Annotated in this window: 109 protein-coding genes and 5 pseudogenes (1 of these 114 cut by a window edge); 55 read left to right on the top strand and 59 right to left on the bottom strand. The window is 69.5% G+C overall.

Features of this window, described 5'->3' with window-relative positions:
- The 4 genes from IOD14_RS23020 to IOD14_RS23005 all read right to left on the bottom strand — a co-directional run.
- On the bottom strand, positions 1-277 hold the beginning of the coding sequence (locus tag IOD14_RS23020; protein ID WP_212671381.1) for a ZIP family zinc transporter. It extends 485 nt beyond the left edge of the window; the window shows 277 of its 762 coding nt (coding positions 1-277); its start codon is at positions 275-277; its stop codon lies off the left edge, out of view.
- 81 nt (positions 278-358) lie between these two features.
- Positions 359-658: a hypothetical protein gene (locus IOD14_RS23015; RefSeq protein WP_249126032.1), complete on the bottom strand. Its 300-nt coding sequence runs from the start codon at positions 656-658 to the stop codon at positions 359-361.
- A gap of 127 nt (positions 659-785) precedes the next feature.
- Positions 786-2,078, bottom strand: coding sequence for an MFS transporter (locus tag IOD14_RS23010; protein WP_212671380.1), 1,293 nt, complete (start codon positions 2,076-2,078; stop codon positions 786-788).
- Positions 2,079-2,373: 295 nt separating this feature from the next.
- Complete coding sequence (locus tag IOD14_RS23005; protein ID WP_123986707.1) at positions 2,374-3,315, bottom strand: LysR family transcriptional regulator; 942 nt, start codon at positions 3,313-3,315, stop codon at positions 2,374-2,376.
- A gap of 128 nt (positions 3,316-3,443) precedes the next feature.
- Between IOD14_RS23005 and IOD14_RS23000 the strand changes: the two genes are divergently transcribed.
- From IOD14_RS23000 to IOD14_RS22965, 8 genes are all read left to right on the top strand, one after another.
- Positions 3,444-4,436 (top strand): fumarylacetoacetate hydrolase family protein, encoded by a 993-nt coding sequence (locus IOD14_RS23000; RefSeq protein WP_212671379.1) that lies wholly within the window; start codon positions 3,444-3,446, stop codon positions 4,434-4,436.
- 44 nt (positions 4,437-4,480) lie between these two features.
- A complete protein-coding gene (locus IOD14_RS22995) occupies positions 4,481-5,440 on the top strand; it encodes a cyclase family protein (protein WP_212673370.1) in 960 nt (319 codons plus the stop codon).
- A gap of 35 nt (positions 5,441-5,475) precedes the next feature.
- Positions 5,476-6,597, top strand: coding sequence for an FAD-dependent oxidoreductase (locus tag IOD14_RS22990; RefSeq protein WP_212671378.1), 1,122 nt, complete (start codon positions 5,476-5,478; stop codon positions 6,595-6,597).
- Positions 6,594-7,667, top strand: coding sequence for an amidohydrolase family protein (locus tag IOD14_RS22985; RefSeq protein ID WP_212671377.1), 1,074 nt, complete (start codon positions 6,594-6,596; stop codon positions 7,665-7,667). The genes IOD14_RS22990 and IOD14_RS22985 overlap by 4 nt, the downstream gene beginning before the upstream one ends.
- 25 nt (positions 7,668-7,692) lie before the next feature.
- A complete protein-coding gene (locus IOD14_RS22980; RefSeq protein WP_212671376.1) occupies positions 7,693-8,631 on the top strand; it encodes a VOC family protein in 939 nt (312 codons plus the stop codon).
- 23 nt (positions 8,632-8,654) lie between these two features.
- Positions 8,655-9,626, top strand: coding sequence for a fumarylacetoacetate hydrolase family protein (locus IOD14_RS22975; protein WP_212671375.1), 972 nt, complete (start codon positions 8,655-8,657; stop codon positions 9,624-9,626).
- The gene (locus IOD14_RS22970; protein WP_212671374.1) at positions 9,623-10,387 is read left to right on the top strand and encodes an SDR family oxidoreductase; all 765 of its coding nucleotides are present in this window, start codon (positions 9,623-9,625) and stop codon (positions 10,385-10,387) included. The genes IOD14_RS22975 and IOD14_RS22970 overlap by 4 nt, the downstream gene beginning before the upstream one ends.
- 101 nt (positions 10,388-10,488) lie before the next feature.
- Positions 10,489-10,659 carry a hypothetical protein gene (locus IOD14_RS22965; RefSeq protein WP_212671373.1) on the top strand — a complete coding sequence of 57 codons (171 nt, stop codon included), beginning with the start codon at positions 10,489-10,491 and terminating at the stop codon, positions 10,657-10,659.
- A 125-nt stretch (positions 10,660-10,784) separates the two neighbouring features.
- Here IOD14_RS22965 and IOD14_RS22960 read toward each other — a convergent pair whose 3' ends face one another.
- Entirely contained in the window at positions 10,785-11,708 is a 924-nt protein-coding gene (locus tag IOD14_RS22960) for an alpha/beta hydrolase (protein WP_212671372.1), read from the bottom strand.
- A 73-nt stretch (positions 11,709-11,781) separates the two neighbouring features.
- Between IOD14_RS22960 and IOD14_RS22955 the strand changes: the two genes are divergently transcribed.
- The 3 genes from IOD14_RS22955 (at position 11,782) to IOD14_RS22945 (ending at position 13,643) form a co-directional block, all read left to right on the top strand.
- Positions 11,782-12,258 carry a MarR family transcriptional regulator gene (locus IOD14_RS22955; protein WP_123986699.1) on the top strand — a complete coding sequence of 159 codons (477 nt, stop codon included), beginning with the start codon at positions 11,782-11,784 and terminating at the stop codon, positions 12,256-12,258.
- A gap of 200 nt (positions 12,259-12,458) precedes the next feature.
- Positions 12,459-12,827, top strand: a complete 369-nt coding sequence (locus tag IOD14_RS22950; RefSeq protein ID WP_249126290.1) for an ACT domain-containing protein — start codon at positions 12,459-12,461, stop codon at positions 12,825-12,827.
- 261 nt (positions 12,828-13,088) lie between these two features.
- Positions 13,089-13,643 carry a hypothetical protein gene (locus IOD14_RS22945; RefSeq protein ID WP_249126031.1) on the top strand — a complete coding sequence of 185 codons (555 nt, stop codon included), beginning with the start codon at positions 13,089-13,091 and terminating at the stop codon, positions 13,641-13,643.
- Positions 13,644-13,697: 54 nt separating this feature from the next.
- On the opposite strand, the gene IOD14_RS22940 is transcribed toward IOD14_RS22945, so the two are convergent.
- A complete protein-coding gene (locus IOD14_RS22940; RefSeq protein WP_123986697.1) occupies positions 13,698-14,381 on the bottom strand; it encodes a TetR/AcrR family transcriptional regulator in 684 nt (227 codons plus the stop codon).
- 109 nt (positions 14,382-14,490) lie between these two features.
- Here IOD14_RS22940 and IOD14_RS22935 point away from each other — a divergent pair, with 109 nt between their 5' ends.
- Both IOD14_RS22935 and IOD14_RS22930 read left to right on the top strand, forming a co-directional pair.
- Positions 14,491-15,048, top strand: coding sequence for a hypothetical protein (locus IOD14_RS22935; RefSeq protein WP_212671371.1), 558 nt, complete (start codon positions 14,491-14,493; stop codon positions 15,046-15,048).
- A 199-nt stretch (positions 15,049-15,247) separates the two neighbouring features.
- Entirely contained in the window at positions 15,248-15,580 is a 333-nt protein-coding gene (locus tag IOD14_RS22930) for a PadR family transcriptional regulator (protein ID WP_249126030.1), read from the top strand.
- Positions 15,581-15,756: 176 nt separating this feature from the next.
- Here the strand turns inward: IOD14_RS22930 and IOD14_RS22925 are convergent, their stop codons facing one another.
- Positions 15,757-16,281 (bottom strand): hypothetical protein, encoded by a 525-nt coding sequence (locus IOD14_RS22925; protein WP_123986695.1) that lies wholly within the window; start codon positions 16,279-16,281, stop codon positions 15,757-15,759.
- A gap of 227 nt (positions 16,282-16,508) precedes the next feature.
- On the opposite strand from IOD14_RS22925, the gene IOD14_RS22920 reads away from it, so the two are divergent.
- From IOD14_RS22920 to IOD14_RS22905, 4 genes are all read left to right on the top strand, one after another.
- Entirely contained in the window at positions 16,509-17,378 is an 870-nt protein-coding gene (locus IOD14_RS22920; RefSeq protein WP_212671370.1) for an alpha/beta fold hydrolase, read from the top strand.
- Positions 17,379-17,429: 51 nt separating this feature from the next.
- Entirely contained in the window at positions 17,430-18,377 is a 948-nt protein-coding gene (locus IOD14_RS22915; protein ID WP_212671369.1) for an NADP-dependent oxidoreductase, read from the top strand.
- A 398-nt stretch (positions 18,378-18,775) separates the two neighbouring features.
- Entirely contained in the window at positions 18,776-19,765 is a 990-nt protein-coding gene (locus tag IOD14_RS22910; protein ID WP_212671368.1) for a hypothetical protein, read from the top strand.
- A gap of 129 nt (positions 19,766-19,894) precedes the next feature.
- A complete protein-coding gene (locus tag IOD14_RS22905) occupies positions 19,895-20,362 on the top strand; it encodes a hypothetical protein (RefSeq protein WP_123986693.1) in 468 nt (155 codons plus the stop codon).
- A 279-nt stretch (positions 20,363-20,641) separates the two neighbouring features.
- Here IOD14_RS22905 and IOD14_RS22900 read toward each other — a convergent pair whose 3' ends face one another.
- The 3 genes from IOD14_RS22900 to IOD14_RS22890 all read right to left on the bottom strand — a co-directional run bounded on the left by IOD14_RS22900 (position 20,642) and on the right by IOD14_RS22890 (position 23,671).
- On the bottom strand, positions 20,642-21,679 hold the full coding sequence (locus IOD14_RS22900) for an SPFH domain-containing protein (RefSeq protein ID WP_123986692.1): 1,038 nt from the start codon (positions 21,677-21,679) through the stop codon (positions 20,642-20,644).
- A 4-nt stretch (positions 21,680-21,683) separates the two neighbouring features.
- The gene (locus IOD14_RS22895; RefSeq protein WP_123986691.1) at positions 21,684-22,115 is read right to left on the bottom strand and encodes an NfeD family protein; all 432 of its coding nucleotides are present in this window, start codon (positions 22,113-22,115) and stop codon (positions 21,684-21,686) included.
- 221 nt (positions 22,116-22,336) lie between these two features.
- Positions 22,337-23,671 carry a phosphoribosyltransferase gene (locus IOD14_RS22890; protein WP_123986690.1) on the bottom strand — a complete coding sequence of 445 codons (1,335 nt, stop codon included), beginning with the start codon at positions 23,669-23,671 and terminating at the stop codon, positions 22,337-22,339.
- A 296-nt stretch (positions 23,672-23,967) separates the two neighbouring features.
- Here IOD14_RS22890 and IOD14_RS22885 point away from each other — a divergent pair, with 296 nt between their 5' ends.
- Together IOD14_RS22885 and IOD14_RS22880 are read left to right on the top strand one after the other, a co-directional pair.
- Positions 23,968-24,666 carry a CBS domain-containing protein gene (locus tag IOD14_RS22885; RefSeq protein ID WP_249126289.1) on the top strand — a complete coding sequence of 233 codons (699 nt, stop codon included), beginning with the start codon at positions 23,968-23,970 and terminating at the stop codon, positions 24,664-24,666.
- A gap of 537 nt (positions 24,667-25,203) precedes the next feature.
- The gene (locus IOD14_RS22880) at positions 25,204-25,650 is read left to right on the top strand and encodes an avidin/streptavidin family protein (protein WP_123986688.1); all 447 of its coding nucleotides are present in this window, start codon (positions 25,204-25,206) and stop codon (positions 25,648-25,650) included.
- A gap of 25 nt (positions 25,651-25,675) precedes the next feature.
- On the opposite strand, the gene IOD14_RS22875 is transcribed toward IOD14_RS22880, so the two are convergent.
- The 4 genes from IOD14_RS22875 to IOD14_RS22860 form a co-directional block, all read right to left on the bottom strand.
- Complete coding sequence (locus IOD14_RS22875; protein WP_123986687.1) at positions 25,676-26,728, bottom strand: class I fructose-bisphosphate aldolase; 1,053 nt, start codon at positions 26,726-26,728, stop codon at positions 25,676-25,678.
- Between the two features lie 121 nt (positions 26,729-26,849).
- Positions 26,850-27,875 carry a 6-phosphofructokinase gene (locus tag IOD14_RS22870; RefSeq protein WP_123986686.1) on the bottom strand — a complete coding sequence of 342 codons (1,026 nt, stop codon included), beginning with the start codon at positions 27,873-27,875 and terminating at the stop codon, positions 26,850-26,852.
- Positions 27,876-28,031: 156 nt separating this feature from the next.
- Positions 28,032-28,706 carry a CBS domain-containing protein gene (locus IOD14_RS22865; protein ID WP_123986685.1) on the bottom strand — a complete coding sequence of 225 codons (675 nt, stop codon included), beginning with the start codon at positions 28,704-28,706 and terminating at the stop codon, positions 28,032-28,034.
- Positions 28,707-29,455: 749 nt separating this feature from the next.
- Positions 29,456-29,869, bottom strand: coding sequence for a DUF302 domain-containing protein (locus tag IOD14_RS22860; RefSeq protein ID WP_212671366.1), 414 nt, complete (start codon positions 29,867-29,869; stop codon positions 29,456-29,458).
- A 168-nt stretch (positions 29,870-30,037) separates the two neighbouring features.
- Between IOD14_RS22860 and IOD14_RS22855 the strand changes: the two genes are divergently transcribed.
- The 3 genes from IOD14_RS22855 to IOD14_RS22845 all read left to right on the top strand — a co-directional run bounded on the left by IOD14_RS22855 (position 30,038) and on the right by IOD14_RS22845 (position 32,590).
- Positions 30,038-31,399, top strand: a complete 1,362-nt coding sequence (locus IOD14_RS22855; RefSeq protein WP_212671365.1) for an MBL fold metallo-hydrolase — start codon at positions 30,038-30,040, stop codon at positions 31,397-31,399.
- A gap of 61 nt (positions 31,400-31,460) precedes the next feature.
- Complete coding sequence (locus IOD14_RS22850; RefSeq protein WP_123986682.1) at positions 31,461-31,847, top strand: rhodanese-like domain-containing protein; 387 nt, start codon at positions 31,461-31,463, stop codon at positions 31,845-31,847.
- Entirely contained in the window at positions 31,844-32,590 is a 747-nt protein-coding gene (locus IOD14_RS22845; protein ID WP_212671364.1) for a sulfite exporter TauE/SafE family protein, read from the top strand. Before IOD14_RS22850 ends, IOD14_RS22845 begins: the two co-directional genes overlap by 4 nt.
- A 21-nt stretch (positions 32,591-32,611) precedes the next feature.
- Here the strand turns inward: IOD14_RS22845 and IOD14_RS22840 are convergent, their stop codons facing one another.
- Positions 32,612-32,899, bottom strand: coding sequence for a metal-sensitive transcriptional regulator (locus IOD14_RS22840; protein WP_123986680.1), 288 nt, complete (start codon positions 32,897-32,899; stop codon positions 32,612-32,614).
- Between the two features lie 82 nt (positions 32,900-32,981).
- Here IOD14_RS22840 and IOD14_RS22835 point away from each other — a divergent pair, with 82 nt between their 5' ends.
- Positions 32,982-33,569 carry a rhodanese-like domain-containing protein gene (locus tag IOD14_RS22835; protein WP_212671363.1) on the top strand — a complete coding sequence of 196 codons (588 nt, stop codon included), beginning with the start codon at positions 32,982-32,984 and terminating at the stop codon, positions 33,567-33,569.
- Between the two features lie 47 nt (positions 33,570-33,616).
- Here IOD14_RS22835 and trxA read toward each other — a convergent pair whose 3' ends face one another.
- Genes trxA through IOD14_RS22820 form a run of 3 tightly spaced genes read right to left on the bottom strand, consistent with a single transcriptional unit; the run spans position 33,617 to position 36,181 of the window.
- A complete protein-coding gene (trxA, locus tag IOD14_RS22830) occupies positions 33,617-33,988 on the bottom strand; it encodes a thioredoxin (RefSeq protein ID WP_212671362.1) in 372 nt (123 codons plus the stop codon).
- Between the two features lie 49 nt (positions 33,989-34,037).
- Positions 34,038-35,732 (bottom strand): aminotransferase class V-fold PLP-dependent enzyme, encoded by a 1,695-nt coding sequence (locus IOD14_RS22825; protein ID WP_212671361.1) that lies wholly within the window; start codon positions 35,730-35,732, stop codon positions 34,038-34,040.
- Entirely contained in the window at positions 35,729-36,181 is a 453-nt protein-coding gene (locus IOD14_RS22820) for an OsmC family protein (protein WP_123986676.1), read from the bottom strand. The genes IOD14_RS22825 and IOD14_RS22820 overlap by 4 nt, the downstream gene beginning before the upstream one ends.
- Positions 36,182-36,468: 287 nt before the next feature.
- Between IOD14_RS22820 and IOD14_RS22815 the strand changes: the two genes are divergently transcribed.
- The 3 genes from IOD14_RS22815 to IOD14_RS22805 are packed head-to-tail and all read left to right on the top strand — an operon-like array spanning position 36,469 to position 38,533.
- Complete coding sequence (locus IOD14_RS22815) at positions 36,469-37,710, top strand: FAD/NAD(P)-binding oxidoreductase (protein WP_123986675.1); 1,242 nt, start codon at positions 36,469-36,471, stop codon at positions 37,708-37,710.
- A 15-nt stretch (positions 37,711-37,725) separates the two neighbouring features.
- Positions 37,726-38,043: a TusE/DsrC/DsvC family sulfur relay protein gene (locus IOD14_RS22810; RefSeq protein ID WP_123986674.1), complete on the top strand. Its 318-nt coding sequence runs from the start codon at positions 37,726-37,728 to the stop codon at positions 38,041-38,043.
- A gap of 16 nt (positions 38,044-38,059) precedes the next feature.
- Positions 38,060-38,533 carry a DsrE/DsrF/DrsH-like family protein gene (locus IOD14_RS22805; protein ID WP_212671360.1) on the top strand — a complete coding sequence of 158 codons (474 nt, stop codon included), beginning with the start codon at positions 38,060-38,062 and terminating at the stop codon, positions 38,531-38,533.
- A gap of 62 nt (positions 38,534-38,595) precedes the next feature.
- On the opposite strand, the gene IOD14_RS22800 is transcribed toward IOD14_RS22805, so the two are convergent.
- The 6 genes from IOD14_RS22800 to IOD14_RS22775 form a co-directional block, all read right to left on the bottom strand.
- Positions 38,596-38,886 (bottom strand): hypothetical protein, encoded by a 291-nt coding sequence (locus IOD14_RS22800; RefSeq protein WP_212671359.1) that lies wholly within the window; start codon positions 38,884-38,886, stop codon positions 38,596-38,598.
- A 314-nt stretch (positions 38,887-39,200) separates the two neighbouring features.
- The gene (locus tag IOD14_RS22795; protein ID WP_212671358.1) at positions 39,201-40,586 is read right to left on the bottom strand and encodes an MBL fold metallo-hydrolase; all 1,386 of its coding nucleotides are present in this window, start codon (positions 40,584-40,586) and stop codon (positions 39,201-39,203) included.
- 125 nt (positions 40,587-40,711) lie between these two features.
- Positions 40,712-41,935 (bottom strand): FAD/NAD(P)-binding oxidoreductase, encoded by a 1,224-nt coding sequence (locus IOD14_RS22790; RefSeq protein ID WP_212671357.1) that lies wholly within the window; start codon positions 41,933-41,935, stop codon positions 40,712-40,714.
- 47 nt (positions 41,936-41,982) lie between these two features.
- Entirely contained in the window at positions 41,983-42,309 is a 327-nt protein-coding gene (locus IOD14_RS22785) for a rhodanese-like domain-containing protein (protein ID WP_212671356.1), read from the bottom strand.
- Between the two features lie 68 nt (positions 42,310-42,377).
- Complete coding sequence (locus IOD14_RS22780) at positions 42,378-43,946, bottom strand: HAMP domain-containing sensor histidine kinase (protein WP_212671355.1); 1,569 nt, start codon at positions 43,944-43,946, stop codon at positions 42,378-42,380.
- 25 nt (positions 43,947-43,971) lie between these two features.
- Positions 43,972-44,667, bottom strand: a complete 696-nt coding sequence (locus IOD14_RS22775) for a response regulator transcription factor (protein ID WP_123986667.1) — start codon at positions 44,665-44,667, stop codon at positions 43,972-43,974.
- Positions 44,668-44,839: 172 nt separating this feature from the next.
- Here IOD14_RS22775 and IOD14_RS22770 point away from each other — a divergent pair, with 172 nt between their 5' ends.
- On the top strand, positions 44,840-45,520 hold the full coding sequence (locus tag IOD14_RS22770) for a DUF2202 domain-containing protein (protein ID WP_212671354.1): 681 nt from the start codon (positions 44,840-44,842) through the stop codon (positions 45,518-45,520).
- A gap of 174 nt (positions 45,521-45,694) precedes the next feature.
- Here IOD14_RS22770 and IOD14_RS22765 read toward each other — a convergent pair whose 3' ends face one another.
- Positions 45,695-46,798, bottom strand: a complete 1,104-nt coding sequence (locus IOD14_RS22765; RefSeq protein ID WP_212671353.1) for a ricin-type beta-trefoil lectin domain protein — start codon at positions 46,796-46,798, stop codon at positions 45,695-45,697.
- A 197-nt stretch (positions 46,799-46,995) separates the two neighbouring features.
- Positions 46,996-48,411, bottom strand: a complete 1,416-nt coding sequence (locus IOD14_RS22760; protein WP_123986664.1) for a non-reducing end alpha-L-arabinofuranosidase family hydrolase — start codon at positions 48,409-48,411, stop codon at positions 46,996-46,998.
- 846 nt (positions 48,412-49,257) lie between these two features.
- On the opposite strand from IOD14_RS22760, the gene IOD14_RS22755 reads away from it, so the two are divergent.
- Positions 49,258-50,688: an alpha/beta hydrolase gene (locus IOD14_RS22755; RefSeq protein WP_212673368.1), complete on the top strand. Its 1,431-nt coding sequence runs from the start codon at positions 49,258-49,260 to the stop codon at positions 50,686-50,688.
- Between the two features lie 142 nt (positions 50,689-50,830).
- Here the strand turns inward: IOD14_RS22755 and IOD14_RS22750 are convergent, their stop codons facing one another.
- The 5 genes from IOD14_RS22750 to IOD14_RS22730 all read right to left on the bottom strand — a co-directional run bounded on the left by IOD14_RS22750 (position 50,831) and on the right by IOD14_RS22730 (position 54,081).
- Entirely contained in the window at positions 50,831-51,475 is a 645-nt protein-coding gene (locus IOD14_RS22750; protein WP_123986662.1) for a TetR/AcrR family transcriptional regulator, read from the bottom strand.
- 28 nt (positions 51,476-51,503) lie between these two features.
- The gene (locus IOD14_RS22745; RefSeq protein ID WP_123986661.1) at positions 51,504-51,908 is read right to left on the bottom strand and encodes a PaaI family thioesterase; all 405 of its coding nucleotides are present in this window, start codon (positions 51,906-51,908) and stop codon (positions 51,504-51,506) included.
- Positions 51,909-52,151: 243 nt separating this feature from the next.
- Positions 52,152-52,967 carry a phosphotransferase gene (locus IOD14_RS22740; protein ID WP_212671352.1) on the bottom strand — a complete coding sequence of 272 codons (816 nt, stop codon included), beginning with the start codon at positions 52,965-52,967 and terminating at the stop codon, positions 52,152-52,154.
- 122 nt (positions 52,968-53,089) lie between these two features.
- Positions 53,090-53,503 carry a VOC family protein gene (locus IOD14_RS22735; protein ID WP_123986659.1) on the bottom strand — a complete coding sequence of 138 codons (414 nt, stop codon included), beginning with the start codon at positions 53,501-53,503 and terminating at the stop codon, positions 53,090-53,092.
- On the bottom strand, positions 53,500-54,081 hold the full coding sequence (locus IOD14_RS22730; protein ID WP_123986658.1) for a dihydrofolate reductase family protein: 582 nt from the start codon (positions 54,079-54,081) through the stop codon (positions 53,500-53,502). Before IOD14_RS22730 ends, IOD14_RS22735 begins: the two co-directional genes overlap by 4 nt.
- A gap of 162 nt (positions 54,082-54,243) precedes the next feature.
- On the opposite strand from IOD14_RS22730, the gene IOD14_RS22725 reads away from it, so the two are divergent.
- On the top strand, positions 54,244-54,387 hold the full coding sequence (locus IOD14_RS22725; protein ID WP_212671351.1) for a hypothetical protein: 144 nt from the start codon (positions 54,244-54,246) through the stop codon (positions 54,385-54,387).
- A gap of 164 nt (positions 54,388-54,551) precedes the next feature.
- Here IOD14_RS22725 and IOD14_RS22720 read toward each other — a convergent pair whose 3' ends face one another.
- The gene (locus IOD14_RS22720) at positions 54,552-55,292 is read right to left on the bottom strand and encodes an alpha/beta hydrolase (RefSeq protein ID WP_212671350.1); all 741 of its coding nucleotides are present in this window, start codon (positions 55,290-55,292) and stop codon (positions 54,552-54,554) included.
- 325 nt (positions 55,293-55,617) lie between these two features.
- Here IOD14_RS22720 and IOD14_RS22715 point away from each other — a divergent pair, with 325 nt between their 5' ends.
- Positions 55,618-56,259: a hypothetical protein gene (locus IOD14_RS22715; protein WP_212671349.1), complete on the top strand. Its 642-nt coding sequence runs from the start codon at positions 55,618-55,620 to the stop codon at positions 56,257-56,259.
- Positions 56,260-56,365: 106 nt separating this feature from the next.
- Here the strand turns inward: IOD14_RS22715 and IOD14_RS22710 are convergent, their stop codons facing one another.
- Positions 56,366-56,767, bottom strand: coding sequence for a DUF3592 domain-containing protein (locus IOD14_RS22710; RefSeq protein WP_212671348.1), 402 nt, complete (start codon positions 56,765-56,767; stop codon positions 56,366-56,368).
- A gap of 210 nt (positions 56,768-56,977) precedes the next feature.
- Here IOD14_RS22710 and IOD14_RS22705 point away from each other — a divergent pair, with 210 nt between their 5' ends.
- A complete protein-coding gene (locus IOD14_RS22705) occupies positions 56,978-57,814 on the top strand; it encodes a class I SAM-dependent methyltransferase (protein WP_212673367.1) in 837 nt (278 codons plus the stop codon).
- Between the two features lie 128 nt (positions 57,815-57,942).
- On the opposite strand, the gene IOD14_RS22700 is transcribed toward IOD14_RS22705, so the two are convergent.
- On the bottom strand, positions 57,943-59,616 hold the full coding sequence (locus IOD14_RS22700) for a carboxylesterase/lipase family protein (protein WP_212671347.1): 1,674 nt from the start codon (positions 59,614-59,616) through the stop codon (positions 57,943-57,945).
- 102 nt (positions 59,617-59,718) lie between these two features.
- Between IOD14_RS22700 and IOD14_RS22695 the strand changes: the two genes are divergently transcribed.
- The 3 genes from IOD14_RS22695 (at position 59,719) to IOD14_RS22685 (ending at position 62,468) form a co-directional block, all read left to right on the top strand.
- On the top strand, positions 59,719-60,462 hold the full coding sequence (locus IOD14_RS22695; RefSeq protein ID WP_123986652.1) for a TetR/AcrR family transcriptional regulator: 744 nt from the start codon (positions 59,719-59,721) through the stop codon (positions 60,460-60,462).
- A 275-nt stretch (positions 60,463-60,737) separates the two neighbouring features.
- Complete coding sequence (locus IOD14_RS22690) at positions 60,738-61,457, top strand: beta-glucanase (RefSeq protein WP_212671346.1); 720 nt, start codon at positions 60,738-60,740, stop codon at positions 61,455-61,457.
- 522 nt (positions 61,458-61,979) lie between these two features.
- Positions 61,980-62,468: an MSMEG_6728 family protein gene (locus IOD14_RS22685; RefSeq protein WP_212671345.1), complete on the top strand. Its 489-nt coding sequence runs from the start codon at positions 61,980-61,982 to the stop codon at positions 62,466-62,468.
- On the opposite strand, the gene IOD14_RS22680 is transcribed toward IOD14_RS22685, so the two are convergent.
- Together IOD14_RS22680 and IOD14_RS22675 are read right to left on the bottom strand one after the other, a co-directional pair.
- Positions 62,414-63,133, bottom strand: coding sequence for a Fic family protein (locus IOD14_RS22680; RefSeq protein ID WP_212671344.1), 720 nt, complete (start codon positions 63,131-63,133; stop codon positions 62,414-62,416). The two genes, IOD14_RS22685 and IOD14_RS22680, sit on opposite strands and share 55 nt — an antisense overlap.
- The gene (locus tag IOD14_RS22675) at positions 63,123-63,857 is read right to left on the bottom strand and encodes a hypothetical protein (RefSeq protein ID WP_249126028.1); all 735 of its coding nucleotides are present in this window, start codon (positions 63,855-63,857) and stop codon (positions 63,123-63,125) included. The genes IOD14_RS22680 and IOD14_RS22675 overlap by 11 nt, the downstream gene beginning before the upstream one ends.
- A gap of 290 nt (positions 63,858-64,147) precedes the next feature.
- Between IOD14_RS22675 and IOD14_RS22670 the strand changes: the two genes are divergently transcribed.
- Together IOD14_RS22670 and IOD14_RS22665 are read left to right on the top strand one after the other, a co-directional pair.
- Positions 64,148-65,113, top strand: coding sequence for a DUF1152 domain-containing protein (locus IOD14_RS22670; protein ID WP_123986648.1), 966 nt, complete (start codon positions 64,148-64,150; stop codon positions 65,111-65,113).
- A 230-nt stretch (positions 65,114-65,343) separates the two neighbouring features.
- Complete coding sequence (locus tag IOD14_RS22665; RefSeq protein WP_249126027.1) at positions 65,344-66,195, top strand: MarR family transcriptional regulator; 852 nt, start codon at positions 65,344-65,346, stop codon at positions 66,193-66,195.
- Between the two features lie 372 nt (positions 66,196-66,567).
- On the opposite strand, the gene IOD14_RS22660 is transcribed toward IOD14_RS22665, so the two are convergent.
- Both IOD14_RS22660 and IOD14_RS22655 read right to left on the bottom strand, forming a co-directional pair.
- On the bottom strand, positions 66,568-67,686 hold the full coding sequence (locus tag IOD14_RS22660; protein WP_123986647.1) for an acyl-CoA desaturase: 1,119 nt from the start codon (positions 67,684-67,686) through the stop codon (positions 66,568-66,570).
- A 7-nt stretch (positions 67,687-67,693) separates the two neighbouring features.
- Positions 67,694-68,752: a ferredoxin reductase gene (locus IOD14_RS22655; protein ID WP_123986646.1), complete on the bottom strand. Its 1,059-nt coding sequence runs from the start codon at positions 68,750-68,752 to the stop codon at positions 67,694-67,696.
- An 87-nt stretch (positions 68,753-68,839) separates the two neighbouring features.
- Between IOD14_RS22655 and IOD14_RS22650 the strand changes: the two genes are divergently transcribed.
- The 3 genes from IOD14_RS22650 to IOD14_RS22640 all read left to right on the top strand — a co-directional run bounded on the left by IOD14_RS22650 (position 68,840) and on the right by IOD14_RS22640 (position 72,934).
- A complete protein-coding gene (locus tag IOD14_RS22650) occupies positions 68,840-69,979 on the top strand; it encodes a PucR family transcriptional regulator (protein ID WP_212671343.1) in 1,140 nt (379 codons plus the stop codon).
- A gap of 261 nt (positions 69,980-70,240) precedes the next feature.
- A complete protein-coding gene (locus IOD14_RS22645) occupies positions 70,241-71,161 on the top strand; it encodes a ribosome-inactivating family protein (RefSeq protein WP_160160112.1) in 921 nt (306 codons plus the stop codon).
- A 192-nt stretch (positions 71,162-71,353) separates the two neighbouring features.
- Positions 71,354-72,934: a hypothetical protein gene (locus IOD14_RS22640; protein ID WP_212671342.1), complete on the top strand. Its 1,581-nt coding sequence runs from the start codon at positions 71,354-71,356 to the stop codon at positions 72,932-72,934.
- Positions 72,935-73,257: 323 nt separating this feature from the next.
- On the opposite strand, the gene IOD14_RS22635 is transcribed toward IOD14_RS22640, so the two are convergent.
- From IOD14_RS22635 to IOD14_RS22620, 4 genes and pseudogenes are all read right to left on the bottom strand, one after another.
- On the bottom strand, positions 73,258-74,931 hold the full coding sequence (locus IOD14_RS22635) for a carboxylesterase family protein (protein ID WP_212671341.1): 1,674 nt from the start codon (positions 74,929-74,931) through the stop codon (positions 73,258-73,260).
- A gap of 162 nt (positions 74,932-75,093) precedes the next feature.
- Positions 75,094-75,429 (bottom strand): annotated as a pseudogene (locus IOD14_RS22630) (sensor histidine kinase); the annotation flags it as partial.
- A 271-nt stretch (positions 75,430-75,700) separates the two neighbouring features.
- A complete protein-coding gene (locus IOD14_RS22625; protein WP_212671340.1) occupies positions 75,701-76,090 on the bottom strand; it encodes a hypothetical protein in 390 nt (129 codons plus the stop codon).
- A gap of 220 nt (positions 76,091-76,310) precedes the next feature.
- Positions 76,311-76,481, bottom strand: coding sequence for a hydrophobic protein (locus IOD14_RS22620; RefSeq protein ID WP_123986639.1), 171 nt, complete (start codon positions 76,479-76,481; stop codon positions 76,311-76,313).
- Between the two features lie 514 nt (positions 76,482-76,995).
- Here IOD14_RS22620 and IOD14_RS22615 point away from each other — a divergent pair.
- A complete protein-coding gene (locus tag IOD14_RS22615; RefSeq protein WP_212671339.1) occupies positions 76,996-78,174 on the top strand; it encodes a Cmx/CmrA family chloramphenicol efflux MFS transporter in 1,179 nt (392 codons plus the stop codon).
- A gap of 458 nt (positions 78,175-78,632) precedes the next feature.
- Here IOD14_RS22615 and IOD14_RS22610 read toward each other — a convergent pair whose 3' ends face one another.
- The 3 genes from IOD14_RS22610 to IOD14_RS22600 all read right to left on the bottom strand — a co-directional run bounded on the left by IOD14_RS22610 (position 78,633) and on the right by IOD14_RS22600 (position 81,035).
- Complete coding sequence (locus IOD14_RS22610; protein WP_212671338.1) at positions 78,633-79,571, bottom strand: MerR family transcriptional regulator; 939 nt, start codon at positions 79,569-79,571, stop codon at positions 78,633-78,635.
- Between the two features lie 108 nt (positions 79,572-79,679).
- Positions 79,680-80,048, bottom strand: a complete 369-nt coding sequence (locus IOD14_RS22605) for a hypothetical protein (protein WP_212671337.1) — start codon at positions 80,046-80,048, stop codon at positions 79,680-79,682.
- 258 nt (positions 80,049-80,306) lie between these two features.
- Positions 80,307-81,035: a DUF4232 domain-containing protein gene (locus IOD14_RS22600; protein WP_212671336.1), complete on the bottom strand. Its 729-nt coding sequence runs from the start codon at positions 81,033-81,035 to the stop codon at positions 80,307-80,309.
- Positions 81,036-81,623: 588 nt separating this feature from the next.
- On the opposite strand from IOD14_RS22600, the gene IOD14_RS22595 reads away from it, so the two are divergent.
- Complete coding sequence (locus tag IOD14_RS22595; RefSeq protein WP_123986635.1) at positions 81,624-82,055, top strand: hypothetical protein; 432 nt, start codon at positions 81,624-81,626, stop codon at positions 82,053-82,055.
- Between the two features lie 218 nt (positions 82,056-82,273).
- Here the strand turns inward: IOD14_RS22595 and IOD14_RS22590 are convergent, their stop codons facing one another.
- From IOD14_RS22590 to IOD14_RS22580, 3 genes are all read right to left on the bottom strand, one after another.
- Positions 82,274-83,773 (bottom strand): hypothetical protein, encoded by a 1,500-nt coding sequence (locus IOD14_RS22590; RefSeq protein ID WP_212671335.1) that lies wholly within the window; start codon positions 83,771-83,773, stop codon positions 82,274-82,276.
- A 519-nt stretch (positions 83,774-84,292) separates the two neighbouring features.
- The gene (locus tag IOD14_RS22585) at positions 84,293-85,240 is read right to left on the bottom strand and encodes a hypothetical protein (RefSeq protein WP_212671334.1); all 948 of its coding nucleotides are present in this window, start codon (positions 85,238-85,240) and stop codon (positions 84,293-84,295) included.
- A 102-nt stretch (positions 85,241-85,342) separates the two neighbouring features.
- Positions 85,343-85,789: a hypothetical protein gene (locus tag IOD14_RS22580; protein WP_249126026.1), complete on the bottom strand. Its 447-nt coding sequence runs from the start codon at positions 85,787-85,789 to the stop codon at positions 85,343-85,345.
- A gap of 223 nt (positions 85,790-86,012) precedes the next feature.
- On the opposite strand from IOD14_RS22580, the gene IOD14_RS22575 reads away from it, so the two are divergent.
- Together IOD14_RS22575 and IOD14_RS22570 are read left to right on the top strand one after the other, a co-directional pair.
- Positions 86,013-87,089, top strand: a complete 1,077-nt coding sequence (locus tag IOD14_RS22575) for a winged helix-turn-helix domain-containing protein (RefSeq protein ID WP_212671333.1) — start codon at positions 86,013-86,015, stop codon at positions 87,087-87,089.
- Positions 87,090-87,561: 472 nt separating this feature from the next.
- Positions 87,562-88,005, top strand: a complete 444-nt coding sequence (locus IOD14_RS22570) for an ankyrin repeat domain-containing protein (RefSeq protein WP_212671332.1) — start codon at positions 87,562-87,564, stop codon at positions 88,003-88,005.
- Between the two features lie 35 nt (positions 88,006-88,040).
- Here IOD14_RS22570 and IOD14_RS22565 read toward each other — a convergent pair whose 3' ends face one another.
- The gene (locus tag IOD14_RS22565; RefSeq protein WP_123986630.1) at positions 88,041-88,607 is read right to left on the bottom strand and encodes a hypothetical protein; all 567 of its coding nucleotides are present in this window, start codon (positions 88,605-88,607) and stop codon (positions 88,041-88,043) included.
- 232 nt (positions 88,608-88,839) lie between these two features.
- Here IOD14_RS22565 and IOD14_RS22560 point away from each other — a divergent pair, with 232 nt between their 5' ends.
- The 6 genes and pseudogenes from IOD14_RS22560 to IOD14_RS44470 form a co-directional block, all read left to right on the top strand.
- Positions 88,840-89,253: a hypothetical protein gene (locus IOD14_RS22560; RefSeq protein WP_212671331.1), complete on the top strand. Its 414-nt coding sequence runs from the start codon at positions 88,840-88,842 to the stop codon at positions 89,251-89,253.
- Positions 89,254-89,470: 217 nt separating this feature from the next.
- Positions 89,471-89,929: a hypothetical protein gene (locus IOD14_RS22555; protein ID WP_212671330.1), complete on the top strand. Its 459-nt coding sequence runs from the start codon at positions 89,471-89,473 to the stop codon at positions 89,927-89,929.
- 181 nt (positions 89,930-90,110) lie between these two features.
- A complete protein-coding gene (locus tag IOD14_RS22550) occupies positions 90,111-91,379 on the top strand; it encodes an IS256 family transposase (protein ID WP_212671329.1) in 1,269 nt (422 codons plus the stop codon).
- Positions 91,376-91,795 (top strand): VOC family protein, encoded by a 420-nt coding sequence (locus IOD14_RS22545; protein WP_212671328.1) that lies wholly within the window; start codon positions 91,376-91,378, stop codon positions 91,793-91,795. Before IOD14_RS22550 ends, IOD14_RS22545 begins: the two co-directional genes overlap by 4 nt.
- An 847-nt stretch (positions 91,796-92,642) precedes the next feature.
- A complete protein-coding gene (locus tag IOD14_RS22540) occupies positions 92,643-93,521 on the top strand; it encodes an alpha/beta hydrolase (RefSeq protein WP_212671327.1) in 879 nt (292 codons plus the stop codon).
- Positions 93,522-93,981: 460 nt separating this feature from the next.
- A pseudogene (locus IOD14_RS44470) lies at positions 93,982-94,277 on the top strand (ISL3 family transposase); the annotation flags it as partial.
- A gap of 316 nt (positions 94,278-94,593) precedes the next feature.
- On the opposite strand, the gene IOD14_RS22535 reads toward IOD14_RS44470, so the two are convergent.
- A complete protein-coding gene (locus IOD14_RS22535) occupies positions 94,594-94,986 on the bottom strand; it encodes a nuclear transport factor 2 family protein (protein ID WP_123986625.1) in 393 nt (130 codons plus the stop codon).
- A gap of 125 nt (positions 94,987-95,111) precedes the next feature.
- Here IOD14_RS22535 and IOD14_RS22530 point away from each other — a divergent pair, with 125 nt between their 5' ends.
- Positions 95,112-95,687, top strand: coding sequence for a PadR family transcriptional regulator (locus tag IOD14_RS22530; RefSeq protein ID WP_123986624.1), 576 nt, complete (start codon positions 95,112-95,114; stop codon positions 95,685-95,687).
- A gap of 324 nt (positions 95,688-96,011) precedes the next feature.
- Here the strand turns inward: IOD14_RS22530 and IOD14_RS22525 are convergent, their stop codons facing one another.
- The gene (locus IOD14_RS22525) at positions 96,012-96,818 is read right to left on the bottom strand and encodes an SGNH/GDSL hydrolase family protein (RefSeq protein ID WP_212671326.1); all 807 of its coding nucleotides are present in this window, start codon (positions 96,816-96,818) and stop codon (positions 96,012-96,014) included.
- Positions 96,819-97,221: 403 nt separating this feature from the next.
- On the opposite strand from IOD14_RS22525, the pseudogene IOD14_RS22520 reads away from it, so the two are divergent.
- Positions 97,222-97,459: pseudogene (locus tag IOD14_RS22520) on the top strand (hypothetical protein); the annotation flags it as partial.
- 65 nt (positions 97,460-97,524) lie between these two features.
- Here the strand turns inward: IOD14_RS22520 and IOD14_RS44465 are convergent.
- Together IOD14_RS44465 and IOD14_RS44460 are read right to left on the bottom strand one after the other, a co-directional pair.
- A pseudogene (locus IOD14_RS44465) lies at positions 97,525-97,719 on the bottom strand (DUF4291 family protein); the annotation flags it as partial.
- 2 nt (positions 97,720-97,721) lie between these two features.
- Positions 97,722-98,099 (bottom strand): hypothetical protein, encoded by a 378-nt coding sequence (locus tag IOD14_RS44460; protein WP_123986622.1) that lies wholly within the window; start codon positions 98,097-98,099, stop codon positions 97,722-97,724.
- 73 nt (positions 98,100-98,172) lie between these two features.
- Here IOD14_RS44460 and IOD14_RS22510 point away from each other — a divergent pair.
- The 4 genes and pseudogenes from IOD14_RS22510 (at position 98,173) to IOD14_RS22495 (ending at position 102,122) form a co-directional block, all read left to right on the top strand.
- A pseudogene (locus tag IOD14_RS22510) lies at positions 98,173-98,937 on the top strand (transposase).
- A 211-nt stretch (positions 98,938-99,148) separates the two neighbouring features.
- Positions 99,149-100,339, top strand: coding sequence for an FAD-dependent oxidoreductase (locus IOD14_RS22505; RefSeq protein WP_212671325.1), 1,191 nt, complete (start codon positions 99,149-99,151; stop codon positions 100,337-100,339).
- A 10-nt stretch (positions 100,340-100,349) separates the two neighbouring features.
- On the top strand, positions 100,350-101,288 hold the full coding sequence (locus tag IOD14_RS22500; RefSeq protein ID WP_212671324.1) for a sigma-70 family RNA polymerase sigma factor: 939 nt from the start codon (positions 100,350-100,352) through the stop codon (positions 101,286-101,288).
- Positions 101,289-101,489: 201 nt separating this feature from the next.
- Positions 101,490-102,122, top strand: coding sequence for a hypothetical protein (locus IOD14_RS22495; RefSeq protein WP_249126025.1), 633 nt, complete (start codon positions 101,490-101,492; stop codon positions 102,120-102,122).
- A 408-nt stretch (positions 102,123-102,530) separates the two neighbouring features.
- Here the strand turns inward: IOD14_RS22495 and IOD14_RS22490 are convergent, their stop codons facing one another.
- The 6 genes from IOD14_RS22490 to IOD14_RS22465 all read right to left on the bottom strand — a co-directional run bounded on the left by IOD14_RS22490 (position 102,531) and on the right by IOD14_RS22465 (position 110,776).
- Complete coding sequence (locus IOD14_RS22490) at positions 102,531-103,553, bottom strand: LLM class flavin-dependent oxidoreductase (protein ID WP_212671323.1); 1,023 nt, start codon at positions 103,551-103,553, stop codon at positions 102,531-102,533.
- Between the two features lie 156 nt (positions 103,554-103,709).
- Positions 103,710-106,460, bottom strand: a complete 2,751-nt coding sequence (locus tag IOD14_RS22485; protein ID WP_212671322.1) for an HAD-IC family P-type ATPase — start codon at positions 106,458-106,460, stop codon at positions 103,710-103,712.
- A gap of 60 nt (positions 106,461-106,520) precedes the next feature.
- Positions 106,521-107,489: a polyphosphate kinase 2 family protein gene (locus IOD14_RS22480; RefSeq protein WP_212671321.1), complete on the bottom strand. Its 969-nt coding sequence runs from the start codon at positions 107,487-107,489 to the stop codon at positions 106,521-106,523.
- Positions 107,404-107,844 (bottom strand): hypothetical protein, encoded by a 441-nt coding sequence (locus IOD14_RS22475; protein ID WP_212671320.1) that lies wholly within the window; start codon positions 107,842-107,844, stop codon positions 107,404-107,406. Before IOD14_RS22475 ends, IOD14_RS22480 begins: the two co-directional genes overlap by 86 nt.
- 488 nt (positions 107,845-108,332) lie before the next feature.
- Positions 108,333-109,610 (bottom strand): MFS transporter, encoded by a 1,278-nt coding sequence (locus tag IOD14_RS22470; protein ID WP_212671319.1) that lies wholly within the window; start codon positions 109,608-109,610, stop codon positions 108,333-108,335.
- Positions 109,611-109,663: 53 nt separating this feature from the next.
- Entirely contained in the window at positions 109,664-110,776 is a 1,113-nt protein-coding gene (locus IOD14_RS22465) for a DUF5937 family protein (protein WP_212671318.1), read from the bottom strand.
- Between the last annotated feature and the right edge of the window lie 175 nt (positions 110,777-110,951).

Below are 110,951 nucleotides of genomic sequence, written 5' to 3'. Positions count from 1 at the left end.
GGTGCCGGGCCCCTCGGCGGGCCAGCCAGAGGTTGCCCGCGGTGTAGGCGAGGGCGCCCAAGAGCGTGCCGATCGCCGTCGGGGCGATGCCGGCCTCGTCGTACGCCTCACCGACGAGTTCGAAGGAGACCGCCGACAGCAGCACCCCGGCGCCGAAGGCCATCACCGTGGCGATCACTTTCTGCGGCACGCGCCATCCGTACCCGAGCACCGCACCCAGGAGCAGTGCCGAACCCGCCAGCAGTCCCCACAGCCCCGCCTGTACCGCTTCACTCATGCCGCTACCGGTACCCGGGGCGTGCGGGCTGTCACGGGTCCGGGCCGTTTGGACCACCCGGTCGGGAGTGCGTGGACCGGGTCAGCGGACGAAGGCGATCGGGTGCGGCGACGGGCCGCCGTCCAGCAGGTGGTCGTCGCGGCCTTTCAGGAACCGGTCGAAGAACGAGGCCACCAGTGCCCGGTTCGCCGCCACGGCCCGGCGGGAGTCGACCGTCCCGACCGCCGCGGCCAGCGTCTCGTCCGGCACCCGGCCCGCCAGTTGCGGCAGCAGCGCCTCGGCGTCGGTGAAGGACGCGTGCACGGAGTCGTTCAGCGTGACATCGGCCTTCCAGCCGCGCTGATGCCGCCAGAACGACGCCCACGACGGCTCGCGGTGCATGTCGCTGGCCCGCGGTGGCCGGGCCTCGGCGGCCCGGCGGGCGATCGCACGCTCTCGATCGGCGACGCGGGACCGTCCGCGGCGCCGATCCCGACGGCGGACGGTCTCGCCGTGGTCCGGTGCCGCCTCAGGTCAGCCCGCCTACTGCCGGAACCGGTTCCGGTGCGGTTCGCGTACGGCGGCGCCGGGCGGCGACGCCGAGTGCGACGGTGGCTGCGGCCCCGGCTAGGGCGATTACGCCCAGGGCGTTCGCCCGGGTGCCCACGGCGGACGCGAGTGCGAGGACCACGAGCGGGCAGATGAACTGTCCGAGGAAGAAGGAGCCGGTCCACAGGCCGGTGCCGCGGCCGCGGTCGGCGAAGTCGAGCCGGGACATGGCGAGGGTGAGCAGGCTCGGGAGCATGATGCCGCCGCCCAGACAGTTGATCACGGCACCGAGGGTCAGGACGACGGGACCGGGGGCGAGCCAGATCACCGCGAAGCCGAGGGTGCACAGGCCGAATGCGGTGGGCAGCCAGTCCTGCGGTCTGCGCCCGGACCTCGTGAAGACGGCGGCGCCCATCACGATCGCGGCGCTGGCACCGGCGCTGGCCAGCCCGATCACCCCGGAGTTGCGCACGCCCATGTCGTCCAGGAGGAACGACAGCTCCACCTGGACGGTGTAGAAGAGGATGGCGCCGAAGACGGTCAGCGCGCAGGTGCCTGCCAGCGGACGCCAGGGGAAGGGGCGTGCGGCGACCGGCTCCGGGGTGGTGAGGGAGGGTGTGTGCGGGAGGCCGTCGGGTCGGGGCCGGGGCAGGAAGGCGGCCATGGCGGGGGCGAGCAGCAGGCTCACGGCGTAGGCCCAGAACGGCATCCGCCAGCCCGCCGATCCGGCCGCACCGCCCAGGGCGAAGAAGGCCGTCGCGGAGATCGAGGCGCACATCGTCTGCATCGCCAGGTAGCGGTCGCGTTGCCGGCCGGAGTAGTAGTCGCCGAGGAGCGTGGTGCAGCAGGTCATGATGGCGGCTTCGGCGACGCCGACGAGGGCGCGGCTGGCGACGATGGCGACGAGGGAGTCCAGCCACAGGGGAGCGGTGCCGAGGAGCGCGTACACCACGGTCGCGACGACGAGCAGGCGCTTGCGGCCGAGCCGGTCCACGAGGACACCCGCACAGGGGGCCAGCAGCGCCAGCGACAGGGCGGGAATCGTCAGCGCCATGGGGACGAGGGCGTCCGCGCCCGGCACGTCGGCGAAGTGGTCCTGCATCTGCGGCAGGACGGGCGCGATGAGCACGGCGCCCAGGATGGGCAGACAGGCACCGGCCATCAGAAGCGTCAGGCGAAGCCGGTGGCCGGGTCCGGACACGGTCTGCTCGGGCGGGTCGTCCGTGGTCGCGTCGGACGGCGGGGACGGGAGCGGGGACACGGGTGCAGGCATGCGGGAACTCCACGGGGCGTGTCGGGAGGGGAACGGGACGGGGCGGCCGTCCTGGGCGGGGTGCCCGGTGCTCGTGGCGGCCTCGGAAGTGGGCTCCGGTGGCCGTCGGGCGTCGCGGCGGGTCGGCTCGCCGGGCGACGTCCGCGCGGTTCCGGCAGCTTGTGACGGTGCGGCTCCGGCGCCGGGTTGAGATGACTATGGGGCAGCGAACAGGTCATGCCTAGCCCGTGTCCGATCGATATCGAAGATGCGGATCATCCAGTGCCTGGATAGTCAGGGCCCACGAGGGCAACCGTCACCTCGGTCCAACGGCTGCGCTACGGCTGGGTTCGGACGCGGCCAGCTCCGCTCCCACCCGGGCCGCGGTCTCGCGCAGCCAGATGTGGGCCGCGTCGTGGGTGTGCACCGGATGCCACCACAGCGCCTCCTGGAGGGGGACGGCCCCGTAGGGCGGTTCCATACGGCGTACGGCGGCCACTCCGTTCAGCAGCTCGGCCAGACGCTGTTGCACCAGGGCGATCCGCCGGGTGCCGGCGACCAGGAAGGGCAGTGCCTGGAAGCTGTCGACGAAGACCTCCACGCGGGGATCGACACCGAGCATGCTCAACTGCCGGGCGGCCGGGGCGTCGTAGGCGCGCTGGTAGACGACCCAGGGCAGCCGTGCCAGGTCGTCCATGGTCAGCTGCTCGCCGACCTCGTCGTTGGTCTCGGCGACGAGGAAGACCCAGCGGTCGGCGAACAGCTCCACGGCGGGGAAGCCGCTGATGACACCGTGCGGCATCAGCAGCCCGTCGGCCGTGCTGAGCAGGGTTTCGGTGTCCTCCGTGACGTCTCCGGGCGTGCGCTGGAAGCGCAGCCGTACCCCCGGGGCCTCGGCGTGCACCCGCTGGGCGAGCTCGGCGCCGAAGACGCTGAGCGCGTAGTCGGAGGTGAGCAGGGTGAACTCGTGCTCCTCGCTGTCCGGGGCGAAGTCGGCCCTGCTGGTGAAGACCCGTTCCAGCAGGTCGCACGCGGTCGCGGTGCGGTCCAGCAGGGCGCGGCCGAGGGCGGTCAGTTCGTACTGTTTGCCGGCGCGTGAGATCAGCTCGTCGTCGAAGTGCCGCCGCAGGCGCGCCAGTGCGGCGCTCATGGCAGGCTGGCTGAGTCCGACGCGCTGCCCGGCGCGGGTGACATTGCGTTCCTCCAGCAGGGCCCGCAGGGACAGCACGAGGTTGAGATCGAGGCTGGAGAGGGACACGGCGCCTCCATGGCTGGGCCGCCACGCATGGCATCTACCAGGTGGATGATCAACATCTGAAGAATCTATTTCCCAGATTAACGGCTGAGGCCCCAGATTGGTCCCACCGCAATCTGGAGGACATCCCCGTGAAACCCGCAGCCGCTTCCGCGTCCTTCTCCGGACCCTTCGCCCTCGGCTCCCTCTCCGCCCCGGACCAGGCACCCTTCCCCGCACTTGCGATCCCTGGGGGACAGGTACTGGACCTGAGCGCGGCCCTCGCGGAGCCCGCCCTGACGACCCGGCGGATCCTCGAACGCTGGGACGCGCTCCTTGCTCGCCTGCACGAACTCGCGGCCGACACCACGGCCGACTGGCAACCGCTGGAGGGGCTGCGCGTACACGCCCCGGTCGAGCCCCGCCAGGTCTTCCAGTCCGGCGCCAACTACCGGCAGCACGTGATCGACCTGGAGGTCGCCCACCGCGCCCCCGACGACCCCCGCACGGTCGAGGAGGCGCGCGCGGAGATCGCCGCGGTCATGGACCGCCGCGCCGCCGAGGACCTGCCGTACGTCTTCATCGGCCTGCCGAGCGCGATCACCGGCCCCTACGACGACGTCGTGCTCCCCTCCTGGGCGCAGCAGCCGGACTGGGAGCTGGAGTTGGCGGTCGTCATCGGCAGGCCCGCCCAGCGGGTGTCCGTCGAGGACGCTCTGGAGCACGTCGCCGGCTACACGATCGCCAACGACCTCACGGACCGGGCCACCGTCTTCCGGCGGGACATGAAGGCCATCGGCACGGACTGGCTGCGGTGCAAGAACGCGCCCGGATTCACCCCGCTCGGGCCGTGGATCGTGCCGGCCGCGTCAATCGCCGACCCGGGAGACCTGCGGGTCACCCTCAAGCTCAACGGCGACACCATGCAGGACGAGTCCACCAAGGACATGCTGTTCGGGGTCGCGCGGCTGGTGTCGTACATCTCGCAGACCGCCCAACTCCTGCCCGGGGACCTGGTGTTGACGGGCAGCCCGGCCGGGAACGGCATCCACTGGGGCCGGTTGCTGCGCGACGGCGACGTGATGGAGGGCTCCGTCACCGGGCTCGGTGCACAGCGCACCCGCTGCGTGGCGGAGACACGGTGAACCGCCACGGCCGAGACGCTGCCACGCGTCACGACCCACGCACCCTGAACCGCCACGACCCCGAGGGTGCCATCGCCGACGCCGCCAAGGCGTACTCCAACTGGGGGCGTTGGGGAACGGAGGACGTCCTCGGCACGCTGAACTTCCTCGACGAGGCGAAGCGCCGCGAAGGTGCGGCGCTGGTCCGGCGGGGCACCGCCTTCTCGCTGTCGCAGCGCTTCGACATGAACGGCCCGCAGAAGGGCTGGCGCCGTCGCACCAACCCCGTCCACACCATGCTCGACACCGGCACCGACGCCGCCCTCGGCAACCAGGGCTTCCCGCACGGCATCGGCGGCGCCGACGACGTGATCGCGATGCCCCTGCAGTGCTCCACCCAATGGGACGGGCTCGGGCACATCTTCGACCACGGCAAGGCGTGGAACGGCCGCGACGCCGCTGCCACCGTCACCTCCGAAGGCGACCTCGTCACCGGCATCGAGCACATGGCCCCGTACGTCGCCGGACGTGGTGTCCTCCTCGACGTCGGCCGGGTGATCGGCGACGAACGGGGCGAACTGCCGGACGGATTCGCGATCACCGAGCAGCACCTGACCGCGACGGCCCAGGCGCACGGCGTGCACGTAGGACGCGGTGACCTCGTCGTCGTACGGACCGGGCGGCTGACACGGGCCCGCCGCGAGGGCTGGGGGGACTACGCGGGAGGCGACTCACCCGGACTCTCGTTCACCACGGCCGGCTGGCTCCACGCGAGCGAGATCGCCGCGATCGCCACCGACACCTGGGGCTTCGAGGTACGGCCCAACGAGTTCGACGCCGCCTTCCAGCCGCTGCACCAGGTCGCCATCCCCAACATCGGCCTGCTGATCGGCGAGATGTGGGACCCCGACCTGCTCGCCGACGACTGCGCGGCCGACGGCGTGTACGAGTTCTGGCTCACTGCCGCACCCCTGCCCATCACCGGAGCCGTCGGCTCACCCGTCAACCCGGTCGCCGTCAAGTGACCCGCCCAACAAAGGAGTTGGCCATGGAAGCAAGGATGCGAAGAAGGCGAGTCCTGGTCGTCGGAGGGGGCACCTCCGGCAACGCCGTGACCGTCCTGCTGCGGCGGGCGGGCATCGACGTCGACCTCGTCGAGGCCAGGCCGGACTGGAACGTACGCGGTTCCGGCATCACCCTTCAGGGCAACGCCCTTCGCGTGCTGCGCGAGATCGGCGTCTGGGACGAGGTCCGCGAGCACGGCTACGCCTTCGACTCCCTGGGGCTGACGACTCCTGACGGCACCGTGCTCCACGTCGGCGACGTCCTGCGCACCGGCGGAGACGACCTGCCCGCCACCCTGGGCATGCAGCGCCCGGTGCTCCAGCGCATCCTCGCCGACGCCGTCCAGGCATCCGGCGCGACCGTCCACCTCGGCACCACCGCCGACATCCTTGCCCAGGACGACACCTCGGTGACCGTCCGCCTCAGCGACGGCACCGAGGGACGCTACGACCTCGTCGTGGCCGCCGACGGCCTGCACTCCGCGACCCGCGCCGCCATCGGCATCGACGCCGCACCCGAGCCGACCGGCATGGCGATCTGGCGGACACCTGCGCCCCGCCCGGCCGACGTGGAGCGCAGCGACCTCTCCCACGGCGGGCCCTGCTACATCGCCGGCTACACGCCCACCAGCAAGGACACGATCTACGCCTATCTGGTCGAGCCCAGCCGCGACCGCGCCACCATCCCGCCCGAGTCGTACGCACAGGAGATGCGCCGCCTCGCCGAGGGATACGGCGGGGCCTGGGACGAGATACGCGAGTCGATCAACGACCCGGAGCAGGTGAACTACACCTGCTTCGACCAGATGCTGGTGGAGGGGTCCTGGCACCGCGGGCGGGTCGTTCTCGTCGGCGACGCGGCGCACTGCTGCCCGCCCACGCTGGCACAGGGCGCGGCGATGGCCCTGGAGGACGCCTGGGTGCTGAGCCTGCTGCTGACGAGCGAGTCCGCATGGGACACCGACCTGTTGACGCGCTACTACGAGCGACGGATCGACCGGGTCAGGACGGTCGTCGACGCGTCCGTGCGGATCGGGCAGTGGCAGCTCGACGGGGTGCACGGTGACGTTCCCGGCCTCATCGACGCCACCATGACCACCCTCAAGGAGCTGCCGTGACGACCCACGCTCCGCCGCCCGCCGAGGGAAGTCCACCACCCGGTCGCCGCTCCTCCGCGCACGCGGACGCACCTCCGTCCCCGACCGTCGACGTACACGCACACCTCATGATCCCCGAGGTCGAGGCCCTGGTGGCCGGGTGCCCCGGACTCACCGAGGCCAGGGAGCTGGAGGCCCGCCGCAACGGCCCCGCGTCCCTCGCGGTCAGCGGCCCCATGGTCCGAGCCGCCCTGCCCAGGGCCACCGACGTGCGACTGCGGCTGGCCGCGATGGACGCGCAAGGCGTGGACGTGCAGTTGGTCAGTCCCTCGCCGTCGCACTACCACTACTGGGCCGACGAGGAGACGGCCGAGAAGGTGTGCCGGCTCGCGGCCGAGGCCACGGCCGCACACTGCGCCCAGGCGCCCGACCGGCTGTACGGGCTCGGCCTGGTCCCCCTCCAGCACCCGCAGCAGGCGGTGCGGGCCCTGGACCAAGCCCTGGAACAGGGGCTGCTGGGCGTGGAGATCTCCAGCCACGCCCCGGGACGGGAGCTGTCCGACCCGGCGTACGAGCCCTTCTGGGCCCGGGCCGCCGCGACCGGCGCGATCCTCTTCCTGCACCCCTTCGGCTGCACGCTCGACGAGCGACTGGACCAGTGGTACCTGTCCAACACCGTCGGCCAGCCCACCGAGAACGCCGTCGCACTCTCGCACCTGATCTTCTCCGGGGTCCTGGACCGGCACCCCGAGCTGAAGCTGATCGCCGCCCACGGCGGAGGCTATCTGCCCACCCACATCGGCCGCTCCGATCACGCTTGGTCCGCCCGCTCCGACGCGGGCGCGGGCTGCGCCCACCCGCCCAGCAGCTACCTCAAGCACCTGTACTTCGACTCCCTGGTCCACGACCCGCACGTCCTGCGGGCGCTGATCGACGCGGCCGGCGCGGACCGTGTGCTGCTCGGCTCCGACTTCCCCTTCGACATGGGCACCGAGGACCCGGTGGGTGCACTGCGCGCCGCCCGCCTTCCCGACGCCGACTTCCACGCCGTCCGCGGCGGGAACGCGGCGGCCCTGCTGCGCCTGACCTGAACCTCACAGAGGAGGAACCCCCACCATGAGCGCACGTCTGCTGACCCATCTGCGGCACGTCGACCTCGCCGTACCCGACTACGACAAGCAACTCGACTTCTACGCCGGCGTCTGGGGCCTGACCAAGGTCGCCGAGGACTCCGGCATCTCCTTCCTCGCCGCCGAAGGCAGCCCCGAACAGTACGTCGTACGCCTGCGCAAGGCCGAGGAGAAGCGCCTCGACCTGGTCTCCTACGGCGCCGGCTCCACCGCGGACGTGGACACCCTCGCCGAACAACTCCTGACGGGCGGAGTCCAGTTGATCTCCCAGCCGGGCAAGGTGGACACCCCCGGAGGCGGCTACGGCTTCCGCTTCTTCGACATCGACGGCCGCACCATCGAGGTCTCCGCCGACGTGGACGTACGGCAGCACCGCAGGATCGAGGAGAAGGAGTCCATCCCGGTCAAGCTGTCGCACGTCGTGCTGAACTCGCCGGACCTCGACCGGACCCGCGAGTGGTACGAGCGGCACCTCGGCTTCCGCCACTCCGACACGCTCAGCTCGCCGTACGTCGGCGACGTCATGCACTTCATGCGGATCAGCAACCAGCACCACTCCATGGCCATCGCCAAGGGCCCGCACACCTCCCTGCACCACGTCTCCTTCGAGATGCGCGGACTGGACGAGTACATGCGCGGCTCCGGGCGGGTGATGCGGGCCGGAACCCAGAAGGTCTGGGGGCCCGGCCGGCACCTGGCGGGCGACAACACCTTCACGTACTTCCTCGACCCGCACGGCAACACCGTGGAGTACACGACGGAGCTGGAGGTGCTCGACGAGGACACCTGGCACCCCCACGTCTACGACTTCTCCCAGCCCGAGGTCACCGACCAGTGGGGCACCGCCAACCCCATGAACGAGCTCGTCGCCAAGGAGTCCTTCAACGACGTCGACCGCGGCGTGTTCGTCGCCCCGCCGGTCTGATCCCTCGGAGCCTGGAGCCCCGCATGCGTTTCGCCACCTATGAACACCGAGACCAGCACCGGGTCGCCGTCGTGGCGGAGGACGGCACCCTCCTCCCGGTCCCCGGGGTGCGCTCGCTCACCGAGCTGCTCGGCTCCGGCGACGGACTCGACGCGCTCCTGGACGTCGGCGCCGCCGCGCTCGACGCCCCGCCGGGCCCCCATGCGTCCGAGGTGCGGCTGCTTCCCCCGCTGCAGCCGCCCACGGTGCGGGACTTCGTCACCTTCGAGGAGCACGTCGAAGGGGTACGGCGCTCCGTGGACGGCGTCGGCGGGGTGCCCGAAGCCTGGTACGACGCCCCCACGTTCTACTTCACCAACCCGTACGCGGTCATCGGAGCCCGCGACGACGTCCCCATGCCTCCGGGCAGCGATGTCCTCGACTTCGAACTGGAGGTCGCCGCCGTCATCGGCCGGGAGGGGCGGGACCTGACGCCGGAGCAGGCACGGGACTGCATCATCGGCTACACGGTCTTCAACGACTGGTCCGCACGGGACCTGCAGTCCCGCGAGATGCAGGTCCGCCTCGGCCCCTGCAAGGGCAAGGACAGCGCCACCACCCTCGGCCCCTACCTCGTCACCGCCGACGAGCTGGAGCCCTGCCGCGACGCCGACGGATTCCTGCGGCTGGCGCTGACCGCCGAGGTGAACGGCGAGGTCGTCGGCAAGGACCTGCTCTCCAACATGAGCTGGACCTTCGAGGAGATGGTCGCCTACGCCTCACGCGGCACCGCCGTCCGACCCGGCGACGTCCTCGGCTCGGGCACCTGCGGCAACGGCGGCTGCCTCGCCGAGCTGTGGGGCGTGCGGGGCGAGCAGTCCCCGCCGCCGCTGAAGCCGGGCGACAGAGTCACGCTCACCGTGGAGGGCATCGGCACCGTCTCCAACACCGTGGTTCCCGGCGAGGATCCGGTGCCCGTGCCGACCGCCCGGCGCCGAAGCAGGGAGCGGCCGTGAACGACCCGCACCCCAGGAGACTCGACGGCAAGGTCGTCGTCGTCACCGGCGCCGCGCGCGGTCAGGGAGCCGCCGAGGTCGAGGCCCTGACCCGCGAGGGGGCCCATGTCATCGCCACCGACGTGACCCAGGCCCCCGGCTGCCGCCACCTCGACGTCACCGACGAGGCGCAGTGGGCCCAACTCGCCGCCGAACTGCGGGAGTCGTACGGCCAGGTCCACGGCCTGGTCAACAACGCCGGCATCACCTGGCGCGCCCGGCTCGGCGAGGTGACCCCGGACGACGTCGCCCGGGTCCACGCCGTCAACGTCACCGGCCCGCTCCTCGCCATCCAGCACCTGGCGCCGCTGATGCCACCCGGCTCGTCCATCGTCAACGTCGGCTCCACCGCCGCGCTCACCGGCCACTACCCGGTCGCCTACACGACGAGCAAATGGGCGCTGCGGGGCCTGTCGAAGGCCGCCGCGACCGAGCTCGGCCCGCGCGGCATCCGCGTCAACACCATCCACCCCGGCTTCATCGAGACCGAGATGACCGCCTCCGCCGCACCCGCCTTCCGCGAGGCGAACATCCGCGAGACACCTCTCGGCCGCACCGGCACGGTGGCCGAGGTCGTCCCGCTCGTGGTCTTCCTCCTGTCCGGCGAGTCGTCCTTCATCACCGGCGCCGAGATCCCGGTCGACGGCGGACTCACCGCCCACGGCGGCGTCAAATCCATCTCGGACGCCCTGACTTCACCCCCTGTCGGGCCGGCTTCCTGAAGCCCGCTCGACGCCGTCCGTGCGTACGTACTCCCGACAGATCTACGATCTTGCTCCTTGGTCACTGCGAGAGTGATCCTCACCGGGGGGCGAGAGCTGTGATGAACCACGCGATCGGCATCTTTTTGATCATCGTCGTGGCGCCACTCGTCGGCTTCGTCGGCAACGTGATAGCCGACAACGTGCACGAGGGCGTCGGCCGCACCGTCTCGGTCGGCGGGGCCTTGGCGGTGCTGGGGGTCGCCGTCTGGTTCATCATCCGCAGTTTCTGAGGTTCGGCTCGCCCCTCTGTGCTGCCGCAGCAGCTCAGGATTCGGGGCCGCGGCGGCCGGGGAGGGGAACGGTGAGCCGGCGCCCGGGGTGTGGGCCGTCGTCCGTATGCGGGCGTCTGCCGCCTTCAGCTTGCCGGCGTGTGTGCCGTGCCCTTGGTACGGATGCGCTGACTGAGAAACAGAGCCGCGCGCTCCAGTGCCTCGTCGGCTTCGTCCAGAACACCGGCGAACGCCTGGAAGACATGAGGAACGTCAGCGGTGATGTCCAGGACGACGTCCACTCCGGCTTCCCTGGCGCGCGTGGCCATGCGTGTGGAGTCGTCCAGGAGTATTTCGTTGGTGCCGGCCTGCAGAAGCATCGGAGGGAAACCGGTCAGGTCGGCGTGGGTGGCGGGGCTGAGCATGGGCTGGTGCGGGTCCTGGCCCGCAAGGTACATCGCCCCGGTGTGTTCCAGGCCCTCACGCGTGAAGAACGGATCGATGCCCGCCTTGTTGTCCATGCTCCCGCCTGTCCGCGCCATGTCGAGTCCGGGGGAGAACGCCACGATCGCGGCGGGCATGGGCAGGCCCGCGCCGCGAGCGGCGAGGCAGGTGGCAGCAGTGAGGCCGCCACCGGCGGAGTCCCCGGCGAACGCGATCGCCGAAGGGTCTTCGCCGCTGTCGAGAAGTGCGCGATAGGCGCTCAGGCCGTCCTCGATCGCGGCCGGGAACGGGTGCTCAGGGGCAAGCCGGTAGTCCACCGAGAACGCCCTGAATCCTGTTCTGGTCACCAGGTTCCCCGTCAGCGACATCGCCGTCTCCGGTGAACCGACCACGTAGGAGCCGCCGTGGAAGTAAAGGATTGTCCCGGCCTTCGGAGTGCCGGCCGGCTCGACGAGCAGCGCGGGCCGACCGCCGAGCGTCGCAGTCCGAGTGCGGATCCCAGCCGGGACGATCATTTCGCCCATCATCGCCCTGAACCCGGCGCGGAGCTCCTCCACCGACCGAGGGCCCTCAGGCCTGGGCCGCCGGACCATCGCGTCGATCTCCGCGCGCTGCTGCCTGCTCATTACCGCCTCCATCGCAAGTGCATGCCAAGGAACTATATTCCTAGGAATGTGTATGGATGCTAAGATATATGCCATGGCATCTAAGTCAAGCCGTGGCCGGGTCGACCTCCCAAGCTTCTTCGCCGACCTCGTTCGCTGTGAGACGCGCCTCTACAACGCGCTGAACGACCGTCTTCGCGAGCAACACGGGATCGTCACCTCACAGTTCGAATTCCTGCGCTTCCTGCGCGACCACCCCGGGGCCCGGGTGGCGGACCTTGCCGCTGAGTTCGCCATCGGGATCGGTGCGACCAGCAAGGGCATCGACCGCCTGGAGAAGCAGGCCTGGGTCATACGGCGAACCAATCCATCGGATCGTCGCTCATCACTGCTGGACCTGACCGATGACGGCCTGCAACTCGTCGAGGCGGCGGAAGCGACCTTCACCGAAACGCTGGCCGAGCTGACCGCGGGCGCCCTCGGTGGCCCCTCAGGACTGGCCGCCGTACAGGTCCTTTCTGAGCTTCGCTCCGTGCTCGAACGCGACCAGATCGGCCTGCCCACAGGCTGACCGGCAGGTGCATCCAGTGCGATGGCCGACGGGCCCCGTGACGGTTCCCCTGGGTACTGTCCTGGGATGCGGGTGCTCGGGATCGCTGCGGACAAGGAGAGGGAGGCGTGCGAATGGCTCACGACGGCGACGACCAAGGTGATCGCGCGGATTCTGGTACCGCGTCACGGGGCGGGTCGCCCTCGCATCACGTGACCGCGATGCCCGCCGCTCGCACTCAGAACCTGCGCGTGCTCGAGGGCCGTTACGTTCTCCAGCGTGTGTCCGACGCCCGCGCGCTCGTCCCCGACTCCGACCTGCTCGCGCTTGTGCTCGGTCCGGACGGAGGCGCGGCGATGCGGCGCGACGACACGGCCGAGGACGGATGGGCGGCCCTGTGGAACGGTGATGACGCACACGACCCGGAAGCGACGGGGATGCTGAGCGCTATCGTCGCCCCTCTCGCTGCCGGCGAGCTCCCCGTCTGGACCGCGGCGAGCTATGACGGAGACCTCGTGCTCGTCCCGGCCGACCGACTCGACGAAGCCGTCGGCATGCTTCGCCGGGCCGGCCACCATGTGACCGTATGACGGAGTCGGTTGGTGGATGTGTCGAAGTGGTCACCGTCCGGCGCGAAGAGCGAACCGCACAATGGTGCGCCGGCACAGGGAATTGACCGCATCGGGCCGAGGAAGGCAGGGCCGCCGTCCACTCGCCGCTCCCTCCGTGCCCTTCAACGCCGGCCGCAATCTTGGGACCAGCGGTGTCGACGGTCGTGGCCGTGGCATCGTGGCCGGGTGATGCATGGAGAAGAAGAAGCGGAGTGGCTGGCCACCCTGCGTCCCTCGCGTGTGCGCGAGGTCCAGGCCGGTCGCCTGGCCTGGACCGAGGTCGACCTGATCGACATCGGGGGCGGGTCCACGCACGCGTTGCGTGAGGGGCTGGAAGTCTTCGGCGTCCAGGTGAACCATCTGCGCATCGGTCAGCCCCGTCACCTGGTGGCCGCGCTGGACGGCAGCAGGCCGATCGCGCCCTATGTGGTCGTGTCCTGCCACGGCGACGAGGGACGGATCCTGATGGAGGAGGTCGCCGAGGAACTGGCCAGATTCCAGCCGTTCAACGGCGACGTGGGGCCGGACCGCGTACGCGAGCATTTCCGGCTGCCGGGCAGCGTCACTCTCGTCACCGGATGCGACACGGGGGAGCCGGCGCTTGCCGACGCCTTCCTTGACGCCGGTGCCGGCATCTATATCGCCCCTCGCGGCGCCCCTTTCGGCTATGCGAGCGTGTTCGCCCCGTTGTTCTTCTTCTACGAGCTCACCGAACAGCGCACCCCCATGCAAGCCGTCGAGCGCCTGCGCGCGCACGACGGCGAACTGGCCATGTGGCAGCTGTACCAACGCTGATCCCAACCTCTGCGGCTGTGCCCGAGTGTGCGACGTCATGGGCGGCCGGCGGGGCTACGCGCCGGGCGGCGAGCACGCGATGTCGGAGACTGTCGTGGCCGGTGAGTCCGCCCGACCGGGTGCGGTGGAGGCGTTCTCGTCGAGTCCGCGGGTGCTGTGGATCCGCAGCAGTCCGTCGATGCCGCGCACCAGTGTCTCGCCGGCCAGGACGGGGTCGCCGAGGTAGCCGGCGCTCATCGCGCCGTCGCGGAGCATGACGAAGTGCCGACCGGCGTGCTCGGCCTGCGCGACCTCGATCTCGGCGAACAGCGCGGTGATCGTCTGCAGGAACCACTCGCGGTGCTGTACGACGGCACGGTGGACGGGGTGGCCGGGGTCGGGGAACTCCGCTGCCGCGTTGAGGAAGGCGCATCCGCGGTATCCGGGCGAGCGGATCTGCTCGACCAGTGACGTGCCGATACCCCGCAGGATCCCGTCGGGCGGTAGATCCGAGGCCGTCAGGGAGTCGATCTGCGTGTGGATCGCCTGGTCGACACCGGCGATGTAGGCGACGGCAAGGTCTTCCTTGCTGCGGAAGTGGCGGTAGAAGGTGGCGTTGGTGACCTTCGACTCGGCGACGAGACGATCGACCCCCACGGTGTGGATGCCCTCCGCGTAGAAGAGCTGCCCGGCGGTCTTGAGGAGCCGCTCCCGGGCCTCGGAAACTCTCCTGCCTGTGCCTGCTGCCGTCTGCGCCATCCCCCCAGTGTAGCGGGTAGAACGCTCTCTCTTGTCTTCACGGCGAGGATGTGCCAGTCTCCAGACAAGAAAGACCGTTCTCTCTTCCTCGCGTTCATTGGAGTACTCCATGGCATCCGTCGTCTCCGCCGAGCACATCGACTCCGCGCCCGCCCTGCGCCGGCTGTACGTCATCCGTTTCGTCTTCGCCGTCGCGTGGGCGCTGCTCCTGCTGCTCTTCGGCTCCGATCTCACCGCCGGGGCCAGGCTGCTGCTGTTCCTCTATCCCGCCTTCGACGTGGTCGCGGCCGTCGTCGATACCAGGTCGGCGCGTGCCGCCGGGCCGGTCAAGGGTCTGTACGCCAACATGGCCGTGAGTGCGCTCGCCGCCGTCGGAATTGCGGTCGCCGGCGCTTCGGGTGTGCCCGACGTTCTGCGCGTCTGGGGCGCGTGGGCCGTCGTCTCCGGCCTGGTCCAGCTCCTCGTGGGTGTGGCGCGCCGACCGATGGGCGGCCAGTGGGCGATGGTGGTCAGCGGCGGGATCTCGGTGCTGGCGGGCGCGAGTTTCATCCGGAGCGCCGCACAGGACGACCCCTCACTCACCGCCCTCGCCGGCTATGCCACGCTCGGAGGGATCTTCTTCCTCGTCTCGGCGCTCCGCCTGTGCCGCTCGTCCCGCAGGGGCTGATCGGAGGCGATCGCGGATCGCGGCGACCGCACGCGGCACGCGCGTCAGGGACGCACCCGACAGGGTCCCTCCCTGACGCTGGGACAGTGCGACGGGTTCCCGCAGTGACGTTGTCCCACGGCGACGATGCAGTGATGCAGGCGGCGGTCTACGCGACGAGCTCTGGTCGGCCCATGTGCAAGCTCCGTAGGCTGCGCGTATGAGCGGTCCGCGAATGACCTTGCAGACCCAACTGGTGCTGCGGGCCTTGCTGGAAGGGCCCGCCAAAGAGCGCTACGGCCTCGAACTGTGCGCATTGGCGGGACTGCCGTCGGGCACGATGTACCCGATCCTGGCTCGTCTGGAACAACTCGGCTGGGTGGACAGCGCTTGGGAGGACCCCGCCGTGCACGAGGAGACCGGCCGTCCGCGTCGCCGCTTCTACCGGATCACCGAGGACGGTGCCGGGCAGGCACGGAAGGCCCTCGCCCGCTCGTACCGCGCCCGCAAACAGCCCCTGCCGGGCTGGGGCGCCGATGGGGGAGTGCCATGAGGGTCCGGCGCCGGTCAGCCCCCCGACCGGGCGAGTGCCGCTTCGCCGACACCGCCTGTCCCGCCCGCCCTTGGACCCCCGCCTCGGAGCCGCACGACACGCGTGTGAGGCCCCGGGAGTTCTCCCGCCCAGAGCCTCACGCGGCGCTTCCGCTCGCCGGTCTCGCGGTGCTTGTGTCAGCTACGCCAGACCCACATGGAGCTGATGCGGTCGTTGGCCGACCACGGGATGTTGTCCCCTGTGCAAATGCCGCAGTAGTAGATCTGGCTGCCGTAGTTGCTGTTGTCGTAGCCGCTGATGCTGTTGCAGGTGCCGAACAGCCTGTAGGAGCTGATGCGGTCGTTCCAGTCGTCGCCGACGTAGGCGAAGCCGTAGCCCGAGGCGTCGCATCCGCCGCTGCTGCCCCTGATCTGAGTGCTGGCACCGCCCTCGTTGGCGTCCGCGTACCACGTCATGAGCAGCGTGCTCTGGATGCTCGCGGGCTGGACCTTCGCTGATGCCGCTCCCGTGGTGCAGGTGTGTGACAGGACCCGGGACGTGGTCTGCCCCGGCTGGAGTTCGTCCAGGACGATGACGCAGTTCCGGGTCGTGTGGGCGTCCGCTGCGGTGGCTGCGGACGAGTAAGTGCCCGTCAGGGCCAGCACGGTGGCCGTGACGGCAGTGGCCGCGGCCGTACGCCCGCGGTGCAGTCGTCGGAACATGATTTCCCCCATTCCGGGCCCGGCCCGGGCGGCCTCAGCCCGCGGTGCACGCTATTTCTGACGTGCGCGCATCAGCAATCTCTTCGAGTGGGGTCGAAAAGTCCCTGCCCGGACACCTGACTTGACCTGACTGTCGCTGCCCTGACGAGGCTGCCGTAGCCACCTCTCACGCTTTCAGGCCCGATGACACCCGCGCTGCGAAGCGCACCGGGAAAGTGAGAAGTGAAATGATGTTCGACCACGACGGAACGCCTGTCGGTACGGGCCGCACCGCCGTCAACGGAGCGAGTCTGCACTACCGGACGGCCGGCTCCGGCCCCGCAGTGGTGCTGCTGCACGGCGTGCCCAAGACCAGCTACCACTGGCGCCACCTGGTCCCCAAGCTGACACCCCATTACACCGTCGTCGTACCGGACCTTCGCGGCCTCGGCGACTCCGCCCGCCCGGCGGACGGCTACGACTCCGCGATGATGAGCGACGACATCGCCGAGCTGATGACCCACCTCGGACACGAGAGGTACACGGTGATCGGTGAGGACTGGGGAGCGGTGATCGGTTACCAGGTCGCCGCCCGCCACCGCGACCACGTCAACGCCCTCGTGTTCGCCGAGGCCCTGTTCCCCGGATTCGGCTTCGAGGCCCACACCGCGCTCACCCCCGAGAACGTCGCCGGCGGCCTGCACCTGTGGCATCTCGGCTTCTACTTCCAGCCGGACGTACCGGAGATGCTCATTTCAGGCCACGAGCGTGAACTGATCACCTACATGATCAAGTCCGAACGCAGCCACCCCGACACCGCCACCCCTGACGCGGTCGACGAATACGTGCGCTGCTACTCCATGCCCGGCGGCATCCGCGCGATGCTCTCGATATACCGGGCGATGCTCGTCGACGCCGAACAGAACCGGCAGGCCGCTCGGAAGAAGCTGGACATCCCGGTGCTGGCACTCGGCGGTTCGGCGTTCCTCGGTGATCGCAACGAGTCCCAGATGCGGCTCATGGCCCACGACGTCACCGGCCACGTCTTCGACGCCGGACACGACCTCGCCGAGGAGGTAGCGCAGGTACAGCCGATGACCTCGCGCGTCCAGGAATGAGTCCTTGCGGCACTCAGTTGGTTCTGACATGAGCGACAGGGTGGTGCAGACATGAGTGAGGCAGTGGTAGCGAGCGCGTACGGCGGCCCCGAGGTGCTGTCGGTGATCGACGAGGTCGTCCCGGAGCCCGGTCCGGGTCAGGTGCGCATCGAGGTTCGTGCCGCCGGTGTCAACCCGTTCGACCACAAGGTGTACAGCGGCGCCTTCGGAACCGATCCGGCGAAGCTGCCCCTGCGGCTGGGCGTGGAGGCAGCCGGTGTGGTGACCGCCGTGGGCACCCGTGCGAACGGTCCCTCCGGCCCGGTCGCGGTCGGCGACGAGGTGATCGTCTACCCAGCGGCAGGCGCCTACGCGGCCGAACTCGTCGTCCCCGCCGCGTCGGTGGTGCCCAAGCCGGCCGGCCTGTCCTGGGAGGAGGCGGGAGGCCTGATGGCCGCCGGCGTCACCGCCGTGCACGTTCTCGAGGCGATCGGTCTGCGCAAGGACGAGACGGTACTGATCCATGGTGCGGCCGGGGGAGTGGGCCTGGTCGCCGTGCAATGGGCGGTGGCCCGTGGCGCCACGGTCGTGGCGACGGCGAGCTCGCCCAAACACGACCTGCTGCGCGACCTCGGAGCTGTCCCCGTCGCCTACGGGGCCGGCCTGGCCGACCGGGTACGCGCGGTGGCGCCCCAGGGCGTCGACGCGGCGGCCGACCTGGTGGGCACGGACGAGGCCGTGGACGTCTCGGTGGAACTCGTGGCCGACCGTTCGCGCATCGCCACCATCGCGGGGTTCGTGCGCGGGGCCCAGGCAGGCATCAAGCTCCTCGGCGGTGCGCCCGGCGCGGACCCGGGCACGGACGTCCGCGAGGCCGCTCGGCTGCAGCTCGTCGAAGCAGCGGCGGACGGGCGACTGCGCGTCCTGATCGCCGGCAGCCACCCGCTGCGCGAGGCCGCTGCGGCCCATCGTCAGATCATGACCGGTCGCACCACGGGGAAGATCGTCCTGGTGCCATGACCCCCTCCCGGTCCGGTCGAGGACCGACTCCGATCGACGGTCGCGCGTGAGCCCACGGGGCTCGTCACGTTCCCGGGAAGCCGACAGGCAGGAGGCCGTCGAGTACGCCGTCGACGGTCCCGCCCGCCTGGCGGCGCAGATTGACCACGGCCTGGCAGGCGGTGACGGACCCTCGGGTTGTTCGACCCGTCCCGCACCGGTTTCCTCCCCGTCGCCTCGCCCGCTTTCCGAGCCCGAGAAGGCCGCCAGGCGTCCAGAGATGACGGTTCGCCGGCTGTCCTCGTATGACCGCCGACGAGAGAAAAGAAATGTGCGGCCAGGGTCATACAGATGTGTCCTCCGGAGCGTCAACGGCTTGTAAGCACAGGCCAGTCAGACCTCGCCCCGGGAGCATGCCGATGAAGCGCACCGACGACCCACGCCGGACGGTGGTACCGGGTGGACGCCGCACGCGACGCGCGACCACCGCGGTGGGTGCGATCGCCGCGCTGGCCTCGCTCGTCCTGACCGGGTGCACGGCGGCCACGGACGCGGCCCACCACGCAGCGCCGGCCGCACAGGCCAAGGCGACCACCGCGGGCGAGAAGCTCACCTACGCCCAGGATCTGCGGATCTCCGACGCCGAGCAGCATCTGATCACGAGCTGCATGCGGAAACAGGGTTTCCGCTTCTGGGACGAAAAGCCGCTGAGCCTGGAGGAGAGCCGGCCGATCGGCTACGTCCAGGACGACGTCGACTGGGCACGCGCCCACGGCTACGGCAGCCGGATCATGGCGAAGGAGGACCGCGCCCGGCTGCGCAACCCCAACATCGCCTACCGGGCGTCCCTTTCCCGCTCGCGCCAGAAGGCTTACGACATCGCGATGGACGGTGGCCGCGACGCCGTGGTGCTGAAGTCGCCGACGCCGTCCGGCGGCACCATCACCAAGCAGGTGGGCGGTTGCGCCGGCCAGGCCGAGAAGACGCTGTACGGCGATCCGGCGGCATGGTTCCGCTCCGACTCGACCGTCAGCAACCTGCGTCCCCTGTATGTCGGCAAGCTGCTGCGGGACAAGGAGTTCACGAGTGCGGTGGACGCCTGGTCGCGCTGCATGAGCAAGGCGGGCCACCCCTTCGCCGACCCCGACGCGGCCCGCCGATCCACGCGCGAGCACAGCGCGGAGCAGACGCGCGCCGAGGAGGCCAGGACCTTCGCGAACGAGACGCGGATCGCGGTCGCCGACGCCACCTGCGCCCGCGCGGTCTCCCTCCGGTCGATCGGCGAGCGGCGCGAGACCCACTACGTCGGCGAACTGACCGCCAAGTACGGCAACGCCCTCGACGCCCACCGGCGCATGCAGCGGCACGCCCTCACCCGCGCCGAGCACATCGTCCCGGCCCGCACCTGAACCGGGCCGCGGCACAGACCCTTTGACCCTCCGTGACCCCGCGTCACGGACAAACCCTCGCGACGACGTTCGCGGACCGTCACCCCCACCCACGCTTCCCACGAGGCGGAAGCAGAACAGGAATCCGTCATGCGCAAACTGACCGTATCCGTCGCCACTCTCGGCCTGGCGGCCCTCGGCATTGCCATCCCGGCCACGGCCCACGCGGGCCCCGGTTGCAACGCCAACTGGAACAGCCACGGCCGTGACGGCAACGTCCGCGCCTGGGACGGCACCGACTGCGGCGGCGAACTCCTCGGCGTCACCCCCGGCAGCGACCCGGCATGGGGCGACGGCCTCGGCCCCTTCCAGGGCAGCGACGTGAACCGCGCCTCGTCCGTCATGAACAGCGGTTTCGTCGGCGGCAAGGACGTCGTGGCCTTCTACTACCTCAAGGAGTACGACGACAGGGCGTACGGCTGCCTCAAGCCGGGCGAGAAGTACGTGGACGACCTTGGCCGGAACCGCTACACCAACGGCGTGTACATGAACAACAGCATCGAGTCGCACACCTGGGTGACCGCGAGCGCCTGCGCCCCGGGCTCTTTCATCAGCTGACCCCTGTCACAGGTCCGGTCACGGCCCGTCGGCGTCGCGCCGACGGGCCGTGCCGTCATGACCGGCTCGAGTCTCGGTGCCCTCGGCGGCCTGACACCCCTGCCCATGTCTCCTGCGCGGACAACACCAGCTGGTCGCCGCCGGTCTCCGGCATGCTCGTGCTCCCCACCTTCGCCGCTCGCGTGTGAACATGGGCGAGGTCTTCACCAGCGACGACACCCGTGATGTCCTCATCGCCGGGCGGGCAGCCCAGGCTTCCGACCTGTTCAGCCGTCCCCGTCACCGAGGCGGCTGGGAGGGCAGGGGATCGGGGATGACGCGGTCGGCCCTGGCCGCGTCGGCGAGGGCGGCGGCTGCGGCTTGTTCGGCCTGCGCGGTGTCGCTGGCCGCATCCGCCGGCCTGTCGGCTGCGGCCTTCTCGCGGGTGGCCGGTGACTGCGGCAGCGCCTCGGTGAAGGCGCGGGACACCCCCTGGAGCGCCGAGGTGACCTCGCTGGGGATCACCCAGAACGTGCTGCCCGCGCCCTGCGCGAGCTGTGGCAGTGTCTGGAGGTACTGCCAGGCGAGCAGCTTGGGGTCGGGGTCGTTGCGATGTACGGCCTGGAAGACCTCGTCGATGGCCCGGGACTGGCCCTCGGCCTGGAGAATCGCGGCGGTGCGATTGCCCTCCGCGCGCAGCACCGCGGCCTGCTTGTCACCCTCGGCGGTGAGGATCTGTGACTGCCGCTGGCCTTCGGCGGTGAGGATCGCGGCCCGCTTGTCGCGTTCGGCCCGCATCTGCTTCTGCATGGCGTCCTTGATGGACTGCGGTGGATCGATGGCCTTGATCTCCACCCGGTTGACCCGCAGCCCCCACTTGCCGGTGGCTTCGTCCAGCACACCACGGAGCTGGCTGTTGATGGTGTCTCGCGAGGTGAGGGTCTTCTCCAGATCCATGGATCCCACGACGTTGCGCAAGGTCGTGACCGTGAGTTGCTCGACGGCCTGGAGGAAGTTGGCGATCTCGTAGAAGGCCGCGCGTGGGTCGGTGACCTGGAAATACAGCACGGTGTCGATCTCGACGACCAGATTGTCCTCGGTGATGACCGGCTGCGGCTTGAAGGAGACGACCTGTTCGCGGAGGTCGATCAACGGGTGGACGCGGTCGATGTAGGGGATGACGAGGCTGAGGCCAGGAGTCAGGGTGCGGTGATAGCGGCCGAGCCGTTCGACATTGCGGGCGCGCGCCTGGGGCACGATGCGCACCGCCCTCACCACGGTGAAGACCGCGAACAGTGCGAGGATCAGACCGGCTATCAGGAAAGCCGTGGTTTCCATGGTTTCAGTCCCGGGGGTAGACGAGCGCGGTGGCACCACTGATCTCTATGACGTCGACGGTCTTTCCAGCGGGAATCACCAGCGTTTCGTCATAGGGGCGGGCCGTCCATTCCTCACCGTCGATGCGGACGCGGCCGCCCAGGTCCGTCACTTCCGTGAGGACATAGGCAGACTTGCCGACGAGTGCGTCCACACCGAATCGGGCCGCTTGGGGCTGGATCAGGTGGCGCAGTGCGATGGGGCGTACGACCAGCACGCTGACCGTGGCGACGGCGGCGAACACCAGGAACTGAATGGGCAAGGGCAGTCCGAGTGCGGCGCAGAGTGCCGTGACCATCGCGGCCGCACTCAGCATCCCGAGTGCAGCGGTCAGGGTGAAGATCTCTGCCACAGCCAGCACGGATGCGATGATCAACCAGATCAGCCACGGCTCCATTGCGTGCCTCTTCTCGCCTGAGCGGATGAGGATGGACTTGCCTTCTCCTCCAATTGGACTCCGGCAGGAGACAAACGCGATACCCCTGAGCAAGAAACACCCCGATTCACAGGAGTCGGCCGGGCCGGGGCAAGCCGAGCGACCACCCCACTTGATCGGCCCCGCTTTCACGGATGGGGCTCGGCACTCGGGCGGGTCGCGGTGCCGAGGACGAGGACGGATCACGCCGATCGGCCATGTGGTGTGGCCGGAATCGGGCGGGCGAGGTGGGTGGTGAACCAGTCGCAGGCCAGCCGGGCGGCCGCCTGCAGGGTGCCGGGCTCGGTGAAGAGGTGTGTGGCGCCGGGGACGACGGCGAGCCGGTGCACGCAGTGCAGTCGCTCGGCGGCGCGTCGGTTGAGGCCGAGTACCCGGGTGTCGCGGCTGCCGACGACGAGGAGCGTCGGGGCGCGTACCTGCTCCATTGCGGTGGCAGTGGTCAGGTCGGGGCGGCCGCCACGGGAGACGATCGCGCGGATGCCGGAGTCCGGTACGGCGGCGGCCTCCAGCGCCGCGGCCGCACCGGTACTGGCGCCGAAGCAGCCCACGGTCAGGGCTGTTTCGTCACTGAGCCAGAGGGCGGCGGCGTGCAGGCGTCGGGCGAGCAGGACGATGTCGAAGACGTTGGCGCGGTCGCGCTCCTCGTCCTCGGTGAGCAGGTCGAGCAGCAGTGTGCCCAGCCCGGCCCGGTTGAGGACGCCGGCGACGTAGCGGTTGCGCGGGCTGCCCCGGCTGCTGCCGCTGCCGTGCGCGAAGGCCACCACCGCCGGGGCGGAGCGGGGCAGTACGAGCCGTCCTCCCAGCCGTACACCGGTGGCCGGGACCTCGACCTCGTGGGTCGGCGGCTCGGGTGCGGAGACCGGGGGCAGCGGGGACGGCGTGGGCCGGGCGGCCCGGGCGAGCAGCTCGGTCACCTCGCTGTCGGAGGTCTGGGTGAAGTCGTGGTACCAGGCGCCGACCGCGGCGAGGAAGTGGAGGGTCTGCAGGCACACCACGTCGTCGGCCACTCTCCGCAGACGTGCGACCACGGAGGCCGGGCCGACGGGCACCGCGAGCACGATCCGGGCCGCGCCCCGGCCTCGGACGACCTGGCAGGCCGCCTCGGCGGTGGCGCCGGTGGCCAGACCGTCGTCCACGATCACCACGGTCCGCCCGTCCACCGGAACGGGTCCGCCATCGGGGCGGTAGCACCGCACACGGCGCTCGAGCTCGCTCCGCTCTGCCTGTTCCACGGTGTCCTGCTCGGCCGGGCCGAGCCCGGTCTGGTCGAGCACGTCGTCGTTGAGGACGCGCACTCCACGCTCCCCGATGGCGCCGAAGCCCAGCTCCGGCTGCCAGGGCACGCCCAGCTTGCGCACCACCAGTACGTCCAGCGGCGCGTCGAGCGCCCGAGCCACCTCGTAAGCCACCGGTATCCCGCCGCGCGGCAGACCGGCCACCACGATGTCCTGGCCGCGCAGGAACTCCAGGCGCCAGGCCAGCTGCCGCCCCGCCGCCCTACGGTCGTCGAAACGCATGGCACACCGCCTCTCCGTCTCTCCTGATTGCAGCGCGTGGGCGAGCACGGCAACAGAGACGTCCGGCCCCGATTCGGGACCATCAGACCCTTCCGGAACCTCTCCTCCGGGACGGGGCGTCCAGCGGGAGCGTTGTCGGACGGCTCACCGCGAGCGGGTCGGTGGCAAGGGGCTGGTGGGCATGAGCTGTGCCCCATGGGTTCAAGCGTTGTCCGGCACACCGTCCAAGGCTGGGCAGTGGATGAGGAGTTGCCCGGGCGTCAGCCGGACGGCAGAACGAAGGGAGCAGGGCGGTGATGTACCGCAGAATCAAGGACGTCATGACCCACGAGGTCGTGAGTACCGGCGGGCAGACGTCGTTCAAGCAGGTCGCGCGGCTGCTGTCGGACAACCGCATCAGCGGTCTGCCCGTGGTGGACGGTCAGGAGAAGGTCGTCGGAGTGATCTCCGAGACCTATCTCCTGCAGCATCAGGCGCAACAAGCGGAGGAGCACGGGCGCAGGCACGTCCGCCGTCCGAAGCTGACCCGCTCGGCCCGCACGGCCGCGGCCAAGGCCCGGGCAAGGACCGCGGTTCGCCTGATGACCCGGCCCGCGATCACCGCCTCCCCGGACCACTACCTCACGGAGGCCGCGAAGATCATGAGCGAGCGTGACGTGGAACGGCTCCCGGTGGTCGACGACACGGGTCGCCTGGTCGGCATCGTGACCCGTGGTGACCTGTTGCGGGTCTTCCTGCGCACGGACGAGGAGATCCGACGTGACGTGATCCGGCGGGTGACCTCGGGGCTCGATGTTCCCCGCTACGCGGTGGATGTCGGTGTCGAGGCGGGAGTGGTGACACTGAAGGGCTTGCTGGAACTGCGCGACGATGTCGAACTCGCGACGCGGATCGCCGCTCAGGTGGATGGTGTCGTGGCGGTCAGCAGCCGCCTCACCCATCGCCGGACCGGCAGCCGGGCACGCTCCGCCGCCGGGGCCTTCGGTCATATGTGAGGACGAGTCCTGACGAGGGTGCGGTGGTCCGGTGGGTCCCCTGGAGAGCCGTTCGACCCATGCCGAGGAGCCTCAAGCGGTTGCGAGACTCGAAGACGAGTTCGCGAGCCGGTGATGAGGAGCAGGTTCTTCACCCAGTGCCTCGTCACCGACGTTCCCCGTGGCCGCCAAGGGCGATCACGGACGGGCGTGCGGGTCTCGTGGACGGCGCCGGTTCGGGGACCGGCGCAGACCGCTGAAGCGGTCCTCGGGAAAGGGGCGGGCCGGTCACCCGCCCCGGCGCCGGGCCCTGCCGGGCCGACGGCGACGACTTTGTCGTCGTAGGTGATTCTCGTACGGCCGACGGGTCCGGCGCCTGCCTTTTCAGGCGGTCTTCCAGGAGATGACTCGGGCGGTCTTCCGTCACGTGACACAGGGCGGCAGTCGGATTTTTCGGGCCGTGAAGTGGTCTGTTCGGCCCTGGCGGTCCTGCTGTGCCCCGCCTGTAGTGGAGGAGAAGGGTGCACGGCAGGAGGGGAAGCCAAGGAGGGGTGAACGATGGGCATCAGCGGCGACTGGTACAACGAGATCGGCTCACACATGCGGATCACGGCAGATCCGACCGGCTGCGTCAGGGGCACCTACGTCTCGGCCGCCGGGCACGCCGTGGGGACGTACCCGTTGATCGGCCGGTGCGAGGCGGCCGGTGTCCCGGACCACGGGACGCCGCTCGGCTGGACGGTGGCTTGGCGCAACGGGCGCACCGACGCGGGATCGGTGACGAGCTGGAGCGGTCAGTACTACGAGGAGGGCGGGGAACGGATCTGCGCCACCTGGCTGCTCACCGCCTCCGCGACCGCGGCCAACACCTGGGAGGCCACGGCCGTCGGGCAGGACGTCTTCACCCGTGAGCCGCCCTCCCCGGAACAGGCCGAGCGGCGGCTGCGGACCGCCGGCGCCTCGGGCCTCAGCCGGGCCGGTGGCGGCGAGGTGACGTCGGTGTGAGACGTGACCGGTCGGGGGCCGGGTGTCAGGCGACGGTGACGTCGTCGTCGAGGTAGACGTCCTGGACGGCGTGGAGGAGCTGGATGCCTTCGGCGGTGGGGCGCTGGAACGCCTTGCGGCCTGTGATGAGTCCGGTACCGCCGGCACGCTTGTTGATGACGGCGGTGCGTACGGCCTGGGCGAGGTCGTCGTGGCCGGAGGAGGCGCCGCCGCTGTTGATCAGGCCTGTCCGGCCCATGTAGCAGTTGGCGACCTGCCAGCGGGTCAGGTCGATGGGGTGGTCGGTGGTGAGCCGGTCGTACACCAGGTCGTGCGTCCTGCCGAAGTCCAGGGCCCGGTAACCGCCGTTGTTCTGGGCCTGCTTCTGCTTGACGATGTCGGCCTCGACGGTGACGCCGAGATGGTTGGCCTGGCCGGTGAGGTCGGCAGAGAGGGCGTAGTCGGTGCCGCCCTTGGTGAAGGCGGAGTTGCGCAGATAGCACCACAGCACGGTGAACATGCCCAGCTGGTGGGCGCGGGCGAACACCTCGGTGACCTCGCGCAGTTGGCGGTCGGACTGTTCGGAACCGAAGTAGACGGTGGCGCCGACGCCGGCCGCGCCCAGGTCGAAGCACTGCTGGACGTTGCCGAACATGATCTGGTCGTGGTGGTTGGGGTGGGTGAGCAGTTCGTTGTGGTTCAGTTTGACGATGAAGGGGATCTTGTGGGCGTAGTGACGTGACACGGCCCCGAGGACGCCGAGTGTGCTGGCGACGGCGTTGCAGCCGCCTTCGAGGGCGAGTTCGGCGATGTTCTTCGGGTCGAGATAGCGGGGGTTGGGGGCGAACGCGGAGGCCGCGGAGTGCTCGATGCCCTGGTCGACGGGCAGGATCGACACGTATCCGGTGCCCGCGAGACGGCCGTGGTCGAAGAGGGCCTGCAGGTTGCGCAGCACCTGGGGCGAGCGGTCCGTCGCGGTCATCACCCGGTCGACGAAGTCGGGGCCCGGGAGTTGCAGGTCCTCTTTGGGAATGCCCTGGGCGGTGTGTGTCAGCAGGTCCTTCGCCTCGTCGCCCAGCAGACCTTGGACGTCGGTCATCGCTCCACCTCCGCGAGGTTCGAACGGCTCTCTCGGCTCACCACCCACCGTGCGGCGCGGCGTGATCGTGCGACAGGGCCGTTCGGTCTCCTGGCGGGGGCCGAACGGCCCTGGAAGCACCTCAGCCGAAGAACACTCCGAACTCGTCGTACAGCGACGGATCCACCACCTTGGTCCTGCCGCGGGTCTCGTCGAGGGGAATGCGGACGATGTCCGTGCCGCGCAGGGCGACCATCGTGCCGAAGTCGCCGTCCTTGACCGCGTCGACGGCGTGCAGTCCGAAGCGTGTGGCCAGCCACCGGTCGAAGGCGCTCGGCGTGCCGCCGCGCTGGACGTGCCCGAGGACCGTCGTGCGGGCCTCCGTTCCGGTGCGCCCCTCGATCTCCTGGGCCAGCCACTCACCGATCCCGGACAGGCGTACGTGGCCGTACTCGTCCAGGGACCGGTCCTTGAGGATCATCTGGCCTTCCTTGGGGACGGCTCCCTCGGCGGCGACGACGATCGGCGCGTAATTGGTCTCGAAGCGGCTCTTCACCCATGCGCAGACCTGGTCGATGTCGAACGGGCGCTCCGGGACGAGAATCACGTTGGCGCCGCCCGCGACCCCGGCGTGCAGGGCGATCCATCCGGAGTGCCGGCCCATCACCTCCACCACCAGCGTGCGCATGTGCGACTCGGCGGTGGTGTGCAACCGGTCGATGGCCTCGGTGGCGATGCCGACGGCTGTGTCGAAGCCGAAGGTGTAGTCGGTGCCGGCCACGTCGTTGTCGATGGTCTTGGGTACGCCGACCAGTTTGATCCCCTGGCGGCTCAGCTCCGTGGCCGCGCCGAGGGTGTCCTCGCCGCCGATCACGATGAGCGCGTCGATCTGGTGCGCGGCCAGGGTGTCCCGGATACGCCGCACTCCGTCGTCGTGCTTGAGGGGGTTGGTGCGGGAGGAACCGAGGATGGTTCCGCCGCGAGGCAGGATCCCGCGCACCTCGGCGATGCCCAGAGGCAGCACATTGCCGTGGAGTGCGCCGAGCCAGCCGTCGCGCAGTCCGACGAAGGTGTAACCGTAGTCCTGGGTTCCCTTGCGGACGACGCTGCGGATCACGGCGTTGAGACCCGGGCAGTCACCGCCGCCGGTCAGTACTGCGATCTTCATGGCTTCCTCCCTTTCTCCCCGGGCGCAGGCCGGCCTTCGCCCACGACGTGATGCGTCGCGGGCCGGCTCCGCGCTGTGCACTCGGAGAGCCAGGTGTCTCTTTGTCCATCATGAGCGCCCGGGCCTTCGGCGGCGAGTTTCCCGAGATCTGGGCACTCACTTCTCGGCAGGGGCTTTCCCGGAGGCGTCGAACCGGTACCCGATGTGTGCGGAGACCGAGACCACGCCGTCGACGTTGCGGCACAGTCGTTCGATGATGGGGATCAGGCTGCTGGCCTCGACGGCTCCCCGGAGGGTCACCCTCCCCTCGTGGACCTCGGCCGTCACGTCCGAGGGGGCGAGCTGCAGTGTCCGCTGCAGCACGTCCTTGGTGATCTCGTCGCGAATGGCGTCGTCCCGGCGCAGGAAGACCCGCAGCAGGTCGCCGCGGCTGACGATGCCCACGAGGCGGTCCGCCTCGTCCACCACGGGCAGCCGTTTGACATTGCGGAGCGCCATGAGACGGGCCGCCTCCGGGACGGTCCAGTCAGCACGTGCGCACAGGGCGGGAGCTGTCATGAGTTCCTCGGCGGTGGCGCCTTCTGCCTTGGCCCGCTCCCACGCCTCCAGGTGCGGCTTCGGAGTCCGGCTGAACGGGTCGGTCCGGGTGGAGCACTTGCGCAGCAAGTCCGCCTCGGACACGACCCCCAGGGGGTGGTCCAGTTCGTCCACCACGGGTACGGCGGTGATGCCGTTGTCGGCCAGCAGCTCGACGATCTCCTTGAACGGCGTGTCGCGCCGGGCCCGGACGACATCATGGCTCATCAGGTCGGCAACAGTACGGTGCTGCATGTCGTCCTCCCTTCGTGGCATGACAGCCTGCGCGGTCACATCTCAAGCGTGTCAGGGACGGGCCGTCCGCAGGAGTGCCGCTCAGGACCCGTTCAGGTCCGGTCGGACCGGAAACAGGGCCGTCCGGCCCCCTCTGATCAGGGTTGTTGAGCCCATGCGGCCGAAGCCGGCGGGTGCTTGGCCGAGTCCCGGAGCAGGACCCGCGACGCCCATACCCAGGTCGACGACACGAACAAGCGGCCCGCGCGGGCATGCCGCTGCTTCGCCCGACCCCGGGGCAAGGCCCTCATGCCGTCTCCCAACGGCTTCCGGTCGACCGGTACTTGTGCGGCCCACCAGTGCCGCGCCTCCCTCGGTCCGCCGCGGGGCGCCGGGCGCCTGCCTGCACGGCCGAGGCTGTGACCGGGACGCGCCGCGCGGTCAGGGGCCCGATCCGACAGTTGATTTCGGCGGGGCCGGTCGCCCGCGACGTGCAGCCGTCGGCCGCCATCCCCGTCGTCACCCTCGCCACGCCCGGGCGGAAAGCCGCTCGCCGTCTGGACCACCGTCCATGAGCGCCGCATGCAGGCGCTCCTGGCCGACTTCGACTATGCCTGAGGGGGCCACGCCGACACCTGCCCCCGCTCGTCCGGCCGGCCGGCGCCTGGGGGTGGGTCAGCCGACAGCGAGATCGGCCGGTAGCCGCCGGCTGGGTCGCAGCGCTGGTCGACGAGACACCGCTGCCGGGATTGCGGTCACTCGCGGCGCTGTCAGTCGATCGAGCCCGCCGCCGTGAGTGAGGCGAGGGCGGCGTCGAGGCGCCGGGTGGCCTCCTCGGCGACCGGGCGCAGGGCGTCGAGTTCGGTGAGGGTGACCATCGTGTTCGGGTCGAGGGCCTGTACGGCGGTGCGGTCGCCGTCGCGGCGCACGACGACGTTGCAGGGCAGCAGCAGGCCGATGCTGCGGTCGGTGTTCAGGGCGCGGTGGGCCAGGGGCGGGTTGCAGGCGCCGAGGATGACGTAGTCCTCCATGTCCTCCGCGGCGCGGCCGAGCTTGGCCTTGAGGGTGGCGGTGACGTCGATCTCGGTGAGGATGCCGAAGCCCTGCTCCGCGAGGGCCTCGCGGACGCGCTCCACGGCGGTGGCGAAGTCGGTGTCGAGGCGGACGGTGCGGTCGTAGCGCATGGGCAGGGCCTTTCTCGGTGGCTGGTGCCGGGCGGGTGTCCGGCCGTGTGCGAGGAACTCGTGGCGCGTCCCGAGGGCTTCCAGGCCTCTGGAAATACCCCCGGGGGTACTGTGCTACCTTCGATGGTATACCCCCCAGGGTATTTCTCCACCGGAAGGGAGCACGGCGTGTTCTTCGTCGACACAATCGAGGTGTCGGGGCTCGGCAACCGCAGCTACCTGGCGGGCGGTGAGCGGACAGCGGTCGTGATCGACCCGCCGCGCGACGTCGATCAGGTGATCGAGGCGGCCGCTCGGCGCGGCGTGCGGATCTCGCACGTGGCCGAGACGCACGTCCACAACGACTACGTCACCGGGGGCCTGGAACTCGCCCGGGTCACAGGCGCCGCCTACCTGGTTCCGGCCGCGGCACGGGTCTCCTTCGGCCGGGTGCCGGTGGACGACGGTGACCGGACGGCCATCGATCCCGGCGCCGGCCTGGTCCTGCGCGCGCTGGCCACCCCCGGGCACACCCCGCACCACACCTCCTACGTACTGGAGGAGAACGGCACGGCCGTCGCGGCGTTCACCGGCGGCTCGCTGCTCATCGGCACCGTCGGCCGCCCCGACCTGGTCGAACCCCGGCTGACCGAGCACCTGGCCCGCGCCCAGCACGCCTCCGCCCACCGGCTGGCGTCCGAGCTGCCCGACGAGACGGCCGTGCTGCCCACCCACGGCTTCGGCAGCTTCTGCTCCTCCTCCCAGGCCGAGGGCGGCGAGACGACCATCGGCAAGGAGAAGGTGTCCAACGAGGCCCTCACCCGGGACGTGGACACCTTTGTCGCCGACCTGCTCGCCGGTCTGGACGACGTGCCCGCCTACTACACGCACATGGGCCCGGCCAACGCCGCAGGACCCGCGCCCGTCGACCTGACCCCGCCTGCGGTCGCTGATGCCGACGAGATTGCCGCGCGGCTCGCGGCGGGGGAGTGGGTGGTCGACCTGCGCAACCGGGTCGCCTTCGCCGAGGGGCATGTGGCGGGCTCCTTCAACTTCGAGGCGGAGGGGCAGCTCGCCACGTATCTGGCCTGGCTGATCCCGTGGGGCAAGCCGGTCACGCTGCTTGCCGACTCGCCCGACCGACTCGCTGCCGCGCAGCGTGAGCTGGTGCGGGTGGGTATCGACCGCCCGGCCGCCGCGGCCACCGGCGGGCCGGCCGACTGGGTACGCGAGAGCGAGACGCCTGCCTCCTTCCCGCGAGGAACCTTCGCCGACCTGGCGGGACGGGCCGCGGACGTCGTCGTCCTGGACGTGCGCCGCGCCTCGGAACGCTCCGACGGCTATGTCGAGGGCTCGGTGCACATCCCGATCCACACCTTGCCCCGCCGCATCCACGAGGTTCCCGAGGGCGAGGTCTGGGTGCACTGCGCCGGCGGCATGCGCGCCGCGATCGCCGCCTCCCTGCTGGACGCCGCCGGCCGGGACGTCGTCGCCGTCGACGACTCCTTCGAGGCCGCCGAGAAGGTGGGCCTGGACCTGCGGATCCCCTGACGGTGCCGGGCACCGAGGACGCAGACCGAACTTCCGTGACGAACTGGAGCCAGAAACCGAGATGAGCATCTTCCGACGGGACCGGGGCAGGCCGAGGCGCGTGAGCGTGCAGGAGGCGGCCGTACGCACCGGGCACGCCAACGCCCCGAGCGGCGGTGCCGCTGTCCTGCTGGACGTGCGCGAGCCCTACGAGTGGCAGGCGGGCCATGCGCCGGGCGCCGTGCACCTGCCCCTGTCGGCGCTGGTCGCCGGGGCGGGGCTGCCCGCTCAGGCGCAGGCGCGGCCCCTGCTGGTGATCTGCCGTTCCGGCAACCGTTCCCGGCAGGCCGCCGAACTGCTCGTCGCGCGCGGAGCGCAGGCCGTCGACGTGGTCGGCGGGATGCGGGACTGGGCCAGGGCGGGGCTGCCGGTGGTGGACGCGCGCGGACAGGACGGCACCGTCGCGTGAGCGCACTCATACTCGCCCTGGCTGCCGGAGCGGTCATCGGCCTCGCTCTGGGCGCGCTCGGAGGCGGCGGCAGCGTCCTGGCCGTTCCGGCGCTGATCTACCTACTCGGCTTCAGCCCGGTCGGCGCGACGACCGCGAGCCTGGTCATCGTCACGCTCACCTCGGTGACCGCGATGGTCGCGCACGCCCGCGACGGCAACGTGCGCTGGCGCATGGGGCTGCTGTTCGCGGCGGCCGGGATCGGCCCTGCGATGGCGAGTGGCGCGCTCGCCGACCGCATCCCCGAGGCTGTGCTCACGGCGGCCTTCGGCGCGGTTGCGGGGGTGGCGGCGGTGCGCATGCTGCGCACCCGGCCCGTCGCGGACGGAGCTGTGACGGTACGGCCGGGGCGGGCGGCGGCAACCGGCGCCGGCCTTGGTGCGGTCACCGGTGTCCTGGGGGTCGGCGGAGGCTTTCTCGCCGTACCTGCGCTGGTGGGAGTGCTGGGCATGCGGATGCGCAACGCCGTCGGGACCAGCCTGCTGGTCATCACCGTCAACTCGCTGGCCGCACTGTCGATGCGCGCCGGCACGCTCGAAGGGCTGGACTGGGCGATCGTCGGGCCGTTCGTCGGGGCCGCGATCCTCGGCGCGTGGGACGGCAAGCGGCTGGCCACGAAGGTCTCCGGGCACACGCTCCAGCGGATCTTCGCGATGGTGCTGCTGGCCGTCGCGGCCTTCATGCTCATCGACGCACTGCTGTGAAGGCCGCCGAGGCGACCGTCCTCATGCCAGGGACAGGAACAGCTTCTCCAGGCGGGCGCGCATCGCCTCGGGGTCCTCACCGTTCTTGCGCCCCGACTCCATGTCGGTCATGCACTGCTGCAGTCCGGTGGCGATGATCGCGAAACCGGCCCGGTCCAGCGCGCGCGAGGCGGCGGCGAGCTGCGTGACGACGTCCTCGCAGTCACGTCCCTCCTCGATCATCCGGATCACCCCGGAGATCTGACCCTGTGCCCGGCGCAGCCGGTTGAGCACAGCCTTCAGGTCCGCGCCCTCGAGTTCCAGTTCCACGTTCACTCCCTCAAGAAATACCCCTAGGGGTACTGTACGTCCCGGTTCGGGACGGCGGCGACCATTAAGGATCACACCTGTCATGACCAACACCCCCGCCCCTGTCGCTCTCGGCACCGAGCAGGCCCGCACGCGGCTGCACGAACTGACCGTCATCGACGTGCGCACACCCGCCGAGTACGCCTCCGGCCATCTGCCCGGCGCGCTCAACATCCCCCTGGACCAGCTCCGGCGGGCGCTGCCGGAAATACGGCACGCTGCCGGGCGCGGCGACGTCCTCGTCGTGTGCGCCTCGGGCGCCCGCTCGGAGAACGCCTGCAAGCTGCTGGCCGAGCAGGGCGTCGCCACGGCGACGCTGGCCGGCGGCACAGGCGCCTGGGCCGCTCAGGGGCACGACCTGCACACCCCGGCGGCCTGCGGCACCCGTACCGGCTGGAGCATGGAACGCCAGGTGCGCTTCACCGCCGGCAGCATGGTGCTCCTCGGCCTGGTTCTGGGCCTGCTCGTGCATCCGGCCCTCCTCCTGATCTCGGCCGGCATCGCGGGCGGCCTGGTCTTCTCCGCCCTCACCAACACCTGCGGCATGGCGGTCATGCTCGGCAAGCTGCCGCACAACCGCCCCCGCGCGGCCGACCTCGACGCCACGCTCGCCGCTCTGCGCACCCGCTGATCCCGAAGTTCCGGGGCGTCCTGCGTGTCCGACGGCCGCCCCGGGCTTCAGCTCGCCTCCGCCGAGCCCGCGGCGGCCTTCCGGCGCACGTCGTCCATGTCGACGGCACGGATCTTTGCGATGAGCTCCTCCAGCGCCTGCGGTGGCAGCGCGCCGGGCTGCGAGTACAGGACGGTCCGGTCGCGGACGGCCATCAGGGTGGGGATGGAGGAGATCTGGAAGGCGCCGGCGAGTTCGGGCTGTGCCTCGGTGTCGACCTTGCCGAAGACGATGTCCGGGTGGCGCTCGGACGCCTTGTCGTAGACGGGGCCGAACATCCGGCACGGTCCGCACCAGGCGGCCCAGAAGTCGATCAGCAGGATGTCGGAGCCTGTGACGGTCTCCTCGAAGTTGTCCTTGGTGAGCTCGACGGTCGGCATGCGGTTCCTCCGCTCTGTATACCCATGGGGGTATTTTCGTCCTGCCGGTTCAACCAGTGCCGGTGTGCGTTTGTTCCACGCAGGCGGGCGGCAGCGGGAACCAGCGCATGCGCTCGAAGTCGGCCGGGAGTCCGGTGGGCCCGTCGCCGACCTGGTCGGGCCCGGCCGTCAGTACCGCGCGGGCGCGGTCGAGTTGACCGGCCAGCGCCTCCTCGCCCAGCCGACGGTGCCGGGGTGCCGGGGAGGTGATCGCGCCCTCCGTGCCGAAGCGCACATCGGTCAGCCGCAGCGGAGGTGCGGCGGGGCCGCCGTGGTGGCGCCACTGCCCGGTGCGCGGATCGAAACGGTAGTCGGGCAGGAGTCGATGTCCGTGCCTGGCGATCAGTTCGACGGCGCCGATGAGGTAGTCGCGGACGGTGTCGCTGATGAAGTAGTTGAAGTTGACGCGGACCCACCCCGGCTTGATGCCGTCGCAACCGCGGTCGACCTCGTCGCGCAGGGCGTGCGAGGTGGCGGCGTCGATGGCGAGCAGGCGGTGGCCGTAGGGGCCCGCGCAGGAGCAGCCGCCGCGGGCCTGGATGCCGAAGAGGTCGTTGAGCAGGGCGACGACGTAGTTGTGGTGCAGGTGGGCGCCCTCTCCGTGGCGGATGCGGAAGGACACGATGGACAGCCGGCGGGCGTGGTGGTTGCCGAGGATCTCGATGCCGGGAACGCGGTCCCAGTGGGCGAGCGCGCGGCGCCAGTGGCGCTCCTCGGCGGCCTGGATGGTGTCGGTGCCGACGGCTTGCTTGAGGGCGAAGACCAGTCCGGCCCGGACGGATTCGACGATCGCGGGTGTGCCGCCCTCCTCGCGGGCCACCGGGTCGTCGAGGTAGCGGTGACCGAGTGGGCCCACGAAGGCGACCGTTCCGCCGCCGGGCGCGGTGGGCACCGGGTTGCGCACCAGCTCGCGCCGCACGACGAGCACGCCGGGGGTCTGCGGGCCCCCGACGAACTTGTGCGGGGACAGGAACAACGCGTCCTTGTGGTCCCCGGCGCCCGGTGCGCTCTCCCGCATGCGGATGGGGATGTACGGTGCCGCCGCCGCGTAGTCCCAGAAGGACAGGGCGCCGTGCGCGTGCAGCAGGCGCGCGACGCGGTCGGCGTCGGTGAGGATGCCGGTGACGTTGGAGGCGGCGGAGAAGCTGCCGATGCACAGCGGGCGTGCCGCGTACCGCCGTAGACCCGCCTCGAGCTGGGCGAGGTCGATGTGGCCGTCGGCGTCCTCGTCGATCGCCACGACGTCCGCGACGGACTCGCGCCAGGGCAGTTCGTTGGAGTGGTGCTCGTAGGGGCCCACGAACACCACCGGCCGTTCGTCCGGTGACGGCGGGGCCGGGCGGCGCAGCTGAAGGATGCCGACGAGCTTGTTGACCGCGGCGGTCGAGCCGGAGCCGCAGAAGATCACCAGGTCCTCCGCGGCGCCACAGACCGCGTCGTGAATGATCCGTCGGGCGTCCTCGCGCAGCCGGGTCGTCTGCAACCCGGTGCTGGAGCTCTCGGTGTGGGTGTTGCCGTAGCGCGGCAGCACCTGCTCGCGGACGAAGTCCTCGATGAAGTCGAGGGAGCGGCCTGAGGCGGTGTAGTCGGCGTAGACGATCCGGGTCGGGCCGTACGGTCCGTCCAGTACCTCGTCGTCGCCGATGAGCCCGCCGCGAATGCGGTCCAGCAGCGGCGACACGGTCGGCGCCGACGTAGTGCTCATGGCTCCAACTCGATGTCGATCTCGGGCGGCTGATGCAGGGTGTTGTGGACTGTGCAGCGTGAGGCCACTGCCAGCAGGGCCGCGCGGCGCTGCTCGGGCAGCCCCGGGGGCGGGACGATCACGAGCCGCAGGGCGGCGACACGCGGCGGTCGGTCGGTGGCCATGGTGAACTCCGTGCGCACGCGCAGACCGGCCTGGGGCAGACCGTGCCGGTGCAGAAAGCGGCCCGCGTAGAACGCCACGCAGGTGGCGAGTGAGGCCGCAAAGAGCTCGGTGGGGGTGGGCGCGGTGTCCGTGCCGCCCGCCTCCAGAGGTTGGTCGACCTGAAGGCGGTGTCCGCGGACGTTCACGGCGTAGGCGTCGCCCTCGATGTGGGTGGCCTCCAGCCGATGTACGTCCGCGGTCCGGGGGTGGCTCGTGCCGGGGGTCTGTGATGTGGTGCGGGTCATGGCCGGGTCCCTCTCCGGTGTCGGTTTCTCCGTACTCCAGTCGACCGCTGGGCGCCGGGCGGGGTGAGGGACCGACGGGGTGCGACGGGGACCGTCCGGCCCTCGTGTTCGGTGGCGCCGAGATATACCCTGATGGGTATTTTATCAGGGTGTTCGCGGCAGACGAATGGACATGGGGTCAATGGGCACAGGGCCGATCGGCCCGGCCGAACACATACCCGGGCGGGTACTCGGGTGGGGACCAGCGGCCCATGCCCGGCTCCCATCTCCCGCACGACAGTGGGGACATGGGCAAACACATCGTGATTCTCGGCGGTGGAACCGCCGGCACCATGACGGCCAACCGCCTGTGTCGCACATACGACCCGAGCGAGTGCCGGATCACGGTCGTCGACCAGGACGACGACCACCTCTACCAGCCCGGCCTGCTGTTCGTGCCCTTCGGGCTGGCCCAGCCGCGCCACCTCGTCCGCTCCCGCCCCCGGCAGCTCGACCCCGCGGTCGACTACAAGATGGCGCGTATCGAGCGGGTGGACCTGGACTCACGGACGGTGCGCATGGCCGGAGGCATCCGGCTGTCGTACGACGTCCTGGTGGTCGCCACCGGAGCCACCCTCCTGCCCGAGGAGACCGAGGGGCTCACCGGTCCCGGCTGGGGCGAGAAGGTCTTCACCTTCTACGACCTGCCTGGTGCCGCCGGCCTGCACCAGGCGCTGGAACGCTTCGAGGGCGGCCGCCTGGTGATCGATGTCGCCGACCTGCCCCTCAAGTGCCCGGTGGCGCCACTGGAGTTCGCATTCCTCGCCGACTGGTACTTCCAGCAGCGAGGCATCAGGCACCGGGTCGAGCTGACGTACGCCACCCCGCTGGACGGTGCGTTCACCAAGCCGGTCGCGGCCAGGGCGCTGAGCGGGCTGCTGAAGAACAAAGGCATCGAGCTGGTCACGGAGTTCGCCCTCGGTGAGGTCGACGGCGAGGGCGGGCGGCTGGTGTCGTACGACGGACGGGAGGTGCCCTTCGATCTGGCGGTCGTGGTGCCGCTGCACGGTGGCGCCGAGTACATCGAGCGCTCCGAGGGGCTGGGCGACGAACTCGGCTTCGTCCCCGTGGACCCGCACACCCTGCAACTCCCCGGCCGTCCCGAGGTGTTCGCGATCGGTGACGCGGCCGGACTGTCGGCGTCCAAGGCCGGTTCGGTGGCCCACTTCGAGGGTGAGGTACTGGTGCACAACATCGGCCGTCACCTCGCCGGGCAGCCGCTGGACGCCTCCTTCGACGGGCACGCCAACTGCTTCGTGGAGACGGGCTTCCACAAGGCGCTGCTGATCGACTTCAACTACGACACCGAGCCGCTTTCGGGCCACTTCCCGGGTCCGGTCGGGCTGCCGCTGCTGAAGGAGTCGCACGCGGCCCATCTCGGCAAGCTCGCCTTCGAGTGGCTGTACTGGCACAGCCTGCTGCCCGGCCGGGAGTTGCCCGGCATCGGCTCGGCGATGCCCGAGCACGGAAAGCGCCGCATCTCCCACTGAACGGAGGACCTGGTCATGCCTACCGTGACCTACGACAACACCGACATCGCGGTCGACGACGAGGGCTTCTTCACCGAGCCGGCCCGCTGGACCGAGCCGATGGCCGAGCAGGTCGCGAAGGAAGCCGGCATCGACACGCTGACAGACCGGCACTGGATCGTCATCCGCTTCATGCGTGATCAGTACGCGGCCAAGGGCACCGGACCGACCGTGCGCGTGCTCGGCAAGGCCTCCGGGGTGAGCGTCAAGGAGCTCTACCAGCTCTTCCCCAAGGGACCGGCGAAGACGGCCGCGAAGATCGCCGGTATCCCCAAGCCCCGCGGCTGCATCTGAGAGGGAGCGCACGCTCATGACCGGTACCGCCACGATCGAGAAGGTCTCGATCATCGTCTCAAAAGGCTCGCTGGAGGGGATCTACCCGGCCCTGATCATGGCCAACGGCGCTCGTGCCGAGGGCATCGAGGCCGACCTGTTCTTCACCTTCTTCGGCCTGGACGCGATCACGAAGAAGCGCTGGGAACACATCAAGCTGGCCACCGTCGGCAACCCCGGACTGCACCTGCCGACCCTGCTCGGCGGCATGCCCGGCGTCCCCGACCTGGTGACCCGCTACATGGAACGCAAGATGGACAAGCTCGACATCCCGCCGATCCCCGAGTTCATCGAGATGATCGCCGACACCGGGGCGGGCATCTACGCCTGCAAGGCATCCGTCGACCTCTTCGAACTGGACAAGGACGACCTGGTCGAACAGGTGCAGGGCATCATCACCGTCGGCGAGTTCTACGAACACGCGGCCGGCGGCCAGATCATCTACACCTGAGGCGACCGGTACAGGCGCCGGAACTCCTGGGGGACCGGAGGAGGAGCGCACTCCGCAATGACTCAGGCGGAGGGGTCTTCCTCGGGTGCCGGGCTGACGAGCTCGGTGCCGTGCTCGGCCAGGGCGGCCTGCAGGAGGAGCAGGCGCGCCAGCTCACGTGCCTCGTCGGCGGTGAGTGCCGCCCATACGCCCGGCTCGCCGCCCTGGTCGCGACCCACGTCCAAGGCGACCCGGCTGATGGGGTGTTCCGCGGGCACGAGCTGCAGGCGCCGCACGGCGATCCTGCGTCCGCAGGCGGTGACGACGCAACGGCCGTCGATCGCCGGGCTCCGGTCAGGTCCTGCCGTGGCCATCGTTCTCACGCTCCTTCGCCGGATGGAGTGACAGTGCCCGACGGTCTGTGTCCGCGGCGCCGGTGTTCGCCGGAGGCTCTCATACCCGCAGGGGTATAAGCGACAGCGCTGGATGAGCCCGCGTTGTTCCCCCGTGCGATCACCCACGAGGAGATCCTGCGGTGAGCGACTCCGAGCTGTCCCAGCCGACCCCTGTCGCGCGAGCCTGCCGTGCAACAGGAAGATCTCGCCGGGCGTGCGTGCGCACGTACCGGTGTCCTCGAGCGGTCCGGGCGGCGGTCGGTTTCCGTGACCGCCACCCCTCCGGTGCTGGATCAGACGTCGGCGGATGCGGGCAGGGTGAGCCAGGCGCCGTAGCCGCCGAGCAGGTCGGAGACGTCGGCGTGGCCGGTGTGGCGGAGCAGGCTGGCGGCGATGGAGGAGCGGTGGCCGCCCGCGCAGTGCACGACCAGGGGAAGGCCGGCGGGGATCTCGTCGGCGCGGCGGGCGAGCTCGGCCAGTGGGATGTGCAGCGAGCCCTCGATGAAGCCCTCTTCGCGCTCGGCGGTGTTGCGCACATCGAGGACCAGCGGGGGTTCGTCGCCGTCCAGTAGCCGTCGCAGCTCGTCGGCGGTCAGCCGACTGGCCTGCTCCAACTCGTCGGCCAGTGCGGGGAAGGCGCCCTCGGGCTCGCGCAAGTAGCCGCCGACCTTGTCGAAGCCGATCCGGGCGAGCCGGGTGACGACCTCTTCCTCACGGTCCTGGGGTGCGATGACGAGGACGTCCTGCTCAGGGGCGACGACCATGCCGGCCTGCTCGGCGAAGCGGCCGTCGGCGGGTACGTTCACCGAGCCGCGCAGATACCCGGACGCGAAGTCCTGTGGCGCGCGGGCGTCGACGACGACGGCCCCGGCCGCGCGCCGCTGCATGAACTCCTGCACCGACAGCGGCCGGGGCGCGGCGGCCGCGTCGAACAGCCCGTGCTCCTTGCGGTTGAGGATGGCGTCGTAGACGAAGTAGGCGGGCGCGGAGGGCTGGCCGGCCGTCACCAGTTCCACGAACTGCCGCTCGCTCATGGGCCGGCAGGCGTAGTTGGTGACGCGCTGCTCGCCGATCGTGGACTGGCGCTGGGTGGAGAGGTTCTTGCCGCAGGCGGATCCGGCGCCGTGGGCGGGAAAGACCCGGACCGCGTCCGGCAGGTCCATCAGTTTGTGCTGGATGGTGTCGTAGAGCATGCGGCCGAGTTCGTCGGCGGTGACGCCGATGGAGGCGAGCAGGTCGGGTCGGCCGACGTCGCCGATGAACAGCGCGTCGCCGGTCAGCACGCCGTAGGGGACGGTGTCGTCGGCGTGCTCGTACACCAGGACGCTGATCGACTCCGGTGTGTGGCCGGGGGTCTCGAGGATCTGCAGCTGGACGTCGCCGAGGGTGATGCGTTCTCCGTCGACCAGTTTGTGGATGGGGTACTCGGCCTCGGCGCGCTGCCCGTAGCCGATCCAGGCGCCGGTGCGGTCGGCGAGCTCCAGGTGGCCGGCGAGGAAGTCGGCGTGGAAGTGGGTGTTGATGACGGCCTCGATGGTGAAGCCGTGTGCGGCGGCGTCGGTGAGGTACTCGGAGACGTCGCGGCGCGGGTCGACGACCACAGCCTTGCCGGTGCTCTCGTCGGCGATCATGTAGGACGCCTGGGAGAGGCAGTCGAGGTAGTACTGGGCGAAGAACATGGTCGGGTGACCTCCATGTCGGTCGGGCGAGGTGTGCGCCGGGGTATGTGCGAGAGTCCGGTTCGCCCTTCGCGCAGGGCGGGGAAGGTGGCCGGCCCGGGTCGGGGGAGGCCCGGGCCGACCGGTCAGAGGCGGCCGGTGAGCATGCCGTGCCAGTAGATCGGTGGCAGCCCGTACCGCTTGAACGCCCACAACGTGCGCCGCTCCTTGAACGGGTCGAGCAGCGGGAAGGTGGGTGTGGGGTTGAGGTCGTAGTCGAATTCGGCGAGCAGCATGCGGTCGCGGGCGGTCACCAGCGGGCAGGACGTGTAGCCGTCGTACCGGTGCGAGGGGGAGCGGCCGTTCATGACGTCGAGCAGGTTGCCCGCCACCACCGGGGCCTGCTTGCGCACCGCGGCACCCGTCTTGGACGTGGGCAGGTTCGCCACGTCCCCGAGGGTGAAGACGTTGTCGTACGACGGGTGTTGGAGAGTGTGCTTGTCGGCGGCGACGAAGCCCTGCGGGCTCGCCGGATCGGCGAGCGGGCCCCTCTTGACCCAGTCGGGGGCGCTCTGCGGCGGCACCGCGTGCAGGAGGTCGTAACCGAGGGTCTCCTTCGTGCCGTGCGCGTGGTCCGCGACGGTGATCTCGCGGCCATCGCCGTCGACGGCGGTCATCTCCGAGCGCAGCCGCACCTCGATGCCGTACCGGGCGGCGACCTTTTCCAGGACCTGCGACCAGGCGGGCACCTTGAACATCGCCGGGTCGGGGATGACGAGGATGATCCGGATGCCGTCGAGGACCTTGCGCCTACGCCAGTGGTCGGCCGCCAGGTAGGCGATCTTCTGCGGGGCGCCGCCGCACTTCAGCGGGGTCGCCGGGTGGGTGAAGACGGCCGTGCCCGAGCGCATGTTCCTGATCAGCTCCCAGGTGCGCGGGGCGTACTCGGGCGCGTAGTTGCTGCTCACCCGGTCATGTCCGACGGCCTCGGTGAGGCCCGGCACGCCGTTCCAGTCCAGTTGGAGACCGGGTGCCATCACCAGGTGTTCGTAGGAGAGGTCGGCGCCGCCGGACAGGGTCACGGTGCGGGATTCGGGGTCGACGGCCAGGGCGCGGCGGCGGATCCAGCGTACGCCGTCCGGTATCACCGAGCTCTGGGGTCGACGGGTGGTCCGCAGGGGTGCCTGGCCGCCGCCGACCAGGGTCCACAGCGGTTGGTACCAGTGGGTGTCGGAGGGTTCGATCAGGGTGATGTCGCTGACTCCGGCGTGGCGCAGGCGGGCGGCGACGCTGATGCCGGCGCTGCCGCCGCCGATGACGGCGACTCGGTGACGGCCGGAGATCGGGGCGTCGGAGGGGGTGGCGGCCAAGGTGGAGCTCCTTTCCGGCGGGCTGCGGTACGGGTGTCGCACGAGGATCAGGCGGCGTGCTCGTGGGAACCGGCCGCGACGGGACGGCCGGCGCGGGCCCAGGCGCCCGTGCCGCCGGTCACCGAATAGGCGTCGACACCATGGGCGTTCATCCAGTCGACGGCCGTCCTGCTGCGGTTGCCGCTGGCGCAGATCACGAACACCGTTCGGTCGACGGGGAGTTCATGGCAGCGGGCGGGCACGGTGCGCAGCGCCATCAGGCGGGCACCGGGTACGTGACCGGCGGCGTACTCGTCCGCCTCCCGTACATCGATGACGAGCGCGCCGTCGGCCCAGGCCGCCGCGAACGCTTCCTGAGTCACTTCACGAGCCACTTCATTGCCTCCTCAATTACCCCCGGGGGTATCTCTCCAGCGAGGGTACGGCGGCTCAGGGATGAGCGTCAAATACCCCCAGGGGTATTTGCCCGAGAGGTAACTCGCGGCTCCTCACCTGGACCGGAATCGAGCACTTCCCCATCGGACACGGCCCTCGGCAGCCGGACCGTCATCCGCGTCCCACCGCCTGGTCCGGAGTCCGCGGTGACCGTGCCGCCGTGGGCGGTGACCAGCTCCTTGACGACGGCCAGGCCGATACCGCTACCGCCTCCGGCACGAGCGCGGGCCCCGCGCCACAGACGGTCGAAGACATGCGGCAGCTCGTCGGCGGGGATGCCGGGCCCCGTGTCCGCCACCTTGACCAGCGCGTCGGAGGGAGTGGCGGAGGTGGTGACGGTGACGATGTCGCCGGCACGGCAGTGCCGGGCGGTGTTGCTCAGCAGGTTGCCGAGAGCCTGGTGCAACCGGTCCGCGTCCGCACGAACCCGGAGGGGAGCAGGACTGGAGACGGTGCGTACGATCAGCCCTGCGTTGCGCAGTTCGGCCGCCCGCTCGGCCACGGCGGCGCCGACCAGGGCGATCAGATCCACCTCGGCCACGTGCAGGGACAGTCGGGCCGACTCGGCCTCCGCCAGTTCGCCGAGGTCACCGACGATGCGGCCCAGCCGCAGGGCCTGGTCGTGCAGAGAAGCCAGACGCTCGGCGGACGGGTCGACGTAACCGTCGCGCAGTTCCTCCAGACCAGCCTGCAACGAGGCCAACGGGGTGCGTAGTTCGTGGGCCACGTCGGCGGCGAGCCGGTGGCGGGCCTGTTCGGCGTGTGTGACGTCGTCGGCCATGGCGTCGAAGGCGCGGGCGAGGTCGCCCAGTTCACCGGGTGCGTCGATGCGGACTCGTGCGGTGCGGTCCCCGGCGGCCAGTGCGCGGGCGCCGGCCGCGACCCGGACCAAGGGAGCCGTCAGGCGCCGGGTGACGAACCAGCTCACGGCCAGCGCCAGAGCCAGCGCGCCGACCGCAGCCGCGGCCACCCAGCCCCAGGCGACGGACCGGCCGGCCGAGCCGGAGTCTGCCGAGAAGACCAGCGACACGGAGCCGACCGTGCGGCCGTCGACCACTACGGGCGCGCTCGCACCGGGGCCCGAGCCCACGCCCTGCCCATGGTGTCCCGGCCCCGAGTCGGACATCCCGTGCTCGTCCTCCGCCCCCGAACCGCTGCCGGAGCCGGAGCCGCTGCCGCTGCCGGAGCCGGAGCCGGAGCCGGAACCTGAACCGGAGCCGCCGGAGATCGTCTCGCCGTCCGCGTCGCGCACTGTGAGCACCGCCCCGGCGGCGGAGGCCGGCGACCGGGCCGCGGACAGGTCGGCCGAGGCCCAGCCGCCCGCCGTCCGGTAGGCGTCGGCGGCGGCTGCGGCCACCCGGCCGGCGACGCGCTGCCGGTCGGCCTGGTGCGCGCTGCTGAGCCCGCGGTCGGTTCCGACGAGTGCCGCGACGGTGAGCAGGGCCACGGACGCCAGCGCGACCACGGCGAACGCGGCGAACAGGCGCCGCCCGAGCGGGCCGAGCCCACCGGACCGCCGAACGCCGAAGCGCAGCGATCTCGGCTCGGGGGTCCCGGGCGCCGGCTCAGGGGCCACGGGCCCACTGCGTGGCGAACGCGGCTCAGGGGTCACGGGCCCACCCCAGCCGGTAGCCCACGCCCAGGACCGTCTCGACGAGGCCGGGGCCGACCGCCCCGAGTTTGTGCCGGAGGTTCTTCACGTGCGAGTCGATCGTCCGCTCGTATCCGGCGAACTCGTAGCCGCGCACCCTGTTGACGAGTTCGTAGCGCGAGTACACCCGGCCCGGCACCGCCGCCAGCGTGGTCAGCAGACCCCACTCGGTGGGCGTCAGCTCCACCGGCACTCCGTCCAGGACCGCCTCGTGCCGGGTCTCGTCGATACGCAGCCGTCCGTCCCCGTACGACGCGACCGGCGCCGTCCCCGCCGCAGTGCCCCCGGCCCGCTGCAGTACCGCACCCACCCGCAGTACCACCTCGGTGGGACTGAACGGCTTGGTCACGTAGTCGTCGGCTCCCAGCCGCAACCCGTGAATGCGGTCCTCGACGGTGCTCCGAGCCGTCAGCACCACCACAGGTACCCGCCCTCGCTCCTGGGCCTCGCGCAGCACCTCGTCGCCGTCCACGTCCGGCAACCCGAGATCGAGCAATGTCAGATCGATCCCGGGCTCGCCGAGCAGCCGTACGGCCTCGGCGCCCGAGCCGGTCGTCAGCACCCCGTATCCCGCGCGCTCCAGGTAGCGGCGCAGCAGCTCGCGGATCTCCTTCTCGTCCTCGACGACGAGCACGGTGGCGGCCATGTCCCACGTCTACGCGCCACGCGCAGGCCCCGGGAGGGGCCGAACAGCCCCAAGCCACCCGGCGGTCGTCTCCATCTCGTCTCCACACGCATCGCACGGCGACTGCAGGGCCCGGGGCCACGGTGATGGTGCGGGAACGGAAGACGCTCCCGCAGACCCGAGGAGGTTCGCCATGAAGCGCAACATCAAGATCGCGACGGCGGTCACCGCGGGCGCCCTCGCCATCGGCGCAGTGCTGGCCGTCGGCCCGGTGACCGCGGGCACGGAGGGTGCCGCACCGATGGCCGCGCAGACCACGTCCCGGAGCATGCTGACGAACGCTCAGCACCAGCCGCGCCACCACGGCGACGACAGGGACGGCATCCGGCAGCACGACGGATCCTGCAACGCAGCCGCCCTGGCCGAGCAGGGCACCCTGACGGCCTTTCAGAAGACCACGTTGGCGGGCATGGCCGAGGAAGAGAAGCTCGCGCACGATCTGTACACGACGTTCGCCGAACGTTACGACGTGCGCGTTTTCGAGCGGATCGCGGCGGCGGAGACCCAGCATCTGACCGCCGTACGCACCCTGCTGAACCGCTACGACGTGAGCGACCCGACCGCCGGCAAGCAGGCCGGTGAGTTCACCGACCCGGGCGCCCAGGCCACCTACGACAGGCTCCTGAAGCAGGGCGAGGGCAGCCTGACCGGAGCTCTGAAGGCGGGCCGCACGGTCGAGAACGACGACATCCGCGCACTGACCAAGGCACTGTCCGGACTCACCGCCCCGGACACACGCCAGGTCTACACCCGCCTGCTCACCGCCTCCGAGATGCACCTGACGGCGTTCGATCACTGGATCGCCGACGAGTAAGGAGACGAAGTCCAGGAACGGTGGTCCGAGTCTGCGTGCAGAGGGCCGCTGCGGAGGGGAGCAGCCTTCGGTACTCCGGGCGGTGGACGGCGCGTGACCTCAGCTTCAACAGGCGGCGAACCGGGGAGACCGTGCCACCGGTGTGCGCCCGGGGTCTGAGCCCGGGCGCTGGGTTCAGCCGGCTGTCAAAGAGGTCCACTTCTGGTTGGATCCGGCGTGGCAGTCCCACAGCTGGAGCTGCGTGCCGTCGGCCTGGGAAGAGCCGGGAACATCGAGGCAGCGGCCGGATGCGGGATTGCGGTAGCCGCCGTTGTACACCTGCCAGACCTGGTTGGAGCCGCCGTGACAGGCCCACAGCTGCACCTTGGTGCCGTTGGCAGTGGCCCCGCCGGCCGCGTCGAGGCACTTGCCCATGGAGCGCAGGGTGCCGTCGGTGTAGGAGGACCAGTACTGGTTGGCACTGTCGCCGCAGCTCCACGTCTGTACGGCGGTCCCGTCCGCGGTGCCGGCGCCGTTGACGTCCAGGCACTTGCCGGCGATGCCGGACTGCACGCGCGCGGGGGCGCGGGCGGGGTTCCGCAACCACCCGGCGCCGTCCGCGGCCTGCACGCCCCGGTGGAACGCGTCGGCCATCTTCTGGTAGCCGGCGTCGTTGGGGTGGAGCGGATCGGCCAGGTCCGCCGTGGTGAGGCTGCTCATGTCGACGAAGGCGACATGCTTGCCCGCGGCCTGTGCATCGCTGACGATCCGGGGGATGGCCTGGTTGTACGCGCCCCGGAACTGCTCCTCCGAGGCGCTGGTGGACACCACCAGGGAGGCGACGAGGACGGTCGCGTCGGGGACGTCGGCGGTGATCTGGTTGACCAGCGACCTCAGCCGGGTGATGGAGGTGTTGACCTCGGAGGCCCCCTGGAGGTCATTGGTGCCGATGTGCAGCGTCACGACGTTGGGCCGGTAGCGGGTCAGCGAGGCGTCGGCGAGGGCGGCGATCTGGTCGATGCGGTACCCGGAGTGCCCTTCGTTGTCGGGGTCGGACATCGTCCCGCCCCGTAACGTGCCCACGAAGTCCAGCGGATGGCCGTCCGCCGCAAGCTGGTTCCACAGCGAACTCCGGTAGCCGTTGCCCGTGCTGCTTCCCACGCCCCAGGTGATCGAGTCACCCAACGGCATGACTCGCAGAGGCGTGTTGGGGGCGGCGGAGGCAGGCGGCGCGCCCGCCACCGTCACCCCGAGCGCGGCAGTGACAAGCGAGATCAGTAGTACCCGGAGCTTTCTCATGCAGCGTCCTCTTCTGCGAGTGGTGGGCGAGCCCGGCAGGCGTGCGGCTGGGCTGCTGGAAGCGGGGAAGCGGGGAAGCGAGGAGGCGGGGAGGCGGTGCGCGCCGGTCTGCGGATGGGCGATGGGGTCGTCCCACGCGTGGACGGCTCGTCCACGCGTGGGACCGCACCTCTTCGCGGGCGCCGTGAGCGGGTGGGTCAGCGCTGCAGGGTGAGCAGGCCGGGGCGGTACGGCAGTTGGATGTAGGGGGTGCCCGACGGTGTGTTGGGGGAGAGGCCCTGGTAGAGCAGTTGCAGGTTGCAGGGGTCGATGGTCATGGTCTGGTCGGGGTTGTTGCGGACCAGGTCACCGTGGCTGATGTCGTTGGTCCAGGTGGCACCGCTGTTGGCCTTGCCGGCGAAGGGGTTGCTCTCGGTGGCGGCCTGCGGGGTCCACGAACCGTTCAGGCTGGAGGCCGTGAACGAGCGGAAGAAGCGCTGCTCACTCGCACCCCGGGCCTCGACGATCATGAGGTACTGGTTCTGGCCCTGAACCTTGTACACCTGCGGCGCCTCGAACAGGTTCTTCACCGTGTCGCTCATGATCGTCGTGTACGACGAGCCGAAGCTGGCCGGGAAGTTCCCGATCGGCATGGCCGACCTGTAGATCTTGCCGTTGTCACCGGCGAAGAACATGTACATGTTCTGGCCGTCGGCGATCACGGTCGGGTCGATCGCGCTGCCGTCGGGGACGCTGCCGGTGAACAACGGTTGTGCCGCGGACCAGCTGTTGGGGTTGGTGGGGTCGCTCGACGTGCGGTAGACGAAGGGCCATTGGGTGCCCCACCCGTTCGAGGTCAGCACCCAGATGTTCTTGGGCGCGAAGTAGAGCAGCGTGGGAGCCACCGCGCCCTGGCTCATCCCGGTCTGGCCGGTCGACGCCATGTCCGACCAGTTCGTGAAGGGACTGAAGGCCATCGATTTCCACGACGATCCGTCGGAGGCGGTCGCGTAGACGAGGTGCTTGCCGTTGTACGTCACGGTGGTGAAGTCCTTCACCGAGGCCCACCCGTTCGCGGGCTGCGCCAGCGGGCCGGTCGAGCTCCACCGGTAGGTCGACGGAAGAGCGCACGTGCCGCCGGGCGGCGCGGACAGGCCGGTCCACTTCTGGTTGTCGCTGCCACTGCAGTTCCAGAGCTGCACCGCCGTGCCGTTGGCCGTGGCGCCACCCGACACGTCCAGGCACAGCCCGGACTCCACGGCGACGATCGTGCCGTCGGAGTTGACCCGCCACTGCTGGTTGGTTCCGCCGTTGCAGGACCAGATCACCGGCCGGGTGCCGGCCGAGGTGGCGTGGCCCGGAACGTCCAGGCACTTGTTGCCGTACACCGTCAGCTGGTTGTTGTCCGTGAGCGTCCACTGCTGGTTGGTCGCGCTCGTGCAGTCCCAGATCTGCACGTTCGTGCCGTCGCTCTGGCCGGCGCCCGACACGTCGAGGCACCGGCCGGAACCGACACCGCGCACGGCGCTCGTGGTGGCCGCCTGCGCCGGGTCGGTGACGAGCAGCCCCGCCACAGCGAGGAGGGCCGCGAGCACCACGGACAGATGCTTGCGGCGGAACGTATGCCTGCGCATGAAGTCCTCATTCCTGAGTGAGCGGTTCCGGTCGGCCCTGCCAGAGCTGACCGGGCCGGTTTTCGGTGGTGCGGAACGACTTCCGTACGTTGAGGTGTTCGGGATGTCGAACAGTGGTCGAAGGGTCGAGCAGACGGAAGACAGGAACTCGACGATCTGTTTCACGGACGGGCGCGTTCCCGGTGGGCCGCCGCCGCTCGGCGCGGGAGCCGTACCGCAGTCGGTCCCACTCCCTCCGCGGCCGATGACGGCCTCGACTCCATCGATTTACTCCACTGATACATGGGATGGATTAACAGGTACGGGTGTGGCCGGTGTCTAGCCCTGCGACACAAATTCGCGTCCTGCGGCGGCGATTGTCCAATCCAACCCCCGGAACGCCAGGCGAAACATGGGGTGTTCTGGAGAGGGGGTGTGGGTAGTGTGAATGGGCGGGAACAGGTCGGCGCGCATAGCGAGGGGACTTGCGCCCCCGTGCGGAGACTTGCTTGGGCGCTGGCTGCGATTAGGGGGCGGCAACCGCACCGACTTCTGTGAAGGGTCCTTCCCGGCCGAATGCCGAGCCTCGCCCCTGACATCGCTGACGGGCCGACAGAAGCAGCGACGCAGTTCCTCCTGACTCGACCCAGATCCCTTTCGCTCCGCGCTCCGGCTGCCCTGACCGGTCCCTGAGCCGACCCGGAAAAGCCCCTGATGCGGGCGCCACATGAGGGGCAGCGCGCCTAACGTGACGACAGTGCCCCGGCCGGGTCCGCACGCCTGACACCACCGCTCTCGTCACGAGGAGGACTCATGCAGTTAGGGGACGGATCCGCACTGCGGCGGATCGCAGCCCGGGCCACGGCCATGGCCGGGGGACTCGCCATGGCTGTCGTCACCGGCCTCGCCGTCGCTCCCGCAGTCCACGCATCGCCGTCCGCCACAGGGGTCCTGCGGTGGGCACCGTGTGACGGCCCGGAGAAGTCGGGAGCCGAGTGCGCCACTCTGTCGGTGCCGGTCGACTGGGCCCACCCGAACGGGCCGACACTCGACCTGGCGGTGGCCCGTCGCAAGGCCACCGAGCCCGGCGCACGGGTCGGCTCGATGGTGTTCGGCCCCGGTGGGCCGGGCGACTCGGGTGTGCAGATGGTGGTGGGCAACGTCAGCCGATTCAGCCCAGAGGTCCGCCGCAGGTTCGACATCGTCAGCTTCGACCCGCGCGGCGTGGGCGCCGGCAACCCGGTGACCTGCTCCACTGCCCTGCTCGCTGAACGGCCGTCACCGGTTCTGAAGAGCCAGGCGGATTTCGACGCCACCCTGGCGTACAACAAGCGGCTCCGTGCCGACTGCCGGGCCCGTACCGGGCCGGTGTTCGACCACCTTGACACTGCTCAGACTGTCCGGGACCTGGACGCTCTCCGGGTTGCCCTCGGCGAGCGGAAACTGACCTTCCACGGCAGCTCGTACGGCACGCTGCTCGGCGCGCAGTATGCCGAGACCTACCCGCGCCGCGTGCGCGCGATGGTGTTGGAGAGCGTCATTGACCACAGCGTCCCGACCACCCTTGACTTCCTTCACGCCGAGGCGGCCACAGCACAGGATTCGTTCCAGGAGTTCGTGAAGTGGTGCGGGCGTGCCGCGGACTGCGCTTTGCACGGCCGCGACGTCCACGCCGTCTGGCAGGGCCTGTTGGCCCGGGCCGGGCGCGGCGAGCTGGAGGACCCGGCGAGGCCCGGCACCTCGATGTCGTCCTCGGACCTGGTCAACAAGATCGCCTTCCGGAAGTTCTACCAGGCTGATTACGCGGGCCTGGCAACGGCGATCGCGGGGATGGAAGCGAGCAAGCCGCTGCCCGCGTCGCCCACCTCGGTAGCGCCGCTTCCTACGGCCACCCCGGTCTTCTGCTCCGACTGGCACCTGCCCGTGCGCGACTACCGGGACTACGCCTCCCTCGTCACCATGATGAACACGACCGCGCCCGACCTGCCTCACCTGCTGCCGCTGCACATGACAGCGGCGTGTCTGGGCGCGCCGACCGCCAACCCCCAGCACCGCCTTGACGTACACGGTGCCCCACCGATCCTGGTGTCCAACGCGCTGCACGACCCCGCAACCGGCTACCCGTGGGCGGTCTCGGTGGCCCGGCAGCTCGGCCGCAGCGGCGTGCTCCTCACCTACGAGGGTCACGGCCACGGCAGCGTCACCAGCGGCCCGTGCATGGAGAACTCCGTGAACAGCTATCTCACCGACCTGGCCGTCCCGCCACGTGGGACCAGCTGCCCCGCTGTGCCGTTCTGACAGCCTGTCGATGCGCTGACCGCTTCGAGGGACGTGCTCCGGTGCTGTGTGCGCTGCCAAGTGCGCTGGGAATCTGCCGAGTTGGGGCCGCGAGCTTTGCAGACTCAGACAGAGTCCGCCAGGGTCTGTCGTCGAACCTTTCTCAGCCCGGCCGGATCACGGTGGACATCGACGGCCGGGATGGGTGGGATGCGGTGAGAAGAGCACCGTGCACAGCTGATGACGCCGCCCTGTCGGCATAGCGAGCCGTGTCCGGAGGCCATACGTCAGTCTCCTGATGGATCAGAAGACTGACCGCGCCGTGAACACCGGAGCACAGCAGTCTGGCGGTTTCGGTGATGCTCTCCACCGACACTCCGGCGTCGACACAGGCCGCGACCTTGTCCCGGAAATAGCGGAAACACGCGTCCTCGTTCCGGCGACTGGCCTCGGTGGCCCCGCCATCCATCACCAATCGGTACTGGGAGGGATGGCGAAGCCCGAAGGCGATGTAGGCGACGCAGGTTTCGTAGAGAGCCGTCACCGGATCCTGGATCCCCTTGGACACGGCTTCCAACTCGATGAACAGGGAACTCCACACCCGCAGGCACGTGGCGTGGACCAGCTCCCTCTTCGACGCGAAGTGGAGGTACACGGCCGGCGGAGTGACCCCCGCGCTTGTGGCCACCGCGCGGATTGTCAGAGCGTCGGTACCACCGTCTTCGAGCAGCTGATCGGCGATGTCGAGAAGCTGCTCGCGGAGCAGCCCGCCCTGACCCTTGGCAGCGCGAACGCGGGACCCGGTCACAGGAAGGGACCTTCGAGAGAAGGTGACATCAAGATGTCTTCGGCTTGACGGCGGTGACCACCTGTGTCACTCGGGCGCACAGTTCGCCCTGGGCGTCGTGCACGTCGACCTCGATGACCGTGTTGCGCCCCACGCGAAGAGGGCGAGCTGTCGCGACGACGTCGGTGTGTGCCGGCCGAAGGAAGTGCGTGGTCGACTCCACCGTGGCCGGTGCGGCACCCGCCGGACCGTTGAGGGCGGCACACACGGCACCGCTCACATCGGCCAGTCCCATCAACGCGCCCCCATGGAGGCCACCGCCCACCGTGGAGAGCGAGAGATCGTGCGCCAGCGTGGCTCGAACGCCGGCCGCCGTCATCTCGTCGAACACGACTCCGAGGGTCTTGGCGTACGGCGCGAGCGCGTAGACGTCTTCGGCTGCGAGTGCGGGCACGGGCTGCTCCCATCTGAGTTAAGTGCGATAAGTTATCGACGTTAACTCAGGTCGTCAACCCGGCACTTCGGGCCGTCCTGCCGTCCGGCCGTCTGACAAGGCGAACCGGGCCCCTTGCCCGCACCCCCCCGGCCTCGACCTCGCCACCTGTACGTCAAGTTGCGTGGCACACGCGCTGCTCGACCGCGCCGCGGCGGGCGATGACTTTGGCCGACCGACGCTCGTCCCTGACCTCTGGGCCAGTCATCGCAAAAGGGCGGCCCTGAACAGCTCGTGGTGAGTCACCAGCCACTCCTGGAGGCGGTCCCAACGCTGCCAACCACCACTCTCGGACAGCGCTTGGAGGTAGGCGGGGTCACCGTCGGCCACGCGGCCCGCCACGAAGGCCCGGCAGGATGCGGTGGCCTGTTCGATGACGCCGGGCAGTTCGGCGCGCTCCTGTGAGGAGAGGCCGTAGCCGTCGGCGAGGATCCGCAGTCGTGCCGGGGCATCCAGCCCCGCGGGATAGAGAACTGCCGCGGATGTGGGATCGAGCATGGGAACCCAGTAGCGGGCGGTCATGGCAACGTCCCAGACTGCTCGGCCAGGGGCCGCCAGGTCGAAATCGATCAGGGCTGCGGCATGGCCGTCGCGGAAGACGACGTTCTCCGGGCACACGTCGTTGTGGCACAGCATCGTTCCTCCCGCCGGGTCGGCCAGCGAGCGCGGCCACTCAGCAGAAACGTCAACCGCGATGGCCGCACTGGCGTCGTGCAGGCGCCTCAACAGGCTGCCCACCGATCCCAACGCGGTCTCGGTCATCACCCAGCGCGGAAACGGTGGTAGAGCGACTTCACCGGAGATGAAGGTCAGCTGTTCGCGGCCGTCCGCGGTGAGGCGGATCGGCGTCGGAGCTGCTGTGAAGCCTTGCTTGTGGAGCGCGCGAAGATGGGCATGGAGGGCGTGCGCGGTGCGCGGCGCCGGGCGTTCCACCAGAGCACCGTGGCGGAAGACCGCGCCCGCGTTCGCCATGCCACCGACCAGAACTTCGCCCTCAGCGGTCTCGCCCTCGGCCGTCATGCCGATCACGCTACCGCCGTGCGTCGACTCAGCCGGCTTTCCGTGGTGACTTCTACGACTGCCTGAACGGAGGGCAGGGCCGAGGGGGAGCGTCGCCACTCCTTCGACGCGACGCGACGATGTCAGGAGAAGTCCGCTGCGGTGATGCCGTCGGGATGTCCGGACGGCCACTCGACCAGCTCGATCCGGTAGCCGTCCGGGTCCGTCAGCCATGACGTCTTGGGGCCGTGGGGTCCGCCCGGATACTGGACCGGCCCCGGATCCAAGCCGGCTTCGGCCAGCGTCGTGAGGGTGTCGGTCAGCGCGTCCACCTGGATCGCGAGGTGGTCGAAGCCGCTGCCCACGTCGACGCGTCCGTCGGCGGGACGGTGGACGAGTTCGAGCGAAGCCGCCGGTTCGCCGGGGAACTTGAGGATCACGAGGCGACTCCCGTCGCCGGGCTCGACCCGGCCCAACTCGCCGTAGCCCAGGGCGGTGTAGAAACGGAGCGAACGGTCCAAGTCGGTGACGCGGTAGGAGACGAAAAGCGTCTTCATGCGGCTTCCCCCGGTCGGCGCACGCGGTAGCGCAGGTGCGTGACATCGCGGTCCTCGAGCCGTCGGACGAGGTCGAGTTCGATGTGATCGTCGCCGATGTGGTCGAAGAGCCGTCGACCGCCACCGAGGAGGACCTGCACCAGGTGGATCTCCATCTCGTCCAACTGCCCTGCCCGGAGAAGCGCTTGGGCCGCACCCGCTCCGTGGACCATCACCGGCCGGTCCCCGGCGGCGGCGCGAGCCTGACGGGCGCAGTCCTCGACGTCGGTGACGAATCGCGCGTGACCGGGTGGCGCGTCCTCATCCGGTTGGTGGGTGAGGACGAGGATCGGCACGCCGTCGTGATGGTCGCCCTGCCAGCGTCCGGCGAGTTCGAAGGTGCGTCGACCGGAGATCAGCGCGCCGGTCGCCAGCGCTTCGCGGTAGACAGCTCCGCTGGGACCGTCGGATTCCCGGTCGTCGAGCCAGTTGAACAGCCGTCCGCCGTTTCGTCCGAGTTCCTGCCCTGGCCGATCGTCCGGGCCGGCGATGTAGCCGTCGAGCGACATCGACATGTACAGCCGAATCGGATTGTTCATCCTGGACTCCGTCTCTCCTTGTGACACCGGGTCCCGCCACGTCCTGATCCGCCGACGGTCGGGCATGTCACAAGACAGACTTCCGGCAACAGGAAAACTCATCGGTCTGACGCGCCGGCCTGTTGCCCAGAGCGGCGGGGGAGTCGCAGTCGGAGAGCACGGATGAACCGAGGCGTGTTCCGGCTGCGTGGCCCCGAGGTCTTCGACGAGGCGGCCGTGCTCGTTGACATAGGGCTGCAGCGGCACTGCACCGCCCGGAGCTACGGGCGGGCGCAGGACGATCCTGGTGAGATCGGGAACCAGTAGACCTTGGCGATGCTGTCCAGGGTCACCAGGCGGCACGGGCCCCTGCTGAGAGTTCAGCAGGGGCCCACGGCTATACGGCCACGGCGGGCTGACGTCTGACCTCGATCAGCGGCATACCGCCGACGTCAGCTACCGTCTGCTGCCGCCGGTCCAACGGCTCGCCCTCACTTCAGGTGCCGTGCGAAGAACTGGGCCGCGGCATCTCCCGCGTATTGCGGGACGCCGGTGTGCCCGCCCATGTTGGCGTGCAGGGACTTCTCCTTGGAACCGAAGGCGTCGAACAGGTCCAGGGCCGCCTGCCGGTCGTTGCCTTCGTCGTCCCACTGCAGCAGCACATGCAGCGGAATGGTGACCTGGCGGGCTTCCTCGAACATGGCACGGGGCACGAAGCTCCCCGCGAAGAGACCGGCGGCCACGATGCGCGGCTCGACGACCGCAAGGCGGATGCCGATGGAGATCACTCCTCCCGAGTACCCGACCGGGCCGCCGATCTCGGGCAGTGCGAGGAGGTCGTCCAGTGCGGCCTGCCATTCCGGGGTCGCCCTGTCGACGAGCGGGAGGACAAGGGCGTCGATGATTTCGTCGCTGACCGGCTCGCCGGCCTGCATCGCCCGGCGAAGGTCGGCACGGGCCTGGTCGAGGGCAGGCCAACCGGGCCTGTTCCCGCTTCCAGGGAGCTCGATGGTGGCCGTGGCGAACCCCTCCGCCGCGGAGTGCCGGGCCCGGGCCACCAGTCGGGGGTACATCTTGTGCAGCCCGAGGCCGGGGTGGCCGAGCAGGATCAGTGGCACTGCCGCGGAAGCGGATGCCGCTTCGGGCGTCCACAGGATGCCGGGAATCTCTCCGAGGGCGAACTCGCGCTCGAGGACGCCGTCGTCGAGGCGCCGTTCGGAAGTGAAGTGCATGGTCGTGCCTTTCGGGAGTGCGCTGGAACGGCGCTCCCGGACGACCTATCGCCCGACCGCGACCCCGGAGGGGAGCACCCATGTCGATACTGAGTTCACGGGTACCACCTCCTCGTTTCTTGCACGGCCTCCCGAGATCCAACAGCGATCGACTCTCGCCCGTCAAACGGTTTTTGACAGAGTCCGTGTGTCCGGGTTCCACAAAGACACCGCACGGCTCTCTCGGGGCCTGCGGAGCCGACCGCTGGGAGGCGGCTGGTGCGCGCATGACCGGGTGTCCGCGAATGCCGGCTACCTGGCCGAGGCATCCGCCTATGCTCGGTTAGTGCAGCCGCTTTCCGACCGCAGCAATCCGTTGATCACGGCGTTCCCAGCCGAGCTTGCGAGGGATGCCGAGGCAGTCCTGGCGGTGATGCCTGATTCTCCGATTCAGTCGCATGCCTCGTTCTCGGTCGCTGTCGAGGGCCAGCGGGTTTCGATCCCGGGGCGCCTCTACAACGACGAGCCGCCTGCTGACAGGGCGGCGTCGCTTTCGTCGCGCCAACAACAGCTTCTGCACTGCCTGTACTCAAGGCACTGCGACGGCATGGTCAGGCAGCGCCACCTGGAGAAGGTGGTTGGTTCCACGGACCCATGGGTCGTCCCCTTCGTCGTACAGCTGGTTGGCGAGTACGTCTTGGAGATCCTGGTCGTCATCTGCGACGAGCTCCGTGATCTCGCCACGCCCGGCACCTGTGGCAACCTCGCTTACGGGCAGTTCCTTGTGGACAACCCTGCTTTCTTCGCGCGTACTCAACGGCGGGTCGTGAGCTACTGGAGCTGCTACTACCGGGGCGCCTACGCGAGTTTTCGGGGCTACCCGGGGTGCACGATTCTTGACCTCCTACGGTCCGCTGCCTCCGACAGAGCAGGACAGCCCTGGCCCAACCTCACTCCAGCCGGTGCCCGGGTGGACGGCTACTGCTAGGAGCTGTCGTCACAGTGTCAGGCCAACACGACCAAGGAGGCGACGTCAGCCTGATCGAGAACCTGTTCCTACGCCCGTGTCGGCGGCCAGGTGGTGCGGAAGATCGTCAGGTGAAGAGGTCCATGAACAGCCCCACAGCGAGGAAGGCCCCTCCGACCCCGCCCACCAGGCATGTGAACAGGCCAGGTTCGCCGTAGCCCTGCAGACGGGCACGTCGGGGCTTGGCGGGGTCGTACCGGACACGTATCCGTGTTGGGTAGTCGATCGGATACAGCCGGCCGACCTTGGATTCGACCCTGACCTCATCGCTGTTCGGAGGGGTGTAGGCGACCTCGGGATAGAAACAGGGGTCGCCGTCGCCGTCTGTGTCCTCCCGGACGTAGACGATCTCCGCCTCGATCCACTGCCCCCGGGTAAGGAGGCGGAAGTTGGTCCACGCCTTCACGAAGGACCAACCCGAGAGCCCCGCCGACACAGGGATGAAGGGCGCCATGACGATCTGGTCCAAGTTCGCGCGGGCAGGCTATAGCGCCCCTCGAACGCGACAGGTCGTTTCCACCGGTGGGCCAAGGACGGCACGTTCACTCGGATGCTGCAGCTCGGATCGGAGGTCGTACAACATCGAACCGTCCCGACCCCCAACCCCGGCGAATCAACGTGGTCAGAGCACTAGGCTGGTGCGGTGGCAGGTGAGCAGGGGCGGGTTGAGCCGTCGGGAGTGTGGGCCACGGCGGTAGGTGTGGCCAGGGTGCGGGCGCTGGAGACCCAGCGCGAGGACGCTCTGTTCCGTGACCCACTGGCACAGGCCTTCGCCGCGGCCGGCGGCCTGTGGCCCTCATCGCCCCCGCTCAGTGACGAGGCCGCGCGACGCCGTCGGCTGGCCGTGTCGTTCTCCATCGTCATCCGGACGAAGTTCCTCGACGACCTGTTGTTGCAGGCCTGCGCGTCCGGGGTACGGCAGGTTGTGCTGCTCGGCGCCGGCATGGACAGCCGGGCCTTCCGGATGGACTGGCCCGAGGGCACCCGCCTGTTCGAGGTCGACACCGCCGCGCCACTGGACTTCAAGGCTTCGGTGCTGCGCCAGGAGCGTGCCGTCGCGCGCTGCGAGCGGATCACTGTCGCGGTGGATCTGCGGGAGGACTGGCCAGGAGCGCTGGCCGCCGCGGGGCACGACCCGGTCGTGCCGACCGTCTGGATCGCCGAAGGCCTGCTGATCTATCTGCCCGAGGATGCGGTGGAGTTGCTGCTCGCCCGGATCAGCGCGCAGTCGGCGGCAGGCAGTCGGATGGGGCTGACGTTGGGCTCGCGCGGGGTGATCGAGCGCTTCGGCGTGGATGCCGCGCCGGGATCGGCGTCGTCCATGTGGGTCTCGGAGATGCCCGACGACCCGGTGGGCTGGCTGGCCGGGCACGGCTGGGATGCCGACAGCCACACCCTGCGCGAGCGCGCTGCCGCCTACGGCCGCCCGATCAGCACTCCGGCGCGGGACGAGGAGCGTCCCGGCGGGCTGATCTCGGCGGTCCGCCCGTCACACGGCTCCCGATTTCTCGGATGAGCGATTCCAACTCTCCTTCGTCGGCCTGATCCCCCCACGCCCGAGTCCTGTCCACGGCGGCCCGACTCGGCGCGGGTCTCATGCCAGCCCTCATCGGCACGCTGTCTTCCTGCACGGGTCGGCTGTCGTCAGCCGCCGATGGTCTTCCAGAAGGCGCACTGGTGTTCCTGGGCGAGATCGACCGCACCCGTCCTCCCTCGTTGCAGCGACTGGACATGCTGGCCGGCTCCGAATCGCGGCCAGGGCGCCGCGCCGTGGCCGTTCGGATCGCCTGTGTACGCGAACCGGGCCCAGTAGCGCACCATCGTGTCCGCGAGGTGACGCTGAGCGGGTGTGGCCGGACCGGGGAGCTGATCGTCGTCGAAGAGGTACTGCAGCTCGCTGCCGTGGAACGCCCCGGTGGGGAAGTTGGGCTTCTTGAGGGTGCTGAACCAGGGAGCCAGGTAGTCGTCGAACTCGTAGGCATAGATCGGCACTTGTCGGTCCAGGGTCCGATCCCGGTCGAGGACCGTGCACCCCCAGGCCCAGTCACTGACGACGGTGGACAGCGCCTCGCCCGGGGATCGGAAGCGGTCGGCAGGGTAGCGGGCCAGGACGCGGGCCGCGTCGGTCGGCGCGAAGAGTGCGTGGATCTCTTGCCGGTAGCCGGCGTCGGTCGTCGTCTCGCCGGTCGCGGCTTCGATGGCCGCGGTGAAGAGGCGATGTTCGTCCCGGGTCGTTCCCTGGATGATGGGGACCCGGTGGAAGTGGCCGGTGGCGAAAGCCCGTTCCGGGCTCACGGGCAGTATGCCGCCGCCGACGGTCGGTCCGGACCCGAGTCCGTAGTCGGACCACCTGGCGAGTTCCTCCACGGACTTGGCGCGCAGACAGGCCGCTGCTGTCCGCGGGTCGGAGCAGCCGACCTTGGCCGCCACATCAAGCCCGTGCCGCTCGCGCTCAGCGCGCGGCAGCGGGAACCAGGTCGCCGGACCCGGGGACCATTTGCGTCCCGTGCACTGGGCGCTTTGCAGGATCGCCTTGTGGAAGAGGCCCGCCGACCCCGGCGCCGCGAGATGCGCGCAGACGCTGGTACCACCCGCCGACTCGCCGAAGAGCGTGACATTCGCCGGGTCGCCGCCGAAGGCCGCCGCGTTGCGCTTCACCCACCGCAACGCGGCCTGCTGGTCCTCCAGGCCGAAGTTGCCCGACAGGTGCTTGGCCGGACCCCGGTCGAGGGCGGGATGGTCGAGGAAGCCGAAGACACCGAGCCGGTAGTTGAAGCTGACCACGATCACCCTGCCCGTACGGGCAAGGCGCTGTGCGTCGTAAAGGCTCCCGGCGCCGTTGATGAAGCCGTTGCCGTGGATCCACACCATCACCGGCAGCTTGCGGGCGCTGCCGCGCGCGGGCGTGGTGACGTTCAGATAGAGGCAGTCCTCGGTGCTGCTCCGCTGGTCGATCAAGCCTGCTGCCTGCGCACAACGGTTACCGGGTTCGGTAGCGGTCCGTACACCTGACCAGGACGCAGGCGGCGCGGGCGATGCCCAGCGCAACTGCCCGACCGGCGGGGCGGCGTAAGGGATCCCCTGGAACATTCGGGTGTCCGTGCCGAGGTCACCTTCGACCAAGCCGGCGTCCGTCCTGGCCACGGTGGAAGGACGGTCTTGGCTGACGCCGGTGCGATGCGCTTCGTTCGATGATCCGGCTGCACAGCTGATCACGGCGCCGCAGAGCAGAGCGGTGAGCAGGGCACGTAAGCAGCGCCGCACCGTGATCTGCGACCTGCGTGGTGTGGATGAGGATCCCTGACCACGGAGATTCATGGACGTTCACATCCTCAACGAGTTCGTGTGTGGGTCACACTAATATAAAGTGTGGGGGACGCACGAAGTCAATGCCCCGGGGCGCGACATGGAGACGACCTGATGCCGACAAGTGACGATGAGCAGCTGCCACCTGGTCTCGCCCTGGCCTGGGGGCTGTCCGTGAAAACGGGGCGACTGGGCCGGAAGCCCTCGCAGAGCGTTGAGGGAATCGTCGAAGCAGCGGTCGGGCTGGCCGATGCCGAAGGCTTCGCGGCCCTGTCCATGCCGAACATCGCCAAGCGGGTGGGGCTCACCGCCAACGCGGTCTACCGGTACGTCAGCTCGCGGGACGAACTGCTGGTGCTCGTCGCCGAGGCCGCGTGGGGCCCTGCGCCGGATCTGGAAACCGGTAGCGACCAGTGGCGAGCTGCGGCCGCCACCTGGACCAGGGCAATGATCGAGCGGTGCGACACACATCCATGGCTGCCCGACCTGCCCATCCGCGGGGCGCCCGCCACCCCGAACCTGTTGCGCTGGACCGAGGTGCTGCTGGAAGCGCTCACTGGCGCCGGTCTGAGCCCTGCCGAATCGCTAGGGTGTGCGCTCCTGCTCGACGGCTACGCCCGGCGCATCGCCAGCGCCCGCCGCGATGTGCGCAACAGCAGTGCGGCGCCGGTTCAGTCCGCCGCCGTGGCGCGCTTCCTTCAACCGCGCCTGCATGAACACGGATATCCCATCTTGGCGTCCATGATGACGAACAGCGAATACGACGACGACATCCGCGACGACGACGTGGACTTCGGTCTGACCCGGATCCTGGACGGAATCGAGGTACTGATCGCTCGACGAAAGCGCGAGCGCTGACCCGATTCGTCGCGGTGTTCGGCGCTCCCGGGCAGGGCCGGTCCTCGCTGTGCCGTGCTGGCGTCGTGCCCCGCCGGCAGACAGGCGGCCAGACAGACAGGCATCCGGCCTACGGCGGCGAGTGCGTGTACGCCAGGTGCGACCGGGCGTATCCGGGTGGGTTGTCACCCGGGAGACTGAATTGCAGGTCGGGTGTGGGCCGACGGCGCATGCGGGTGGACGGGGCAGGAGATGCAACGGGGAAAGGGGCGTTGCTGACAGCAGGGAGAGTGCATGTGGGTGCCGTCGCGTTCAGCGCGGACTTCTCCTCGGAGCGCCAGTGGGTCGCGGGCCGGTCCTGGGCCTATCCGGACGGAGGACCGACCAACCAGGGCGACAACAAACTCCATCACCTCACCGCGGACCCTGCTTGCTCCCGACTGGGTACGTTCAGGGCCCGGCGCAGGACGGACGGCCTCTGGGACGCCGGGCTGCTGACCACCGAGGGCAGCGCCGAGGGGTTCATGGTGCGCACCGGGGACCACCTGGAGACCACCGTACGGCTGCCTACCCAATTGGGTGCCTGGCCTGCCATCTGGACCTGGCGCGACGGCGGCAACGAGGTCGACGTCTTTGAGTACCACCCCGACAACCCAGACCTTCTGGAGCTGACCAACCATGTGCGGCAGGGCCAGAGTTACGTCCGCCACGACGCGGTGCGTCCGGGGGCCGTCCTCGATCTGGGCGTGACCTTCGGCCGGCGCAGCGTGGAGTGGACCCTCGGCGGCGAGCGGATCTTCGCCGACGGGCGGGGCGTGGGCTCCGGTTGGCGCGCCTACCTCATCGTCAACCTGTCGGTGTGCGCGGGCCGTTACCACCCGGCCCCCGAACCCGAGACTGCCGAGCTGTCCTACGAGGTACGCCGTCTCGTGGTCACCAGGCCGTTCGGGGGTTACCCGTCGGACGACCCGTCCGAGGCGGACTGGCCCGTGGGCGGTCCGGTGGAGGACGCCTGACCGCGGTCGTGCCCAGGCGACGGTCCCAAGGACGAAGCGGCGAAAGGGCAGGGAGGATCACAGCACCGTGAAACTGTCCTTCACCACGCTGAATGTCTTGAGCGCCTGGATCTCGACATCCGGCTGGTACCAGGCGCATCCGAACACCCCGTCGGCAGGGAATTGCTTTTCAGGAGGCGATGAACGACGAAGGGAAGGTCAGTCCGTGCGCAGCAGCCCGCTCGGTTTGCGCAGCCGCATGCCCCGGCCGGCTCGCCTTGCCCAACCGGGTGGCGGTTGTCGCCCGCCCGCTGACGGGTCCGGAGCGGCGCCGTACGACCATGTACGCGCCGCCATGGCCGCGGCTGACCCGACCGATGCGCGCGGCCCTGCCACCCGTGGTGCCTCGGGTGTCGCATCACGCGCTGCCCCGTCAGGAGTTCCGGAGGCCGAGGAGCCCGTCGAGTACACCGGTCCCCTCCGCGCACGAGGCCTTGTCGACCGCGCGGTCTGCGCGCCCGGCAAGGAATGAGCAGGTGAGCCATGCAGACCTTCCTGCCCGACCCTGACTTCCACGAGACGGCCCTGTTGCTGGACCGGCGACGGCTCGGCAAGCAGCGGGTCGAGGCCCTACAGGTGCTGCGCGGCCTGACGGTCCCCGGATACGGCTGGCGCAGGCACCCGGCCGTACTGATGTGGACGGGGTACGAGGAGGCACTCGTGCGGTACGGCCTGGAGATCTGCCGGGCCTGGCGCGCACAGGGGCACCAGGACAGCTGCGCGGCCTCGCTCGTCGCCGGCCTGGCCGCGCACCGGCCCGGCGCCGCGGTGCGCGAGCAGTCGCAGCTGGCCACCGCCGGAGAACTGCCGCCATGGCTCGGCGACGAGGCCTTTCACGAAAGCCACCGCTCGGCACTGGTCCGCAAGGAACCGGAGGTGTACGCCGCGTTGTTCCCCGATGCACCGGCTGACCTGCCTTATGTGTGGCCGGCGTCGGACCGTGGGCCGCAGCAGGCGCCCGTCGGCCGGTGACCCGCGACATGGGCGGGCGGATACTGGAAATCGCGGTTCAGCCGACCGGCCCGCTGTCGAGTGGAGCGGATGAGGATGAAGATCAGGGCGGCCAGGTCTGCCGCCCCGGCTGCGTCGTCCGCATAGCGCGTGGTCTGCAAGGGGCCGACCTGATCCAGTCGGACTCCCTCGGACTCCAGGACGTAGGCGAGGGTCAGCATGGCGAGGCGGGCGTTGCCGTCCGGGAACGGGTGAAAGAAGATCACGTCCAGATAGGCCCTGGCCGCACGGGAGGCCAGGGGGACTCGCTGGTCTGAGCTGTCACGCAGGCATTGTTCGAAGTCGCGCTCGGTGTGCGATGTCAGGGCGTAGCGTTCGCGGCCGCCCTTGGCGAAGGCGTCGCCTTGTCGGAACTGGACCTCCGGCATGCCGAGGACCAGTTGCTGCCAGCTGGTGAGCAGCGTGCAGGTGAGGGGATGCCCGTGCGAGGCGTCCTGTCGCGAGCGAGCCAGCGCTGCGAGCAGGCGATGGCCACGGGGGAGGTCCGAGGCGCGGCCTCCCTCACTGCACCAGGCAGCGAGGCCGTCCACGACGGGCTCGACCGGGCCCGGTGTCCGTGCGGCCGCGGAGGTCCAGTCGATCTGGCTCCTGACCCTGAGCCAGGCTGCCAGGGCGTCAGTGGTCACGGTAGGGCCGTATCCCGGTCAGATCCACGGCAAGGTCCTCGCCCACCGAGTCGATGAGGGTTTGCGCCGGCGCGGTCCAGCTCTTGAACCGGCCGCCGATCGCGGTGTCGACCGCGGTCTTCGCACCTTCCGGCCCCACGCCTGTGAAGGACAGGAACCACGTCAACACCGTGCGGCACAGCCCGTACCAGCTGCATTCGGCTCCGGTTCGGTCCATGACCACCGTCACGAGTCGGGTGGTCGCCCGTTCGAGGTGCCAGCTGCGTTCCTCGGCATCGGCTTCGGCGGGCGGGGCCAACTGCTCGAACCGCTGCTCCAGTTCCTCCAGCCAGTCACGCCACTCCCGCAGCGACGCGACCACATTGGCGGCCGTTGACGCGGGCTCGCCCACGGAGTGGGAGGTACAGCACCAGTTGGTGACGACGCCACCACCTCCCCCCTCACCCATCGCCCAATGCCACCCGCAGGCCCACCGGCCGTACCGGGCCGCCAAGAACGCCGTCACCTCAGCGGTGAAGCGATGCCCCTCCTCCCACCCGGCCCCGTCCGCAGGCACCATCGAGGCGATCACTGCGGTGAGCTCCGATGCTTCCGCCTCGTCCAAGGCGAAGGCAAAGCGGCTGGGATCGACGGCAGACCATGGCAACCAGGCCGGCGCAAGGTCGTAGTTGATGGCCGTGGTGTTCCTCCAGAAGCGGGCAGGGCATGACAACTGGCCGATCATGCCAAAGGCTCATGGCTTCGTCACGCAGGTTTCTGGTGCCGCCGATCCACTCCCAGGCCTCCCGGCACCGGGGCTCGGCACTTGACCTTGATGGCCACGATCGGGTCCACCGGATTGCTTCGCGCTCGTGCAGGGCCTCCGACGAGCCTGCGGTCTCGTCGATGCCTGCCCTGCCGTCCTGCGCCAGGAGATCAGGCAGTGACTGGTGCGCCGCTGCTGCCCTTGGATACGCGGGCACCGCATCCGAGGCTCGACCGGGTGTCGGCCGGCTCTCCTGCTAGCGTCCTTCGGTGATCTCTTTGGGGGAACCTGCGTTCTTCACCCGTTTGCGCGATGCGCGACGGGTGCTCATCGCCGGTGCGGGCGGCGGCTTCGATGTGTACGCCGGGCTGCCGCTGGCACTCGCGCTGCGGTCCGCGGGCAAGGAGGTGCATCTCGCCAATCTGTCCTTCGCCGACCTGTACGGCCTGGACCTCGATGTGTGGGTGGACCAGGATGTCGCCGCCGTCGGGCCGGACACCCCTCTGCGCGGCGACTACTTTCCCGAACGGACACTCGCCCAGTGGCTCGCGAGCCAGGATCTGCCGTCGACCGTGTACGCGTTCCCCAGCATCGGGGTCGCTCCGCTGCGGGCGGCCTACCGGACGTTGATGACGCATCTGGGCGGTGTGGACGCGGTCGTGCTGGTGGACGGCGGGACCGACATCCTGATGCGCGGTGACGAACACGGTCTCGGGACCCCGGAGGAGGACATGGCGAGCCTGGCCGCCGTCAGCGGGCTCGACGAGGTCCCGCACCGGCTGGTGGCCTGTCTCGGCTTCGGGGTGGACGCGTATCACGGCGTGAACCACTCGCTCGTACTGGAGAACCTGGCCGCCCTGGACCGGGACGGCGCCTATCTCGGGGCGTTCTCGCTGCTCGGGGCCGCGCGGGAAGGGGCGCTCTATCTCGACGCGGTGGGGCACGCCCAGCGCAGCACCGCGAGTCACCCGAGCATCGTGAACGGATCCGTCGCCGCCGCCGTGCGCGGTGACTTCGGCGATGTCCGGTTCACGGAAAGGACCAAGGGCAGCGAGCTGTTCGTCAACCCGCTGATGGCTATGTACTTCTGCGTTGACCTGCCGGGACTGGCCCGCCGCAATCTCTACCTCGGCCTGCTGGAACGCACGTCGCTGATGAGGCAGGTGGCTTCCGTGATCGAGGACTTCCGCACCACCCTGCCCCGTCAGCGTCCGCCGCGGGCGTTCCCGCATTGAGAGGTCCTGACAGGAGGACCTGGCCTACTCCCTCATGGCCACGTCAGCGCTGGTGATTCTGGTCGTATGCGCCCCTTCCCGGAGGTCATGCCGCTGGGCTGCATGCCGCCTTCCCGTTGGGCCTGGTGGGTAGCGCGTGGTGCTTACCGCCCTGGGCTCGGTTCGCTCACCGATGAGTTTCGTCGTGCCGGATGGTCCAATGCGGCACAACGAAATGAATGGAGAGCCCGATGGGCAAGGCGCACCTGCATCCGACGACCCGCATCGCTCGTCGTATGTTCGAGCTCTTGGAGCCGATCTGCCTGGTGACCTACATGGCCGACGAGTGCAACGAGGAGCTGGCCGCACTCGGCCACCGCACCTACTGGGACGGCTACTTCGCAAGCCGCGCCGCACCGTTGGGACGGGTACCGGCACAGGTCGTGCACGCCGCGTTCTACAGCTTCGCCGACGGGGAGGCCGCACGGCACATCCCGAGCGCGTGGGAGACCATCCCGCCCGAGGCGTCCGTCGCCGCGCGGGAAAGGGGCAGCGCGGCGTCCCTGCGGCGGATTCTCGGCGAGGAGCTGGCCGGTTCCCCGGGCTTGGTACGCGCCGCCGACCTGACCACCAAGGCCGCGACGAGCGCCCCCACAGAAGGCCGGGTGATGTACGCCGGGATGCGGACCCTGCCGGTGCCGAGCGACCCAGTTGCCCGGTTGTGGCATTCCGCGAACATGCTGCGCGAGCACCGCGGTGACGGGCACATCGCGGCTCTCGTCGGCGCCCGCATCGGCGGCACGGAGGCCCACGTGCTCTCCGCCCTGGAGCAGGGAATCCACCCGCCGGAGTCGTTCGGACGCATCCATCACCTGCCCAAGAGGCGGCTGGCCGCGGTCATGGACGGCCTGCGCGAGCGCGGGCTCGTCGACAGCGAGGGCTGGTTCACCGAGGCCGGCCGCGAAACCAAGGACCGTGTCGAAGCCCTGACCGACGAGCTCGCCGCCCCGCCCTACGAGGCGCTGTCTCCCGCCGAGCTCGACGAGCTGGTCGCCGAGCTCGAACCCATCACCGCAATCCTGGTGGCCGCGGGATCGCAATGACGCCGGGGGATTCACGGGACCGGGAGCGCGCCGTCCGGTCCTGTCGCCATCGCCGCTCTCTGCCTGACCAATGCGGTCCACGAGGCCGGGGCGGAGGTTGGTCGGACGGGTCGCACGGGGTGCCAGGGTGAGGTGGGTGAACTGCGCGGGCCGGCCTCCGCGCTTGAGGCTGTCACAGTCCTGCATGGGTACGTCATTGACGCCGCGGATTCTTGATCTCGGTGAGGAGGTGAAGGCAGTGCTTGGCGCCCTCGCCGCCGTCGCCGGTTCACCAGCCCAGGAGTTCCCGCGGGCCCTCGGCGGTGACGGCCAGTGGCGCCGCTCGAATCCGGCGGCGCCGTCACGGCCGAGGACCTGAACCCGTACCGGGAATCAGGCCGCGACAAGCTCCTGCTCGCGGTCCGGCGTCCTGACCTTGGGCTGCTTGTTCGGCAGCGAGAGCCGGAAGACCTTGTGCCACGCGGAGAACACCTGCTTGGGCAGCGGCCCCGTGACGTACTCCAGCTCGTACTTCTCGAACAGCGCGCGCACCTTCACCGCGACCTCGGCGTACCGGTTGCTCGGCAGGTCCGGGAAGAGGTGGTGCTCGATCTGGTGCGACAGGTTGCCGGTCATGAAGTGCATGGCCTTGCTGCCGCTGATGTTCGCCGAGCCCATCATCTGGCGCAGGTACCACTGGCCGCGCGTCTCGCCCTTGATCGACCGGCGCTCGAAGACCTGCACACCCTCGGGGAAGTGCCCGCACATGATCACCGAGTGGGACCAGATGTTGCGGACCACGTTCGCGGTGAACGTGGCGGCGAGCGTGGGGAGGAACGACGGGCCCGACAGCAGCGGGTGGATCACGTAGTCCTTGAGGACCTGCTTGCGGATCTTGCGGCCCACGGCCCTGGCCCGCGCGCGGAACTCCGGGTTGTTGCGGCGGCGCTTGTGCAGGTTCTTGCCGAGCTCCAGGTCGTACGCCGCGATGCCGTACTCGAAGAAGCAGGCGTTGAGGAAGTTCCACAGCGGCTGGCCGAGGTGGAACGGGTGCCACTTCTGGTCCTCGTCGACGCGCATGATGCCGTAGCCGAGGTCGTTGTCCTTGCCGATCACGTTGGTGTACGTGTGGTGCAGCTCGTTGTGCGAGTGCTTCCACTGGTCGGCCGGCGAGACGTGGTCCCACTCCCAGGTGGTGGAGTGGATCTTCGGGTCGCGCATCCAGTCCCACTGGCCGTGCAGGATGTTGTGGCCGATCTCCATGTTGTCCATGATCTTCGCCACGGACAGTCCGGCGGTGCCGATGATCCACGCGGGCGGGAAGAGCGAGAACAGGAGCACGCCCCTGCTGACCAGCTCGAGCTTGCGCTGCGCCGAGATGACCTTGCGGATGTAGGCGGCGTCCTTCTCGCCGCGGCCGGCGATCACCTCGTCGCGGATCGCGTCCAGCTCGCGGCCGAGCTCCTCGATCTGCTCCGCGGTCAGATGGGCGGTGGGGTCGATGGCGGTCAAAGTGCTCCTACCGTTCGATGTCGCAGGGGCCCGCCGCGGCGGACACGCAGGTCTGGATGAGGACGCCCGGCTCGGCCTCCGTGATTTCGCCGGTGCGCAGATCGCGGACGGCGCCCGCCTTGAGCGGCGTGACGCAGCCGAAGCAGATGCCCATGCGGCACCCGGACGGCATGAGTACGCCGGCCTCCTCGCCGACGTCCAGCAACGGCGTGGCGCCGTCCGCGTCGACGGTCGTGCCGGTGGTACTGAACGTGACCTCGCCACCGCCGGCGCCGACGACGGCGATGCTGGGGCGGAAGCGTTCGGTGTGCAGGCGCTCCGGTACGCCGTGCTCGCTCCAGTGCTTCTCGGCGGCGTCGAGCAGGCCCGCGGGCCCGCAGGCCCAGGTCTCGCGCTCGGCCCAGTCGGGCACGAGTTCGTCGAGACGGGCGATGTCGAGCATGCCGTCGGTGTCGGTGTGCACCTCGGTGAGCCGCAGCTTCTTCTCCGCGACAAGGTCGTGCAGTTCGCTGCGGAAGATCACGTCGTGCGGCTGCGGTGCGGAATGGACCATGACGGCGTCGTCGAACTCGGTGTCGCGCAGCATGCCCATCACGGGCGTGATGCCGCTGCCGGCCGTCAGGTAGAGCACCTTGGCAGGCTTGGCCTGCGGCAGCACGAAGTCACCGGTCGGCTGGTCGAGGTGGATCAGCGTGCCCGGCTTCGCCCTGCGGACCAGGTGGTTGCTGACCTTGCCGTCCGGGATCGCCTTCACGGTGATCGTGACGCGACCGTCCTGGCGGTGAGTCGGCGAGGTGATGGAGTAGGCACGCCACAGGCGCACCCCGTCGACGTCGACCCCGATCCGCACGTACTGACCGGGTGTGTGGCCGCGCCAGCCGCGTCCCGGTCTGATCACGATGGTCGCGGCGTCACCCGTCTCGGGGTGCACGGCCTCGATGCGCCCCCGCAGGTCAGCGCCCGCGCGCAGCGGGCTGACCAGGTCGAGGTAGTCCGACGGCAGCAGCGGCGTCGTGACCATCTCCAGCAGTTTCCACGCCCTGCTGCGCAAGGCAGTACTCGTCATGACTCCAGCTTGCTGTGCCTCAAGGCGTAAAGTCCTGACCGCAGGATGTGAATCTGGTCGGCTGAATTGTTCGCAGGGAACAAAAACATGAGCCATGCAATCCAAAGGGCCAGCGAGCTGGCCCTGGACGAGACGACGGTCACCGCGCTGCGGGCCGAGCTGAAGACGACCGCCGACGAGGTCGTCCAGGCGATCATCGACGAGGTCCCTCCCTACGCCAACGCCCTGTCGGGCCACATGGGAGCCACCATCCGCCGAGCCGTCCGCACCGCCCTGGGCCACTATCTGGACCTCGCGAGCGGCAAGGCCACAGGTGGCGACGCCGGTGACGCGGCCTACGAGCTGGGTCGCGGTGAGGTGCGCGACGGCCGTTCGATGGACGCCCTGCTCAGCGCGTACCGCGTCGGAGCCCGCGTGGCCTGGCGATGCCTGGCAGCGGGTGCCGTACCCGCAGGTCTGCCCGCCGCCGAGGTCGCCAAGTTCGCCGAGCTGACCTTCGCCTACATCGACGAGCTCTCCGCCGCGAGCGCCGCGGGCCACGCCGACGAACTGGCCGCCCGGGGCAGGGACCACGAACGCCACCTGGAACACCTGGCCCGCGACCTCCTCGCCGGCGCGAGCCCGGACGTGCTGCTGGCCTCTGCTCAACGGGCCGGGTGGCAGCCTCCGGGCTCGCTGACCGCGGTCCTGCTGCCCGCCGCCCAGGCCCGGCCCGCCTACCGCACGCTCGACCCGAGCACCCTCGTCCTCGACGATCTGCCGGACGCCACCGGTGTGCTGCTCGTCCCCGAGGCCGACCGATCCCATCTCCTGCGGCAGCTGACCGAGCGCACCGCGGTGGTCGGCCCGGCCCGGCCATGGGTCCGTGCGTCCGCCTCGTACACGCGAGCCGTACGCGCGCGCTCCCTCTCTTCTGATATCCGCGACACCGAGGACCACTTGCCCGAGCTGGTCCTGAGCGCCGACGTGGACGCGTTCGCGGACCTGCGTGCCCGAGCCCTCGCACCGTTGCGGACCTTGCCTGCGGCGACCGCGCGGCGGCTGGAGGAGACGTTGCGGGAGTGGCTGCTGCACCAGGGGAGGCGGGACGAGGTGGCGGCGGCATTGTTCGTCCATCCCCAGACCGTCCGGTATCGGATGTCGCAGCTGCGGGAGCTGTTTCCGGATCTCGCGTCGCCCCAGCGGGTGCTTGAACTGACGCTGGCGGTCGGTCTGGGGGCCGACTGACGGAAGCGCGGTGGCGGATACGGCTCGAGCCGGCCCGCAGGTGCGCGGCGGGCTGCAGCCAGGCGACCGCGGGGCAGCCGGGCCTGTTGCGACTCATGACAATGACCCGCGTTGATTGCGGGTGACGAGCGACGAGTGCGATCAACTGCGCAGGTTGATCCGGTGGCCGCAGGGGCCTTCGGATCAACTCCTCCCTCGCCAATGTCGAGGTCAGCGGGCCGACACCCGGCCGGCACAGACCACGCATTGGAGAGCCCAGCAATGTCCCGTGCACACCTCATCCGCAGGATCGGCACCTCGGCCGTACTCCCGGCCGCGCTCGCCGGCGCCGTCCTCGTCGCCGGTATGGGCGGCGACCTCACCGCGGGGGCGCAGCACCAGTCGCTCGGCGGGCACGTCCAGCTGGCCAACGCCCTCGTACCGACCGACGGCTTCAGCTACGCCCTGAGGGACACCAACGGCGACGGCGCCGCCGGCATGTACAACGGCATCATCAACGACATCCGCGGCCGGCTGCGCGGCAGCCGCCTGTACAACAACATCGTCCTGACGCAGGGGGGCAACGACTTCTTCGACGTGACCCTGGCGGTGGGCAACGGCGACAACGCGGTCACCCTGATCTTCAACGCGCGGAACCTGTACGTGACCGGCTGGCGCAATGACCGGACCGGCGTGTACTACCGGATGGGTGCTGGACCCTCGACGGTCCCGGGGCAGGTCGGCGACACGCAGGAAAGGAACTGGCTCAACTACAGCGCCATGGAGCGAGCCGCTCAGACCGACCGTGGAAACCTGGGCATCACCATGGGGTCCATTCAGGGCGCGATCACCGACCTGGCCACCAGCGGCAACAACCGGGACGTGGCGCGGGCCATGCTCATTCTGGTCCAGGCCTTCGCGGAGGGCGCCCGCTACGACTTCATCTCCTACCGGGTCGGCCAGGCGATCCGCAACAGCGGCATCTTCTACGCGGGATCCTCGTCCACGGTCAGCGGCAACGGCTCGGGCCAGGACGAGTTCCAGGTGACGGGCCTGGAACTGGAGAACAACTGGGAGACCCTGTCCAACGCCGCCATGAACGCGACGCAGAACCACACGAGTCCGAATGTCCCGATCGGCAGCGGGCGGTTCACGACGATGCAGGCGATCGACGCCCAGCTGGCCGTGGCGCTGCGGAAGTAGGGCCGGAGCACGGGCTCGGGGCCGGACCCCACCCGGCTGCGAGCCCGCGCCGTGCCGGTCGTGCCGTTCGCGGAGCACCGCGAGCGGTTCTGTCCTGGCCGTCGGCCTTTCCTCCACCGGCCACGCACCACTGTTAGTCAGATGACGGCCACTCGGGCGCAACCTTCCAGTGTTCTGACGTGTCCACGTAGTGTGCTGACGATACGCAGAACATGGCGGACAGCGGCGGCCGCCGCATTCGCGACTGTCGCGCTGGCGGTCGGAACCCCGGCCGCGCATGCCGCCCCAACGACGCTCGTCCTGGACGCCCAGGAGAACTACTACCTCCCCACCGAGGGCGAGGGCCCGAACCTGGATCTCGGCATCACCGCCTCGGGCGGGGATGCCCATGACGTCTCGGTCGCGGTCGACGCGTCGTCTCTCGCCGGGAAGGCGACGATGGTGGTCACGGGGGACTGCGAGAGCACCGGAGCCCTCAAGGTCAGGTGCGATGTGGGCCCCTTGTCGGGCGGGGAGTCGATCGATCCGTTCTTCCTGAAGCCCACCGCGTCCGCCAAGGCGGGCGACACCGGGGCCATCACCTACACCGCCACCGCCTCCGACGCGGCCACCGTGACCGGGAAGACGGACGTCCTGGTCGGCGGGCCGAAGCTCGTCACACGGCCCTACCCGGCGCTGAAGGGCATCGCGCCCGGCGCCGTCTTCGAGCGCACCCCGGCCTTCGCCGACACTGGCGCAGTCCCCTCCGACAAGGGCGTCATGCTGCTGGTGCAGGACTCCGACGGCGTCTCTCTCGCCCGCGATCACTCCAACTGCCATTACTCGGACCGGCCCGACATCGGCGCCTGGTGCCGGTTCGACACCCCCGTCGCGCCCGGCGCGGCCTATGAGACCAACGCGCCGCTGCGCTACACAGCCGCCGCGGACACGATGTACGGCTACAACACCTACGTCGTGTGGCCGGTCGGCGGGTCCGCGCCGGACTCCTTCGACCCGTCCGACTTCCCCGAGACCGGCACCGGCGCGCCGCTCGGCCTGAAGGCCGTCGCCTCCGGCTCCGGCTTCACCGGCTCCGGGTACGGCACCTTCGCCACCACCCAGCACGCCGACTTCCAGGCGCTCGGCGACACCGTCGAGGGCAAGGTCGGCGAGACGGTGAGCATCACCGTGGGCGTGGAGAACACCGGGCCGGGCCGGATGGGCTTGCAGTGGATGGACGCCGACAACTCCGGCACCTTCGTGGTGACCCCGCCCGCCGGCACCACCATCACCGGCGCCCCCGGCCCCGGCGAGCAGGGCGACCCCGGGCCGCTGTGGAACTGCACACCGCAGAAGGCCGGTGCCAAGAGCTACACCTGCGACATCGCCAACACGGACTTCGAACCGGGCGACTCGGTGACTCAGGAGTTCACGGTGCGGATCGACCGGGTCGTCCCCGGCGCGCGGGGCAGCGTGAAGGCGGTGGAGAACCCCGACTTCCCCAACCGTGACGACGACGCGGCGAACGACACCGCGGTGATCGCGGTGAAGGCCACCGGCTCGGCGACGTCCAACCCTTCGCCCAGCGCCTCCGCGTCTCCGTCGGCCACGCCCGTCGCGAGCCCGTCCGGCTCCGGTGCGGGAGGCGGGAGCGGTACGACGACCGATGGCGGGCTCGCCGCCACGGGCACAGACGGCGTCCTCCTGCGGGCGGGCATCGCCGCCCTGCTGGTTGCGGGCGGCACGCTGGTGTTCCTGGCAGCGCGCAGGTCGCGACTGCAGCGCGGCCGCTGAGGCCGTAGGCCCACTGGGCGGCGCCCTGGCCGAGGAGGGCCGTACGGCGAGGTCTTCTCGCTTCCCGTCCGGTGCGGCACCGGTCTGCTCCGGTGCCGCACCGGACGTGCCAGGTCAACAGCAGGAGACCCCGACCAGCGGGCCGGCCATGAGGGCGCAGCACGAGGGCCGCCGGCCCCACCCGAGCCACGAAGCAACAACGGGTCCGTTGAGCAGGCCGGTATTGCGCTGGCAACCGGGGCGAAGCCACACGCTGGTCAGTAGAGGATCACCCCGGCTTCCTGCGCTCCGCAGGGGCTTCACCCGCCGGCCGCGCTCGCTGTTCAGGGCAGGGCGTTCCAGAAGGCGCAGTGGTGGCGGGTGGCGGTGGTGCGGGTCGGGCCGGTGCGGTCCGGAGTGAGGGACTGCACCGTCCGACGCGGCCAGCGTGGGTCGGAGGGGCTGCCGGGGGCGCCCGTGCGGGCGAAACGGGTCCAGTAGTCGATCATGGTGGTGGTCAGGCGCCACTGGGCCGAGGTCATCGGGCGGGGGCGGCCGCCGAGGTCGTACAGGTAGGGGAGTTCGGCGGCATGCGATGCTCCCAGGGGGAACGGCGAGGGACCGGGGGTGAGCGGCGGGGCGTGTTCGTCCGCGAACTCGTAGCGCCAGACGGGTACATGGGTGCCGAGCAGGTCGCCGGTGCGCAGCGTGGGGCAGGCGAAGTCGGCGTCGCCGATGACCGCGCCGAACACCGGGCCGCCGTCCGGCCCCGTCACCGGGTACTCGTGCACGATCGCCTTGGTGCGGGCCGGATCGGGGAAGAAGGCGGCCACGACGTCGGGCCAGGTCTCGGGGGTGACGGGGTTGCCGGCCTGAATGATGCCGGCGGCCCAGCCGTTGCCCTCGTCGTGGTTGCTGCCGATGAGCACGGGCACGTGGTGGAAACGGCCGGCGGCGAGCGCGTCCGCGGGGTCGCGAGGCAGCAACGGGGTGGCGTAGGCGGGCTGTTGGTCGGCTTCCTGGGCAGCCAGCAGGCGGGAGACCTTCACCTCGCGCAGGCAGGCCATGGTGTCCCGGGCCGAGGAGCAGCCGACCCCGGCCGCGAACCGCGCCCCGGTCTCACGCGCTGAGGGCACCGCGGCGGCGTAGGGGGCGAACGGCCGGTCGGGCCGCCCGGTGCACGGACCGCTCTGGATGATCGCCCGCTCGAAGAGCCCCGCTGCGGCGGGCGAGGCAAGCTGGGCGCAGACGCTGTAGCCGCCGGCCGACTCGCCGGCCAGGGTCACGTTGTGCGGGTCCCCGCCGAAGGCGCCGATGCCGGCCTTGACCCAGCGAAGCGCCGCCTGCTGGTCGGCCAGGCCGAAGGCGCCGATGCCTGCCTTGACCCAGCGAAGCGCCGCCTGCTGGTCGGCCAGGCCGAAGGTGCCGGAGCCGGCCAGGCCTGGCCGGGCGAGGAAACCCAGAGCGCCGAGGCGGTAGTTGACCGTGACGACCACGACATCGCCACGGGTGACCATGCGATGTGCGTCGTAGGAACTGCCCGCGCCGGTGGTGAAGCCGCCGCCGTGCAGCCAGACGATCACCGGCCGGGGGTGTCGCGGGGCGCTGCCGGCGGGGGTGGTGACGTTCAGGTACAGGCAGTCCTCGTCGGTGCTGCCGTCGGGTACCTCGCCCGCCGGCTGCGGGCACGCGCTCGCGGGCCGGGTGGCGTCCCGTGTCCCCGCCCAGGGCCGCGCGGGACGGGATGCCGCCCAGCGCAGCCGGCCGACCGGGGGCGCCGCGTAGGGGATGCCCGCGAAGGTGTCGTAGCCGTCGTGGGCGGTGCCTCGCAGCACGCCGTCGTGCGTGCGTACCGTCGGGCCGACAGCGGGCGTCGCGCGATCCGTCCGCTGTGTCGACACCGGCTTGGATGCCGGCGCGGATGCAGGCGTCGGCAGCGCGGGCCGAGCCGTGGCGAGCACGGCGGTCAGGGTGGCCAGCGTGCAGGCCAGGGTGGTCAGGACACGGTGCATGCTCATGGGACTCCCCGTTCACGTGTACGCGGTCAGCCGCCGCCCATCCCGCCCTGGGCGGCGATCATGGTCGTGTTGAAACCTCGAACGGCTCACGGCAGGCAGGAACGCCGACAGGACGCCCGGTCCGCCGACGACGAACGCGAGCGGCGCCAGAGCGCACATCCCCGACACCCGCCTCGGCCGTGCGGCGGACAGCACGCACAGGGCGATCTGGGCCGCCAGCAGCGCCCCTGTCAACGTCACCGCGGGAAACAGCGCCCACACCGCGACGCCCGTGCCCACGCCCGTGACCAGCACGGCGACCGGGTGACACAGCACCCAGCCCAAGACGCAGACCTGCACAACGACCAGAACCAGAGCCCCGGCCAAGCGCCCGCCCGTGCCGGCGCCCACGGCGATCACCGACGTGCCGAGCACTCCCAGCACCAGAACGGCCGACCCGCCCCACAGCGCCCGAGCCGTTCGCGCCGACGGGACTTCCCTCGCCCCGCCCTCGGACACCTCGCCCGGCCACGCCGTATCCCGACTCACAACCGGACCCTACCCAGCGGCGGACCCTGCTCGCGGCGCCCCCGGTCTTCGGGGGCGAGTCGGTCCTGCACCGGAGCGGACGGCGTGTCTCTCGGACGTACAACGACACCTACCCCGACGCGCTGGCGGGGATCCCGAAGTCGAAGCGGCGAGAGGCGCCCCTTCCCGAAACCTCGAAACCTGAAGCCCAGAAACCCGAGGAGCCGGGCAATGCCCCGTTGGTCGAGGTGGCGGCGGGCGGTCAGGCGTCAGGGTCGACTTCGGGGTGCGTGAACCGCACGGGCTTGCCCAGCGACCGGGCGTAGGCGATCTCGGCCCGGGTGCTGTTTCCGATGTAGTCGCCGACCACGAGCACCTCATCAGCGAGCCGGATCTTCGCCCGGTGCAGATCGTCGAGTCGAGCCTTCAGCGCCTCGGCCTCGACCGGATCGGACCAGAGTTCGTGCGGCGACTTCATGTCAAAGCCCGGTTTGACGACGATCCTTCCGGCTTTGGTCTCCCGCAGATCGGCCTCGTTCATCTCGGTCATGAAGCGAGTGGAGCCGCAGATCACGACGATACGCGGGAGGTTCAACAGCTTCTTCGCGTCGGCGAGCTTCTCCTCGGGGGTGAGGAGTTGCGGGTATGACACGGGGTCCTCCTGGTGTCGTCCAAGGGGTGCCTGCGGAGACGAACTGGTCACCCTCGCTACGATGCAGGCCCTACTCGGCCACACCTCTTCGCCTACCTTCCCCAGCAGCCAGGCTATGACAAGCGGCTGGGCAAGCCGCCGGTCTGATGCGGAGCGTCAATCACACATGCCTGTGGCTCCGGATGCATCCGGAGCCACAGGCATGTTGCTGCTTGGCGGGTTACCAGCGATACCAGCGGCCCTTTCGGCCGCCTGTGTCAGCCGAGCGCATGACGAAGCCCAGCAGCCAGACGACCAACACGATGACCGCGACCCACCACAGTGCCTTCAGCGCGAAACCCGCGCCGAAGAGGAGAAGGGCCAGCAGAAGAACGACAAGCAGGGGAACCATAGTTATCAACCTCCGTCGCTCCTCGTGCCCGGCAAATGCAGGAACACACGGTCGATTTCCCTGGTTTCTTCACTGCTCATGCGGGCACTGGACTCAGTTTCTCCACGACGTTCTCCGACGGACCGGTCTGGGCCATCGAGCTCACAGTGGTCGAACCGGCGCCGCCAACGCCGCGCAGTCGCCCACCGCTGTCACTACTTGCGGCGTTGTCCCACCCGACCTGGCGGTCCTCGTCTCGGACCTCGAGGCTGAACACTGGTCCTGAAAAAGGGACATGGGGCCGATGCCCAGTGAAACGGGATGCTTCGACGGGCAACGGTCGGGTAGCGTGCGGGCCATGTCGAGTCCTGAGTCAGACACGGTGGGGGCTTCGGTCACGCCGTCAGCCCCCTGAACCACTGAGCTCGTAGCCCTGTCGTAGCGCCGCTTTCTGCGGTGGAACGTATGTGCGCTCGGGGCTGGCCGCGGTGACGAGATGACCTTCTCGTGCCTCTCCTCACCTCGGAGCCACTCGATGCCTCTCCCGCTGTACCTGCTTGCTCTGGCGGTCTTCGCCATGGGCACCTCGGAGTTCATGCTCGCCGGTCTTCTGCCGGACATCGCCTCGGATCTCGACGTCACCGTCGCAACAGCAGGCGTCCTCACCTCGGCCTTTGCGATCGGCATGATCGTCGGTGCCCCACTGGTGGCCGCGCTGGCCCGCAACTGGCCCAGGCGCCCGGTCCTTCTCGGGTTCGTCCTCGTATTCGCGGCAGCTCACGCCGTGGGCGCCGGCACTACGAGCTTCCCCCTCCTGTTCGCCACCCGAGTCGTGGCCGCGGTCGCGAACGCAGGGTTCCTGGCCGTCGCCCTCACGGCCGCGGCCGCGCTGGTTTCACCCGACAGGAAGGGACGCGCGCTGGCCGTGCTGCTGTCCGGCACGACGGTGGCCACGATCGCCGGTGTCCCTGGTGGGTCGGTGCTCGGTGCGGCATTCGGCTGGCGGGCCACCTTCTGGGCTGTCGCCGTTCTCTGCCTTCCTGCCGCTCTCGGCATCCTGAAAGGCATCCCAGCAGGACATGGTGAGGACGAGGCGGCTGCCAGGCCGGCTTTGCGAGTGGAACTCGCCGAGCTCGCCCGGCCGCGGTTGATCCTGGTGATGCTGCTCGGTGCGCTGGTGAACGCGGCGACCTTCGGAAGCCTCACCTTCCTTGCCCCAGTGGTGACCGACAGCGCAGGACTGGGCGAGCTGTGGATCTCTGTCGCGCTGGTGCTCTTCGGTGCCGGATCCTTCGTGGGTGTCACCATCGCCGGACGTCTGTCCGATCGAAGTCCCGGTCCGGTCATCGCGGTCGGCGGTCCGTTGCTGCTCATCGGCTGGCCCGCTCTGGCGGTGCTGGGCAACGAGCCGGTTGCCCTGTTCCTCCTCTTGTTCGTGCAGGGCGCGCTGTCGTTCGCACTGGGCAGCACGCTGATCACGCGAGTCCTCTACGAGGCCGCGGGAGCTCCCACGATGGGAGGTTCGTACGCGACTGCGGCGCTCAACATGGGTGCGGCCGTCGGCCCCGTCGTCGCTGCGGCCACGTTCGGCACCAAAGTCGGGGTCCTCGGACCGCTTTGGGCGAGTGGACTTCTCGTCGCGGTCGCGCTGCTCATCGCGTTGCCCCTGCTGACCGTCATCACGGCCGGTCGGAGCACTGAGGTGCTGCGGTGACCCATGCGAGCGCCCCCTAGAACATCGAGGGACGCCGACGGCTCGTTGATCGCTGCCGCACCCGTTCCAGCCGGGCTGGCGATGGTTCTCAAGCTGGTCGAGTCGGCCCAGGCCGCTGGCGGGGCTGTGAACGCACCCCACCTCGTCGAACGCTCCGAGATCCTCTCGGCGTGAGCAGCCTCAGCAGCGGCTCTTCTGAGCAACCCGGCACGAGGCCGGGTTGTCCACCTGGTGCAGGAGTTCGAGACGCTCCAGCCCGTCGGCTTCGAAGGTGTCGAAGGCCCAGCTGGTGAGTGTGTCCCGAGCTCGCGATGGGTTGTGCCTCAGAGACGGCGAAGCCGAACCGGTCCCCAGCTGCCCAGCCCCACTGCTGGGCCTGCACCCGGCGTGCCCCGTCGGCGTCGTTGTCCACGACGGAGCTCGCCAGCTGGCGCAGTGCGGGATCCCGGCTCACGTCGTCATTGTTGTGTCCGGACGCGCAGAGCCTGGACGGACCAATCGAGCACTGGAGTCAGACTTTCCGGGGCCGGCCAGCCGTTGACCACTGCGAGCTGCTGGAGGTACCGCTCCCTACGGGGATCGTTCACGTTCTCCAGCCGAGTCGCCAGCCGGCGGCGAAGCTGGACGTCGTCGGGGTGGCGGAGGAGGTGCGCGCACTCCGCCGTGAACGCCGCGACGATCGGATCGGCCTGGGGCGATGACGGGTCGATGCCGGCGGCCAGGGCCGGGCCGACCTGGTCACGGACGACTGCGGCAATGTGGCGTCGCGGGCCGGCCGTGTCGCTTTGGGTCTGCTCGGCTGCCTGGTCCTCGGCCATCCGGCGCATCAGGGTGCGGAAATCCGGATCCAGGGACATTTCGGCCAACTCCACCCACGCCTGGACCTGTTCTGCCTCAGGGTTGTCGGGCAACTCGGGGGTCATCGAGCGCATGGCCCCTGCGAATGCGGGAGTGGCGTCAAGACCGCCGAAGACGGCGTCGAGGAAATCGCCGATCAGACGTCGGCGTTCGTCCTCGGAAAGCTGGGCCAGCCGGTGCATGAGTTCCGTCTCCTCAGGTGTGGACCCGCGTTCGGCCACCGCCATCAGCACCGCGCGTCGCATGCGCAGGACGCGGATCTGCACTGCCAGTGCTTCGGCGTGCGCCGCGGCGACCTCGGGAAGCGAGAGCTCGCGGTCCACGACCTTGCGGATCGTGGGAAGGTCCAGTCCCAGCTCACGCATGGTTCGCACGAGGTCCAGGCGCGCGACGGCGTCGATGCTGTAGAGGCGATAGCCGGCCGGGCTGCGGCCTGTCGGCGCCACGATTCCGCGATCGGAGTAGAACCGAATGGTCTTGACCGTGAGACCGGTCCGCCGAGCGAGCTCGCCGATCGAGTAGAGCGTGTCGCCGTCCATGCCCCCACCTTTGTGTCTCCCCCTACTGGAGACTCAAGTCCCTTCAGCTGCCGGCAGGCAGCAGCCACTCACGCCTCGCTGCCTGGAGGAATGGTCCCTGACGCCCTTCTATTCGTCGAGGAATCGATACTCCTGGCTCGCGGCCCGAATCAGCACCGCGCCCTCGCGGACCTGCCACTCGCTCATGCCGTCGACTTCGTGGCTGACGAAGAACAGGCCGGTGATCAGGTCGCCGTCGTCGTCCGAGGCCGGGATCCGGGCCACGCTCCGCAGTCGGTCGAGAAACCAGTCGACGGACTGGGCGCGCAACTCGGCCCCGTAGAAGGCCCAGTTGGTGAAGTTGTACTGCCTGGGGGGAAAGGTCCAGCCGCCGCTGTACGTCTGGTCGGCGTCGTCCGCCTGGACGATCTCCTTGACCTGGGTGAGCTGCTGATCGTCACACTCCAGCCAGCCTCTGATCCGGACCGAAACACTCACGACTATTGCTCTCCCCTGTATTGCAGGCGGTATTCGCTCACTGATCGGACAGCGGACCGATATCAATCACCGCCTGTATTCGTGATCTCTTGCCGGGCGGAAGCGGGACGGCGTCGGCGATGACGTCCCGCTTCCGGGGCGCCAGGCCGCATCCATGTCATCTGCGACGGACCCACCGCCATGGGCGGTCGGCGAGAGCTGACACCGCTCCGCTCGGCATAGTCCTGCGGCGCGCGCTGGTGTTGCGTCTGGAATCGGTCAGGAGGGCCGGACCGCCGATACGGCGGTGACGGTCACGGTGTCGTCGCACTCGGCGAACTGCCCGTCGTCCAGGGCCACCTGGTGCGCCCCGGACCCCGGAAGCCGGACGACCATCGTGGGATACACCACGGGCGCCGAACCGGACACGCAGTACCCGTCGGCCTCTCCCTGCACCTGCACGAACGTCAGCTTCACCCAGGCCTTGCCGCCTGGGACCACCTTCACTGACGCCGCGGCTCCGGTCGGCTTGACAGTGAGCGGCACGTTCATCTCGGGAGAGCCGTTCCCGGCGCCGGCCACCGTGGGGTGCCCCTTGAGGACGCATGTCCGTGCGGACAGGTTGGTGAACTCGACGACGGCCGCCCCGGTCCCCGTACCGGCGGGCCGTTCGGCGGCCTGGCGGGCGGTCGCTTTCAGGCTGTCCGCGGAACAGGTCGTCGCCGAACCGCCCTGAGCGGGTGCGGACGACGCAGGTGCGGAGGCAGCGGGCGAGGGGGACGCGGGCCGGGAGACGGAGGGCGTATAGGCATCGGAGGCGGAGCTACCGGGCTCCGGGGTGCTGGGCGTGGAGGAGGAGGCAGCTGAGCTGACGGCCTCGGACGGGGTGACGCTGCCGTTCCCGGTGTTCGCGCCGCCCGCACCAGGCTGACATCCCGCCACCGCCAGAGCTGCCGAAACCATGACGACGGCCACCGCCGAACTGCGCACCGCGTTCACGTACCGCATGCTGTCCCCCGAATCCCAGTTGTCCAGAGCACGGCTCCTCGCCGTCCCGTCGAACCAGACAGAACCGCGGAGCCGACAGTTCTCCTCCACTGCGACCTGTGACCCACCGGTGACGAAATCCGGCCACAACCACGGTGGAACGCCTCGGACAGCCCCGCAGTCGGCCTCGATCATGCGTTTGCCTGAAATGGGCCTGTGGGAAGGGGGGTGGGCCGCGAGAGGTTCCTGCGGCGATGCTGTCGCCGCGGGTGATCAGCCGGTTCAGGCTGCACATTTCGAACCACATCGAAAGGATGGCTCGCGGTAAGGGCCACACCTACGGTATGGGCGACTGCTCACCACCGAGAGGACGGTAAGGCGCATGGAGATGACGCATGCCCAAACGCACAAAGCCATCGCGTGGCTGTCGGCTCACCGCTTCCCCCTCCTCGTGCTGCTTGCACTCGTCGCTCTGGTGATCACCGGGGTCGGAGCTTCGATGTGCTGCCTCGTCCTTTGACGGCGCCAGACCCCATGGTGCCTCCCAAAGAGCCCACGCCGGTCAGAAGCACGGCTCCTCCTGTCCGGGACGAAGACCAGCCTTCTGCTGTGACGGCGCCCGATTCGCGCCGCATGGAGGCATGGGTCGGGCGGATCGGCGCCGCCACGCTCGGGGTGCTCTGGATCGAGGGTGCCCGTGGATGGCTGCACGCCGGCAGCGCGATGGGGACGGGCATGGCTCGCTCGCACGTGCCCTTCTTCGAGAACGCCCGTCTGGTGTCGACCACGTATCTCGTCCTGGCCGTGGCCCTGGTGCTCGGCGCCCTGCTGCTGCAAAGACGCCACCTTGCCCATGCTCTGACGGCTTGGACCTCGGCACAGGCCGTTCATTTGACCTACCACCTCTACGACATCGACATCGTGGCCCCCGCGGAGCGTTTGCAACTGTTCGGCGGGTTCGCGGCGAGCCTCGCTGTGGCTGTGGCATTGATCGTGCTGCTGCACAGGGGCGGCCGACAACCGGCCACCCGCTGGCGGTGATCGTGTTCGTAGCGACGTCGGTCGGGCTGGATGTGACAGCAGCTGCCAGCGGCGTCGTTCGGGCCGTCCGGTACGACGGCCCACCGCCGGTTCAACTGTGAACGAAGGCAGGTCTTCCACTGCTGTCGAGGGACAGAGCCCTCCGTAGTGTCCCAGCAACAGTCAGCCCATGCTTCGGCCACCATCACCGGGTGGCTCAGTACGAGGTCGCCAGCCTTTCAGCGTCGGGCGGCCGTCGGCGGCGTGGCGGCGCCGTTCAGGCACTGGTCGAGGAGTGCGTGCATGCGGGGGACGGGGAGGGACGGGTTGGCCGCGGCGCCCTCTGCGGTGCGGAGGTCGGTGAGGAGGGTTTCCAGGCTCTCCGGCGTCAGGGTCGGGTTGGTCGCGGCTGCCCGGCGTACTGCATCGTCGGGGTCTTCCAGCGGGGGTTCGGGCAGAGCGGGGTCGGCCGCGGCCAGGGCGCGTACTTCGGGATCCGGGTGTTCGATGAGGTGAGCCCTGCCGGTACGTGGGAACGCGGGCAGGGTCAGCAGGTGCGGACGGTGGGCCGGGCGGGTGACGAAGACATCCAGGAGGAGGTTCGGCGGAGCCAGCGGGTGGTGGCAGGCCAACCGGATCCTCACCTCCTCGTCGTCGTCCTGCGCGAGGGTCTCGACGAGTTCGGCCGACAGGCCCGGCCAACCTGCCGCGACCCGGCGGAGGACCGGTTCCTCGGACACCGCACAGGTGGCGAACCAGTCCGGCGACAGCTCGGTGGCCGGCTGCGTGATCGGGCAGGTGCAGTCGGGCCCGTGATCGACGACCTTTTGGACCTCCTGGAATTCGGCCCAGGTGGAAATGGAGGGCTGGAGGCGGGCTCGCATCCGCACATCTTCGTCCGGATCATGCTTCAGCTCCGCCGCCTCCGGTCCCAGATCGGGTCGGGTGGCGACCAGCCTGCGGATCTCTGCATCGGGGTGGCGGGCGAGCCGGGCGAGGGCGTCGGCCGGTGTATGGCGGTTCCGGGCCAGCGGGTGCACCTCGTCGGCCGCGAAGCACTGTTCGACGACCGCGGGTGACAGGGCGCAGGTGCTGAGCACGAAGACCGCATAGCGTGTTCCGATGGGCGGCAGCTCGGCCTCCACCGCCTCCGGGTCCAGCTGTCGGTTGCCCCTCCTGGCTGCTTCGCGTACGGCGGGATCGGGGTCGTCGAGCAGGGCACTGCGCTGCGCAGTGGTGAGCGACTGCCACTGGAAGGCGGCGCACAGGCGGAGTGTGGGGTGGTCGTGACCGGCCATGTCGCGCGGGAAGGATGGAGGGACCTGCCGGGAGGACCAGAGCTCCCCAACGATTTCCTTCTCGGTGAGCCTGCCGTCCTCGCCTCCTTCCTGGGCGGTGAGGAAGGTGACGAGGATGTCGTCCGGCAGTGGCCGGACCCATCGGGGCTGGAGCCGTGTGCCGCCCGCGAGAGACGCACGGACAAGTCCCGAAGGGTCCGCTGCCAAGGGAGCGAGTCGTGCGGGGTCGACGTGCAGGTTGCGGGCGAGGGCGCGGCGGATCCGCTCGACCGAGTGGCGGAGGGCCGCGTCGATGACGGCCTCGGGCAGGTCGCGGCTCTCGCACATCAGCAAGCCGGCCTCCCCGGCCGCTTCGTCCAGAAGACGTATCAGTACGTCGGCGGGCGCCGCCGCGTTGAAGGCGATGCCGCGCAGCCACAGTTCACGCAGAGAGTCGGACACCACGTCATCCTGCCACCTCGTCTCCTGAACCCGGGATGCCCGACGGCGCCCTCGTCGGCGCTGACTGCCCGTCCACGAGCGGGCCCGAGTCGCCTACCTCGCCCTGCAGAACGCGCTCCTCATCGCGGACGAACCAGGGGCCGCCTCGCACATCGTTGGCCACTCGGGCCGGGACGGCGCCCCTCTCCCCGAAAGAACGAGCCGAGGCCGTCCACTCTCCTCAGCCGGACGCGATGCCGGAGCAGTTGGAGGACCGCACGACCGACTCGGCGACGTGGATGCACACCCCGAACAACCTCGACCGGTTTGCTGCCATCGCCAGGGCAGTTGAAGGCCGCCGGCGTGGCATCGCAGACCGGCCGCAGCCGGGCCACGATCGTTGTTCGTCCTCGTCACGGCCTGGCCGTGCCCGCAAACACCGAGGGTGTGCCTGGTAAGCCGATGTCGGCAGTCGGCAGTCGGCAGGCTGGTGGGGTGCGGCGGCGCTGGTTGGAGAGCCGCGCGGGGGTCGGCCGCGCGCTACTTGCCCAGCACACGGTCCGCGTTGGTCACCTGGGTGCGGATGTCCCGTTTGATCGCGGCGAGTTCCCGTGTCTTCTCGCTCATCGCCCGCCGCTGGTAGGCCGCGTCGACGGAGGACCAGATCCCGATCACGTTCGTCCTGCGCTTGCATTCCACGTCCTTGCCGGCCACGGCGATCTCGGCCCTGGTGGCCGTCGGGCCCGTGAACTCGGCACCCTTGCCGGGTGCCTGGGTCGGATCCGCGTACGCGTAGCCGTACTGGCGCATGCAGTGGGACCAGGCGCGAAAGACCCGCACCACCCGCGGATCCTTCTGCGAGTCGCGGTAACTGCCGATATTGATCCTGCCGACGAGTTCCCGGTTGCCGATCTTCTCCGGGTCGCCCGACAGGGCCTTCGTGGCCTCCCCCTGGCATCCACCCACCGGAACGGGGCGTCCGCGCTCGTCCTGCGCAGCCCGTGTGCCGTCCTCATGGAGGCCCGTCAGGACCAGCAACTCCTTCGGCCCTGGGTTCGGCTCCGGACTCTTCTCCTTGGTCCTGCTCGGCATCATGCCAGGAGCGGGGTGGTAGCCGTAGCGGACGGCGAGTCGGGGGTCCGTAAGTCCGTACCGGTGTGCAGTGTTGGCCGGATTCAGTGTGCCGGTGTCCGGTGCGGATTCCGCGGGGACGGGCCAGCGTAGGTCGAAACGCTCCATGCAGGACGCGGTGAGCACGGCCCGCGCCCGGAACAGGCGCCCCACCTGACGGTCGGTGAACAGATAGGGCTCGATGGGCAGGACCAGCGATCCGACGTCGAGCCTCGTCGGCACGCCGGCCACCGGGGGCAGCCCCGATGTCTTCGGCCGCGGCTCCACGGCCTGACCTTCCGCGCAGCCCGCGACGACGGCGGACAGGACGACCAAAGCCCCGATCCGCCCTGCCAGCTGTGTGGTGAGCGCCCGCATGTCGTGTCCCCCTTGTGTGCGCGGCCGTACGAAGGGCCCGTCCGTGTGCGCGGCCGTACGAAGGGCCCGTCCGCGTTCGTCGCGAACGGGCCCGAGCCGGTGTCAGCCGACGTACCACCAGCTCAACGAGGCGTTGTTGTTCCGCACACCGTTGTTGAGCTGCCGGGCGTTGCCGGGGTAGAAGTCGTCGTACGGAGCGCTGCCGCTCGCGTTCTGGTTCTCGTTGTAGTAGATCCGCGCGGCGTGGGTCGCGTCGTTGTTCCAGGCGCGGTTGACGTTGTTCTTGACACGCTGGCCGTGACCTTCGCCGCCCGCCGCGAAGGTATGGCCGGCGAAGTCGTCCACCCAGCCGTAGTACTTGCTCCATGAGCTGTTGGCGGACGCGCTGTAGTAGAGGTAGATGTTCCCGTCCCAGGCGGCGCGCTTGGCCTGGGTGGGCGCTGACGACGCGGCCTGGGCGGACGCCGGGGCGGTGGCCAGGGCGGTGGTCCCGGCGACGAGAGCTGCCGCGATCGCGAACGAACCGACCATTCGACGTGCAGATGTCACGTGTGTCCTCCGTTTGTCTACGGGTGGCGGCGGAAGCCGTCGGCAGCCTCTGTCGCCGTACCCCCGTGGTGACTGGCTCTGAAAGTAGGCAGGGGCCGACAGGTCGGGGGAGTACTTTCGGTCCTCGCCGAAAGACCGGGGCTGGCGAATTCGGAGCTATCGCGCTCTGCGTTCATGGGGGAGAGTGAGACGCCTGGGGTAGCAGCCTTTCGGGGGGAAGCTGATGCTGCGTATCCATTTCGGTGCGGAGGACCTCGGTCGGATTCGCCTGGCCACTGGACCGGATCCCGCCTGGGAGGCTCTGCTCAGCCTTCATGTTCTCGGCGTTTCCGGCGCCGATGCCGAACTGCAGCCCTGGACCACCCGAGTCCGGACGACGTTGAACGTGGCTTCCCGTCCGCTGCTTCATCTTGCTCCGGCCCGTGGGTATTCGCCCGACTTCCTGACGCCCGCCGAAGGGGCGACGGACCCGGACGCCGCCGTCGACATGATTCTGTCCACGTCCCGGGCCCGCCTGCGGGCGGACATGGCGCTGCTCGGCGGAGAGCGCAAACTGCCGCCTTGGGCGACCGCGCTGGCCTCGGGCGTCCCTGCGGCCAGGCGGGGCCTGGGCAGGGCCCTTCGCCACTACCACCGGCAGGCGCTGCATCCGTACTGGACGCAGATCAGCGCCTCGGTGAACGCCGAACGGGCCCTGCGCGCCAAGGCATTCCTGGCCGGCGGGACAGACCGGCTGCTGAGCGGTCTGCACCCCGCCGCGCGCTGGCGGCCACCGGTTCTCGAGATCGCCTATCCCCGGGACGGGGACCTGCACCTCCAGGGGCGTGGGCTGCGGCTCGTGCCCTCGTATTTCTGCCGGGACCAGCCCATCACGCTGCGGGATGGCTCCCTCGCACCGGTGCTGGTGTATCCGGTGAGCCGGGGTGTCGGCGTCCTGCGGCCCCACAATGTCGCGGGGAGGGCCGGTGCGCTCGACCGGCTCCTCGGCCGCACCCGGGCGGCGACCCTCCTGGCGATCGCGGAGGGGGAGACGGTCACCGGCGGCGAGACGGCGCGGCGCCTGGGTATCTCGCCCGCGTCGGTGAGCGAGCACGCGACGGTGCTGCGTGACGCTGGCCTGATCCAGAGCTTGCGCGTGCGCAACACCATGCGCCATACCGTCACGCCGCTCGGCGCGGAGCTTCTCGGCCGCACGGCGCCGCCAGCGGTGGCCGAGCACAGCGCCAGGATCATCGTGGCCGACGGCTATCCGGTGCGCGGCGGCGTGAAGGCGGGCACCACCGCGCGCGACACCGGGTGACGGGCGCGGTCGTGGCACACGCCGACGTGAGTGGTGGTGGCGGCCGCGGACGACGGCGGACGACAGCGGACGACGGACGACAGCGCCCGGCGTGGCGCCGCGGGGCAATGCACTGGTGGTTTTCGTCCGCGCCGGGCCCTTGGGGGTGTGGGTTGTCGAAGGCAACGACGTGGGTTGGTGGACGATCTGCCACCGGTCACCCGCGGCACGGCATCCGGTGGTCACCCGGGCCACGGTGTCCAGCGACTCGCCGGTGATCAGCGTCGCGCGCATCCGCACCGGCGAGTGACGGAAGGCGACGCTCTCGGCGCCCCTGGGCCCGGAAGGCGAGCGCCCGATCGACCGGCCCGGTCAGCGTCGAGAACCACATCTCCTCGGCCTTGCGGAGCGCGAGGCCACTGTGCTGGTCGCAATGATCAACGAATGAATATGAGTGGTTGTGGCGTACCCATGATCGCTAGCCTCACCGGCTATGAAGCAGCGGCAGCAGAAGAAGCTCTCCCACCGCCTATTCGAGGCAATCCTGTCAGGTGACGCCAGGAGCGCGAAGACCCTGCTCCGCAGTGGAGCAAGTCCGGAGAGAAGGAACGCTGACGGCACAAATCCTCTGTACCTGGCATCGGTGCAGGGAGAGGCCGAGGTGGCCCGCTTGCTCATGGAGGCCGGGGCTTCCCCTGACACTGAAAGCAGCGGTCCCGGCTCGGAGGGCACACCGCTGTGCGCAGCTGCGTGCTGGGGACACACCGCAACGGTCCGGGAACTGTTGACGCATGGCGCCGATCCCACCCTCTGCGAAGACGACGGCGCAGGCTGGTCCCCGCTGGACTGGGCGGACAATGGCCCCCACCCCGACACTGCCGAAATCCTCAGGGCAGCAGGAGCGCACCCAACAACGAAGGCTCACCCAGCTCCGTAGCCAGGAGAATCTCACTACTCACTTCGCAACCTGCGCTACGCGGCTCGCGGGTGGAGTCCGTATTCGGCTAGCCACTTGAGCAGTTCGCGGCGCGATGCCTGGACGAGGTGCCCTCCCGTGAAGCGAGTGTCCTCGGTGACCTCTGCGATGCAGTCGGGTGGGGGAACGAAGGACTGTGCCTCGTCATCTGTAGTGAACTCGGCCTCTGCCAGTACCAGGCCCTGCAAGTGGCCGTCGAAGACGTCAACACCCAAGGGAGGAACGCTGAAACGGGTCTTCGACAGCAACGCCGCAGGAAGTGCGGCGAGCACGTCGTACTCAGCTGGAGACAAGTACGTATTCGTGATCAGACCTTGGACGGCGCCGGGCTGTGAGATAGGGACTTTCTGAGTGAGCTTGAGCTCACAGCGGCCATCCGACAAGTCGGCCCGACGCAGCCGCAAGCGCGTTCCTTTCACATACCGGTCGTTGATCGCACGACTGACCGTCACCGCCGACGGTGCTGGTGGCTCGGCCAGCAGGAACCGCCTCTCCCGTTCGACGCGAGCGTACTTGCCTGGGTGAACCGATTGGCCTTCAACCCCGCCTCTCTTATCCATCATGAGGACAGCCTCTCAGCCGCGATGGCGAGGAGATTCAAGATCAACAGCGGGTTCGTCGTGGTGAGTGGTGTCGGCTTCCTGGTCCGCAGGAGCGTCAAGGTTAGGTCGATACCCTCAATCTCCGCGAGCCACTGTTGCTCCTCTACGCGCTTTCTCCGCATGACCAGGTCTTTTCCCAGTTCGGCAGGGTTTTGCCAGGGCGGCGCCGAATCTGGTGCCGCAGCCGTCGGAATTGTCCAAGACGGCGACCTTCCAGCCGCGGGTCGACCGCGACTGTTCGATCACCGTCACGATGTGCTCCTACTCCGTCCCGGTCCGGTTCATCGACGGCAGGCTCACCATGCACCTGACCAGCGACATGCTGGTCGCGTTCGAGAGTCGCCGGGAGATCGCCGGCCACATCGGGCTGGCCGACCGGGGGCTGGAGTACTTGGTTTTGGACCGCTACCTCGAGGTGTTGCTGCGCAAGCCCGGCGCCCTGGACCGCTCCGAGGCCCTGCACCAGGCCCGCGCCCAGGGCGCCTGCACCGCCGAGCACGAGGCGTTCTGGGCCCTGGCCAAGCAGCAGCTCGGCGAGAGCGACTGGACGAACTCCCCCCCCGCAGGATCCTCCTCCTGCCTCGCTATCAGCGCTATGCCGACGTGATTGCGGGCCTTCGCGCAGCCATCGCGCTGGGCACCTGCAGCGAGGACGTGGCGGCCTGGCGTCGAGTCACCCGACGTCTGGGCCGCCGACCTCGGTGGAGCGTCACACGGTCGGCTTTTCGACACCTCTAGTGCTGTGACCGCATAGACACCTCATGCATGTAACGCGAAAAGCCAGGGTGGTCGTTGTTCGACTGTACGTCGGTAGTGTTATGGACATGTCCGAGGCGTGGATCGGCTGCAACTCTCGTGATCGGCAGCGATACTGGTGGCGTACCGGCATTCTGACGCTGGCGCTCGTTGGTGTGATGGTGGCGATGGGCTCGACCACGCATGAACCGGGCAAATGGTGGTGGGTCGGTGGCGTAGGGGCTTTCTCCGTAGTCGTGCTCTTGAGCACGATCAACTCGATCTATGGCCAAGTCCTCCTGACCACGACGGGGTTGGAATTCCGCACCTTCGTCAGCAGGCGAGTGGTTCCCCGGAGTGAGGTCGCGCGCATAGAGGTGCGGCAGGGGGTGTCACGGAGCGGAATCTGGTCGGACCTTCGTGTCATCAGGGTCCATGGGCGCTCGCTTACGATTCCGGGGACCCTCATCAATCGGGTGATGGATGCGGAACTTGAGCGGAAGCAGGCTGTCATCCAAGAGCGCTGGTCCCTCGCAATCGGTGCCTAAGTGATCTCATGCTGCGAGAGCCTTGGTTGCTATGGGGAAGGCGACGGCCTCCTCGAAAAGGAGCCATGCTCAAGACCTGTGGATCGAGTTCGGGGAGCACGTGAAAGGTACCTTCCCGAGTGATCGACTGATGGTCATCGAGTAGGCCGGTGTTCGCAGCACCGGTCGGGAAGGCACGCCCGTGCTCAGCGTAGTCAGCGACGACGGCACCACGCCGAACGGCTCCCTGATCGACGACATCTTGCGGGAGGGTGCCCGACGGATGCGCGCGGCGGCCCTGGAAGCCGAAGTCAACGCGTATATAGCCGGGTGGGCCGACAAGCGGGACGAGGCCGGCCGACGGTTCGTGGTCCGCAACGGCTACCACCAGCCCCGCAAGGTCACCACCGCGGCCGGGGTGGTCGAGGTCAAGGCCCCGCGCGTGAACGACAAGCGCGTCGACGCCGGGACCGGTGAGCTCAAGCGGTTCTCCTCGGCGATGCTGCCGCCGTGGTGCCGCAAGTCCCCGAAGATCAGTGAGGCGCTGCTGCTCTACCTGCATGGCCTGTCGTCGGGGGACTTCGTTCCGGCGCTGGAGCAGTTCCTGGGCAGTTCGGCCGGCCTCTCGCCCGCGACGGTCACCCGCCTGACCCAGCAGTGGCAGGTCGACCACGCCGCGTTCATGGACCGCAACCTGCCGGAGGTCGATTATATGTACGTGTGGGGCGACATGTACGTGTGGGGCGACGGCATCCACCTCAACGTCCGCCTGGAAGAGGCCAAAGCCTGCGTGCTCGTCCTGGTCGGCGTGCGCGCCGACGACTCGAAGGAGCTGGTCGCGCTCAAGTATGGCTATCGCGAGTCCGTTGAGTCCTGGGCCGACTTGATGCGCGACTGCGCCCGCCGGGGCATGCGAGCTCTCGTGCTCGCCGTCAGTGACGGCGCACTGGGCCTCTGGAAGGCTTTGGCCGAGGTGTTCCCCGCCACCCGCGAGCAGAGGTGCTGGGTTCACAAAACCGCCAAGGTCCTCGACTCCATGCCGAAGTCCGCGCAGCTTTGGGCGAAGAAGGCCATCCAGGACATCTTCAACGTCGAAGGCCGCGACCACGCGGTGCAGGCGAGCAAGTCGTTCTCGCAGCTCTGCAGGGCGAAGGTCTCCAAAGCCGTCAAGAAGATCACCGACGACCACGAGCAGTTGCTGGCGTTTTTCGGCTTTCCGGCCGAACGCTGGATCCACCTGCGGACCACTAACCCGATCGAGTCGACGTTTGCAACCGTCCGGCTGCGGACCAAGGTCACCCACGGCGCTGGCTCCCGCACCGCCGCCTTGGCCATGGTTTTCAAGCTCGTCGAGTCCGCCCAGGCCCGCTGGCGAGCGCTGAACGCGCCCCACCCTGTCGCCATCGTCCGTGCCGGAGCCCGCTTCGAAGGTGGTCAGCTCGTCGAGCGTCCCGAGGTGGTCGCAGCATGAGCCAGCCAACGCACGGCACGCTGCATCATGTCGAGCTGTGGGTGCCGGACCTCCACCGCGCGATCGCCTCGCTCGGCTGGCTGCTGGAGGCGCTGGGTTACGCCCTCTTTCAAAGCTGGGACGGCGGCCGCAGCTGGCGGCTCGGGCCGACCTACCTGGTCATCGAGCAGTCCCCGGACCTGACCTCCGAACAGCACGACCGCCGCCGCCCGGGACTGAACCACCTGGCCTTCCACATCGAAGACGCCGCCACGGTCGAGAAGCTGACAGCCGACGCCGCCCGACACGGTTGGCACCTGATGTTCCCCGAGCGGCACCCATACGCCGGCGGTGGACAGCACTACGCCGCCTACCTGGAGAACGACGACGCTTTCGAAGTCGAGCTCGTCGCGATCAAGTCATCCGACCGAAACTGAGATCAGCAGGTTCACAGGTCTTGACGGTTACTCCTCGAAAAGCTGTTCGTGCCGGAGGCGCTGGAAGAGCTGGCCAGCATGCGGTTGAAGAAGTTCCTCTGTGCAGCAGCGTGCCAGTCTCCGTGGCCGTCGCGGCGCCTGCGGTAGCGGGCCTTGCCGCTCGGTGTTTCGTGCTGGTCACGAGCTCATAGCGGCCACCCAGCGACCTGATCCCAGGACTCAGCACGCGAGTTTCATGACCCGTCATGGCAGGACCTCTTCTCGGTACGCGTCGTTGTTGTCCCTGGCGAGTTCAGCGTGTGAGGGCACCGTGACACGTGGCCACGGGTGCGGCCATGTTTTCGATACCTCTCGAAGCGTTGCCCCGATCTTGGTTGGCAGACCGAACGCCAACGGGGCGGCGAGCGTGATGGACGCGGCGGCCGTCAGGGTGTGCTCGTAGCGCAGATCACCCAAGAACCCGTCATCGGGGCGCATGGACCAGGGTCAGTGATCCTAGGTCGCGGCTCAACTCACTCGCCGAGGTCGCAGGTGCGCGAGTGGAGTGCGCAGTTCGCGCCGACAGGCGGTTTGATCCGCTGCCCAGGTACCGGCACTGGACCGCGCTTCCGCCTTGTTGGCGACGTCGGTGAAGGCCTTGGCGATGTAGGCAGCGCCACCTCCGGCGACGGCCCTGTTGCTGCGGATGACGACCCCGGCCTTGCGCTTGGAAACCGATCGGTTTACCTTATTGGAAACCGGTCGGTTTCTCGATGAAGCCAAGGGCTGGTCCGTGGTCGCGCCCCCTTCGGGCGGCCCTGTCCGAATCACCCGTCGGCAGCAGTTCACACAGAGGGAAGCCAGCGAGATGCCCAGCTCAGAGTCACGTTCCACGATTCACATCCCGGGAACCACCAGCCACACCATCGCCCCGCGCGCAGGACACCGCAGCGATGAGGGGACTCTGCGTTACCTCAGAGCGGGCACCGGCGCTCCCGTGGTCCTGCTGCACACCGTGCGCACTCAGGCCGAACACTTCCGCTCCCTCATCCCGCTGATCGCGGACAACTACACCGTGTACGCCCTCGACCTGCCAGGGATGGGCTACTCGGAGATCGTGCCCGGTGCGTCGTACGACGAGCCGGCCATGCGCGCGGGCGTCGAGCGGCTCCTGACCGAACTCGACCTCCACGACGTGACGTTGGTCGGGGAGTCCATGGGGGCGGTGCTCGCCCTGACCGCCGCGGCCGACCTGCCCGAGCGGGTCAGGCGTGTCGTCGCGGTGAACACGTACGACTTCCCCGGCGGTATCGCCCGGTCCAGTCTTCTCGCCCGTGTGGTGGTCGGCGGTGTCCTCACTCCGGGGGTGGGCCCGGTGGTCGCCGGCGTGGAGCCCAAGCCCGCCGTCCGCCGGATCCTGCAGGGCGGGCTGGTCGACAGGACCGCGCTGCAGGAGGACTACCTCGACGAACTCCTCCAGGTGGGCCGCCGCCCCGGCTACCCGGGCGTCGCCAGGGCCGTCTACCAGAGCCTGCCCAGCCTCATCGCCGCCCGCTCGCGCTACCCCGAGGTCAAGGCACCCGTCCACCTCGTCTACGGGGAGAAGGACTGGTCGCGGCCTTCGGACCGGCGGGCCAATAAGGAGTTGCTTCCGGCTGCCGATTTCACACAGGTGCCGGGAGCGGGCCACTTCATCGCCCTGGAACGCCCCGATCTGCTGGCCGACCTGCTGAACGCGGTGGCGTGACCGGCCCTGGAGCGCCGTAGTCGACCCAGTTCTGGGGGAGTGCGGGACGGGGCCACGTTTGACCATGCGCCTGACGGCGTTGTGGCAGGCGCGACGGGGCGGAAGGCGGCAGGCATCCTGCGGCGGAGGCGATGACCTCCTACAGGCGTCTGCCCCTCGCCTAACGCCGTGGTGAGGATTCCTCGGTCAGTAGACCGACCAGGTTCCGCTCGGCCTGCCTGCGATGACGCGGCCGGATCCGGAGGTGGTGGCTAGTCGGTCGATACGGCACCGCGGTCCTGGGCCAAGGGAACGTCAGTGACCCGCCTGCTCGACCTGATGCCAAAGTTGGCCACTGAACTCGCTGCCATGGAGCCAAGTTGACCGGCATGGAGCCTCTGCTCGTCGAGCAACGCGGCACCGTCCGGATGGCTGCTGCTCAATTGCCCCGGGCAGCGCAACGCTCTCGAGCGGGGGCGGCGGACGGGCAGCCGTCCTCGACGTCCCTGTGCGGCGCTTGGTGTGTCCCGCGCGCGGCTGCCGGCAGCCCTTACATGAGCAGATGCCCGGAGTGTTTGAGCGTCACCAGCGACGTACGGCCCGACTGACCGGGTAAGTCAAGGCTGTGGTGGGGGAGTTGGCGGGCCGGGCGGGATCTCATGCCGGCGATGCTCGCGGCGGGCCAGCTCGCCCCACGGCCCTGCGCATCCCCTTGCCCGCCGGGCGAGCGCCCGCATGATCGGCGTCGACGACTTCGCCCTGCGCCGACGGCACCGCTGTGGCCGTGACGCGTCCGTCGGATCCCTGGCGTGCGCGAGGAAGCGCTCGACGCGGGCGCGGCAGCGAGTCAGCGACGCCCAGCTTCTCGAACAGCTCGCGCAGCGGGTACGGCTGGACTTTGGGGGCGACTCCGGACGGGTGCAGCGCCGTCCCGAACTCGAGGCTGTCTCGTCGAGGGGAGGTGGCGTAGCCGCCGGGGCAGTTGTAGCGCTCCGCCAGGAGGGTGCACGGTCCCCGCGTTGGAAGGTGGTGGCGGTCTGCCCGGCGTTGCCCTGCGCAGCGATGGCCACCACGTTGAAGTCCGTCGTCGTGGCTACTGTTCGGCTGCCTCTCGGGCTATCTGCTCGAACTGGGCGCCCATGGCCTCGCTGAGCGCTTGGGCGGCGGAGAGGGGGCGCACCATCACCGTGAAATCGTCGATCTTCCCGTCGTCGTCGAAGTGCAGGAAGTCGCATCCCTGGATCTGCTTGCCGGCAACGGTGGCGGTGAACACGAAGGCGTGATCGCGGCCGTCGGGATTGGCGATCTCGCGGATGTAGGTGAAGTCCTCGAAGACCCGGAGCACGCCGCGCAGGATCGCCGCGGTGATCGCCTTGCCCGGGTACGGCTTGAAGGCGACGGGGCTGGTGAAGACGACGTCGTCGGCCAGCAGAGAGGCAACGGCGTCCAGGTCGCCGTTCTCGACGGCCTTGCGGAAGGGGTGCATGAGCCCACCTCGGATATTAATAAAAGTGAATAGGTGTGATGAAGAGTAGATGGCCTGCTTGGGCTTGTCCACAGGGATGGAGCGTCCCTTAGTCAAGTTGTTGACTAATCTGCTAGCGTGCTTCCATGGCATTGCGGAACGCGGTCATGGCCGCGCTGTTGGAGGGCGAGGCGTCCGGGTACGACCTCGCGAAGGCGTTTGACGCGACGGTCGCCAACTTCTGGATGTCGACGCCTCAGCAGCTCTACCGTGAGCTGGATCGCATGGAGGCCGAAGGGCTCGTCACGGCCCGCGTCGTCGAGCAGGAGCGCCGCCCCAACAAGCGACTGTTCTCCTTGACGGAGGCTGGGCGGAAGGCCGTCCGCGCCTACACCGCCGAACCCTTGGGCAAACCAGCGGTGATCCGGGACGAGTTGCTTGTCAAGGTGCAGTGCCTGGACGCGGGAGACATGGAAGCGGTCCGGACCGCCATCACCGAGCGCATGGAGTGGGCCACCGCCAAGCTGGCCCGCTATGAGCGGCTCCGGCAGCGCCTGCTCGACGGGCGCTCTGAGGAGGCGTACTTCGCCGAGGCCGAGCGCATCGGCCCGTATCTCACCCTGCTGCGCGGTATGTCGTTCGAACGGGAGAACCTCGAGTGGGGGGACATGGCGCTGCGCAGGCTCGAACAGCGTACGGCCGCGCTCCGTGCCGACGGCTGACAGCGGTGAACCCACCCACACTGTTCATCAACAAAGTTAGTAACTGGCATTCGTGAGCAGTCCGGGGTCGTCGGTCTGTGTCCGAACGAGGACCGGCTGCGGTTCGTTGGCGGCGGGATTGCGATGCAGTCCCTTGCGGCCGTAGAACCACGTCACGCCGAAGCCGTAGAGGGCGCACGACCGTGAGTCCCAAGCCCTGGACCACCCAGCCTCGGGGCGGTCCGGCGTCGCCCTGGGCGTCGTAGGGGGGGATGGAGCGGACGACGCCGGTGATCTGACGCAAGTTCAGTGCGAGGGGCCGTCTGTTCGTCGCAAGCCGGAGCATCACACCGATGGGGCGGTGTCCCCGGCGGACGCGGCCACCGGAAGCAGCTCCGGCCGCTTGGCCTGGCGGCCGTCCCCGGAGGATCGGCCACGCAGGCGCCGGCCGATCCAAGGGCCGAGGAAGGTGCCGGCCCAGCGCAGTTCGCCACCCACGGTCCTCCAGACGGAGATGTCTGTCGCCTCGGCCGGAAGGGGGAGGGTCCATCTGTCGTCGCTGCCCGGCAGGCCGAGCGCCTGGGCCGCGGCAGCCGCGATGCGCGCGTGTCCCAACGGGCCGGCGTGCAGCCGGTCAGCACTCCACAACCGCGGATCGGTCGCCGCCGCGTGCGCGGCCGTCTCCGCCACCACCACGCCGTGGCGGTCAGCGGCCTCGCGGATGCGCGCGTTGAGTGCGAGAACACGGTGACCGATCGGGCGGGCCAACGGCGTGATACGCCCGACGTCGGGGAACATCAGGGTCGCGACGGTGGCGCCCTGCGCGGTGAGGGCAGCGAACATCGCCTCGACGTGGCCGGCCACCTCGTCGAGGTCGCAGCCCGGGCGCAACACGTCGTTCACTCCAGCCACCACCGTGGCGAGGTCGGGCCGCATCGCGAGAGCCGGAGCCAGTTGCTCGGCGCGTACCTGACCAGCCTTACGGCCGCGTACTGCGAGGTTGGCGTAGAGCAGGCCGGGGCTGTGGCGGGCGACCTGCTCGGCGAGCCGGTCCGCCCAGCCCCGAAGACCATGGACGTCGTCGCCGTCCCCGAGCCCCTCGGTGTGACTGTCGCCCAGGGCGACATAGCGCAGATACCCACTGCTCGACACGGGGCCGACCGCCTCTCGTCAACGCTGCTGATGCAAGTGGCACACGGCCATCGCTGAACAACTAGTCACCTAGTCGCATTGTTGAGTACGAAGATAGCTGTGAGCTCACCCTCCTGCAAAGTGACGCCGCTCAGGCAGGACCTGAGGCCATCGAGAGAGGTCCACCGCCGCAGTCCACCGCCTTGGTCGCGCGCCGACTCGCCGCCCACTGCCTCTTCAGGGCTGAGCACCGACCGCGGTCTGCGCTGGCTCCTGAGCGCCCGGGTCGTCAACGGCATGCACAGCCAGGACGCGGTCGGCTTCACCACCGCCGCCGTTACGCGCCGAGCCGCCCGTACCGGGTCACCTCGCACGGTGGTGTCCACGGAACGGGCGCCAACGCCTACTGGCAGGCCGCGCCGAGGGATTTACTCCGATCCGGAAATCCTGGACAGTCGAGTGAACCTACGGTCGGTTGATGCTCGGCCGTCGCCTTGCCCGTGACCACGAGACCCTGCCGGACCGCTCCGAAGGCATGATCCACCTGGCCGTGACCGACTTGATGGCCCGCCGCCGCCTCACGGGTGAGCCCCCCCATCTCCTGGCGTGACTGGGTAAAGACTTCCACAGTAGATTTCCGGATGAATAACAGCGAAAGGTGACCTCTCAAGAGACCATCTCGATTGGCAATCGGGCTCATGGGCGCAGATGGGCCATGGGCCAGGACTCCGTCGCGTACATGCGCGTGGATAGTCCGGGCGAGCGATGTGACGTCGGTGATGGAGACGGTCCACTCATCGGCGTAAAGGCGTGCGGCTTCGCCGGCGAGGCCGAGCTGGAGCGACCGGTGGCCAAGCGGCTGAAACTGCAGGTCGCGCTCGGGGTCCCATTGCACCCGGGCCGGAGCCCGCTTCAATTGGCGCGTCAGAGGAAGAGAAGTTCGACGTCCTTCGCGACGCAGAGCCGCAGAACGACCGTCAGCTGTTGGGCCGCGTCGATGTGTGCCCGAGGAACATGGGCCTCGTTCTGCCACTGATCCACGATCGCCTCCAGTCGAGGCACGAGCGCGGCGCACTCGGTGGGCGAGAGATCGCCACCGCCGTCATCGGGGTGATCGAGGAGCGCTTCGAGCGAGGTGGAGACATCACTCCAGGGGCGAGCTCCGCCGAAGCCGCACATCTCGGAGAGAGCGAACCCCTCAGCTTTCGCCAGCTGTTGCCGGAAAGCGGCGAAGCCGCTGTAGGACCAACAGATGTCGGGACTGCTGGTGTCTCCGTCTCCCGGGAACAGAGTCAGCCCCACGTCGTTCTCCCCTGGTCGTCAATACGCAAGGATCGGTGGGAAGCAGTGACGCATGCAACTGAGATGATTCAGGGTGGCTGGTGCGATGACGGCGTCTGAGCCGTTTTGGACGGCCCCGTTCACCCCTGAGCCCACGTCAGTTCGGCAAGCTGAGCACGGCGTTGCGGCGCGAGGGGGCGGATCCGGTGCGCAAGGGTCGGCCGTGGAGCCTGCCGCTTGAGGACCGCGTGCTGCTGGTTGCCGCGTACTGGCGGACGGACCTGACCCTGCGCCGGCTGGCGCCGCTGTTCGAGGTGTCCAAGTCCGCGGCCGACCCTACGATCGACCACCTCGGGCCTGTGCTCGCCCTCCGGCAACGCAAGCGGTTCCGCAAGGACTCCGTGCTGGTCGTGGACGGCACCCTGGTCCCCACGCGTGCTCACAGTGTCGCCGAGCAGTCGAAGAATCACCGGTACGCGACCAACCACCAGGTCGTGATCGATGCCGACACCCGACTCGTCGGCACCGTGGGCCGGCCTCTGCCTGGCAATCGCAACGACTGCAAGACATGGGAGCTGTCTCGGGCGGAAGGCGCCGTCGGCCGCACCACGGTCATCGCGGACGGCGGCTACCGGGGCACCGGCCTGGTCATCCGCACCGCCGCGAACGCGGCCAGGGCGAACTCCTGGCCTGGAAGGAGGTGCACGCCTCCCACCGCAAGGTACGCGTCCGCGTCGAGCATGCGTTCGCCCCCATCATGACCTGGAAAATCCTGCGCGACTGCCGCCTCAAGGGCGACAGCGTCCACCACGCCATGGTCGGCATCGCCCGCCTGCACCACCTCGCGCTCGCTGGATGACCAAACATTGAGCCAGGTCAGCAAGCGTGCTCGGTGTGATGGCGACCGATAGTTGGTATCGCCCCGTTTCGACTGCCCGAGACAAGCCCAAGCGCCTGAGGGAGGCCCAGTGGCTCGTTTTGGTTCGGTGACTCACGTCACACCCGACTCCTGTCAGCAATCGGGGCGCTGTCTCGTTCGAAGGGCACGCGAACGAGACAGGAGCAATGCCATGAAGCACCGCATCGTTGTACTCGGTGCCGGATATGCCGGAGCCTTCGCCGCTGGAAACCTGGCCCGTCGGCTCTCCCCCTCGGATATCGAGATCACCGTCGTCAACGCCGTGCCCGACTTCGTTGAGCGGATGCGGCTCCACCAGCTCGCGATCGGCCAGGACCTCGCGTTCCGCAAGCTCGCCGACGTGTTCGAGGGCACCGGTGTGCGGCTGCGCCTGGCGCGCGTCACCGGCGTCGACCCCGAGCGCAAAACCGTTGTCTTGATCGGCGAGGACGGCAATGGCGAGCTCGCGTACGACACGCTTCTCTACGCGCTCGGCAGCTCCGTAGCCCACCACGGCGTCCCTGGCGCGGCCGAGTACGCCTTCGATGTGACCGGCCGGTCCTCGGCGTTGCGTCTGCGTGAGCGCCTGACAGGACTGGGCGAGGGCGGCACCGTTTTGGTCGTCGGTGAGGGGCTGACCGGCATCGAGACCGCCACCGAGTTCGCCGAGTCCCGGCCCGACCTCTCGGTTGCGCTCGCCGCCCGTGGCGAGCTGGGCGCCTGGCTCTCGCCGAAGGCCCGCCGTCACCTGCGCCATGCCTTCGACCGGCTTGGCATCACCGTCCACGAGCACACCCGCATCGAAGCCGTCGAATCGACTCGGGTGATCGCCGCCGACGGTGCGTCCATCCCGGCCGACGTGACCGTGTGGTCGGCCGGGTTCGCTGTGCACCCCATCGCGGCCGCCAGCGGCCTGGAGGTTGCCGAGACCGGCCAGATCGTCGTCGACCGCACCATGCGCTCGGTCTCCCACCCGGACGTCTACGCCGCCGGTGACTGCGCCTACGCGATCGGCGAGAACGGCCGGCCGCTGCCGATGTCCTGCGCCTCGGCCGGCATTACCAACATGCAGGCGACCGCCGCGATCATCGCGCGCCTGACGGGCAGCGAGGTCCCGACCATTGGGCTGAAGTACCACGGGAACCACATCAGCCTCGGGCGACGGGACGCGATCTTCCAGATGGTGGACAAGGACATCCGGTCGAAGCCCTGGTACCTGGGCGGCAAGGCTGCCGCGCGGCTCAAGTCGGGTGTGCTCAGGGCGGCCGGGTGGGGCATCGACCACCCGACCTTCGGCATGCCGAAGCGCAAGCGCCGCCTGGCCACCACGCCTGACCGGGCCGGTGCAAGGGCCGCTGCATAGGCTGCTTAGCATGGACAGCGCATCCATCGATCGGTTCGAGGCCAGCCGGGGCCGGCTGGCCTCGCTCGCGTACCGTCTCCTCGGCTCGGCCGCCGACGCCGAGGACGCCGTGCAGGACACGTTCCTGCGCTGGCAAGCCGCACACCGCGAACGGGTCGAGGTCCCGGAAGCGTGGCTGACCAAGGTCGTCACCAATCTCTGCCTCGACCGGCTCCGCTCGGCGCAGGCGCGCCACGAGCGAGCGATCGGTGCCTGGTTGCCCGAGCCGCTTCTTGAAGGCGACCCCATGCTCGGCCCGGCCGATACCTTCGAGCAGCGCGAATCAGTGTCCCTCGCCGTCCTGACCCTGATGGAGCGACTCTCGCCCGTTGAACGCGCCGTCTACGTCCTGCGTGAGGCCTTCTCGTACAGCCACGCCGAGATCGCCGGAATCCTCGACATCACAGAGTCCGCGAGCCAGCAGCATGTCCACCGGGCCCGGACCCGGGTCGCGGCCGAGCGCCGCCATGGCGGCGAGGCCGACCCCGCGTCCGCGCGCCGGGTCGTCGAGGAATTCCTCGCCGCCGCCACGTCAGGACGTACAGAACGGCTGGTGGCGCTGCTCACCGACGACGTGACGGCGGTCTCGGACGGCTACGGACTGGCCAGGCGGCTGTTGCGGTACAAGACGCGCGAGCGGGTCGCCTCCTACGTGCGGGCAGGCTTCCAGCCCACGTCAGCGAAGCGGCGGCTGGCCGGCGGCTCGCCCGCTATGCATATCGCCGCGGTCAACGGCTCCCCGGCCGTCCTCGCCGTGGTCGACGACCGGGTCGTGGGCGCCGTGGCGTTCGAAGTCACCGACGGCAAAATCGCGTCCCTGCGCGGCATCGCCACGGCAGACCGGCTCGCTCGCCTCAACGAGGTCTGGCGGCAGCGCGAACCCGACGCACCGGTCATCAACGCATGGTGACCGGAGCCACCGGAGTGACCAACTACCAATCGTCACGGAGGGCTGACCAGGGCGGTCACAGCGCCCCTGGCCACCCATCGCTCGAAGTCATGCCCGAAGCCGTTTGCTGGAGAGCCCTTGGGCAGTGTTTACGTCACTACGTGGGGCCGTAGATCCGCTGGCGGGCAGGGGGTGAGTTCTCAGGGTCGTGAAGGGCGCGGCGTGGATAATCTCGTGGAGTCGGTGGTCGATGTCCGCCGGTACGGCGCCAGTCGGTGGATGGGAGGCACGCTGGTGTGCAAGGTGGATCATGAGACCGCGGCGGTGACCGCAACAGCAGCTCTGACTGCGGCCTACCCGTACCTGACGCAAGCGTCTTCTTCCCATCCGGCACTGCAAGGGTGCGAGGACGTGGAGTGGTCGTCCATTCCTGGCTGCCAGGTCGATGTCCCGGCCGTCCTGCGCGGGCTGCTCGATCCCGACGCGGCTGAGATGGCAGAGCGAGCACTGGACTGGCTTGTGATGTCAGGACCGATGTCCATCAGTGCCACGATGGCGGCTGTCGTCCCGTACCTGCTCCGACTGACCGCCGATCCATCGACCCCGCGCCGGAACGAGTTGTTCGGGCTGCTGCTCGTAGCCGCCGCCCTGTCCGCACCGACCGACCCCGACAACGCGTGGGACCTGGCGGTCAGTGGCCCTGAGGAGGACCACCCTGAACGGGCCCTCTGCCGAGCGGCATTCGTTGCCGACGCAGCATGGGTGCGACGTCTGCTGGCCGACGACGAGCTGCTTGCCGACCTTCACCTTGACGACGGCGACCGGGCGTCACTGGTCCAGGCGGCTGGGCTGTGACGCGCTAAGGACCCCGAGGGCGGGCTGACGGCCACTGCTGCCAGACTCCGATGCCCGACGGCGGCCTGCTTCGGCTGTCAGCCTGAAAGTCTCGGGCACGCCCGCATGCGGGACGCTCCGGCCACATCCTGCACGGAAGTTGAGCCAGAGCCAGTTCTTCTCCGTGAGCGGCCTCGGCCTCCGACCAGCGATCAACGTGCGGCGGTCACCCCGCGATGTGCCTGCCGAAGAACTCGGCGACCCTGGCGGCGGCGGGGGTGACGTCTTCCTTCGTGTCGTACAGGTCGCATTGGATGGCGTACGTGACCGGCGCCGTCCTTTTCCCCGTGGTGCGGGCCGGCGGGTCGACAGTTCAGGCGTGTGGGCGCACCCGGTTCACCTCTTGCCGTGCACGGCCCTCCGCCGTGCTCAGCGCCAGCCCAGGGCCGGCGCGATGTGGGTCAGGATGCTCTCGATCACGTGCGCGTTGTAGGCGACTCCGAGCTGGTTCGGCACGGTGAGGAGGAGTGTGTCGGCGGCGGCGACCGCCTCGTCGTCGGCGAGCTGCTTGACCAGCACGTCGGGCTCGGCGGCGTAGGAACGGCCGAAGATCGCGCGGGTGTTGGCGTCGATGTAGCCGATCTGGTCCTTGGAGTTGCCCTCACGGCCGAAGTAGGCGCGGTCACGGTCGTCGACCAGCGCGAAGATGCTGCGGCTGACCGACACCCGCGGTTCGCGGGTGTGCCCCGCCTCCCGCCAGGCCTCACGGTAGGCCTCGATCTGCTTGCGCTGCTGGACGTGCAGCGGTTCGCCGCTCTCGTCGTCCTTGAGGGTCGAACTCTGCAGGTTCATTCCGAGCGTGGCTGCCCACGCGGCGGTGGCGTTCGAGCCGGATCCCCACCAGATACGGTCCCTGAGGCCTTCGGAGTGCGGTTCGATGCGCAGCAGCCCCGGTGGGTTGGAGAACATCGGATTGGGGTTGGGCTGCGCAAATCCCTCGCCCGTGAGCACATCGAGGAGCCGCTCGGTGTGGGCGCGCCCCATGTCGGCGTCAGTGGCCCCTTCGGCCGGCAGATGCCCGAAGTGGCGCCAGCCGTCGATGACCTGCTCCGGGGATCCCCGGCTGAGGCCGAGCTGCAGTCGGCCACCGGAGATCAGATCCGCGGCTCCGGCGTCCTCGGCCATGTACAGCGGGTTCTCGTAGCGCATGTCGATCACGCCGGTGCCGATCTCGATCCGGCTGGTACGTGCGCCGATGGCGGCGAGCAGCGGGAACGGCGAGGCGTGCTGCCGTGCGAAGTGATGGACGCGGAAGTAGGCGCCGTCGGCGCCCAGCTCCTCCGCGGCGACAGCGAGGTCGATCGCCTGGAGAAGGGAATCCGCTGCCGAGCGCGTCTGCGAGTGAGGCGACGGCGTCCAGTGTCCGAAAGACAGAAACCCGATCTTTTTCATACCACTTTCAACAATCAAGGTCGGCGTTCATTCCCCGCCGATGCTTGCGTCCGTGCGGAGCAGGAGGACCGTGCTGGTCACGATCCCGCACATGCGGTGTCCGCCCTGCTGCGACGACCACGGTTCGTCGACCTTGGCGACGTCACTCCGGCCAGGTCAGTGACCGTCAGAAGTCGACGCTGCTTTCGTGCGCCGTGAGCGGCGGGCCAGCATTTTGCCCAGTTCCCATACGAAGAGCAGAGCGAGGGCCGCCAGGAGGGCCCAGCCGAACTGCCGTGCGTCGATCTCGGTCGTTCCCAGAAGACGCCGGAAGCCGTCCATCTGCGTGACCAGCACTGACAGCACCAGCTGGGTCAGGGCCACCCAGTTCATCTGCTTGCTGTCGAACGTGGAGGTCGTCAGCACGGACTCCGTCTCGCTGCGGCACTCGAAGGCCGCCACGATCAGACAGAGGGAGAATGCGGTGAAGGCGATCGACTGGCCGGCCGCGAGGCTGTCGTAGCGTGCCTGGCCGAGCTTGATCAGCCCCAGCAGGGCGAGGGTGATCGCCAGTCCGGCGAGCCCGACCGTGACCAGTACGGGGCGGGTGAGCACGGATTCCCCGCGCGGGCGCGGCCTGCGGCTCATGAGCCCGGGACTCTCCTGGTCGAAACCGAGCGCGAAGCCGAAGGAGGCGTTCACCGCAAAGTGGATCCACAGCACCTGCGGCGGTGTGAAGGGTTCGCCGGCCGCGATGTTGAAGATGGTCGCTCCGAGGAACGTCAGTACGAAGGTGACCAGCAGGAGCAGGACGAAGCGGATGTACTTGGTGAGGTTGTCGTAGATCGCCCGGCCCTGCTCCACGGCGTAGACGAGGGTGGAGAAGTTGTCGTCGGAGAGGATCATGCGTCCGGCGTTTTTCGCCACGTCGGTGCCACTGCCCATCGCGATGCCGATGTCGGCCGCCTTGATGGCGGGCGCGTCGTTGACACCGTCCCCGGTCATCGCCACGACCTCGCCCTTTTTCTTGAGTGTGTTGGCGAGCAGCACCTTGTGCTCCGGCGCGACCCGTCCCACCACACCGATGCGGTCGATGCGGGCCAGCCGCCCTTCCTCGCTGAGCGCGGCGAAGTCGGCGCCCAGGACGGCCTCGCCGGGGATACCGATCTGGCGGGCGATCGCCGCGCCGGTGGTGACGTCGTCGCCGGTCACCAGCCGCACCCGGATGTGCGCCGCTTGTGCGTCGGCCACAGCGGCCGTGGATTCCGGGCGGGGCGGATCGACCATCGCGACGAGACTGGTCATCTGCAGCCCGGTGACGTACCCCAGGAGATCACCTTCGGGATCGAAGTCGGCCGGGGCGAGATCGCGGGTGGCCGCGGCCATCACCCGGTTGCCCTCGCCGCCCATCCGCTCGGTCGCCGTTCGGGCGCGGTCTTGCAGCTCGGCGTCCCACGGCACGGTCCGGCCCGCCGAGAGCGCGCAGGCGGCCCGTGCCAGCACCGCGGGTGCCGCGCCTTTGACGAAACACCGGACGACCGGACGGCCGGCGGTGTCGACGGCCGAGTTGAAGGTCGCCATCAGCTTGTACTCCGGGTCGAACGGCAGGACAGCCAGACGCGGAAACTGCTGTGTGGTGGCGTCGGTGTCCAGCCCCGCCTTGTGGGCCAGCACCAGCAACGCGCCCTCGGTGGGGTCGCCGACCACCTCGCCACCGACCAGCCTGGCGTCGCTCGCCACGATGTACGGCAGGATGGCGTCCTCCATGTCCGTGGCGGCCCCCGCGGCGTGATGGATGCGGCCCTCCAGGGCGTAGCCGGTGCCGGAGACCGTGTACCGGTCGGTGGGGGTGAGCACTTCGACGGCCGTCATCTGGTTCATCGTCAGGGTGCCGGTCTTGTCCGAGTTGATCGCCGAGGTGAACGCGAGGGTCTCGACCGACGGCAGTTCCTTCACGATGGCATTTCTCTGCGCCAGGTTGAGACTCCCGACGGAGAGGATCGCCTGTGTGACGGTCGGCAGGGCTTCCGGGATGGCGGCGATGGCCAGGGAGACCGCGTTGACGAACAGTACGTCCCAGGCCTGGTCCCGGCTGCGGCCCAGGGCGAACATCACGATCATGGTGAGCCCTGCCGCTCCCGTGATCCACAGGGTGAGCCGGTCGAGCTCGCGTGTCAGCGGCGGTACCTCTTTCTCGGTCGCCGAGAGCATTCCGGAGATCCTGCCCAGCTCGGTGTCCGCGCCCGTGCCGGTCACCACGACCAGGCCGCTGCCATGGGTGACCGGAGTGTTCATGAACGCCATGTTGGTGCGGTCACCGGGCGGCGGCCGCCGCCCACCGGGCAGGATGCCGGAGTCCTTCGCGGCGGGGACACTCTCGCCGGTGAGCGCCGACTCGTCGATCTGCAGGGCGCTGGCCTCGATGATGCGTCCGTCGGCCGGCACCTGGTCCCCGGCCGCGATCAGTACGACGTCGCCGACGACGAGCTCTTCCGCGGGGACCTCGGCCTCCGTGCCGTCCCTGCGGACCCGCGCCGTGGTCTTCATCATCGACTTCAGCGCGTTCATCGCGCTCTCGGCCTTGCCTTCCTGGCGCAGGCCCACGACCGCGTTCAGCAAGGTCAGGACGATGAGGAGAATCCCGGTCGTCCATTCCTGGATGAGCAGGGAGACGGCCGCCGCGGCCACCAGGACGATCTGCATGTAGCTGCGGTACTGCCCGAGGAAGCGGATCCAGGCCGGCGTACGGCTCTCCTCGGGCAGGGCGTTGGGGCCGTTCGCTGTCCGAAGGTCGGCGGCCCGTGCCGCGCTGAGTCCGACCTCCGGATCGACATCGAAGGCCGTCAGGAGTTCTGCGGGGGAGCGTGCGTACCAATCGTCCTGTGCAGGCCGCGGCTGTGCGGTTCTGGGGTGCGGCTGTACCGTCATCGACTGCCTCCGATCCTGGCCGGCCGTGTCTGTCCACGCACCGCGCGTCCGCCGGTCTCACTACCGGGCGCGGGTCTGCGCACGACGCGCCGCCGGGTGCCGGGCAGCGTACGGATCCGCCGGCAGACCGTCCGGCGCCTCACGCTCCAAGTCGCTTTTGACGACGAGCAGTTCCTTGCGGTCCGCCTCCGGCAGCTGCGGGTACTGGGGGTCGATCTCCATCAGGGTGTGAGCGAGGATCGCCGCCGTGGACAGGCGCCCGAACCACTTCCGGTCCGCCGGGACCACGTACCACGGCGCCCACGCCGTGCTCGTGGCCGACAGCATCTTGGAGAACGCTTTCTGGTAGTCGTCCCAGTACCCGCGCTCCCGGACGTCCGCCGCGGAGAACTTCCAGTTCTTCTCCGGTAGATCGATCCGCTTCAGGAAACGAACGCGCTGCTCCTCCTTCGACAGGTTCAGGAAGATCTTCACCACCTTGAACCCGCTGTCCGTGAGATGGCGTTCCCAGTCGTTGATCTCCTGGTACCGCCGCTTCCACCTGCCCGGCCCGCGCGCGCTGTCGGGCAGTTTCTGCCTGACGAGGAGCTCGGGATGCACCCGTACGACGAGCACCTCTTCGTAGTGGGAGCGGTTGAAGATGGCGATCTCGCCGCGCGCGGGCAGCCGTTGCGCGTAACGCCACAGGTAGTCGTGGTCCAGCTCCTCGCTGGAGGGCACCTTGAAGCTGCTGACGCGTACGCCCTGGGGGTTGACGCCGCTCATCACATGACGGATCGTGCCGTCCTTGCCGCCGGCGTCGAGCGCCTGCAGACACAGCAGTACCCCGTAGGTGTCCTGAGCGGCCAGCCGCTGCTGGTACTCGGCCAGCAGCTCCACTCCGGACCGCAGCAGTTCGGCGGCGTCCCGCTTCTTCAGACCGGCCTTGAAGCGGGGATCGAAGTCACGGTGCAGCCGGACCTTCGACCCCGGTTCCACCCGCAGCGGCTCGATGAAGTCCGAGATTCGCTCCGCCCTCTTGTCCGACATGTCCACTCACTTCCTCTCCCTCGCCGCCCTGCCGGCCAGACGGCTCGTCGCCGCCGATCGCGGCGAGCACTCTGCGTACCCGGCGTTCGACCAGGATGGGCAGGTAGGCCCTGACCTTTGCCTGACGGAACGAGTCGAAAGCGGACGCGACCAGCGCCTCGACGGTCGTCTCGGTCACGGCGGGCCAGGCGGCCGTGAGCCGGGCCACCATGTCGCGAACGGCCAGGGCGTCCCGCGGTGAGCCGAGCGGGGGCGGTTGCAGCGTCACCGCCTCTTCGGGCAGGTCCGGCCGAGCTCGGGCCCAGGTCTCAGGGGAAGGCGCTGCGGCGCGAGGGATGCCTTCGTCGACCGTCATGGCCGTTGCGAAATGTCGCGCGATGCGTGCACCACAACCTCCACACCGCGCCCCTCGATTTCGGACGCTGTCGTCGGTGAGCGTCTACCACGCTGCAGTTTCGTTTCTGCCGAGTGCGTCCGCATCCCCTGAAACGGGTGAGGCGTGACCTGTACGGGAGGCAAGGGGCACCAGCCCTTCGGGCCACTCATGCGGCTGCGAACCGCGAGCGCCCCGGTCGGCCGTTCGGCGCCGCGGGGTGCTCGACAGCGCGTGTGTACGCGGCTTCCCGGCGGGCGTCAGGGCCCGGGGGCGGCGGCGGACGGTGGTGCAGAAGCGCCTCCGTCGGCACGGACGCGGCCGCGCCTGCGGTCACGGCGGCCCCCTGCGCCTGCGCCGTGGTCTCGGGCGGAGATGTGAGGCTCGCCCTTCGCGAGATGCCAGGCTCGGCGGGTGCCCCTTTGGACGGGGCGGACGGGGCCGCTGACGCGTCTTCGAGCATTTCTCTGTCAAGTTCCGGGTGTTGAAGAGCCTCCGCCTTCGGGCGAGGCGATGAAGCTGCGGCGGCCTCGTCCTACGACACCCATCCGGCTGTCCGGCCGGTTGGGCTGCCTTGCGGTTGTCGCCGCGAGGATCGTGGAGGCCACGAGGGCAAGTGCCACCAGGGCGGCGCCCGACAGCATGAAGGCGGCCCTCACTCCGACCAGGGAGATGGTCGTCGACGCGATGAACGGGGAGGCGGCGAGGGCGCCGGCGATGCCGGCCTCCCACAGACCGAGGGCCTTGGCGAGGTGACTGTCCGGGATGCGCTGTTGTACCAGTGCGATCAGTGGGATGTCGGTCAGCGCGGAGGCGAGCCCTGTCAGGGCGAGCAGAGCGGCTGCTATGACCGGAGAGGTGGCCAGGCCCAGCGGCAGTCGGAAGACACCCAGCAGGGCCCAGGCGAGTACGGCGGCCAGGGCGAACCTGCGGATCGGAATCCTGGAAAGGAGGAGTGCTCCGGCAACCTCCGCCAGCCCGGCGATGCCCAGCAGCAGACCGTACTGGCCGCCCTGCCCCACCAAGGCCACCAGGCCGACGGTCAGGAAACCGCTGGTAAGAGTGAGAGCGAGGACGAAGGTCACGATCACCAGCAGTACGTCCGGCTCGGACCGAACTGCTCTGAGGCCCGCCGCCAGGTCGGAGCGAAGCCCGGTCGGCCGGCCGCGGCGGGCGGGGGCGCGGACCCGGAGGGCGGCTACGGCGGCCGCCGAGAGCAGAAAGGTCAGTCCGTTGAGTGCGACAGCGGCCGTCAGGGAAGCAACGGCCATCACTGGCGCGAGTACCAGCGGACCTACGAAAAAGGCGGCACGGAAGGCTACTTGGAGTAGTCCGTTTGCCTGCTGCAGAAGAGCGGGCGGCACGATCTGCGGCACGATGGCGTTGCGGGCGGGAGCGAACGGGGCCCCGACCAGGGCCAGCAACGCTGTTGCTGCAACCAGCATGGTCAGGTTCATCGACCCGAACGCGAACAGTGCCACAGCGACAGCCACCAGCGCCGCCCGGAGCATGTCCGTGAGGATCATCAGGCGTCGCCGGTCGTAGCGGTCGGCGTAGGAAGCGGCAACGAACGTCGCCAGAAATGCCGGCGCGTACGCGGCCACGGTGACCAGCGCCACCGCCGCCGGATCATGAGTCAGCGACCAGGCCAGCCAGGCGGTGGTAGCGGTGAACATGCCATCACCGAAACGTGAAATGCCTTGACCGGCGAACAGAAGCAGGAAGTTCCGGTCCATCAGGAGTGTCATGCCCCCCACTGTCGGAACGAGCGATGTCCTTGATCAACTGATTGAGAATGGCGCTAATCAGTGGGGTCGCTCGCGTGCAGGAATGCCTCCAGGCTGGGGGCAAGAGCTGCTACCTGCTCCGGGACCAGCCGGTACAGCACGTAGTAGCCCTCGCGGCGGCGCTCGACCAGACCTGCCTCGCTCAGCAGGCGTAGCTGCTTGGAGAGACCGGCCTCGGTGATTCCGACGAGGGGGGCGAGCTCCTGCGTGCTGCGCGGCTGTTCGGCGATCAGCCGCAGGGTACGCAGGCGGGTGTCGTCGGCCAGCGCCCTGAGGATTCCCGTCAGCCGCGTCGGGGGGATGCGCGGGCGGGCCTCCCGGACGATGGAGGACGCGGGAAACACCAGCCCGAGCGGCCAGGGGTCGTCGCAGTTGACGCGAACGTGCGGCCATACGTAGGCGCTGGGGGCGAGGACGAGCTGCCTTTCCGGCGTGATCTCGACGACGTGATCGTGCGGTCGCTCCAGCCAGACCCGCCCGGCCTCGGGGTCACTGCGCACCTCCGGCCACAGGCCACGGAACAGGCTGTACAGACCGTGCTCGGCGATCTGACCACCGGCCTCGGCGACGCTTTCGGCGAGACCCGGCTCGATACGCTGCCACTCGTGTGAGAACGCTTCCTCCCAGTAGCGCTCCAGCATCTTCAGAAACCGCTCCAACAGTGCGGCAGGCTCATCGAGCAGCAGCCTGGACAGCCTCTCATCGCCTGCTGCCCCCGCCTGCTCCTCCAGTCGACGGCGGACTTCGGGTTCGTTGAGGGCAGCGGGGTTCCTGCCGGGCCCGCCTCCGAACGGCTGAACACCCAGTGCGACTGCGAACTCCAGTTGCACCAGCTCCGGGTCGACCGAGCGCAGTCGTCGCAATTCGTCCTCGAAGCCGAGCAGTTCACCCGTCGGCGACGGGAAGAAGAACTCCGGAAAGTAGGAACGGAAGGCGAAGGAGAACACGTCGATCTCGCGTTTCAGCGCCGGCGACAGCCTGCGCATGGCCCGTACCCAGGCGTGTTGGACGGGATGATGCTTGGGTTCCACCAGCACGTGCAGGCTCAGCACCGCCTCCATCGACGGCGAGTACGAGAACCCCACGAGTTCTGCGCTGGACGCGGGGATCCGGAAAGTGATGGTCATGGCGACATCATCACCGAGAGCCGACTGCCATTGCCGCGACCGGTGGTCGCCTGTGCGCGGCCCACGTCCCGTACCTGGGCCGCCCAGCGTCTGAGGAGGGCCCGCTGGGCTTTTCCGTCCTCGCGCAGAACATCCGAGATGGGTCTGAGCAGCCCGGCCCGGACAGGGCTTTGCA

The sequence above is a fragment of the Streptomyces sp. A2-16 genome (assembly GCF_018128905.1).
Classification (GTDB): domain Bacteria; phylum Actinomycetota; class Actinomycetes; order Streptomycetales; family Streptomycetaceae; genus Streptomyces.
This window is presented reverse-complemented; position numbering and strand designations above follow the sequence as displayed.

Bases quoted from the DNA above. Each gene is read 5' to 3' on its own strand.
- IOD14_RS22910 (WP_212671368.1), top strand. From the start codon at position 18,776: ATGAAGCGCACCGACGACCCACGCCGGACGGTGGTACCGGGTGGACGC.
- IOD14_RS22585 (WP_212671334.1), bottom strand. From the start codon at position 85,240: ATGCGGGCGCTCACCACACAGCTGGCAGGGCGGATCGGGGCTTTGGTC.
- IOD14_RS22475 (WP_212671320.1), bottom strand. From the start codon at position 107,844: ATGACGGTCGACGAAGGCATCCCTCGCGCCGCAGCGCCTTCCCCTGAG.
- IOD14_RS22505 (WP_212671325.1), top strand. From the start codon at position 99,149: ATGAAGCACCGCATCGTTGTACTCGGTGCCGGATATGCCGGAGCCTTC.
- IOD14_RS22565 (WP_123986630.1), bottom strand. From the start codon at position 88,607: ATGATGGATAAGAGAGGCGGGGTTGAAGGCCAATCGGTTCACCCAGGC.
- IOD14_RS22915 (WP_212671369.1), top strand. From the start codon at position 17,430: ATGAGTGAGGCAGTGGTAGCGAGCGCGTACGGCGGCCCCGAGGTGCTG.
- IOD14_RS22490 (WP_212671323.1), bottom strand. From the start codon at position 103,553: ATGAAAAAGATCGGGTTTCTGTCTTTCGGACACTGGACGCCGTCGCCT.
- IOD14_RS23010 (WP_212671380.1), bottom strand. From the start codon at position 2,078: ATGCCTGCACCCGTGTCCCCGCTCCCGTCCCCGCCGTCCGACGCGACC.
- IOD14_RS22960 (WP_212671372.1), bottom strand. From the start codon at position 11,708: ATGAGCAGGCAGCAGCGCGCGGAGATCGACGCGATGGTCCGGCGGCCC.
- IOD14_RS22865 (WP_123986685.1), bottom strand. From the start codon at position 28,706: ATGCAGCACCGTACTGTTGCCGACCTGATGAGCCATGATGTCGTCCGG.
- IOD14_RS22890 (WP_123986690.1), bottom strand. From the start codon at position 23,671: ATGCGTTTCGACGACCGTAGGGCGGCGGGGCGGCAGCTGGCCTGGCGC.
- IOD14_RS22540 (WP_212671327.1), top strand. From the start codon at position 92,643: ATGCCCAGCTCAGAGTCACGTTCCACGATTCACATCCCGGGAACCACC.
- IOD14_RS22465 (WP_212671318.1), bottom strand. From the start codon at position 110,776: ATGACCATCACTTTCCGGATCCCCGCGTCCAGCGCAGAACTCGTGGGG.
- IOD14_RS22485 (WP_212671322.1), bottom strand. From the start codon at position 106,460: ATGACGGTACAGCCGCACCCCAGAACCGCACAGCCGCGGCCTGCACAG.
- IOD14_RS22700 (WP_212671347.1), bottom strand. From the start codon at position 59,616: ATGAATCTCCGTGGTCAGGGATCCTCATCCACACCACGCAGGTCGCAG.
- IOD14_RS22655 (WP_123986646.1), bottom strand. From the start codon at position 68,752: ATGACGAGTACTGCCTTGCGCAGCAGGGCGTGGAAACTGCTGGAGATG.
- IOD14_RS22695 (WP_123986652.1), top strand. From the start codon at position 59,719: ATGCCGACAAGTGACGATGAGCAGCTGCCACCTGGTCTCGCCCTGGCC.
- IOD14_RS22480 (WP_212671321.1), bottom strand. From the start codon at position 107,489: ATGTCGGACAAGAGGGCGGAGCGAATCTCGGACTTCATCGAGCCGCTG.
- IOD14_RS22965 (WP_212671373.1), top strand. From the start codon at position 10,489: ATGAACCACGCGATCGGCATCTTTTTGATCATCGTCGTGGCGCCACTC.
- IOD14_RS22615 (WP_212671339.1), top strand. From the start codon at position 76,996: ATGCCTCTCCCGCTGTACCTGCTTGCTCTGGCGGTCTTCGCCATGGGC.
- IOD14_RS22730 (WP_123986658.1), bottom strand. From the start codon at position 54,081: ATGAACAATCCGATTCGGCTGTACATGTCGATGTCGCTCGACGGCTAC.
- IOD14_RS22720 (WP_212671350.1), bottom strand. From the start codon at position 55,292: ATGCACTTCACTTCCGAACGGCGCCTCGACGACGGCGTCCTCGAGCGC.
- IOD14_RS22815 (WP_123986675.1), top strand. From the start codon at position 36,469: ATGGGCAAACACATCGTGATTCTCGGCGGTGGAACCGCCGGCACCATG.
- IOD14_RS22675 (WP_249126028.1), bottom strand. From the start codon at position 63,857: ATGATCGGCCAGTTGTCATGCCCTGCCCGCTTCTGGAGGAACACCACG.
- IOD14_RS22885 (WP_249126289.1), top strand. From the start codon at position 23,968: ATGTACCGCAGAATCAAGGACGTCATGACCCACGAGGTCGTGAGTACC.
- IOD14_RS22925 (WP_123986695.1), bottom strand. From the start codon at position 16,281: ATGTTCCGACGACTGCACCGCGGGCGTACGGCCGCGGCCACTGCCGTC.
- IOD14_RS22835 (WP_212671363.1), top strand. From the start codon at position 32,982: ATGACCAACACCCCCGCCCCTGTCGCTCTCGGCACCGAGCAGGCCCGC.
- IOD14_RS22870 (WP_123986686.1), bottom strand. From the start codon at position 27,875: ATGAAGATCGCAGTACTGACCGGCGGCGGTGACTGCCCGGGTCTCAAC.
- IOD14_RS22820 (WP_123986676.1), bottom strand. From the start codon at position 36,181: ATGACCCGCACCACATCACAGACCCCCGGCACGAGCCACCCCCGGACC.
- IOD14_RS22860 (WP_212671366.1), bottom strand. From the start codon at position 29,869: ATGCGCTACGACCGCACCGTCCGCCTCGACACCGACTTCGCCACCGCC.
- IOD14_RS22555 (WP_212671330.1), top strand. From the start codon at position 89,471: ATGTCCGAGGCGTGGATCGGCTGCAACTCTCGTGATCGGCAGCGATAC.
- IOD14_RS22685 (WP_212671345.1), top strand. From the start codon at position 61,980: ATGCAGACCTTCCTGCCCGACCCTGACTTCCACGAGACGGCCCTGTTG.
- IOD14_RS22755 (WP_212673368.1), top strand. From the start codon at position 49,258: ATGGCCGGGGGACTCGCCATGGCTGTCGTCACCGGCCTCGCCGTCGCT.
- IOD14_RS22620 (WP_123986639.1), bottom strand. From the start codon at position 76,481: ATGGTTCCCCTGCTTGTCGTTCTTCTGCTGGCCCTTCTCCTCTTCGGC.
- IOD14_RS22980 (WP_212671376.1), top strand. From the start codon at position 7,693: ATGAGCGCACGTCTGCTGACCCATCTGCGGCACGTCGACCTCGCCGTA.
- IOD14_RS22500 (WP_212671324.1), top strand. From the start codon at position 100,350: ATGGACAGCGCATCCATCGATCGGTTCGAGGCCAGCCGGGGCCGGCTG.
- IOD14_RS22975 (WP_212671375.1), top strand. From the start codon at position 8,655: ATGCGTTTCGCCACCTATGAACACCGAGACCAGCACCGGGTCGCCGTC.
- IOD14_RS22530 (WP_123986624.1), top strand. From the start codon at position 95,112: ATGGCATTGCGGAACGCGGTCATGGCCGCGCTGTTGGAGGGCGAGGCG.
- IOD14_RS22725 (WP_212671351.1), top strand. From the start codon at position 54,244: ATGAACCGAGGCGTGTTCCGGCTGCGTGGCCCCGAGGTCTTCGACGAG.
- IOD14_RS22470 (WP_212671319.1), bottom strand. From the start codon at position 109,610: ATGACACTCCTGATGGACCGGAACTTCCTGCTTCTGTTCGCCGGTCAA.
- IOD14_RS22905 (WP_123986693.1), top strand. From the start codon at position 19,895: ATGCGCAAACTGACCGTATCCGTCGCCACTCTCGGCCTGGCGGCCCTC.
- IOD14_RS22880 (WP_123986688.1), top strand. From the start codon at position 25,204: ATGGGCATCAGCGGCGACTGGTACAACGAGATCGGCTCACACATGCGG.
- IOD14_RS22600 (WP_212671336.1), bottom strand. From the start codon at position 81,035: ATGCGGTACGTGAACGCGGTGCGCAGTTCGGCGGTGGCCGTCGTCATG.
- IOD14_RS22645 (WP_160160112.1), top strand. From the start codon at position 70,241: ATGTCCCGTGCACACCTCATCCGCAGGATCGGCACCTCGGCCGTACTC.
- IOD14_RS22740 (WP_212671352.1), bottom strand. From the start codon at position 52,967: ATGACGGCCGAGGGCGAGACCGCTGAGGGCGAAGTTCTGGTCGGTGGC.
- IOD14_RS22850 (WP_123986682.1), top strand. From the start codon at position 31,461: ATGAGCATCTTCCGACGGGACCGGGGCAGGCCGAGGCGCGTGAGCGTG.
- IOD14_RS22920 (WP_212671370.1), top strand. From the start codon at position 16,509: ATGATGTTCGACCACGACGGAACGCCTGTCGGTACGGGCCGCACCGCC.
- IOD14_RS22545 (WP_212671328.1), top strand. From the start codon at position 91,376: ATGAGCCAGCCAACGCACGGCACGCTGCATCATGTCGAGCTGTGGGTG.
- IOD14_RS22805 (WP_212671360.1), top strand. From the start codon at position 38,060: ATGACCGGTACCGCCACGATCGAGAAGGTCTCGATCATCGTCTCAAAA.
- IOD14_RS22775 (WP_123986667.1), bottom strand. From the start codon at position 44,667: ATGGCCGCCACCGTGCTCGTCGTCGAGGACGAGAAGGAGATCCGCGAG.
- IOD14_RS22950 (WP_249126290.1), top strand. From the start codon at position 12,459: ATGCCCGCCGCTCGCACTCAGAACCTGCGCGTGCTCGAGGGCCGTTAC.
- IOD14_RS22800 (WP_212671359.1), bottom strand. From the start codon at position 38,886: ATGGCCACGGCAGGACCTGACCGGAGCCCGGCGATCGACGGCCGTTGC.
- IOD14_RS22810 (WP_123986674.1), top strand. From the start codon at position 37,726: ATGCCTACCGTGACCTACGACAACACCGACATCGCGGTCGACGACGAG.
- IOD14_RS22935 (WP_212671371.1), top strand. From the start codon at position 14,491: ATGGCATCCGTCGTCTCCGCCGAGCACATCGACTCCGCGCCCGCCCTG.
- IOD14_RS22940 (WP_123986697.1), bottom strand. From the start codon at position 14,381: ATGGCGCAGACGGCAGCAGGCACAGGCAGGAGAGTTTCCGAGGCCCGG.
- IOD14_RS22875 (WP_123986687.1), bottom strand. From the start codon at position 26,728: ATGACCGACGTCCAAGGTCTGCTGGGCGACGAGGCGAAGGACCTGCTG.
- IOD14_RS22610 (WP_212671338.1), bottom strand. From the start codon at position 79,571: ATGGACGGCGACACGCTCTACTCGATCGGCGAGCTCGCTCGGCGGACC.
- IOD14_RS22665 (WP_249126027.1), top strand. From the start codon at position 65,344: ATGGGCAAGGCGCACCTGCATCCGACGACCCGCATCGCTCGTCGTATG.
- IOD14_RS23015 (WP_249126032.1), bottom strand. From the start codon at position 658: ATGCACCGCGAGCCGTCGTGGGCGTCGTTCTGGCGGCATCAGCGCGGC.
- IOD14_RS22575 (WP_212671333.1), top strand. From the start codon at position 86,013: ATGCTGCGTATCCATTTCGGTGCGGAGGACCTCGGTCGGATTCGCCTG.
- IOD14_RS22735 (WP_123986659.1), bottom strand. From the start codon at position 53,503: ATGAAGACGCTTTTCGTCTCCTACCGCGTCACCGACTTGGACCGTTCG.
- IOD14_RS22825 (WP_212671361.1), bottom strand. From the start codon at position 35,732: ATGAGCACTACGTCGGCGCCGACCGTGTCGCCGCTGCTGGACCGCATT.
- IOD14_RS22765 (WP_212671353.1), bottom strand. From the start codon at position 46,798: ATGAGAAAGCTCCGGGTACTACTGATCTCGCTTGTCACTGCCGCGCTC.
- trxA (WP_212671362.1), bottom strand. From the start codon at position 33,988: ATGCCGACCGTCGAGCTCACCAAGGACAACTTCGAGGAGACCGTCACA.
- IOD14_RS22895 (WP_123986691.1), bottom strand. From the start codon at position 22,115: ATGGAGCCGTGGCTGATCTGGTTGATCATCGCATCCGTGCTGGCTGTG.
- IOD14_RS22760 (WP_123986664.1), bottom strand. From the start codon at position 48,411: ATGCGCAGGCATACGTTCCGCCGCAAGCATCTGTCCGTGGTGCTCGCG.
- IOD14_RS22535 (WP_123986625.1), bottom strand. From the start codon at position 94,986: ATGCACCCCTTCCGCAAGGCCGTCGAGAACGGCGACCTGGACGCCGTT.
- IOD14_RS22955 (WP_123986699.1), top strand. From the start codon at position 11,782: ATGGCATCTAAGTCAAGCCGTGGCCGGGTCGACCTCCCAAGCTTCTTC.
- IOD14_RS22900 (WP_123986692.1), bottom strand. From the start codon at position 21,679: ATGGAAACCACGGCTTTCCTGATAGCCGGTCTGATCCTCGCACTGTTC.
- IOD14_RS22570 (WP_212671332.1), top strand. From the start codon at position 87,562: ATGAAGCAGCGGCAGCAGAAGAAGCTCTCCCACCGCCTATTCGAGGCA.
- IOD14_RS22990 (WP_212671378.1), top strand. From the start codon at position 5,476: ATGCGAAGAAGGCGAGTCCTGGTCGTCGGAGGGGGCACCTCCGGCAAC.
- IOD14_RS22650 (WP_212671343.1), top strand. From the start codon at position 68,840: ATGAGCCATGCAATCCAAAGGGCCAGCGAGCTGGCCCTGGACGAGACG.
- IOD14_RS22795 (WP_212671358.1), bottom strand. From the start codon at position 40,586: ATGTTCTTCGCCCAGTACTACCTCGACTGCCTCTCCCAGGCGTCCTAC.
- IOD14_RS22770 (WP_212671354.1), top strand. From the start codon at position 44,840: ATGAAGCGCAACATCAAGATCGCGACGGCGGTCACCGCGGGCGCCCTC.
- IOD14_RS22930 (WP_249126030.1), top strand. From the start codon at position 15,248: ATGAGCGGTCCGCGAATGACCTTGCAGACCCAACTGGTGCTGCGGGCC.
- IOD14_RS22635 (WP_212671341.1), bottom strand. From the start codon at position 74,931: ATGAGCATGCACCGTGTCCTGACCACCCTGGCCTGCACGCTGGCCACC.